The organism is Pedobacter punctiformis (assembly GCF_027213715.1).
Lineage (GTDB): Bacteria > Bacteroidota > Bacteroidia > Sphingobacteriales > Sphingobacteriaceae > Pedobacter > Pedobacter punctiformis.
Window position 1 is genome coordinate 922,743 of record NZ_JAPWGM010000001.1, and the last position, 115,343, is coordinate 1,038,085.

Consider the following 115,343-nt stretch of genomic DNA (forward strand, 5'->3'; position numbering starts at 1 on the left):
TTGTTGAATTTATAAATGAAAAGAAACTTCCGATTAAATCGTCTGTGATTAATCGAAATTCTACCATAAACTTTGCCAATTACCCTGCCGGAAAATACATGGTTAGAGTGGTTTATGATGACAATAAAAATGGAATATGGGATACCGGAAATGTTAAAAATGGCGTACAGCCAGAAAAAATATGGTATTCAACTACAGAAATGTCGCTAAGGGCAAATTGGGAAAGAGAGGAGAAATTAGTTATACCTCCCCCTGCTCTTTAAACTCGATTAAGGATTAGTAAACCAGCCCGAATACATTATATAATTATCAGGCAATTTATTTAATAAAGCCCTTTGCTCTTCAGTAATGGGCTTTATTTTTTTTGCAGGTGTTCCTGCATATAAATAACCACTTTCGCAGATTGTATTTTCTAAAACAACTGCTCCTGCAGCAATAATGCAATAGGGTTCAATAATAGCGTGGTCCATTACAATGGCACCCATCCCAATTAACACATTATCTTCTACTATACAACCATGTACAATTGCATTGTGCCCAACTGAAACACGATTACCAATGTGCGTAGATGCTTTTAAGTACGTTGCATGAATTACTGCACCATCTTGTATATTAGATTCATTTCCAATGGTAATGGCATTTACGTCGCCTCTAATCACGGCATTAAACCAAACAGAACAATTATTGCCCATTACAACATCACCAACGATTGTCGCATTTTCTGCAATAAAATTATCTTTTCCAATTGCTGGAAGTTTTCCTTTTACCGGAAGTATTAAAGGCATAGTATTAAGATTATATTTTCTGAATTGATTTCAGAAGAATGATTATAGTTTATTTATTAAAAAGAAATATTTAAAAGATTAGCCGTTAAAAAACAGTATCTACCAATTCTTCAGCATGATTTGGATAATCCGTTGTATAATGTAACCCCCTGCTTTCTTTACGTTGAATGGCGGATTTTATAACCAGATAGGCCACTTGTATTACATTCCTAAGTTCGCAAAGCTTAACAGATACTTTATTCATTTTATAAAATTCTTCTGTTTCCTGATACAACAGAAATAAACGTCCATGCGCCCTTTCCAGCCTAAAATCAGAACGGACAATGCCAACGTAATCACTCATTATTTTCTGCGTTTCTCGTAAATTATGGGTAACTAAAATGTCTTCATTACTCTGTGTAACCCCATGTGTATCCCATTCTGGTATATTTTCAGGTATTACATTATCTTTAAAATTCTCAATAGCATCCTGGAAAATACGGTGTGCAAAAACAGTTGCTTCCAATAAAGAGTTAGAAGCCAATCGGTTAGCACCATGTAAACCTGTTGAAGAGCATTCGCCACAAGCATATAAATTTTTGATAGAAGAACGTCCATATTCATCAACCAGCACACCGCCGCACATATAGTGAGAAGCAGGTGTTACCGGAATAAAATCTTTGGTCATATCTATTCCAATCGATAAACATTTTGCATATATATTCGGAAAATGCTTTAAAATATCTGCCTTGCTACGCATGGTAATATCAAGATAAACAAAATCATCGCCAGACTTTTTCATTTCCGCATCTACCGCCCGGGCCACAATATCTCTTGGCGCTAATGATTTCCTTTCATCATATTCCTGCATAAATTCTTCCCCGTTTTTACGGCGAAGTACTCCTCCAAAACCACGAACTGCTTCAGAAATTAAGAAAGAAGGATACTCTCCAGGATGGTGTAAAGCCGTTGGATGGAACTGAATAAACTCCATATTTCTAACTTTTCCTTTTGCACGATAAACCATTGCCATTCCATCACCAGTTGCAATTACCGGATTTGTAGTGGCCGAATACACATGTCCGGCACCTCCTGAAGCCATAACCGTAACATTTGCCACAATCTTTTCAACATCGTTAAGCTCTGTGTTAAAGGCATATATACCGTAACAGTTAATATCTTCGGTACGTTTATCAACAAACTCACCCAGGTGATGCTGGGTAATTAACTCTAGTGCAAAGTAATGTGTTAATATCTCTATGTTCTCATTTTCGTGAATTTCCTTTAACAAAACACGCTCAATCTCATACCCTGTAATGTCTTTATAGTGCAAAACACGGTGTTCTGAATGACCTCCTTCTTTGGCTAAATCATAGAAACCTGAGTTGTCTTTATCGAAATTTATTCCGTAGTCAATAATCTCCTGGATACGTTTAGGTCCCTCTTTTACAACAATTTCTACAATTTTTTCATCGCATAAACCGTCACCAGCAATCAAAGTATCTTCGATATGTTTCTCAAAAGAATCTCCTTTATCTACAACTACAGCAACACCACCTTGGGCATATTTTGTATTGGATTCGTCCTCATTAGATTTGGTAACAATTAAAACCTTACCAAACTTTGCAGCCTTAAGCGCAAAACTTAAACCTGCTATACCTGAACCAATTACCAGGAAATCTACTTTTCTCATCAATAAAAACCTTTAATTATAAACCCTGTTAACAACTCTGTTAATAATGTTAACTTTATGTCTAAATTATTATAACAACTAAATTTGAATGTTTAAAGCTAAGCTAAAAAGACAATTTGCCACAATCTTTTCACCAATTTTTGAGCACCTTTGTACAAGTAATTAACTTTTTGGCAGGTTACAAACAATTAACATTAGAGTATTGGCAAGTTTTATACGGTTTTTCAATATAGCTGAAAATCAGATTTATAATATTAATTAAATATCATCTGAATGTTAGTAAACAATTAACAACTTATTTAAAAGAACTTTTTTTTGAAACTTGCCAACAAAACTAACACACTAATAAACATTAAAGATTTATTTAATTAAAATACTTATTAATTATTGAACTGTTGAAACTCCTATCTTTGAACCAGCTTCAAAAACAATAGAAGAAATATTTTTAAAATGAACATGGATACCTTAGCAGAAATAAATATCAAGGGATTTGTAGAAGAAGAAATTGATCCAACACTTGATCTTTTTGCGGAAATAGAAAAACTCAAAAAGGAAAAGAATGCAATTATATTGGCACACTATTATCAGGAACCTGATATACAGGATATTGCAGATTATATTGGCGATAGTTTAGGCTTATCACAAGAGGCTGCAAAAACGGATGCCGAGGTAATTGTATTTGCTGGTGTGCACTTTATGGCAGAAACAGCTAAGATTTTATCCCCAAATAAAAAGGTTTTATTACCAGATGTTAAAGCTGGATGCTCGTTGGCCGACAGCTGTCCACCCCATTTATTTAAGAAATTTAAAGAAAAATATCCTGATCACCTGGTTATTACTTACGTAAATTGTACAGCCGAGTTAAAGGCTTTAAGCGATATTGTGTGTACCAGCACCAATGCGGTTCAAATTGTAGAAAGTTTACCTAAAGATCAGAAAATTATTTTTGGCCCTGACCGGAATTTGGGTGCTTATGTAGCCAAAAAAACAGGTCGTGATTTGGTCCTTTGGAATGGTGCCTGTATGGTACATGAAATTTTTTCTCAGGAGAAAATTACGAAGCTTAAAGAACGTCATCCGAAGGCTAAATTTATTGCACATCCGGAATGTGAGGAAGTGGTTTTGAAAATGGCAGATTATATAGGTTCTACAACCGGCTTGCTTAAATACACCATTAATGATCCGGCTACAGAATTTATTGTGGCTACAGAAAGTGGAATTATTCACCAGATGGAGAAGGCAAATCCAACAAAAACATTCATTCCGGCACCGCCAAATAATAGCTGTGCTTGTAACGATTGCCCTTATATGAAAAGAAATACACTCGAAAAATTGTATTTATGTATTAAAAATGGATTGCCGGAAGTAACTGTACCAGAACATATTATTGATCAGGCACGTAAACCAATTCAAAGAATGCTGGATATTTCGGCAGAGTTAGGTTTGTAATTAAAAAGATCGTCACTACGAAGAATGAAGGAACGACGAAATTATATAAAGAATGGAAAAAAACAATATTCTTAAAAATTATTCAGGCTTGTTATGGCTTTTAGCAGGTATAACTGTCGGGAGTATAGCAGGTTTAATTTTTGGAAATAAGATTGAAAGTATAAAACCTTTAGGCGATATATTTTTAAATCTATTGTTTACCGCTGTTATTCCTTTGGTATTTTTTGCGGTTTCTTCGGCTATTGCCAATATAGACCGCTCCAAAAAATTAGGAAGATTAATGATGATTATGGTGATGGTTTTTTTATCAACCATCTTAATATCAGCATTTTTAACGATAGTAGCAACCTGGATTTTTCCGATTCATCAGCAATTATCATCAAGTCCATTGCCTGCAGAAACTGAAAAAATTCAATCTGTAGGAGAACAAATGACTCAACTTTTAACCGTAGGAGAGTTTTTTGAAATCGGGAGTAGAAAAAACATGCTGGCACTGATTATTTTTTCAGTTTTAGTTGGTTTTTCTACACTTTATGCAGGTGAAGAAGGTGAACCTTTCAAAAAGTTTTTGGCATCTGGAAATGAAGTGATGAAAAAACTCATTATCCTGATTATGAAATTAGGACCAATTGGTTTGGGTGCTTATTTTGCCTATCAGGTAGGTGTTTTTGGTCCGCAGTTGTTTGATACCTATGCAAAAGCACTGGGTTTATATTATGGAGTTGGTGCTTTTTATTTCGTTGTATTTTTTACCTTATATGCTTTTATATCAGGAGGTTTTAAAGCCATAAAAATATTCTGGAAAAATAATATTGTACCTTCTTTAACTTCAGTAGGAACTTGCAGCAGTATTGCAACTATTCCGGCTAATTTAGATGGAGCAGCAAAAATGGGTGTTCCTGCTTATATTGCCAATGTTACGATTCCGCTGGGATCAACTTTACATAAAGACGGATCAAGCATTAGTTCCATTATAAAAATTGCTGTCGTTTTCGCCATTTTTGGTAAAGATTTGGTTCAAGTAGATACCATTATACTTGCTTTAGGCATTACTGTTTTGGTCAGTATTGTTGAAGGCGGAATTCCTAATGGGGGTTATATCGGCGAATTATTGATGATTTCTGCTTATCAGTTGCCACCGGAAGCTTTACCGCCTGCAATGATTATTGGTACTTTGGTTGATCCGATGGCCACGCTTTTAAATGCAACAGGCGATAATGTTGCAGCGATGTTAATTGCCAGGTTTACAGAAGGAAAAAATTGGATGTTAAATAAATAATATTGTCATCCTGACAACGGAAGGATCTGATAAGAAAAGGAAATTGTAATAATAGATTCTTCTTTCCTCAGAATAGTAGAGGTATTAAAAATAAAAAATCGAAGGCTTCGCCTCTAAATTAGAAAAACTTATGTTTGAAAATAAAGAACGCACAGATATAAATGAATTGGGAGAATTTGGGTTAATTAAACACCTGACAACCAATTTCAAAATTAAAAATGATTATTCTGTTAAAGGTATTGGCGATGATGCGGCCGTTTTAGATGCTAAAGGCAAGCAAATCTTAATTTCTACTGATTTACTATTAGAAGGAATCCATTTTGATTTGGCTTATGTGCCTTTAATGCACTTGGGTTACAAAGCTGTACAGGTAAATTTAAGTGATATTTATGCGATGAATGGTTCTGCAAGTCAAATTACAGTTTCCATTGGCCTATCAAGTAAATTTCCTTTAGAGGCTGTAGAAGAAATATATAAAGGAATTGAATTAGCCTGCAACAAATTCAACATCGATTTAATTGGAGGGGATACCTCATCGAGTAAACAAGGTTTGGTCATCAGTATAACGAGTATCGGCTATGCGGACGCAGATAAAGTGGTATACAGAAGTGGTGCCCGGGAAAATGATTTGCTTTGCGTTTCGGGAGATTTAGGTGGTGCTTATGTTGGCCTGCAAATTTTAGAACGTGAAAAATTAATTTACCTTGAAAATCCTCAGATTCAGCCTGATCTGGAGGGAAAAGATTATATCATTGAAAGACAATTGAAACCAGAAGCCAGAATGGATATTGTAGCGCTGTTGGATGATATGGGTATAAAACCAACTTCAATGATTGATGTTTCTGATGGTTTGGCTTCTGAAATTTTACACCTTGCTACGGAAAGCGATAAAGGAATTACAATTTACGAAGAGAAAATTCCTTTAGACCCAATGACTTACGAAACTGCCCGTGAATTAGGCATAGATCCAACGGTTTGTGCATTAAGCGGTGGCGAAGATTATGAATTATTGTTCACCATCAGCCAGGATGACTATAAAAAACTAAAACATGATGTAGATATTACGGTAATTGGACACGTAACCGATAAAAACTCAGGCTGTAAAATGATTTCAAAATCTAATAATGTGCATGAACTGAAAGCACAGGGTTGGAATGCTTTTAAGAAATAAAAAATATTTTATTTTGAATAAAAAAGTGCCTGGAATTTCCAGGCACTTTTTTGCTTAAATCTGCTTGTCATTCTGAGGAACGAAGAATCCCCAGCAGAAAAACTTCAAACTTGATAATCGGTATTGCGATAGAGGTCCAGTGTATGGTGTCTCAGAGATTCTTCGTTCCTCAGAATGACAGAAAACTGTTTAAGGGCGAAAAGCCAAAAACGGCCAACTATTAATCAAACTCATTCTTCACCATCTAAATACTTAATATCAATCTGTTTCGTAGCCTTTGCGCCAAGCTTTTTAATTTTTTCTGATGTATTGGTTAAGTTTCCTGCGCCTATGGAAAGTTTGTTAATGGCCTTATCGTAGGCATCCTGACTTTGCTTTACATACCGACCGATATTTTCCATATCACTGACAAAACCCACAAACTTATCGTACATGCTTCCGCTTAAACGGGCAATTTCCATTACATTCCGGTTTTGGCGCTCTTGTTTCCACATACTGGCAATGGTGCGCAAGGTAGCCAATAATGTAGATGGGCTTACAATTACGACTTTCCTGTCCCAGGCAAAATTAAAGAGTTCAGCATCTTTTTGAACCGCAATACTGAACGAAGATTCGATAGGAACAAAAAGTAAAACAAAATCAGGAGAATTAATCTGATACAAATCATGATAGTTTTTAGAAGATAGTTCCTGAATATGATTTTTAATTGAAGCCAGGTGCTGTTTTAAATAGCCCTCACGCTCTTCATCCGTCTCTGCGGACACTGAGCGATCATAGGCAACTAAAGATACCTTAGCATCGATTATAATGTGTTTTTCATCAGGAAGGTCAATAACCACATCGGGTTGCAAACGACTGCCTTCGGCAGAAGTTAAACTTGCCTGAATACGGTATTCATGATCTTTAACAAGCCCTGAGCGTTCCAAAACTTTTTCTAATATCACTTCACCCCAGTTTCCCTGTTTTTTACTATCGCCTTTAAGTGCTTTAGTTAAATTATTAGCATCTTCCTGAATGAGTTTACTCTGGATTTGAAGTTCAGAAATCACCCCTTTTAAAATATTTCGTTCGTCAGACTCTGCTTTATAAACCTTTTCAACCTTGTCTTCAAAAGCCTTAATATTTTCTTTAAGCGGATTTAAAATCAGGTCTAAATTGGTTCGGTTCTGTTCAATAAATTTTGTTGATTTTTCTTCCAGTATTTTATTTGCAATCAACTCAAAATCCTTGTTCAATTTTTCCTGAGACTGTTGCATACTGCTTTTTTGTTCAGCTAGTTTTTCTTTCTCCGCCAGGTAAAAAGATCGGGTACTCTCCAGTTCGCGGTTGGCATCGGCTAAACGATCACGCTCTGCCTGTAACTCATCAATTAAGCGTCGCTGTTCTTCCTTTAAAAGTGCCGTGATATTCTCCTTTTCAATAGATAAACCATCTGCACGTTCATCCGCTTTGGCTAAAGCTATTTTTACCTGTTCATAATCTGATTTCAGTTTTTCAAGGTCTGAAAAAGAAATAATTTCAGGATTTATTGATGGCTTTTTAAGCAATAGAAGCACTAAAACAATTAAAATTATAATTAGTAAAGCAATACCAGCGATTTCCATAATGATAAAAATTTTAGCAAAAATGAAGATTTAAAACAGATATACCAAAAATTTTTAGTCAAGAAGTGCTGTATTTAGTCAAAAAAATATTTATAATTGAGCCTTAGTATTTTAATGATGAATGAATTAACGATTCTTATACAGTGCCCTGATCAGGTGGGTTTAGTAACCAATATTACAAGAGTACTTGCGGGTCAGCAACTCAATATTATTGCCATGAGGGAATTTGTTGACGAACAGCATAAAACCTTTTTTACGCGTATTGCCTGCACGGGGGAGTTGGCAGAACCCGCTAAACTCAAAGAAAAATTACTGGAAAATTTACCAAACTCTGCAGAGGTTAATTTAATTAGTCAGCAGGAAAAAAATATTGCCGTTTTGGTTACTAAAGAATACCATTGCCTGGCAGAAATACTAATTAAAAATCAATTTAAAACACTCGGTGCCAATGTAAAATGTGTAATTGGAAATTATGAGGCACTTAAAGATTTTACAGAAAAATTAGGCATTCCGTATTATTACGTTTCTCACGAAGGAAAAGAAAAGGCACAGTTTGAATCCGAGATCAAAGAAATTATCGATCAGTTTGAAGTAGATTATATCGTATTGGCTAAGTTTATGCGAATTCTTTCTGCAGATTTCGTTAAAGATTACGAAGGCAAAATTGTCAACATCCATCATTCTTTCTTACCAGCTTTTATTGGTGCAAACCCCTACAAACAAGCTTTTGAGCGTGGCGTAAAAATTATTGGCGCTACGGCACATTTTGTAACCAATAACCTCGATGAAGGACCCATTGTAACTCAACATACCACACATGTAGACCATACCTTTGGCGTAAAAGAAATGGTGAGATCGGGAAAGGAAATTGAAAAAGCAGTTCTTTTAGAAGCGTTAAACCTGATTTTTGAAGACCGGGTTTTTGTAAGCGGAAATAAAACGATCGTATTTAAATAAAGGATTTTAAAGACTGTTGATTAGCAGCTGGGCTACATCTTCTCCTGTTTGCGAGCCCATTGCTATGCCCATTCCATTACACCGGGCGGCACAAAACACATTTGGTTTAACTTCTTTAATAATAGGCTCCAGTTGTTTTCCAAAGGCCATAATTCCGCTCCATCGCTGGTCAATTTCATAGTCAGTATCGGGTAAAATTACTTTTGACAACAGATTTTCTAAAGCATTTTGCACCAAATCGGTCTGCCCGAAGGTTGTAGTGGCTTCTGCGTTAAAATCCAAATTTCGGCCGCCACCCAATAAAATCCGATCATTTATATTTCTAAAGTAGTAATAACCTCTATCGTAGTGAAATGTACCCTTTATTTTAAGGTTTTTAATAGGTTTGGTAATCAAAATCTGTCCTCTGCCTGGTGTGATATCCAGATCAGGCAAAAGAGATTGTGTAAAGGCATTGGTGGTAACGACTACTTTATGGCATTTAAATATTCCTTCATCTGTTAACAGGCTAATGCCTTTGTTTTCGCCTTCAATTTTATTTACTGTACAATTATTGAATACCGCTATGCCAAGGCTTTGTGCATACTGCAACAAGGCAAACATCATTTTGCCCGTATCAATTTGTGCTTCATATCGGTTGGCTATTAAATTTTCGATGTTTTTAAAACCAAATTCCTTAATCTTCTGGTTTTGTAAACTAAAAGCGTTTTCTCCGACAATGTTTTTAATTAAATTATTAAAATGTTCAATTTTGGATACACTAAGGGTGGTCAGATTTTGTTCAGTTTTTTTAAATAACTCATAACCACCCAAACACTGATAATCAATCTTTTCGTCACTCAATAAGTTGCGTAATTTTAATAAACCTTTCCATCTTTTTTCAATAAGAAAACTAAGCCCTTCCGTGCCGCATATACTTTCCTGGTCTATCAGTTCAGAAATACTTCCAAAACACGCAAAACCCGCATTTTTGGTGCTGGCTCCAGAGGGAAGAAAGCCTCTTTCTAAAATGCAAATCTTTGAATTTGGCTTGAATTTTTTAAGATGGATTGCCGCATTTAAACCTACAATTCCACTACCAATAATAATGAAATCAAAAAGGAAGAATGATGTTTTTTCCCAATAGGATTGTGCTGTAACCATAGCTTAAATGTAACATAATTTAAAATGAAATTAATATGGGAACGCTTTTTGATATATGTCATCCTGAAAAACATACATAGAAAATGGGATTTTATTTAATATTAATAATCCCGGTATTATTGCTGAGCATGTTTGTACAATGGCGCTTTAGGAATAAATTCTCTAAATACGCAGAAATGCAACTTAGCTCTGGGTTATCGGGCAAGGAAGTGGCAGAGCGAATGCTGCACGACAATGGGATATACGATGTGAAAGTGATGAGCACTGAAGGACAATTAACAGATCATTACAATCCATCCGACAGAACCGTAAATTTAAGTACAGATGTATATTATAGCCGGAGTGTTGCTGCTGCTGCTGTAGCTGCACACGAGTGTGGACATGCCGTACAACACGCAAAATCGTACAGCTGGCTTAATTTAAGAAGCAATATGGTGCCTATTGTAAGCATCTCTTCTAATTTATTACAATGGGTTTTACTCATTGGTGTAATGCTTTTGGTATTCTCTGTAACGCCAATTGTTTTAGCGATAGGCGTAGTTGGTTTGTTCCTGATTACCGTGTTTAGTATTATTACCTTACCGGTTGAATTTGATGCCAGTAACAGGGCGCTCGATTGGTTAAAAAACAATAGAGGTGTAATGCAAACGCAGGAAGAAAATGTGCAGGCTAAGGATGCTTTATGGTGGGCTGCTATGACTTATGTAGTGGCTGCCGTTGGTGCATTGGCCAATTTACTTTACTACGCATCTATGCTTTTTGGAAGAAGCAGAGACTAAAATAACTACCTATGAAAACAAAAAGGGGTTAGAAATCAATTCTAACCCCTTTTTTATTTAAAATATCTTTATTAATTCAGTTTATAAGGTGCAATTAAGGTAAACTCCGGAATATCAACTTCAAATTCAGCTTCATCCATCAGGCGTTTCATTAAATATTTGCCTTGCATACTGCCCATATCAGTTTTTAAATTACAACCCGATACATATACATGAGTTTCGCCCGGATTTATAATTGGTTGAATGCCTACTACACCCTCTCCTTCTACTTCTCTGCGACTGCTGTTGGAATCAAAAATAAACCATTGACGACGCATAAGCTGTACGGCATAATCTGAAAGGTTGGAAATCTCTATGCGGTAGGCGAACATAAAATGCTCATTAGCCGGATTTGAATATTCTGGCTGGTAAACGGTTTCTACTGAAACTTTAACTCCATCTGTAATTGCTGTAACCATGATGATTTATACGAATGTACAAAAAGCTTTTCAAAAATCAAGCCAGTACATTTGTTGCATCGTAGTTGGCAAATTTTTCTGCCACTTCGTCTAAAATGCTGTAAATGTTATTAATATCCGGCTCCGCAACCAGGCGCATGCGGAAGGGTTTAAAATCTGGCAAACCTTTAAAATAGTTTGCATAATGACGGCGCATTTCGAAAATACCTGTTTTTGGGCCCTTCCATTCCAGCGATTTATCTAAGTGCGTACGGCACACAGAAATTCTTTCTTCAATGGTTGGTCCGGCTAAATGTTCGCCTGTTTTAAAAAAGTGTTTTATCTCTCTGAAAATCCATGGATAACCAATGGCCGCACGGCCAATCATAATTCCATCAACTTCGTATTCCATGCGCCAGTTAGCCGCTTTTTCAGGACTGTCAACATCTCCATTTCCAAAAATTGGAATTTTGATACGTGGATTTCTTTTAATTTCTCTGATTAATGACCAATCTGCACTGCCTTTATAAAGTTGTGCACGTGTACGGCCATGTATGGTTAATGCTTGTATACCAACGTCTTGTAATCTCTCGGCAACTTCGTAAACATTTTTGGTGTTGTCATCCCAGCCCAAACGGGTTTTAACCGTAACCGGTAAATGTGTGGCTTTAACAACGGCCTCTGTCATTTTCACCATTTTATCAATGTCCTGCAACAAACTTGAGCCCGCACCTTTACAAACCACATTTTTTACCGGGCAGCCATAGTTAATATCAACAAGATCTGGTCCGGCTTGCGAGGCTATTTCTGAAGCCTCACGCATATGTTCAATATCGCCACCAAAAATTTGAATGCCTATCGGGCGTTCATATTCAAAAATATCGAGTTTTTGACGACTTTTTGCTGCATCACGAATCAGTCCTTCAGAAGAAATAAACTCAGTGTACATCATATCAGCACCATTTTGTTTGCATACAAAACGGAAAGGCGGATCGCTCACATCTTCCATTGGAGCCAGTAATAATGGGAACTCACCTAAATCTATATTTCCTATCTTAACAGACATTTTCTATCTTCAAACTTTAATAAAACATACAAAGGTACAAATAATGAATTTTGTAACACCTAAACAGGAGGAAATCAACCCTTTCTTTCAGATTCTTTTACTTTTAGCTTACGCGATTGCTGGTGCATTGCTGTTTTCTTTTATAGGTTTGGCAATTGCCTGCACGATGTACGGGTCATTTTCGCTTGAAAAAATAAATCTCTTGATTTCAGGAGATCCCAAATACACAGATGGATTGAAAGTCATTCAGATTTTGAGCTCAATCGGAACGTTTATTTTGCCACCCATAATTTTGGCACTTAACGAAAGAAAAAAGCTTTCCTCATTTTATGGTCTTTTAAAACCAAAGCTTTTGCTCTTAATTGTCGTTTTGGGAATTATGATTGTAAGTATGCCTTTTATGGAGTGGGTTGCCGTTTGGAATCAAAAAATGGTTTTGCCCGACTTTTTAAAAGGACTTGAAAAGTGGATGAAAGAAAAGGAAGATGCAGCGATGCAAATGACCATTCAACTTATTACCGCCAGAAATAACTTTGATTTTATGGTAAACCTTGTCATGATTGCGGTTTTGCCGGCAATTGGAGAAGAATTAATGTTTAGAGGCGGCTTGCAGCGGTCGATAAACCGAATGTTTGGCAATCCACATTTAGCCATCTGGATTTCTGCCATTATATTTAGCGCTATTCATGTTCAGTTTTATGGTTTTATTCCACGATTGCTTTTAGGAGCTGGCTTTGGTTATTTATATTATTTCAGCGGCAACATTTGGTATGCCATTACCGCACACTTTTTAAATAACGCCTATGCGGTTTGCGCCGCTTTTTACATGCAAAAACATAATCTTCCATTAAATAAAGCCGATGAACCAATTGGTTTTCCTTGGTACGGATATGTAATTAGTGCAATAATTACCATAGCTTTGTTTAAATTTTTTAAAGATACAGCACAACGTGAGCGAAAATTGGGTTAAAGTATATACAACAGGCGATGCTTTTGCAGCAGAAGTGTTAAAGCAGGGATTAACCGAAGCAGGTATTCCGGCGGTAACCATTAGCAAACAATTGGCTGCCTATAATTTTGGTGAAGTAAATGTAATGGTCAGTCAGCTGGATTTTGATAAAGCGATTGAATACATCTTTCAAAACGAGATCGAATAAAATGCGTTACACACCTTACATTTCAGCTTAAATTTTATTTTTTTCAAATGAAAACCCGTGCAATAACCGCATTCTTTTTTACCATCGTGATGTTGGGTTCTATCTTTTTAGGATCTTATACTTTCTCTATCTTTTATCTTATTTTAAGTGTTTTATCTCTTTTTGAGTTTTATAAACTGATTAAAAATTCGGGAATCCGGCCACACAGAAATATTGGTTTGGTGGCAGGCGCACTGATCTTTTTAATGGCGGCGGGTTTACACTATTTAAAATATGATGTAAAGTATCTTTTGCTTTGTATTCCATTAATTTTCTCTGTTTTTATAACCGAGTTGTATAAGAAAAATAAAATTCCATTTGCCAACATTTCCTACACCTTTGTTGGTTTTGTTTATGTAACAATTCCATTTTGTTTTTTCCATGCACTGGGCTTTTTAAAAGATTGGAATACCTATAATTTTCATTTACCGCTGGCTTTTTTATTGATGTTGTGGGCAAATGATACGGGAGCATATCTTTTTGGCGTAAAATATGGTAAACGCAAATTGTTTGAGCGTCATTCGCCTAAAAAAAGCTGGGAAGGTTTTTTTGGAGGAATGTTTACAGCCGTTTTAGTCGCTGTAGGTTTATCGTTTCTGTTTACAGAAAACCAACCCTGGGTTTGGGCCGGAATGGCGGTTTTAATTGCCGGTTTTGGTACGCTTGGCGATTTAGTAGAATCCATGCTTAAAAGAAGTTTAGATACAAAAGATAGCGGAGGTTTACTACCGGGACATGGTGGTTTGCTGGATCGTTTTGATGGATTATTGCTGGCTGCCCCGGTTGTTTATGCCTATTTATACCTGATTCTTTACTAACCAGCTTTAAGGGCTCTGATTACATAGTATTTCCGGGAAACAGGTTGGCCAATATTATTGTAAATTTCTTCAGTTAATTCAGCTGTTTTTTCAATATCAAAAGCCGATTTTTTGAGTAGTTCCGTTGCCGAATCAACATTATAGAGTTGGAAACCGAAAGGAGTAAAAGGTAAGTTTTCCATAAAACTTTTATCTGCAAAGCATAAAACAAAAGTACCTCCTGGTGTTAAAATCCGGAATATTTCATCTAAAAACTGTTCTGGGTTTTTCCAGAAGTAGATGGTATTTACCGTGAATACTTTATTGAAAACTGCTGCAGCAAATGGAAGTGTATCCGGATTTGTTAAAGTAAACTTCGCCTGATTATTTTGAATAAATGAAGCATTAATTTTGGAAGCTTCTTCTATCATCAAAGGAGAAATATCAGCACCCGTGTAGGCTAAATTTTCAGCCTGTTGAAGCAGATATTCCAAATGATTGGCATTGCCGGGACCTATTTCTAAAATTTGGTTACCGTCCTGAAGCGTCATTGCAGAAATGGCACTTTCTGTCATCCCTTTATTGCTGATATTCATCATCGCTGCTGTTTTTAAGCCTTTTTCTCCTTGCGGACAGCTTAACTGAGCGGCAACTTCTCTTAAATCGTTTTCAGAATATTGATTTTCCATAATGCAAATTACCAATTTCTTAAATGGAATGTCTTATATCATTTCATTCAAAAATCACGTAATCATGTGGTTCAGTCAAGATTTATTTAATTACCTGTACGGGTTTTTTATGTTCGTCAATGGCTACAAAGGTAAAATCGCCATGCACGGCAAGCTCTCTGCCTTCAGCATACATTTGTTCAATATAAATTTCGACATTAACTTTTAAACTGGTGTTGCCAACTTTGGTTACCTGACCTATTAATTCAACAATGGTTCCGGCCGGAATCGATTTTTTAAAGTCAATTCTATCGCTGCTTACCGTAACCATAATTTGACGGCTAAAACGTGTGGCGGTTATAAATGCTACTTCATCCATCATGTGCATGGCTGTGCCCCCAAAAAGAGTGTCGTAATGGTTGGTTGTGTTTGGAAATACCGCTTTGAAAATGCTGGTTTTTGAGGCTACAATTCTTTCTTCTAATGTCATTTTTTAAATAATTTCAGATAAATCAGCCACGGAAAACAGCTTAAAAAGGATAAAAATCCATGTATTTCTGTTTCCGTGGCAAAAATTACTTTGTATTTTGCACAAAGTTAAGTTTTAGTTTTTACGCATTTCTTTTGCGGCTTCTACCATTTCGATTAAAGCTTTTTTGGTCTCATCCCATCCACGGGTTTTTAAGCCACAATCCGGGTTTACCCAAAGCTGTTCAGCAGGAATTACGGCTTTGGCTTTTTTAAGCAGTTGAACCATTTCTGCTCTTTTAGGTACCCGGGGCGAGTGAATATCATAAACACCAGGACCAATTTCATTTGGATATTTAAAATCAGCAAAAACGTCCAGCAATTCCATTTGTGATCTCGAAGTCTCAATTGTAATCACATCAGCATCCATATCGGCAATATTTTGGATAATATCGTTAAACTCTGAATAGCACATGTGCGTGTGAATCTGGGTTTCATCTTGCACCCCACTTGCAGAAATCCGGAAAGCTTTAACCGCCCAGTTTAAATAATGCTGCCAATCCGCCTTGCGTAATGGTAAACCCTCCCTGATTGCAGGTTCATCAATTTGAATGATTTTAATTCCTGCTTTTTCCAGATCGTTAACCTCGTCTCTTATGGCCAAAGCAATTTGAGCACAGGTTTCAGCTCTTGGCTGGTCGTTACGCACAAAAGACCATTGCAAAATGGTTACAGGTCCGGTTAACATACCTTTCATGTATTTTGACGTAAGTGATTGGGCAAAGGCAGTCCATTTTACGGTCATGGCTTTTGGCCGGGATACATCGCCAAAAATAATAGGTGGTTTAACACAACGGGAGCCATAACTTTGCACCCAGCCATTTTTTGAAAAGGCAAAGCCATCAAGTTGTTCTCCGAAATATTCAACCATATCATTGCGTTCAAATTCGCCGTGCACCAAAACATCCAGGTCAATTTCTTCCTGCCATTTTACCGCTTTAACCGTTTCTTCCGCAATTAAAGCATCATATTCTTCGGCACTAAAAGTTCCGTTTTTAAATTTAGCTCTCCAGCTTCTAACCTCTGCTGTTTGCGGAAAAGAACCTATTGTTGTTGTGGCATAAGCGGGCAAGTTTAACTTTTGTTGCTTTATTTTTCTGGATGGATAATTACTTAAACGCTCTGCGTCTTTATCTTCAATGTTCTTAACACGCTGTTTTACGGAATTATTATGAATCAAAGCAGAGGTTTTTCTATTTTGCTGCGCCAATTTGTTTTCTGCAAATTTACGTTCCACAGATGCAGCGTTTTCTCCAGAGGCTAATTGTTTTATGGTAACGGTTTCGGCTATTTTTTGCTTTGCAAATGCCAGCCATTGTTTAATCTCTACTGATAAATTTTGCTCATTGGTTTCATTGTCCAGGTTAACAGGCGTATGAATTAAAGAGCAGGAAGGTGCAATCCAAACCCGGTCTTTGCCCAATTTATTTTCAGCTTGTTTTATCACGGAGAGAGAATTTTCAAAATCATTTTTCCAGATATTTCTGCCATCAACCAAACCTAACGATAAGATTGTTTTAGTGTTTAATGCCGCAATAACTTCGGGAAGTTGTTGCGGTGCACGCACTAAATCGATATGCAAAACGGTTGCCGGTAAGGAAGTAGCCAGGGTTAAATTATTTCCCAAACCTTCAAAATAAGTAGCCAATACGATTTTTAACCGTGGAAAAGCTTTTCTAAGCTCTTTATAGGCATATTCAAAAGCTTTTTGCTCTTTTTCGGTTAAATCTAAAGTTAAAAAAGGCTCATCAAACTGAATATATTCTACGTTTAGCGCATCTAAACGGGTTAGAATATCCTGATAAACCGGCAGAAGATTTTTAATTAAATCTATTTTTTCAAAACCGGCTTCTTTTTCTTTACCCAGCAGCAAATAGGAAACGGGCCCAATTAATACCGGTTTGGTAATAATGCCGAGTTGTTTGGCTTCGTAAAACTCATCAATAATCTTGGTGGAGAATAATTTAAAAGGCTGATCTTTATAAAATTCAGGTACAATATAATGGTAATTGGTATCAAACCACTTGGTCATTTCCATCGCAACCACATCTAAATCATCTTTTTGATACCCTCTGGCCATCGCGAAATAAAGATCTAATTCCGTATTGCCCTTTTTTAAAATCACTTCATTGTATCTTTTTGGAATGACACCAAATGTTAAAGAGTGATCGAGGACCTGATCATAAAAAGAAAAATCATTTGATGGAATTACATCTATTCCAGCCTCTTTTTGCATCAGCCAGTTTTCGTGGCGGATGTTTTTTCCTACCTGAAGCACATTTTTGTACCCGGTTTTACCTGCCCAGTAATTTTCGCAGATTTTTTTCAATTCGCGGTGACTACCAATTCGCGGGTAGCCCAAATTTTGCGTTAGCATTTCTTTTAAAGATTAATGTAAATAAATCGTTTAAAAGCTCTTTACACTATATTTTACAATGCTTTTTAGAATAAATGAGGAAAGGTACAGACACAAACAATTAATTTCCCGGCCAAATCGGCTAGAGCAAATTTTTAATAAAACGGTTCATTTTATTGTTGTACAAATCAGACCTGACCAATTACTTTATAACGCGAAAGCATCGTCAATTCAATATTGGCAGGTCTCCTGACTTATCCCCAATTTTATCGCCTTCCCATTCCAAACGGAACAGTGGCCTAAATGATAAAATTGTTGCTTCTTTTACAGAGGCAGAATTTACAGTTGCGCGACAGCTCGTGATTTACACACGATTCCCTATTAACCCCGATTTTACACCGGGGACCATTACCGGTTGATGAAAAAATAAAGTTAAGAACTTACATCGGCAGCAAATGTAGTTAATAAGCACGAAGAAACGAAAGTGTTATTCACTGTAACAAATTTACAGCAAGCCTGTTTGAAATCTATTTCTCCTTTATATTTGATTCAACCCAACAAACTATTTAAGATTATGATAAAAAATTACGCTAAAAAACTTTGTTTTGCTTTTTTGATTATCAGTGGCAATTTAGCCTATGCACAGGATGTTCCAAGTCCTAAAACGCATTTTGGCTTTAATATTGGCGACGATTATCAATTGGCTACTTATACGCAAACCGAAGCTTACTTTAAAAAGGTAGCCGAAACATCTAAACGTGTAAAACTGGTTGATATCGGCAAAACAGAAGAAGGCAGAACCCAATACATGCTGGTGGTTTCATCACCGGAAAATCTGCAGAAGTTAGACCGTTATAAAGAAATTTCGCAGCAACTGGCACATGCTGAAATCACCCCTGAACAGGCAAAAGCGCTGGCACAGGAAGGAAAAGCTGTTGTTTGGATTGATGGTGGTTTACATGCTAACGAAACTGTTGGTGCACACCAGCTAATACAAACTTTATATGAGTTTGCTTCAAAAACAGACCCTGAAACGCTAAGGATTTTAGATAATGTGATTATTTTATTTACCCACGCCAATCCTGATGGGCAGGAATTGGTGAGCAACTGGTATATGAGAGAGAAAGATCCAAAGAAAAGATCCTTATCAAACATACCGAGGTTATATGAAAAATATGCCGGGCATGATAATAACCGGGATTTTTTTATGCTCAATTTAAAAGAAACCCAAAATATTGGCCGTCAACTTTTTGTAGAGTGGATTCCGCAAATTATGTACAACCACCATCAGGCAGGTCCCGCAGGTACGGTCGTTGCAGGGCCGCCATACCGCGATCCGTTTAATTATGTTTTTGATGCAACCATATTAACCAGTTTAGATGCAGTGGGTGCAGCTATGCACAACCGTATGAATGTTGAAAGCAAGCCCGGCTATACTCAAAGAGGTGGATCGGTTTTTTCAACCTGGTATAATGGGGGTTTACGGACCACAACTTATTTTCATAATATGATTGGCTTACTTACCGAAATAGTAGGTAGCCCGACTCCTTCAGAAATTCCGTTGGTTCCTTCGAGATTATTGCCAAACAGTGATTCGCCAAACCCTATTACGCCGCGTAAATGGTACTTTAAAAACTCAATTGATTATTCCGTATCTTTAAATTATGCTGTTTTAGGTTATGCGCAACGTTACCGCGATGAATTGCTGTACAACATTTACCAAATGGGCAGAAACTCCATCGAAAGAGGTAAAAAAGATACCTGGTCTTTCTCTCCTAAGAAAATTGAAGCCATTAATAATGCTGCAAAAAAAGATAAAATCGCTGCGGGAAGTGGCGATTCTGAGTTCGGCCAGAGACAGATGGACATTAAGTATTTTGATACAGTGATGAAAGCTCCTGCAGGCCGCGATCCAAGGGGTTATATTTTATCTGCCGATCAGCCTGATTTTAACTCCGCTATAAAGTTTTTAAATGCTTTAATCCGAACCGGAATTGTTGTTCAAAAAGCAACAGGAAGTTTTACTGTTGCAGGTAAAAATTATCCTGCCGGAAGTTATGTTGTAAAAACAGACCAGGCTTTCAGACCACATATTTTAGATATGTTTGAACCACAAGACCATCCAAACGACTTTAAATATGAAGGTGGGGCACCAGTTCCTCCATACGACGCTGCTGGCTGGACATTAGCTTATTTAATGGATGTTAAATTTGACCGGATTCAGGATGATTTTTCAGGTCCTTTTGAAAGAAATCCCTACGGACAGTTATTAACGCCAGAGAACAAAATTGCCTCAGGCTCGGAGTTTGTATTAAGCGCAGCCCAAAACGATTCATATACGGCAGTAAATGATCTTTTAAAAAACAAAGCTGAAGTTTACCGGTCTGCAGAAAACGGAGACTTTTATGTTTCGGCTTCGGGTGGAGCAAAAGCAATTTTAGAAAAAGCCAATATTAAACTAAAATCTGCTGCGGCGCCAAAGGCCAAAGTTAAAATTGTACCCGCAAGAATAGCCCTTTGGGATACTTACGGTGGCTCGATGGCTTCAGGCTGGGTAAGATGGATGATGGAGCAATACCATTATAATGCAACGGTTATTTATCCGGGAGATATAGATGCTGGGAATTTAAAATCTAAATATGATGTAATTATCTTCGTTGGTGGAGCAATTCCATCTCAACAAGCGGGCGCTTTTAATGGCCGGTCTTTTGGTCCTAAACCCGAAGATACTCCCGAAGAATATAAAAACCGCCTGGGCAGAATATCAGCGGATAAATCTGTTCCACAGCTTAAAAAGTTTTTAGAAGAAGGTGGAAACATTGTAACGATTGGTAGCAGCACAAACCTGGCCTACCAGCTAAATCTTCCTGTTCGTAATGCAATGGTAGAAATTGTGAATGGAACAGAGAAAAAATTGCCGGGTGAAAAGTATTATGTACCTGGAAGTGTTTTAAATGTTGGTGTAGATTTATCGGTGCCCGCAACCTGGGGTATGGAAAAAGAGGCCGATGTTTACTTTGATAACAGCCCGGTATTCAAATTAACCGGTGATGCAATTGCTTCGGGAAAAATAAAACCTTTAATGTGGTTCGAATCTGCAACTCCGCTGCGTAGCGGATGGGCATGGGGACAGGCCTATTTACAAGATGGTGTTACCGCTTTTCAGGCTAATGTTGGTAAAGGAAAGTTATTTGCTTTCGGACCAGAGATTGCTTTTAGAGCTCAAACCCATGGTACATTTAAACTGATATTTAACCAGTTGTATAAATAAAAGAAAGCCTCGGATTTTATTTCCGGGGCTTTCTTTTAAGTATTATTTTTTTGAAAATACCCTTAACTCATTTTGATAAACGTAATATAAATTATCATTAACACCATCAACTTCATAAAGAGGTTTAGTGTTATCAATCGTAATTTTATCAACCTCTGTCCCGTCAGATTTTCTCACTTTTACCAGATAATTTGACTGATCGGCTTCGCCCCTTGCAAAAATAAAGGCAAAATCATTGTTTTGTTTCAATGCTTTAAAACGCGAACCCATTTTGCTGGTAATTGTTGCATCTATACTTCCTGAAACCGATGCATTTGTTGCAGCCTTATCACTTAAAGCTTTTTTTGAAGATTCTGTAAATAAATAATCCTGTCTGATGTTTCCATTTGCATCTTTAGATACATAGGTTGCTTCTGAAAGGCCTTGTTGTAAGCTTGATTTAGCCCCAAAATAAGTACTTCCCAAAATACCACCCGCTTTTAATAATCTCCTTCCAGCTTCTCCAGGCTCTTTATATACTTTTTGAAATTTAACAGAACCATCTTTGTTTACTCCAATTACTTCATACTCTCCGGTTAAGGATACACCCCAGTCAAATAAGCCAATAGAAGATAAACTTTTATCGTTTTTTACTTTTATTTTGGCAAAGGCTTCCGGTTTTTCTGTTGCATTCGGATCAAACTTGAATAGTTTTTCGTCATTGTATACCAGAAATGATTTAGCGTTTTCATCGTATGCATATAACAAAGGCAGTTTTGGTTCAAACTTTATATTTCCTTTCCAGATTTTTTTACCGGTTGTATAATCAACCATATTGCCATAAGTACCGGTTAAATAAAATACTTTGTTGTTATCTATTTTATCTAAAAAGTAAACCGGATCTGCCTTATCATCACTAATTTCGACAAAGTTCTTCCATTTCTGCTTTCCTTCATTATCAATCAAACTCATTTCATTGTCAGCAATATACAGGTAGTCGCTGCCAATCGGAATAACCTTTTTAATATCGTCACCTTTGGCATCTTTTTTCCAGATTTTTTTTCCTGTAGCATAATCGAAAAAGTTAAAACCATTAGAGTGAGCAACCAAAAATTTATTACCCCAATCTTCTATATATGAAACATATTTTGTACTGATATCGTCTTTAAAAATTGGAGTGCCCGATTCAGTATCCAATGCATTTAGTGCCCGTTTAGAAGAAATAATGCTGCCAGCATTACGCATGGTGATGACATGTTTGTTGTCATTTGAAAGGTAAAAACGATGCACATCCTCAGGCGCTGACCATTTTATTTTACCACTTTCTTTATCCAGTTTAAAAAGCTTATTGTTTATGGTTGCGTAAATTGCATTTTGACTGGCTACAACCTGATCTTTGGTGGCTAATTTGTTCATGCCGAAACTCAGACCAAGCGATTTAAGCATACTTTCTTTTGTGCCTACAATAGTAGCCCATTTATCTGTTCCGGTTTTTGGATCGAAAAGCACACATTTGAATTCTTTTCCTTCGGTAGCCAAAAATAGAAATTTATCATCGCTGAAAACATATTGACTAAGCACAACCCGATATGGTGTAGTAGCAGAGCTAAATAAAATTTTACCCGTTAAAGTATTTATAATTACATCGTTTGAATTTACATTGGCCTGTACAAACGGCGTATTTTCTATGAAATTTAATTGATCTGGCGATTGAAATACCTTTAATAAATCAGCGTCATTTAATAATTCGCTGGCTTTATTTATTGTTTTCATCGTACCCATTTTAGCAATCTGATCATTGTTGATTGTCCACTCAACCTGTTTGGTGTCAGGATTGAAGGCCGATATTTTATCTTTTTCTTTAACAATAATATTTCCAGTTAAATTATCCAGTAATATAGATTGAATTTTGGTATCGAATTTAGATACATAATCTGCCTGACGCTGGGCAAAAAGACTGGTACATGCTGCTGATAAAATCAGGAGTACGGAGAGCGTTTTCTTCATAATTAATAATTTTTGATTGTATTTAAAAAATGATGCCAAAGACAATTATGGCTTAATTTGCTATTTAAAAGCACTTTAGATTAAATTAAGGTTCCCCAAATTGAGTAGTTTTTACCCTTTTTGGGGATTTAAGGCATCAAACCTTTTTACTTTTGGCTTACTGTGCTTCGCTTTAATAGCTTTAATTTTGCATTATGAAAGTTGAAATCTGGTCGGATGTAATGTGTCCGTTTTGCTATATCGGCAAAAAACATTTTGAACAAGCTATTGAAACCTTGCCCTTCAGAAACGAAATTGAAGTTGAATGGAAAAGTTATCAGTTAAATCCTGAGTATCATAACACCAGCAATGAAACGGTTTATGATTATTTGTCAAGAAGCAAAGGAATGCCTGTTGCACAAGCTAAACAAATGACCCAGCAAGTGGCAGATATGGCCAAAAATGCCGGATTGACCATTGATTTCGGAAAGAATATTCCAGCTAATACTTTTAATGCACACCGTTTAATTCATTTGGCGGCTAAACATAACCTTCAGGATTTAGCAGAAGAAAAACTTTTTGAAGCGCATTTCGTTCAGGGAAGAGATATCGCTAATTTAACCGTACTGGGAGAAATAGCAACAGAAATAGGTCTGGATAAGACAGAAGCAGAACAGGTTTTACAAAGCGATCAGTTTGCGGAAGCGGTACGTTATGATGTTTACGAAAGCCAAAACTTAGGTGTTCGTGGTGTGCCATACTTTGTTTTAGATAGAAAATATGCGGTTTCAGGTGCACAACCTGTTGAGGCATTTGAGCAGGCGCTAACGCAAAGTTTTAAAGAGTGGAAAGAAACACAACCGAAAACAGAATTAAAATCATTAAATAAAAACGACGATGCCATTTGTGATGAAAATGGTTGCGAGATATAGTAATCAAAAAATATTTCAGCTTATAATTTAAACATTAAGAAATTAAGGCAATTAAGCAAATTCAAATCTTAATATCCTTAATTTCTTAAGTCACATTACAGTTATATTTTGAATTAGGTAATTCAACTTAATTCCACCCACCACCTAAAGCCCGATAAATATTCACTACGGCATTTAGCTGTTGTTTTCTGGTTTCGATTAATTCTAATCTGGCTTCAAGCGCATCACGCTGAGTCATCAACACTTCAAAATAATCGACTCTGGCAGAACGAAAAAGATCGTTTGAAATATCCACCGACTGTGTTAATGCCTGAACTTGCTTTGCTTTTAAGGTATAACTTTTTTCTAAATTGCTAATGTTAGAAAGCTGGTTAGCGGTTTCGATATAGCCATTTAAAATGGTTTTTTCGTAATTATAAACGGCTTGTATCTGTTTTGCATTTGCGGTAAGGTAATTGGCTTTTATGGCGTTTTTATTAATCAAAGGTCCAGCTAAATCGCCCGCCAAAGAATACAACAACGATTCTGGAGTTCTAACCAAATAAGATGGATTAAAGGCCTGAAAACCTAATGTAGCAGAAATTCCGAAAGAAGGATAAAATTGTGCTTTTGCTACTTTAACGTCAAGTTTTGCAGAAGCCAAATCCAATTCTGCCTGTTTAATATCAGGCCTGTTGGCCAATAATTGAGATGGAATACCGACTTTGACCAGAGGTGGTACTAAGACGTTGAAACTTTCTGTATCTCTTTTAATGGCCTGGGGGTATCGTCCCAATAAGAAATTAATCTTGTTTTCAGTTTCTGTAATGTTCTGTTGAATGCTGAACTCTAAGCTTTTAGAATTATACACTTCGGCTTCAAATTTACGAACAGCCAATTCTGTAACCCTCGTTGCTTGTTTTTGGATCTTCATCAACTCTAATGCATCGCTCTGTAAAGTAATGTTTTTCTTTATGATAGCCAATTGATTATCTAAAGCCAGAAGTTCATAATAAGAGTTGGCAACTTCGGCAATTAAGTTGGTTACCACAAAGTTTTTGCCTTCAACCGTAGATAGATAACGTGTTACCGCAGCTTTTTTTGCATTGCGGAGTTTATGCCAAATGTCCACTTCCCAATTAGTGGTTAAACCAAATTGATAATCAGGCAGAACCTCAGGAACCTCTTTGCCGGGTGTAATTTCGGTACTTGCATCGCCCGCACCCGAACTGGTATATCGACCAACTTTTTCAAATCCCGCACCCACGTGATAACCAACTGACGGCAAAATCTCGCCTTTTTTAGCCCTCACTTCATTTTTGGCGATTTCGATTTCCTGTAAGGTTACATTCAGTTCTTGGTTATTTTTTAACGCCGTATCTATTAAATCAACCAGATATTTATCATTAAAAAACTGGCGCCATTTTATATTCACCACATTTGTAGTGTCTTTTAAATCGCTAAAAGCATTAGGAACATTTTTATTTTCGCTTTTTTGCGCCGTTTGTGGCACTTTGCAAGCGGTATAGGCCATGCAGATTAAAGCAAATCCGAAACCTGTATATATCTTCTTGTTAAACATTGTGTTCAATTTCTTCAGTTAATGGAAGTTCTTCTTCAACTTTAATCAGTTTTCGCTTTGCGGCAATGGTGGCGAAAATGAAGTATAAACCCGGGATGATAATTACGCCAAACACGGTACCAAAGAGCATACCTCCGGCGGCGGCAGTACCAATGGTTCTGTTGCCAATTTTTCCTGGGCCTGTAGCAATCATTAATGGAATTAACCCGGCTATAAAAGCGAATGAGGTCATTAAAATCGGGCGGAAACGCAAAATGGCAGATTCTATTGCCGATTTGGCTACAGAAACACCTTGACGATGACGCTGTGCGGCAAATTCAACAATCAGCACTGCATTTTTACCCAACAAACCAATTAGCATAACCATAGCGGCTTGCGCATAAATATTGTTTTCTAAACCCATAATTTTAAGCAAAAGGTAGGTTCCGAAAATACCGGCAGGCAACGATAAGATAACGGATAATGGTAAAATAAAACTCTCGTACTGTGCAGCTAAAATCAGGTAAACAAAGCCTAAACAGATTAAGAAAATATAAATGGCTTCATTTCCCCTCGAGACTTCGTCTTTTGAAATACCGGCCCAATCAATACCAAAACCTCTTGGTAAAGTTTTTTGCGCCACTTCAGTAATGGCTTTAATGGCTTCCCCAGAGCTATATCCCGAACCAGATTGTCCGCTAATTTCTGAAGCATTAGACATGTTGTGGCGTGTAATTTCTGAAAGACCGTAAACTTTATCCATTTTCATAAAGGCAGAAAACGGTACCATTTCATCACGATTATTTTTTACCGAAAGCTTTAAAATATCACTTGGCAAAGCTCTATATTGTGGTAATGCCTGTACCATAACCTTGTACTGGCGATCGTATTTAATGAAACTGGTTTCATAATTACTGCCTACAAAGGTTGATAAGGTACTCATGGCATTATCAATAGTTACGCCTTTTTGCTGGGCCAGGTCATTATCAATATTTAGCATATATTGAGGGAAACTGGCGCTGTAGAAACTAAATACGGATGAAAGCTCCTTGCGCTTGTTCAGTTCGCGAACAAAATCATTACTCACCGTTTCCATCTTTTTATAGTCGCCACTCCCCGCTTTATCCAATAAGCGCAATTCGAAACCGCCTGCGGCACCATAACCCGGTACAGCCGGAGGTTGGAAAAACTCGATAGTTGCGCCCGGAATATCTTTTGCTTTTTCTTCAAGCTCTTTAATTACATCAAGCGATGAGTTTTTGCGCTCGCTCCAATCTTTTAAGTTGATTAAGCAAGTACCTGCATTTGAACCTGTTCCTTCGGTAAGGATTTCATAACCAGCTAATGAGGAAACAGATTTTACGCCTTCAACCCCCTTGGCTACAGCTTGTAAGCGCTTGGCAATTTGGTTGGTTCTTTCCAGTGTAGATCCGGCTGGTGTTTGAATAATAGCATAAACCATTCCCTGGTCTTCATTCGGAATAAATCCCGAAGGTACGGAGCTGTTTAAAAGCCATATTCCGATACAAAAGGCAATTAATGTTCCAAAGGTGAACAATCTGCGTGTAACTACTTTATCTAAAATGTTTTTGTAGCTTCCGGTTAATTTGTTAAACCAGTTGTTAAAGCCATCTAAAATACGGTCGATCAGGGTTTTATTTTGAGTCTTGCCATGACTGTTTTTTAACATGATGGCACATAAGGCTGGTGTTAAAGTTAAGGCTACAACACCTGAAAGGATAATTGCTGTTGCCATTGTGATAGAGAATTGACGATAGAAAATACCAACGGGACCTGACATAAATGCAACAGGTATAAATACCGAAGCCATTACAAATGTAATGGCGATAATGGCACCACTAATTTCTTTCATGGCTTGTTGCGTAGCTTTTAATGCAGATATTTTACTGTGCTCCATTTTGCTGTGCACCGCTTCGATAACCACAATGGCGTTATCTACCACCACGCCAATAGCCAAAACTAGCGCAAATAGAGTAATCAGATTGAGTGTGATGCCAAAGAACTGCATGAATACGAATGTTCCAATTAAGGATACGGGTACAGCAATAATGGGGATTAATGTTGAACGCCAATCGCCCAAAAATAAGAACACCACCAAACCGACCAAAATGAAGGCCTCAATTAGAGTATGGATTACCTTTTCGATGGATGCATCTAAGAATTTCGACACATCATAACTAATCTCATAATCTAATCCTTTAGGAAATGAAGATGTTTTTATTTCGGCCATTTTTGCCTTAACATCTTTAATTACCTGGCTGGCATTACTGCCGTAAGATTGTTTTAATACAATAGCAGCAGATGATTTTCCATTTAAGTTGGAATATAAGTTGTAAGCAGAACTGCTGAAATCTACGTCTGCAACATCTTTAAGGCGCAACATTTCGCCGTTTGCACTGGCACGTAAAACAATGTTTTCGTATTGCTCTTTTGTGGTGTATCGACCAGAATATTTTAATACATATTCAAACGCTTGTGAACGTTTACCAGAACTTTCGCCGGTTTTACCTGGCGATGCTTCTAAACTTTGCTCATCAAGGGCTTTCATTACCTCGTCTGCAGAGATTTTATATGCTTGCATACGATCTGGTTTTAACCAAATCCGCATGGCATAATCGCGATCACCCAAAATATCGGCAAAACCTACACCATCAACACGCTTTAACTCAGCTAAGATGTTAATGTCAGCAAAGTTGTAAAGAAAACTTTCGTTCATTTTAGGGTCTTTGCTATACAGGTTGATGTACATAAGCATATTTGATTCTTCCCGGGTAATTTTTACACCTTCTCTTACTACTAATGGAGGCAATTTGTTGGTTACTGCGGCTACCCGGTTTTGTACGTTTAATGAAGCCTGGTTAGGGTCTGTACCTAAATTAAATACAACCTGGATACTGGCCTCCCCATCATTTCCGGCATCAGAAGCAATATATTTCATCCCGGGAACGCCATTTAGGGCACGTTCTAAAGGAATTACTACAGATTTGATTAATAGTTCATTATTGGCTCCCGGGTATTCTGCCGTGATGTTTACCTTAGGGGGCGATATGGATGGAAATTGAGTTACAGGTAAACCGGTAATGGCTAAGGCCCCTAAAAACACAATAATTAGGGATATAACAATAGAGAGGACTGGCCTTTGAATGAATTTGGCGAACATAAATTTTAATATTAAGCGTTATTATTCTGCATCTAATCTCAAACTATTGATTACGCCTTTTGCATCCAGCAATTTGAATTTGATTTTATCATCTTCTTTTACCTTTTGTACGCCGTCCAATAAAATCTTATCGTCTTCTTTTAAACCATTAGCTACAACGTATAAATCGGGCATTTCATTGGCTATAGAAATTTCTCTTGACCTTACTTTATTGCTTGCATCAACAACAAATACAAACTTTTTATCCTGAACTTCGTAAGTTGCTTTTTGTGGAATAACAAGAACATTTTTAAGTGGAACCAGCATTTGTATTTTACCGGTTTCACCATTTTTAAGTAAATTTTTTGGATTGGTAAACCTGGCTCTAAAGGCAATATTACCAGTTTCATTATTAAACTCACTCTCCACGGTTTCTACTGTTCCTTTTGATTTTAAAAGCTCATTATTGGCCATTAATAAATCAACAAGTTGTTTTCCTTTTTCTTTAACGGCACCAGCGTAGTTTAAATATTCAGGTTCAGAAACGTTAAAGTAGGCAAACATTTGGCTATTGTCTGATAAGCTTGTTAATAAAGCGCCTTCATCAACCAAACTGCCCAGTTTAAGCGGAATACGGTCAATTGTTCCATCAAATGGTGCACGGATTTCGGTAAGCGCCAAATGCATTTTGGCAAGAGAAGTTTCTGCATTTGCGGCATCTAATTTGGCTTTTGCCATATAGAGTTCGTTTTTCGAAACCACATTTTTATCCGATAATAACTTGGTATTTTGCAACTCAATTTCTGCCGCTTTGGTTTCTGCTTGCGCTTTAAGCAATTCTGCCTGAAACATTTTAGGCATAATCCTAAAGAGTAACTGCCCGGCTTTTACCGATTGACCCTCGTCTACATAAATGTTTTGCAAATACCCTTTTTCCTGAGCTCTTAATTCGATGTTTCTAACCGATTTAATTTGAGAAACATATTCTTTTGTAAAAGAAGTATCTATTTTAAGTGGTGAAGTAACCGTATAATTTGTTTCTTCTTCCTTTTCTTCTTTTTTTGAAGTACAACCTGTTTGATACAGCAAGGCACTCACCATTGTGAGCATTATAATTCTCTTCATTACCTGATTTTATTTTAGCTTGGGCTTTACCCTCTTAGTTGAGGGCAAAATAAATGTAGGATTATGAAGTTTGTATGAATTAAGGCAGCTTACGAGCGATAAAAGGGTTTTTGAAATATATTTTTATAAGAAATGTGATCTTTAAGCGTAAATTTTGAAAAGCTCAGAAAGTTCGTCTGGTTATATTGGTTGCTCTATTGACGTTGTTGATTTTTCAACGGCGTTAACAAATATTCAAGCCCGTTAACCCGGATTTCAAACATGGTAGCCATTAAATCACCCAATTTCCCTTTCGGAAAACCTTTATCTTTGTACCAAAGCAAATAACTTTCGGGGATATTACAAATTAAATAGCCTTTGTACTTTCCGTAAGGCATTTGCATTTTTACAAGATCAAGTAGTAAGGTTGGGTCCATTTTAAAGTATAAAGTCTAAGTAATTATCTTTATTTATTGTTGAAAATAGTGCCTGAGGGTAATTTTTAGCAAAAAATCCAGGAACCTTCTTTTTTTTATTTCCCCATTTAAAATCGGTTGCAATAATTTGTTCATTTTTGGTTTCTATTAAATCAATTTCCTGCTGGTCATATGTTCGCCAAAAATAATAACGGGTATTTTGTTGTTGATAATCCATTTTCTTTATGCGCTCGCTAAAGCAATAATTTTCCCATAAAATGCCCTGGTCATTACGAAGAGCAAGCAGCTTGAAGTCATTTATGATGGCATTTCTAATGCCATTATCGTAAAAGTACCACTTTGATGATTTCGTTACTTCTTTGCGCAAATTATTGCTAAAGCCGCCAACTTTATAAATGATAAATACCTTTGAAAGTAAATCCAGATAACGGTCTACCGTATTTTTGCTTAAACCCAAATTACGGGAAAGCTCATCAATAGAAACTTCTGAACCAACCTGATAAGCAATAAGTTTTAGTAATTCCAATAATTTTGCACTATTCTGAATATTTTCGTACATCAGAATATCTTTTAATAAATAAGACCTTATCAATTCTGTTAAATATTGGGCTTTCTCTGCGATTGAATCTAAGTTAAATAACTCAGGGTAGGAACCAAAAATTAATCTTTCTTCCAGATTTTGAGCTGTTTGTAGTCCGTTTTCGCGTTCATTAAGTTCTATTTGTGCAATTGGATAAAGATAATAGGTTAAACTTCTTCCTGTTAGTGGCTCCCCTGTTTGTTTGGAAAGATCAAATGTGGATGAACCGCTGGCTATTATTGTTAAGTTCTTAAAAGAATCAATAAGCAATTTTAAAATCTTTCCTATTTCTGGAATAACCTGCGCTTCATCAATGACAAGCAGCTTTGCATTCCCTATTATGCGGGCATAATTGACAACAGTTCTTGTCGATAATAGGGCTTGTACATCCTGATCTTCTCCGTTTAAAGTAAGGGAATCAACACCCGCTTCTTTGGTGATTTTTTCAATGAGCCATGTTTTGCCAACTCTTCGGGTTCCAAATAGCAGAATAACCTTATTCTTACCTATTCTATTCAGAATAACTGATTTTAAATAACGATTAATTTGGCCTTCCATTGATCAAATATATATATAAAAAACGTTAATTTGGTCAATGAACTGACTGAATTAACGTTAATTTGGTCAATAAACTGACTGAATTAACGTTTTAATCTATTAATTCTAAAGTTTGTATGGCTTCCTCAACGGTGCTGATGTTGTCAAAAGCAATTCGCAGGGTATTTTTAACTTCTTTTAAGTTACACATTCGTGGGTGATTTTGAGCAAAAGTTAAAATCCTGGTAAAGGTGTTAGAATCAAAATAAGCCGATTGTTTGTCGCTTAAAAAGTAACCCCTTAAACTATTTTTCTTGAAACTTATTTTCTCAAAGCCAAGTTTCTTACCCAGCCACTGTAAACGAACAACACTCAACATGGTCTTTACCTGTGCTGGAACGGGCCCGAAACGATCGGCAAGATGTTTTTCAAAACGCTCCAGCTCTTCCTCATTTTCAAGTTTTGATAGTTCCGTATATAAATTGTAACGCTCGGTTATGTTGGTAATGTAAGCATCCGGAATGTACAGTTCTAAATCGGTATCTACCTGCGTAAAGCCAACAAACGGTCGCTGCGGCTCATTTTCAAACAAACCTTTAAACTCGGCATCCTTTAACTCCTGAATGGCTTCATCCAATATTTTATGGTACATTTCAAAACCAATTTCTGCAATAAAACCACTTTGCTCTGCACCCAGTAAGTTTCCGCTTCCGCGAATATCCAGATCCCGCATGGCTACATTAAAACCGCTTCCCAAATCAGAAAATTCTTCGATGGCACTTAAACGTTTTCTGGCTTCTGAAGTAAGCGTTGATAAAGGGGGAGATAATAAATAACAAAAGGCCTTTTTGTTGCTCCGGCCTACGCGACCACGCATTTGGTGTAAATCACTCAGGCCAAACATGTGCGCATGATTAATAATAATAGTATTGGCGTTCGGAATATCCAAGCCTGCCTCGATAATTGTTGTGGCCACCAAAACGTCTTTTTCACCGTTAATAAAATCGAGCATTACATCTTCCAAAGCATCGCCGTCCAGCTGGCCGTGTGCAATACCTATACGCGCTTTAGGAACAAGTTTTTGAATCATTCCACCCAATTGCATCAAATCATTAACACGGTTGTGGATGAAGAATACCTGCCCGCCACGATCGAGTTCAAACTGTACCGCTTCTTTAATTAATTTATCGTTAAAAACGTGCAATTCGGTGCTAACGGGTTGCCTGTTTGGTGGTGGTGTGCTGATGATGGATAAATCCCGGGCGCCCATCAGTGAAAAATGTAAGGTTCTTGGAATGGGGGTTGCTGTTAAGGTTAAAGTATCAACATTTACCCTCACCGCTTTAAGCCGCTCTTTTGCTGTAACGCCAAATTTCTGCTCCTCATCAATAATCATGATGCCAAGATCTTTGAATTTTACATCCTTGCTTAATAAACGATGCGTGCCAATTAGGATATCAACTTTTCCGGTTGCAGCCTCGGCAAGTGTATCTTTAATTTGTTTGGAGGTTTTAAAACGATTAATGTAATCTACGGTAACCGGAAAATCTTTTAACCGTGAAGAAAACGTTTTAAAATGCTGTAAAGCTAAAATCGTTGTTGGCACCAATATAGCGGCTTGTTTACCTTCGGCTACCGCTTTAAAGGCCGCACGAACGGCAATTTCTGTTTTACCAAAGCCCACATCCCCGCAAACCAAACGATCCATCGGATGCGGCGCTTCCATATCTTTTTTTACATCCTGAGTGGCTTTTAACTGATCAGGGGTGTCCTCATAGATAAAAGAAGCCTCCAGTTCGGTTTGTAAATACCCATCCGGAGAAAAAGCTGTTCCTGCCTGAGTTTTACGCAGAGCGTAAAGCTTAATCAAGTCTCTGGCTATATCTTTAACTTTTTTTTTAGTGGTTTTTTTTAGCTTATCCCAGGCATCGGTACCCAGCTTATTCATTTTGGGCACCCCACTTTCCTTTCCGCTATATTTCGCAATCCGGTTTAAAGAATTGATGTTTACGTAGAGCAAATCGTTATCTGCATAAACCAAACGAATCATTTCCTGGGTTTTACCATTAACCTCTACTTTTTCTAATCCGGCATATTTTCCGATTCCATGATCAATATGGGTTACATAATCACCCGATTTTAGCTCACGAAGGTCTTTTAAGGTAATGGCCTGGCTTTTTTGATAGCCCTTTTTAAGTTTGTATTTATAGTAACGGTCAAAAATCTGATGATCGGTATAAAATGCGGTTTGAATTTGCGGGTCTACAAAGCCCTCACGCAGCATGCTGTTAATCGGAGTAAACTTTGCCGTTTTATCAATATCATCCAAAATGGCATATAACCTTTCAATCTGCTTAACCGAATCTGTAAAAATAAAATTTACAATTCCTGCCTTTTCATTCTCTTTAAGGTTATGAATCAACAGGTTAAAATCTTTATTAAACGAAGGTTGCGGTTTGGTTTCAAATTCGAAACGATGCTCCGTCTGGTAAAAAAATTGTTTTCCAAATTCGATTAAAGGGAAATCCTGTAAATGATCGCCCAACAGTTTTTCATCAGTAAAGGCAAATTTTGGATCAATCCATTCAGGGTTTTGACTTTTATCCGCTGCGGGCAGGGCTTTCCAAAGCTCTACTGCTTTTTTATAGCCTGCTTTAATAATATCGAGTGTAAATTCTACATCTTTAAACCAAAGCTGCGTATCCTGATCGATGTAATCCAGGATGCTGATGTTACTTTCGGTTAAAAACTTAGCCTGAACATTAGGTACAATCGTAAGTGATTTTACGTCATTAACAGAAAGCTGACTTTCAATTTCGAAACTACGGATGCTTTCTACCTCATCGCCAAAAAACTCTATCCGGTAAGGCAAATCAGAAGAAAAGGAAAAAATATCGACAATACCACCGCGAATCGAAAACTGACCGGGTTCATAAACAAAATCACGGCGATCGAAATCATAATCAATTAAAAATTCATTAATAAAATCAATGCCCAGTTTAGCTCCGATGCTAATTTCTAACGTGTTTTTTTCAAGTGCCGAACGGTCAATAACCTTTTCAGCAATGGCCTCGGGGTAAGAAACTACAATTTTACCATATTCCGAATCGTGGTTAAGTTCATTTAAAACTTCGGCACGGGCCAAAACATTAGCCGTATCAACTTGCGTAAAATCAAACGATTTACGGTAAGAGGAAGGAAAAAGTAATACCTGCTGGTCTAAAATGCTTTCTAAATCCGACTGAAAATAAGCCGCCTCTTCCCGGTCAGGAAAAATAAAAAGCAAAGGTTTGTGCAGTAAAAAATAAGATGATAGGGCAATAACAGCATCTGCAGAACCTACTAGCCCCTTGAGTTGTATTTTAGGGTTTTTAGAACTGTTGAGCACCTTATTAAATGCGGCTACCCTATCGTCTGTTTTATATCTGTTTATTAAATCGCGAATGTTCAAGGCACAAATTTAATGTTTATTTCTGAATTGATTTTTTCCAATTGTAATCTTGATATTAAATTAACCTCTCTTTTGAGTTAAAGGTTTTTTAGTTTTATCGTCATTGTAGGATGCGATGCGATTTTATTATAATTTCGATGATTAAAACCAGACAAATTAAGATTGCGCTATTTTTCTTCGGGGGAATAAGCTAATTTGTCGGATATTTACTGCAATTCGTCGAATAAACGTATTTTAATGTAACAAAGCTTTTCCACGAACCTCTAAAATATATAAAAACTGAAACATGAAATACATTAAAAGCTTTCCTTTAGAACTTTGCTTCTGGATAATTGCTTTAGTGTTATTGGCAACAGCTAATAGTCATCAACATCATTTTACTTTATGTCCTTTAGCAAATTTAGGCTTAGAGAGTTGGTGTCCGGGTTGTGGTTTAGGCAGGTCAATAAATTACATTTTTCATGGCGAATTTAGCCAGAGTTTTAAAGAACACTGGTTTGGTTTTCCAGCTTTGCTGATTATATTTTATAGAATTTACACCTTAATAATAAAGAAAAAAGAATTTAAAATTTCAACATTTAACACATAAAAGTCATGGATATATTTCAATCACCTCTAATGTCGTTACCAGGTATAACACCAGAGGAATACTCATATTTACAGCAAGCAACCGCAGGTTTAAGCGAACAACAGTTGCGTAACTTCTTAATGGTTTACAGCAGCAAAAGAAAAAGCGCATCAGATATGTTAATCTTTTGTTTGGTCGGTTTATTTGTAGTGCCAGGTTTGCAAAGGTTTATTGTTGGGCAGGTTGGAATGGGTATTTTGTACCTTTTAACCATCGGTTTATGCTTTATCGGTTCAATTATCGATGTAGTGAACCATAAAAGCCTAGCTTTTGAATATAACCAGAAAATGGTTTTCGAAAGTTTGCAAATGGTTAGAATGGGTGGATTTCAATAAGCCCCTTTTTTAGAAAAGCAAAGACAGAACTAATTTTAAGGTTCGTTCCCGCCATACATAACAAGTCCGCACCCGGAGAAAAACCGAGTTTGCGGGCTTTTTGTTTCTGTCGGGTTTAGGTTTGGGCTGTTGTGCAAAAATAGTGGAGCATCTTCAGGCAAGAAGAAGAGATGCTTGGGCTTATAACAAAAATGATGTTCGGGCAGCCTTTCTGCTAAATGAAGAAAACACTAAAATTTCTATCTTTATAAAATGAAATTAGCGGAAATAACAAATTACCTCGAAAGCATAGCCCCACTCAATTACCAGGAAGATTACGATAATTCGGGCTTAATTGTTGGCGACCCAAACATGGAAATTCATGCCGCATTAGTGGCTTTGGATTGCGTAGAAAAAATTGTTGATGAGGCGATTCGCACAGGTTGCAATTTAATTATTACGCACCATCCTATTGTTTTTAAGGGCTTAAAAAAATTTAACGGTAAAAATTATGTAGAGCGTGTGGTGCTAAAAGCCATAAAAAATAATATTGCGCTTTATGCTATTCATACCAACCTGGATAGTGTTCATACCGGGGTAAATGCCCGGATTTGTGAGCGCCTGGGCTTAAGCGGTACTAAAGTTCTTGCACCTAAAACCGGGTTACTGAAAAAACTGGTTACTTATTGCCCTCATGCGCAGGCAGAACAATTGAGATCAGCTCTTTTTTACGCGGGTGCGGGAAATATTGGAAATTATAGTGAAACCAGCTTCAATGCCGAAGGCTTCGGTACTTTTAAAGGAAATGAAAACTCAAATCCATTTGTTGGAGAAAAGGGGCATCAGCACCACGAAGCCGAAATCAGGATAGAAACCATTTATCCGGTTCAGGCAGAGCGGAAAATCCTGGTGGCCTTATTTGAAAATCATCCTTATGAGGAAGTGGCCTACGATATTTATAAACTGGAAAATAAAAATGATCAGGTAGGTTCGGGTATGCTGGGCTGGCTGGAATATGATATGGATGCCTATGACTTTTTATACCTGGTAAAAGACAGGTTGCAGGCTAAAGTAATCAGACATACCGAAATTTTGCCGAAAAGGATTAAAAAAGTAGCTGTTTGTGGAGGTTCAGGAAGTTTTCTGTTAAAAGAAGCCATTGCTGCCGGAGCCGATGCTTTTATTACTGCTGATTTCAAATATCATGAGTTTTTTGATGCAGAAGAAAAATTGATCATCGCCGACATCGGACACTTTGAAACTGAACAATTTACCTCAAATTTATTGGTTGAAATTATTCAGAAAAAATTTGCTAACTTTGCAATCCGTTTAACGGAGCAAAATACAAACCCCATAAATTACTTGTTTTAATGGAACAAACCGTAGAACAAAAGCTAAAAGCTTTATACGAATTACAAAACATCCACACTAAAATTGATAAAATCCGTCAGGTAAGAGGCGAATTACCAATGGAAGTAGCTGATCTTGAGGATGATGTTTTAGGATTAGAAACGAGAATTCAGAAAATTAAAGGCGAACTTGATGATCTGGAAGATTCTATCGTAACCCGTAAAAACACAATTAAAGATGCTCAGGCAGCAATCAAAAGATACGATACTCAATTAAAAGAAGTTAAAAACAACCGTGAATACGATGCTTTAACTAAAGAAATTGAGATTCAGGGATTAGATATTCAGGTTTCTGAGAAAAAAATTAAAGAACACGGTTTTGAAATCACTTCTAAAACTGAAATCTACGAAGCTGCTAAAGCTGAACTGGAAGGCAGAAAAAAAGATTTAGACGTTAAAAAAGCGGAGCTAGGTGTAATTACTGCAGAAACTGAAAAAGAAGAGCAGGATTTACAGAAAAAAGCAGATAAATCTGAGCCTTTAATCGAAGAGCGCTTATTAGTTGCTTACAAACGTTTACGCAAAAATGCAATAAATGGTTTGGCAGTAGTAACAATCGATCGCGATTCTTGTTCAGGTTGTTTTAACCAAATTCCACCTCAACGCCAGTTAGACATCCGTCAACGCAAAAAAATTATCGTTTGCGAGCACTGTGGTCGTATTTTGGTTGATGAAGCCCTTACTCACGAAGTAGCTGAAGCTTAGTCAATTCTAAAAATTATTTAAAACGTCCCGGTCAAACCGGGACGTTTTTTGTTTTTATCATAAAACAAGAATTGTTATTTTGCGTTAAGGTTAGATATTAATTAGATTAATTTATTGCCTTAATCGTACCGGGCAAAATTTAGAATACAATTCAATGGTTAAAAAGTTCCGTTTTTTTTCTGTGCTCTTTCTGCTGGTTTCACCCCTTACTTTATTTGCAAATTTCGATTTTAATGCCAATTGCTTAAATGCCTATAAAAGTATTTTCGAATTAAAACTCGGTAATGCAAAAGCCTATATTTCTACAGAGAAAAAACTCAGACCCAATAATTCGATAATTCCGTTGCTGGAGAATTATGTTGACTACTTTACCTTGTTGACCTCTGAAAGTAAGGCAGATTTCGATCGCTTGAAGGGAAATAAGTCGGCCAGGCTGGATAAAATCAGCGATGATGATAAACAATCGCCTTATTATTTATATGCTCAGGCAGAAATCAATTTGCAATGGGCATTGATTAGAGGCCGTTACGGAGAATATTTTAATGCAGCAATGGAAATTAAAAAGGCGAATAGTTTATTGCAGGAGAACGCAAAGAAATTCCCGAATTTTCACCTCAACCTAAAGGGGCTTGGATTAATTAATGCCGTTTTAGGAAATCTTCCTGATGGAGCATTAAAAAGCACTTTATCAACCCTTGGTATTAAAGGGAATTTGCAAAACGGTCTCGCCATGTTTGAAAAGCTAGCCGATAACCTGCCTAAATCATCTTTTGAGCCTTTTTACGAAGAAGTTGTTTTTTATTACGCTTACGTTTTAACTGATGTTGCACACAGCCCGTCTGCTTATGCTAAAACCATGAAATATACGGAGCGGATAGCAGATACCAGTTTACTTAAATCTTATTTGCAAAGCTACGTTTGCATTAAAAACGGGCATAATGATGAGGCCATAAATATTTTAAAATCGAGACCTGAAGGTGGCGTTTACCAACCTTTTCCCTATCTGGAATACCTGGAAGGCGTTGCACACTTAAACAAGCTGGATTTAACGGCCTCTGTTCATTTTAATAAGTTTTTACAGATAAATAAGGGCGTAAACTACATTAAAGATGCTAATTTACATCTGGCCTGGATTGCGTTGTTAAAAGGAGATAAGTCAAATTATACAGCTTATGCTTCTAAAGCTGCAAATGGAGGCTATACCTACAATGAAAAAGATAAACAGGCACAAAATGAAGCGGTAGCGCCGGCACCCGATGCAGATCTTTTAAAGGCGAGGCTTTTATTTGACGGAGGTTATTTAACAAAAGCACAGCAAATCCTGGAAGCATCTAAAGCCGCGGATTACAATACGGATAAAGACAAAACAGAGTATAATTACCGTTTGGGTCGTGTGTACGACGATCTTGGAAAAGATGATCAGGCATTGGTGGCTTATCAGGCAGCAATTAACCAGGGAAAGAGTCTGAAGTATTATTTTGCTTCAAATGCAGCCTTGCAGATGGGTAAAATTTACGAGAAAAAGAAAAACCCAGCCAAAGCGAAAGAAGCTTACAATACCGCTATTTCTATGAAAAATCATGAATATGAAAATAGTATTGAAAGTCAGGCTAAGGCTGGATTAAGAAGAATTTAAAAACGGTAAACAAATGCGTTAATGTGCATGCCCGCACCTACGGATGCGAATACGGCAACATCGCCTTTTTTAACCTTATAACCTTTAACCTGTTCTTTTAAAACTAAATCAAGAAGCGTTGGTACCGTTGCTACAGAGCTGTTACCCAGCCATGAAATCGTCATTGGGACCAGATTTTCAGGTACAGTATCTATATCGTAAAGCTTAAACAGACGTTTCATAATTGCAGTATCCATTTTTCCATTGGCCTGGTGCACAAATACAATATTAACATCCTCTACACTTAATCCGGCTTTATCAAGTGCCTTTTTAATAACCTGTGGCACCTGAACAACAGCAAATTCATACAATTTACGGCCATTCATTTTCAGATAAAAATTCCCACTGGTTTCATCCGGGTGGGAGCCTTTTCCCATGGTTAGCAGGTTGCCATAGTTTACGGCATGAGTTTCAGTTTTATGTGCCAGGATACCGGTTTTATCTTCCTGCTCTGCAGCCTCATAAATAACTGCTCCGGCGCCATCAGAAAAGATCATACTATCGCGATCATGTGGATCGATGATTCTTGAAAGGGTTTCGGCACCAATAACCATTACGCGTTTGGCATCTCCACTTTTAATATAGTAATCTGCTTGTATAGATCCCTGAACCCATCCCGGACATCCGAAGATTATATCGTAAGCCACGCAATCAGGGTTAACGATGCCTAATTGTTGTTTTACTTTTGCCGCCAGAGAAGGCAAAACATCTGTACGGTTGCTGTTTAATGGAATATCACCAAAATTGTGGCAAAAGATAATATAATCTAATGTTTCTTTATCTATTCCGGCGTTTTCAATTGCTCTTTCGGCAGCTTTCGCACCAATCTGATTGCTTAGCTGCTCCGGGCACACGTAGCGCCTTTCTATAATTTCTGTAATTTCCGAGAATTTGTGAATAATCTCAGCATTCTCCTTATCCAGCTTATTTCCGTTTTCAAAAAAAGTTGAATTGAGAAACTCGTTTCCGGAAATAATATTCTCTGGAATATAGCTCCCTGTTCCGGCAATTACCGTATTTAATCTTGCGCTCATAATTATAATACCATATACTAAATTGGTATGTAGTATAAAACTATCATTAATAAATTAGAAATAGAAATTATTTAAGAAAAATCGTCAATAAGAAAAACGAAAAGTTCTTTAGGGCCATGCGCTCCGAGTACTAAGGTTTTTTCAATATCGGCGGTTCTGCTTGGTCCTGTAATATTGCTGATCATGGATGGGATTTGATTGCCATACTTATTTTTCAGAAGTTGGAAGCCATCTTTCAGGTCCAATACCAACTGACTTGTACGTGCAATAACAATATGATGATGGGGAAATATACTTAATCTTCTGCCTGCGGCGCCTTCATTGCTAACCATTACACTACCATTTCTGGCAATTAAGGCTTCACAAAGTGTAATGCCAACCTCGGCCTGGTCAAAATCTTTGTCTGTTTGATAAAAAGGGAATTCATATTTAGCTAAAAACTCCTGTAATTCAGGTTCCCAGCAATAAATTTTGCGCCACTTAAACCGTTCGGCCAGTTGAAGCATGTTCTCAATAAAGTCGATTCCATCTTCACAAAAAATAAAATTGCCCGATATAGCGGTTAACTGTTCTGCAAATAATATTTCCAGCGCTTCTGTATTTTGCTTATACAATGGGCTTTCTTCTAAATTAGGATAGGGGTTTTCGCGTTTCTCTAAAAGCGCCTTCCTTATCTTTTTTAGTATCTGTTCTTTCGCTGTCGTATTATCCTTCATCATCTAAAAAAATGAAACCTTGAATTTTTTACGTCCAAGGTTTCAAACTTATATATAATTGTTTTTATATGCAATTTATAACATAATGTGTTTTTATTCTTTTTCTGAAGAAGGGTTTAACCCCGTAACTTCCTGATTGATATCAGTATCGCCTACTCCATCATGCACTAATCCTTCTGCAGCAGGGCTTTGATCGCCTGTTCCATTTACAAATTCGTCATAAGTAGTACGCGTATCAAACGGACGTTTTCCTAAAATTTCTTCTAAATCAGCCTGGAATAAAATCTCTTTTTCCAATAATTTTTGAGCTAATTTCTCTAAACCATCACGTTTATCCGTTAATAATTGTTTCGTTTTAATGTAAACATCTCCAATTAACTTACGAACCTCAATATCAATTAACTCTGAAGTTTTTTCAGAATATGGTTTGTTAAAATTGTATTCGTTCTGTGGGTCATGGAAAGAAACATTACCCACATTATCATTCATACCATAAATAGTTACCATGGCATAAGATAGTTTCGTGATGCGTTCCAAATCGTTTTGCGCTCCCGTAGAAATTTTACCAAAAGTGATATCCTCAGCAACACGACCGCCCATTGTCATACACATACCATCAATTAATTGCTCTGTAGTGTACAAAAATTGCTCTTTTGGTAGATATTGTGCATAACCTAGCGCAGCAACCCCACGAGGAACGATTGATACCTTAACCAAAGGATCGGCATGCTCCAGGAACCAACCCGCAATGGCGTGACCAGCTTCGTGATAAGCAACAATGCGTTTTTCTTCAGGAGAGATGATTTTATTTTTCTTCTCTAAACCACCAATTACACGATCAATAGCATCCTGAAAATCCTGCATATCAACACTTTCCTTGTTGCGGCGGGCAGCAATTAAAGCCGCTTCATTACAAACGTTTGCAATTTCGGCACCTGCAAAACCAGGTGTTTGCGCTGATAATTTTTTTGCATCAACCTCTGCAGAAGTTTTAATCGGTTTTAAGTGAACATTGAAAATGTGCTCACGGCCAACTAAATCTGGTTTGTCAATAGAAATTTGTCTGTCAAAACGACCCGGACGTAACAAGGCTGAATCCAACACATCTGGTCTGTTGGTTGCTGCCAGAATAATAATTCCAGAATCGGTTCCGAAACCATCCATTTCTACAAGTAATTGGTTCAACGTATTTTCACGCTCATCGTTACCACCCATTACGCTGTTTTTTCCACGGGCACGTCCAATAGCATCAACCTCATCAATAAAGATAATACAAGGTGCTTTATCTTTAGCCTGTTTAAACAAATCGCGTACACGTGAAGCACCTACGCCCACAAACATCTCTACAAAATCAGAACCTGATAAAGAGAAAAATGGAACTTGTGCTTCACCTGCAACAGCTTTTGCTAATAACGTTTTACCTGTACCCGGAGAGCCAACCAGTAATGCTCCTTTAGGGATTTTACCACCCAGATTGGTGTATTTTTTTGGGTTTTTAAGGAAATCTACAATTTCCATTACCTCTTGCTTTGCTTCTTCAAGGCCGGCAACATCGTTAAAAGTAATGTTTACCTGACTTTCTTTGTCAAAAAGAGTTGCTTTAGATTTACCAATACTAAAAATCTGACCGCCACCACCGGCACCACCGCCCATACGGCGCATCATAAAAATCCAGAAACCAATTAATAACAATACTGGCAAAATGATGCTTAAAAACCAACTGGCTAATGGATTGCTGCGGCTTGTTTTTTCTGCTAAAACCTTCGGTTGCGTAGCTGGTAAATCTTTTTGAGAATCTGCCAATTGTTTGTCCAGGCCATCCATTGTACCAGAGTTAAAGTAAACGGTAGGACCAGAAGAGGATACGTTTAAAGAACTGGTATTTTTATAGGCTTTATACTGAGGTTTATTTAAGCTATCTTTTTTAATGTAGACTTCTGCTTTTACCAAATCATCGGCTTTGTAGGCAACTACTTTACTAACATCGCCCGTTAACAACATTTTTTGTTCAAATGTTTGGTAGTCAACTTCTTTTCCTCCGTCTGAGCTAAGAAAAAACTGACCGGCAAAAATAGCGACTATAATAGCTGCATAAACCCAAAAAACATTGAATTTTGATCCTTTTTGTGGCTTTTTCGGGATATTCGGTATACGTTTTCCCGGTTTTTTGTTGTCGTTTGTATTTTGATTATCGTTCATTTGTATCGTTCAAAAGGTATGTTTATGGTTAAGCGCTCTGAAAGTTTGTGCTTTCTGCATCGCCCCATAATTCTTCTATGCCATAAAAATGGCGTTTTTCTGTTTTAAAAATGTGCACAACCACATCAAAATAATCCAGTATTATCCAATCTGCACTTTCAAAACCTTCTTTATGTCGGGGATCAGCCTGGGTATTTTTATAAATTTCTTTTTCTACACTATCTGCTATAGCTTTTACCTGTGTGCCAGAGTTAGCACTGCAGATAATAAAGAAATCTGCTACTGAGGAATGAATATTTCTAAGGTCCAACCGCACAATATCTTCTCCTTTTTTTTCCTGAATGCCATGTACGGCTAATTCAGAAAGGTATGTAGAAAGGGCTACTATTTTCTTTTTTACCATTAAAATGCTTTAATTTTGAGATTACAATAAATATAAATTCAACACTTGCAAAATAACACTTTTTCGACACTATTTGTTGGTCAAAATTTAATCAAATTAAAAGAAGTTGATTCTACTAATAACTATTTAAAGAATCTGGCTTCAAATTCCGAGCCATTACCCGAAGGAACTGTAATTATGGCAGATAATCAGTTTGCAGGCAGGGGGCAACAGGAAAGTGTTTGGCAAACAGAACCAGGAAAAAACATCAGCACCAGTATTTATTTAAAGCCCTCATTTTTACCGTTAAATAAACAGTTTTATTTAAATATAGCCGTTAGTTTAGCCGTGAGTGAAGCTTTAACACAATTTGTTGATGAGCCTGTTGAAGTGAAATGGCCTAATGATATTTATTGTATGGGGCGTAAACTAGGTGGTATTTTAATCGAAAACACACTGACAGGTGTTTTTATAAAATCGTCCGTTATTGGCATTGGTTTAAATATTAACCAGCAAAACTTTAGACCAGATTTAACTCAAAAAGCAATTTCTCTGATTCAATTGCTAAAAAAGGAAACTCCTTTAGAAATCATATTAGAGAAAATATTCGTTTATATGGAAAAATACTATTTAAATTTGAGAGAAGGTAAATACGATTTTTTACAAAGCGATTACCTTAAAAGGTTATATAACTTCAATGTTACCGCCACATATAAGCAAAATGGAAAGGTTTTTGAAGGGATCATAAAAGGAGTTGAAGATAACGGACGTTTAATTATGGAAACTGAAACCGGCGAAAGCGTTTTTAACTTCAAGGAAATAGAATTTATACACACAAAATAAACACACAAATGAAAAAAATCACCTTAGCACTATCTTTAGTGTTGTTTACCATCCTCGGGGCCTTTGCGCAAATTGAAAAACCAGTAACCTGGGCTTATGTAGCGAAAAAAGTTAGTAAAACAGAAGCCGTTTTATATTTAAAAGCGACTATCGACGACAGATGGCACATTTATTCACAAAATATTAAAGATGGTGGGCCAGTAAAAACCACTTTTACCTTTACTCCATCTAAAGACTTTAGCCTGGTTGGCAAAACAGTAGAACCTAAAGCGGTTGTTAAATATGAATCTACATTTAAAATGAATGTTAGCTATTTCGAAAAACAAGTTATCTTTCAACAAAAGGTTAAATTGAATAAGGGAACAACAACCATTAAAGGTAAAGTAGAATTTATGGTATGTAACGATAAACAATGTCTTCCTCCGGAAGAAGTTGAGTTTAGCATTCCGGTAAAATAAAATTGAAAAATTTTTTATAAAACAGTCCCGAATTTTCGGGACTGTTTCTGTTTAAAGTAAAATCTAAGTGCTGTAGGGGTTTAAAGATTAATCCTTTACAAAATTATGCTTAATTTCACGCTTTCAAACACACACAAAACACACAAATGAAAAAGGTTTTATTATTGTTACTAATGGTTTCAATGTTTATTGCATTGCCAGCCGTTAAAAGTTTCGCTGTAGTGATACAGGATACTACTGCAACCGCCCCCCCGGATGATTTACAATTTATAGAGGTCGGCTCTGCAAAAGATAGTGCCGCAAATAATATTGTTAAAGATTCTGTCAAAAAAGACACGGTTTCGACCGCCAAAGTTGATGCTGTAAAAGCCGAAAAAAATCTTTCTAAGCCCCTTCTTTCTATTTTTGCCGCAGGTTTTATTGCGGGGTTAATTGCCTTTTTGCTTCCATGTATTTTCCCAATGGTGCCCTTAACCGTTAGTTATTTTACCAAAAGAGCCGAAACAAAAGGAAAAGGCATACAAGGCGCTATAATTTATGGTGTTTCCATTATTGTAATTTATGTAGTGTTAGGTGTATTGATTACAATAATTTTTGGAGCCAGTGCCTTAAATGAACTGGCAACAGATGGCTTTTTTAACGTTTTTATATTTCTGATTCTATTAATTTTTGGAATATCCTTTTTAGGGGCATTTGAGATTACACTCCCGAGCTCTTTTGTAAATAAAATGGACTCTAAATCAGATTCAAAAGGATTAACCGGTATATTTTTCATGGCCGCAACATTGGCTGTTGTTTCTTTCTCCTGTACCGGCCCTTTAATTGGCACCCTGCTGGTAACCGTTGGCCAAAGCGGAGGCTTTTTAGCTCCGGTTATGGGGATGTTTGGCTTCTCATTGGCTTTGGCACTAATTTTTGTTGTTTTTGCAATTTTTCCAAGTTGGATGACTTCTTTGCCTAAATCTGGCGGATGGTTAAACTCCGTAAAAGTTGTTTTGGGTCTTATTGAAATCGCCCTGGCACTTAAATTCTTATCAACAGCAGATCTTGCCTATCACTGGGGGATTTTGGACCGCGAAGTATTCATTTCTATATGGATCGTGATTGCCTTTATTTTAGGGTTTTATTTGCTTGGAAAACTAAAATTCTCTCACGACAGTGATGTTCCGTATGTTTCTACGCCGAGATTATTTTTAGGTGGTGCAGCATTTGTTTTTGCTTTTTACTTAATTCCCGGTTTATGGGGTGCGCCACTTAAAGCCGTGAGTGCTTTGGTTCCTCCTCTTTCTACTCAGGATTTTGTAATCGGACAGGAAAATAATAGTGGAACACAAACTAAAACGGAACCGCATTCTAAAAGAAAATATGCTGAGTTTTTGCACATCCCACATCATATTGATGGCTTTTTTGATTACGAAGAAGCCTTAGCTTATGCCAAAGAAGTGAAAAAACCACTGTTTTTAGACTTCACGGGCCATGGCTGTGTAAATTGCCGCGAAATGGAAGCCAGGGTTTGGTCTGATCCCCGGGTATTAAAAAAATTAAAGGAAGATTATATTGTCGTATCACTTTATACGGATGACAAAACGGCCTTACCCGAGGCGGAACAATTTGATTCAAAAGTATTAGAGACAAAAGTAAATACAGTTGGTAAAAAGTTCAAGCATTTGCAAGCTGAACGTTTTAAAACAATATCTCAACCATACTACGTACTTTTGGGCACTGATGAAAAAGAATTAGTTTCTCCTCCAATCGGGGTAGAATTTGACATAAACAAATATTTGCAATATCTGGATAAAGGATTATCCGAATTTGCTAAGAAACAAACAAATGAGTAAGATAAAAAACATTGGTGTTTTAACCTCTGGCGGCGATTCGCCAGGCATGAATGCCGCAATTAGGGCTGTAGTAAGGGCCGCAATTTATTATGATGTAGAAGTAACTGGTTTTCTTCGCGGATACGAGGGATTAATCAACAACGATTTTATTCCAATGGACCGTAAATCTGTTGCCAACATTATCCAACGTGGCGGAACGATTTTAAAAACAGCCCGGAGTGAAGCATTTAAAACGGTAGAGGGAAGAAAGAAGGCGTATGAGAATTTAAAAAAACTTGACATTGACGCCTTGATTGTGATTGGTGGAGATGGAACCTTTACCGGAGCCAATATTTTTACCAAAGAATTTAATTTCCCAATTATTGGTTTACCAGGAACAATTGATAACGATTTAGCGGGAACAGATTTTACAATAGGCTATGATTCCGCAATTAATACTGTAATTGACGCAGTGGATAAAATAAGGGATACTGCTGAATCGCATGACAGGTTATTTATCGTTGAGGTAATGGGTCGCGACTCCGGCCTTATTGCTTTGCGAAGCGGTATTGGAGTAGGTGCAGAAGCAATTCTTATTCCGGAAGCCAATATGGGCGTTGAAGATGTTTTACATAAACTGGAGCATAGCCGTAAAGACAAATCATCGAAAATAATTATTGTTGCCGAAGGAGATGATGCTGGCGGGGCATTTAAAGTTGGCGAAATTTTAGAGAAGAAATACCCTCATTACGATACCAAGGTTTCGGTACTTGGACATATTCAGCGTGGTGGAAAACCAACTTGCATGGACAGGGTACTGGCCAGCAGATTAGGTGTGGTAGCTGTAGAGGGATTACTTAAAGGCGAAAGCGGAGTTATGGCCGGGCAAATAAACAAAGAAATGGTTTTTACACCCTTCGATCATGCCATTAAACATATTGATGCTGAGAAAGTAAGTTCAACCTGGATAAAATTAATTGATATTCTGTCTTTTTAGACCCGAAAAGAATGATAAAAAGAAAAGTCCTTCCCGCACCGGAAGGACTTTCTTGTTTTGCTTAGTTTTCGCAATAAGCAAATAAAAATTCATTAGCAGAGACGAACCTGAAGTTTAACTCCGTTAATAAAAAACACTAGATATCTTCAATAACAACAGCAGTACCACTTGCGGTAACCATGAGCATACTACCGCCGCTACCAACGGTTTCATAATCCAGGTCTACACCAACAATTGCATTTGCACCAAGTGCTGCTGCATATTGTTGCATTTCGTTTACGGCGGTATCCTTTCCTTCTCTTAAAACTTGTTCATAAGATCCGGATCTTCCACCCACAATATCACGAATTCCCGCAAAAAGATCTCTAAAAATATTTGCACCAATAATGGTTTCGCCTGTTACCAGACCAATGTACTTCACTATTTTTTTGCCCTCTACAGAAGGCGTTGTAGTTATCAGCATAGCATTCTTTTCTCTTTGGATGGTAAGTTATATAATTTGTTACAAATTATTAGAAAATCAGTATTCGTTTTTTGTTGGTATAGCCTGTATTACTGTTGTTTAAGTGTCATTTTAAAACAACTGGTTTTATTTACACAGGTGAAATTTTCCTGGTGCTGAATAAAAAAAATGGAGTCTTAAAACGAAATGCTAAAATAAATTTATGCAATCACAACAAATTTTGCATCCCTATTAAAAACCAATATTATGAAAAAACTAAAAGCCATAATCGTATTTCCCCTATTAATACTGGCAACCTTTGTTCAGGCACAAATGCCTGTGCTTAAAGTTCAGCAAGCAGAAAATGAAGCGCAAAAACAAGCGGTTAATTTGAAAAAGCTAAACATCGATGTACAGATTACCGGAAATATTGCAACTACGGTTATGACGATGACTTTTTACAACAACAGCAATCGGGTGTTAGAAGGAGAATTAACATTTCCAATGCCCGATGGAGTAACGGTTAGCAGGTACGCACTTGACATTAATGGTAAAATGCGTGAAGCAGTACCAGTTGAAAAGGCAAAAGCAACTGAAGTTTTTGAAAGCATCGAGCGAAGACGTGTTGATCCGGGTTTGCTGGAAAAAGTAGAGGGCAATAACTTTCGCACCCGTATATATCCATTACCCGCCAAAGGGAGCCGGACTATAATTGTAGGTTATGAAGAAGAGCTTAATTTTAATCATACAAATGCACTTCAGTATCATTTGCCGTTGGATTACAATCAACCTATAGAAGAGTTTGCATTAAAAACCACTGTTTTTGAAAGCGTTATTAAACCTGAGTTGGCAGAACAGCCTGATGGGACATTTAATTTTAGCGCAAAGGGTAATACTTATGTTGGCGAAATAAAGAAAACCAATTATGAGCCAAAACATGGCTTAACCATAAGCCTGCCTAAGCGTAGTGATTTGCCCGAAGTGCAGATGCAAAAAGCTTCAACCGGCTATTATTTTATGGTTAATGTTTTTCCAAAGGTTCAAAACAGACCAAGACAATGGGCAAACCAAATCGGCTTAATTTGGGATTGTTCTTTAAGCGGTTTGCAGCGGGACGTGAAAAAGGAAATGGAACTTTTAGACCTTATCATAAAACAAAAGCAAAATTTAACCATTCAATTAGGATTGTTAAACAACAACTTTAAAAGTGGAGGTAATTTTGTAATTACTAATGGAAACTGGGCGCTTTTAAAAAAGAAACTGGAAAGCGTTGTTTATGATGGAGGAACAAATTTTAGCGCCATAAATTCAAAAAACTTACAGGCAGAAGAATATCTGTTTTTCTCTGATGGCTTATCCACATTTGGCAAAAATACAGTTAATCTAAATAAGCCCGTTCATACCATAAATACAGCTTTAAAAGCGGATTATAGCACTTTAAAATACATCAGTTTAAAAACCGGGGGTCAGTTTATAAATTTAAACGCCATAAATACAGAAACGGCTTTTAAGCAGTTGAGTCAGGAAAATTTACAGTTTCTGGGCATTAAAAATGGTGTCGATGTAAAACAGGTTTATCCCTCATTGCATGTTAATGTAGATGGGCAACTTTCTCTTGCCGGAATTTTAAACGGTTTAAATACACAGTTTATGTTGCAGTTTGGCTATGGGAATACGGTTGTTTTGGAAGTACCGATCCGTTTAAATGCAACTGAACATACATTAACCAGTATTGACGTAAGGCGGGTTTGGGCACAAAAGAAGATTGCCGAAATGGATATCCAGTACGAAGCAAATAAAGAGGACATTAGTGCTTTAAGTAAACAATTTGGCATTGTAACCAGAAACACCAGTTTGATTGTTTTAGAGAACCTGGATGATTATTTACGTTACGATATTACACCGCCTGCCGAACTGCGCAGTGAATATGATGTGGTAATGAAACAACGCCGGGCAGATATTTTGGAGCGTAAAACAGACCTTATGAATGCTGCAGTGGCGATGACCAAGGATTTGAAAACCTGGTGGAATACAGATTTCAGGGCTTTGAAAACAAATAAAGAAAAAGATAAATACCCAACGGTGGCTGGCGATCCGGTAGCTGATGTGGTTGCTGCCGAGCCTGCAAGCCAGAAAATGGAGGTACAGGAAATGAGAGTGCCTGCGCCCGTGGCCATTCCACCAAATCAAGCCAACAGAAGGGAAACCGAAAGCAATGCCCTACATGAAGTTGTCGTAACAGCCTCGTCTCAGGTCGTTCAAAGAAAAAGTATGGCTAGTGCTTCAGTTGCTTTGCAAGGAAGTGTTGCCGGTTTACAGGTAGCAGATAAAAAAATAATAACGAGAGTGGGCGAAATGATTCAGGGGCCAACCATTATAATTCCTGAATTTAAAAGTGATAAAGATTACATGAAAAATTTAAATGGAAAGCCAGACAGTGCTTATCTGGCCTATTTAAAAATGAGACCTGGTTACATCACTACACCAATGTTTTATTTTGATGTAGCCAATTGGTTTTATCAGCAAAAAGATAGTGTAAGGGCTTTAACCATTTTAAGTAATATTGCCGATCTGGATTTAGAAAATGCTGACTTATATAAAACACTGGCCTATAAATTAAAACAAACCGGTAATTACACTGAAGAAATTTTTGTTACCGGAAAAGTATTGCAATGGCGTCCAATGGAAGCTCAAAGTTACCGGGATTATGCCCTGGCTTTAGCAGATGCCGGACAATACCAAAAAGCCCTGGATCATTTGTATAAAGTTTTAACGCAAAGTTATAATTCGCAAATAGCAGACAGAGATCAGGGAATTGAAGAAATTATTATTTCCGAAATAAATAATCTGATTAACAATCATAAAGACAAATTAAATGTCCGCGGCATTGATAAAAGAATGATTTTTCCATTGCCTGTTGATATTAGAGTAGTTTTAAACTGGAATAAAAATGACACAGATATCGATTTATGGTTAACAGATCCGACAGGTGAAAAAGGTTATTACAGTAATCCAAGAACTCAAATTGGAGGCCGCATTAGCAATGATTTTACTTCGGGTTACGGACCAGAACAGTTTATGGTAAAAAAAGCAGTGAAAGGTAAATATAAAATTGAGGTAAACTATTTTGGGGACAGTCAGATTAATATTAGTGGACCAACCACCATTACTGCCGAAATTTATACCCGCTATTCTACAGGGAAGCAAGAACGAAAAGTAATTGTTTTGCCAATGGAAGCCAATAATAAAAATGGTAACCTGATTGGTGAGTTCAGTTTTAACTAATACACAGCCAAATTTTTAAATAAGCACAAACCCTAATTTTATACGTTAGAGTTTGTGCTTTAAGGAAGAATAATTTTCAAATTACAGTAACTTTTCTTCGATTTCCTGCCAGCTGCTTACTCTTTCATAATCGGTAATGAGTAAATTATGTGGAGAAGTATACAAAAGTGGGCGACCTTTAAAAGTGGTGAAATTCTTGATGCGGTCATCAATCAGTATGTCAGCCTCAATAATTTTATTGCCACAAAAAATAATATGCTGCCAGTCAATAAACGGAAAGTGCTCGGCCAGCCAGTCGTATTTATCCGTTAACGAGTTTCTAAACTCCATTGCTGCGGAAACGATATAAACATCATATTTTTCCTGCAGGGCCTTAATCACCCTTTGGCTATCAGCAATAACGGCTAAATCTCTGAAAAAACCAGGTTCATTGATGTATTCGAACCACTTTTGGTTTAGATGTTCCGGAACATGTTTGTATATTTCGTTTCCCGGTTCAATAACTAAATCTAATGGAACGCCATAATCGCGATTATAAAGTTTAATAAATTTAGGGATAACATCAGCTATCACTTCGTCCATATCAATGGCAATTCTTTTCATATCGTATCAGCAAATATTTTGACGTAAATATCTTTAAAACAAAGAAATTAAACTATGTTTTTAATTTACAGTATTTTAGTTATCTTTGCAACCCCGCAGCACGAAGCTCCGGGAACTATGTTGAATACATAAATACAATTGAAAAATGGCAACTAAAATCAGATTGCAAAGATTCGGTAAAAAAGGGAAACCTTTTTTCCACGTTGTGGTAGCAGATTCCCGCTCTCCACGTGATGGTAAATTCATTGAGCGTTTAGGTTCATACAACCCAAACACCAATCCTGCAACCATCGAAATTAATTTCGAAAAAACTTTAGCCTGGGTTAACAGTGGTGCTGAACCAACTGATACCGCTCGTGCTATTCTTTCTTACAAAGGTGTTTTATACAAAAAACACTTAGAAGGTGGTGTGAAAAAAGGTGCTTTAACTCAAGAGCAGGCAGATGCTAAATTTGCAGAGTGGTTAGACGCTAAAGCTGGTAAAATCTCTGGTAAAACAGAAGGTTTAGCAAGCTCAAAAGCTGAAACCCGTAAAGCAGCATTAGCAGCAGAAGCGAAGAAAAAAGAAGATAGAGCAAGTGCTATCGCAGCTAAAAATGCACCAGTTGCAGAAGAAGTTGTTGAAGAAGAAGTAACTGAAGAAGCACCAGCTGTTGAGGCTGAGGCTACTGAGGAAGCTCCTGCAGCAGAAGCTACTAAAGAAGAAGGCGCAGAATAATTAATTTTATTTAGCGTAAAATAGCGAAGCATCTTTTAAAGGGCTTCGCTATTTTTTTAACTAAAAATGTCGTTCTGAAGAAAGAAGAATGACAAGGTAAGAATATGAAACACGAAGAAGCATTTTACATAGGTTACGTTACCAAAACAAGAGGGTTAAAGGGAGAAGTTCAGGTGTTTTTTGAGTTTGATGACTATGAAGCGCTTGAATTTGATGTTGTTTACGCAGATATGAACGGCAAACTTGTGCCTTATTTTGTAGCATCAGCAAAACTTCAGGCCAATAAAACCGGATATTTTAATTTCGATGATACGGACCACATTGATAAAGTACAGCCACTTTTAAAAAAGAAATTGTATTTGCCTTTAACTCAAAAACCTGAACGCGACGAAGACGAATTCTTCTACACAGACCTTAAAGGTTTTATGGCAACAGACGAAACATTGGGTGAACTTGGTGAAATTTTAGAGGTAAACGAATATCCTCAACAGTTTGTAGCCACTGTTTTATATAAAGAAACTGAAATTCTTTTTCCGCTGAATGAAGATTTTATTGTTGAGATCGACGAAGAAGAAAAAATATTAACGCTTGATTTGCCAGAGGGTTTGCTGGATATTTATCTGGAAAAATAGATAGCTATTCATGCTCTCAATACAAAAATTTTAACTTTGCCCTATGCGTTTCGATATTATAACTGTTTTGCCCGCTTTACTGGATAGCCCTTTTGCACACTCTATTTTGCAAAGAGCCCAAAAAAAGGGGATTGCTGAAATTGTTGTCCATAACCTTAGAGATTATGCAACCAACAAGCAGAAAAGTGTAGACGATTACCAGTATGGTGGTGGAAGTGGTATGGTAATGGGAATTGAGCCTTTTGCAGCTTGTATAGAAAAATTACAGGCGGAACGCACTTACGATGAAATCATATTCATGAGTCCTGATGGCGTTACGCTTAATCAAAGTACCGCTAACGAATTATCTATTAAAAAGAACATCATTATTCTTTGCGGGCATTATAAGGGCATAGACCAGCGCATACGCGACATTTTTGTAACCAGAGAAATATCCGTTGGTGATTATGTTTTAAGCGGTGGAGAGTTGCCGGCAGCAATTATAGTTGATGCTGTAGTGCGATTAATCCCCGGTGTTTTAAATGATGAAACTTCTGCGCTTTCTGATAGTTTTCAGGGAGATTTGCTTGATGCACCTGTGTACACACGCCCTGCAGATTGGCGGGGACATAAAGTGCCTGATATTTTATTAAGCGGACATGAAGCAAAGGTGAATGAATGGCGGCACGAACAAGCGTTGGAACGTACTCAGAAACGTCGTCCTGACCTTTTGAAATAGAAGCAATTAACATAATCGAATGTGGAATTCATAAAGATTGTGGAAAAAATTAAATTAGACTTTTTTATATCAAATTATTTCCCTAATATTGCAATCCGATTTTCAAGGTAAAGAATATCGGTTTAATAGCTTAAAATCATGGATTTAGTAAAATTTGTTGAAGAGCAGGCCATCGCGAAAAAAGATTTTCCTGCGTTCAAGTCTGGCGATACAGTGAGCGTACACTATAAAATTCGCGAAGGTAATAAAGAACGTGTTCAAATTTACCAGGGTGTTGTTATACAACGTAACAGCGCAGGTGCTAACGAAACTTTTACGGTTCGTAAAATGAGTAACGGTATTGGTGTAGAGCGTATCTTCCCTTTCAGTTCTCCAAATATCGAGAAAGTAGAAGTAAACAGTTATGGAAAAGTTCGTAGAGCGAAATTATTCTACTTACGTGCATTAACTGGTAAAGCAGCTCGTATCAAATCTTTAAGAAAATAATATTCTTTATAAAAAGATATAACCTTCACGATTACTTCGTGGGGGTTTTTTTGTTTATATATTTGTCGTCATGATGAATTCTGAATTTTTTAACCAGATTTTTTGGGGAAATAACATTAGAGCATATTTTCTTTTTGGCACTATACTTCTACTAGGACTCCTTTTTAAAAGAATTGTTTCTAAGCTTTTAAGCAAATTACTCTTCAGGCTTTTTAAAAAATTCTCTCAACAAGCTCATGATGATACCTTTGTTTCATTGTTGTTAAAGCCTATTGAGGTTTTTATCCTGTTCTCCACCCTTTATCTTTCTATTAATCAACTTAAACACCCACTTGAGGTTACCGTATACCATTATAGTAAACTTGTTGGTAAGGTGAAAGAACAGATTCCGGTTTCAATTGGAGATTGTATTGATAAAATCTTTCTGTTTCTGATTATTTTATCCATTTTCTGGATTATTCTCCGAATCATAGATTTTATTTCTCATGTGCTTTTATACAAGGCGGCAGTGACACAAAATAAATCAGACGATCAGCTGGTGCCGTTTTTAAAGGAACTTTTTAAAACAATTGTTGTTTTTATAGGCTTTTTTACCTTGCTGGGTTTTGTTTTTGAAGTTAATGTACTCACCCTCATTACAGGTTTAGGTATCGGAGGTATTGCAATTGCGCTGGCCGCAAAAGAAAGCTTAGAAAACTTGTTGGGTTCCTTCACTATATTTTTGGATAAACCCTTCACCGTAGGCGATTTGGTTAAAGTAGATGGTGTTGAAGGTACAGTAGAAAAAGTAGGTTTTAGGAGTACTTTAATCCGTACTACCGAGAAAACAATGGCCACTATACCCAATAAAGGGATGATTGATGGCGTTTTGGAAAACATGAGTTTAAGAAATTTCAGAAGGGTTAAGTTTGCTTTCGGAATTACTTATGAAACAAAGCCACCAACCATAAAAAAAATTGTAGAAGAAATTAAAACCTATATCAAAGAACATCCGGATACAAGTGATGATGGTAATGCTTATTTTGAAGGTTTTGGAGATTCTTCTTTAAATATTGAAGTGATTTATTTTGTTTCGCTAACCGCCTATAACGATTACCTGGCTATAAAAGAGGAAATCAACTTTAAAATTATGGAAATTGTGATGAACAATAAATCTGATTTTGCTTATCCAACACAAAGATTAATCAGCGATCAATCTCCGCCAGTGTCTGATAAGCCTAAAGGAAATGATACAATAGATTTCTAAAAAGGTATTTCAAAAAATTAAAACATAAAAAAGGCGGTTTGAATATTCAAACCGCCTTTTTCTCAAACATATCTTTTTAGCTTAATTCTGCTAAAGTGGTTATTCCGCCTTTAACAACATCGTTAAGTGCAACGTTTACTTTAGTCCCTACGGGAAGGAATACATCTACTCTTGATCCGAATTTAATAAACCCGAATTGCTCTGTTTGAACAACCTGATCGCCTTCTTTAACATACCACACAATACGGCGGGCTAAAGCACCAGCAATTTGACGGAATAATATAGGTGTACCATTTTTATGCTCTACAACGGTAGTGGTTCGCTCATTCTCTGTTGAAGATTTAGGATTCCATGCCGCTAAATATTTTCCGGGGTGATACTTAAAAAATTTAACTACACCCGAAATAGGATTACGGTTAATGTGAACATTTACCGGTGACATGAAAATAGAAACCTGCAGACGTTTATCTTTAAAATATTCACCTTCTTCTGTTTCTTCTATTACAACAACCTTACCATCAGCCGGACAAATTACAAGATTTTCTCCTGACGAAAAATTTCTGCTTGGGTTTCGGAAAAACTGCAGAACAATTATGAAAAGCACTGCCGAAAAAATGTAAATAAACCAGCGAAGCCAGGTTACATCATAATATTTGTAATCAACAAATGCGTTAATGATAAAGATAAATAGTATGCTTAAAGCTATAGTAGTATAACCTTCTTTGTGTATAGTCATTGTGTTATTTGATTGTTGAGCAAAGGTGCGAAAAATAAATTAAACTGTATATTAAGCTTAAACATAAAGGCTTTGTTATTATCCTTTCGTCAAGCAAAAAACACTCAAGTCCTTGTTGTTAAACATTATGAAATTAATGCTAATTTGTATAGATGCTAAGGGTAAGCGCAAATTTTAACGATCAGCTTTTAGAGCGCTTTTGCAAGGTAAATTATATTTTTAATCTCTAAGAAGTCGCTCTATAAATATCGGTTAAATTTCTGCCCAAGCCATTGTAATCCAGTCCATAACCGACTACAAATTCATTTGGGATTTCAAAGCCGATATATTCAAGCTCTTCAATTTTGTGTTTTAATGAAGCTGGTTTTAGTAAAAGAGAACACACCTTTACAGAGGCAGGATTTTTTGCTTTAATGGTTTTTAAAATATGCGTCAGCGTAAGGCCGGTATCAACAATATCTTCTACAATTATTACATCCCGGCCTTCAATATCGTCAGGCAAGCCGATCAAATCTTTTACTGTTCCTGAACTTTCAGTTCCCTCATAAGAGGCAACACGCATAAAGGCAATTTCGCAGGCGCCATCAATTTCTTTGATTAAATCGGCCATAAATAAAAAGCTACCATTTAAAACACCAATAAATAAAGGACATTTGCCTTCATAATCAACATTCATTTGAATACCCAACAGCCTGATGCGTTTATTCAGATTATCATTTTCTAAAAAAATCTCGAATTCTTTATCCTCTACCTGAATTTTGTGCATGTTGTTTTAAAATGTTTAATCAATATTTAATTACAGAAATCGAAGCCTAACCCCCGTCTTCCTGTTCGCGTTCTTTTTTTCGTTGTTCTCTGCGCTCCTGTCTGAGTTGTTTTTTACTTTTTGTGGTATCAGCAGGACTTGTAATTTGCTTACTTGTTGTATCCTTTTTTGAACCACCACCAAATAAACGATCGAAAAGATTTTTATTCTGATCCTGCATAACAACAGGAGCCACATCTCCATCCTCATCAAAGGCATTGGTATCGATAGCTACTGTATCTGGTGTTAAATATTTGCGAAGCCCTTCTCTAAGTCTAACATTGTAGAAACCATAGCCAGATGTATCAGCGGGTGTTAAACCCCTTCTGGCCATAATGTTACCCATGTACCTGAAATAATTAAATAAATAGGGTTTTAATCCTCCGTCTCCGGCAAATTTATACATGGCTGCTTTTGGCTTTGGAACAATGTTGGCCAAAAATATACCTTCCCCAATGGTTAAATCCGCAGGTTGCTTTCCAAAATAATACCTTGATGCTTCGCCAATTCCATAAATATTCTGTCCAAGTTCCATAATGTTAAAATAAACCTCTAACATTCTTTGTTTGCTCACCAGGTGATTATGTTCAATAAGCCAAACAATCAAAATTTCTTCTGCTTTGCGGGCCAGTGTTTTTTGGCGGCTTAAATACACATTTTTGACCAGCTGCATGCTGATGGTACTTCCACCACGTTTAAATTTCTTCTCTTTGTAATTAACAGCGATTGATTTTCTGATCGATTCCTCTACGAAACCGTTATGTGTAAAAAAGGAAGGATCTTCTGCGGTTAATACAGCATTTTTAAAGTTTGAAGAGATGGAAGTTAAAGGGGTGAAATTTGAGTTTGACGGACCAATCGTTATGTCACGCATCGGTTTTCCGTACTCATACGGCGTGTATACAAAAGGACTGTTAATTTTTTGCAAATTTGTTTTGCCCCACTGTAATATCTTAAAGTCAACAGGTGTTAATGTCGAGCTAAAACGAACACTATCCGGTAGTTTGCTGTCGAGATAGAAATTCAGGTTGTATTTAATTTTACCTTTTACTTTTAAACCCTCCAAAGATTCGAATAAGCCTTGCGGAAAGGCATCAAAAACAGATTGAGCGTCCTGTTCTTCTGCATTTAATTTCAGCTCATAAATTTTATTCGGACTAAGTGTGTATTTAATAAAAGGATGGATAGAGGCATTTTTCAAAAAGGCAGTTGAAGAACTATCCAATGCAACATAATTCTTTCCTACTAAAACATCAGCATCCAGTTTTGCACTTTGTACGATAATGTCCTTACTGGCAATTCTGGGTTGATTAATCAACATGTTTTTAACCGACCAGGAACCTGAAATTTTAAAATCGTCACCACTATAACCCGCATCTTTTAACTCGGTTTGCAGCGTATCGAAACTTAATTTAGCATGCAGTTTGTTATTTAAATAAGGTAATTCAAGCTTTTTACCATCTGCATAGGCTGTAAAGCTTAATTTTCTTTTACCCGGTTTCACTAAGCCATCCACATGCCAGGTTGATTCGCCATTATTTACATTAATACTCGATTTTAAATCACCGCCATCAATGATCGCAGTAGTAGCAAAAGAAAGTTTTGCGGTATCATTATCATTAAATTTCAGAACCATGTTTTTCATATCCATATCGTCAGGAATTTTGTATAAAACCTGATTTAATATGTTACTGGCTATTTCTGATAAATCTGCCTTTCCCTTGGCTTCTGTGTTGTCTTTCTTTTTTCGTTTTAACAGAAAATCGATGTTGGTAATAGAATCTTTAAGCACAATGCTTACAAAACCATCTCTTAATTTTACTTCAGATAGTTTAACGTTACCAAATATAAGTGGGAATAACTTTACACCGATACTCAACTCTTCAATGTGCGACAGTGTATCCCTGTCTTTTGGAACCACTGAAATTTGAGTCATTTTTACGGTACTCAAACCCGCAAATCCGGCAGACCCGATTTTGATGTCCAGGCCATAATCTTTATCTGCTTTTGCAATGGCCTTAGCCATCATTTTTTTCAGTAAAGCCTCTCTTTTACTATAAGCAACCGCTCCTAAAGCCATGCAAACAATTAAAAAAACACCCAAAACCCAGGCACCGATTTTTAAATATTTTTTAGGAATGTTAATTTTTGGTATCCGCATATAGTCGTAAAAATGGTTAATTGCTTAAACGTAACAATTAAATGTTTATTTCGTGTTAAAATTACAGTTAAAAACCCTAAATAAAAGTATATATGGCTATGTTTTGTTAATTTTGAATTTAAATTAATACAATGCAAATTAGCCCACAGCAAGTTTTAGATGCACTTAAAAATGTTGAAGACCCCGATTTAAAAAAAGATCTGGTTACCTTGAACATGATTAAGGATTTACATATCGTTGATAACCAGATTAGTTTTACCCTTGAGTTAACCACACCGGCCTGCCCGATGAAGGATATGCTGAAAAATGCATGCACCAATGCCATTAAACATTTTGTTTTGGCTGATGCTGAAATTTCTATCAATGTTACTTCAAGGGTTACGCAGCCAACTAACTCATCTTCACTGGATAACATTAAGAATATTATATTGGTTTCTTCCGGCAAAGGTGGTGTAGGTAAATCTACTGTAGCCAGTAACTTAGCGGTTGTTTTGGCAAAAGATGGAGCCAAAGTTGGTTTAATTGATGCGGATATTTACGGTCCTTCTGTACCTACCATGTTTGATTTGGTTAATGCAAAACCAGGCGCAGTAGAAACCGAAGATGGTAAAACTAAAATTTTGCCAATCGAAAAATATGGCATCAAATTATTGTCTTTAGGTTTCTTTGCAGATCCGGATCAGCCGGTGCCGTGGCGTGGGCCAATGGCCTCTAATGCGGTTAAGCAATTATTTAATGATACAAACTGGGGAGAACTGGATTATTTAATCGTCGATCTTCCACCGGGAACGGGCGATATTCACATTACCATTACCCAAAGTTTTCCAATCTCGGGCGCTGTTGTGGTTACCACGCCTCAACAAGTAGCTTTGGCAGATACGAAAAAAGGACTTGCTATGTTTAAAATGCCGGGAATTAACATTCCGGTTTTAGGGGTAATAGAGAATATGTCTTACTTTACACCTGCAGAATTGCCGGATAATAAATATTACATCTTTGGAAATGGTGGCGGAAGAAAACTTGCTGAGTATTTTGATGTTCCTTTTTTAGGAGAAATACCGATTATACAAAGTATCGCAGAAGCGGGAGATAGTGGTAAGCCGGTCGCTTTAAATCAAAACCCTTTACTCGACACTGTATTTGGAGACATAGCAGGTAAAATAGCCCAGCAAATATCTATAAACAACGCACAACCGGCTAATTGCTAAAAAATTACTATTTTTATACTTTAAAAAACATATAATGAATTTAACAGAGCAGGTAGAACAGGCATTAGAAACCATAAGGCCATATTTAATCGCTGATGGTGGGGATGTTTCTGTTGAGGAAATTACATCGGATAATGTAGTAAAATTAAAGCTTTTGGGTAACTGCGGTTCTTGCAAAATGAGTTTTATGACTATGAAATCGGGCATTGAGCAGGCTATTATGAAAGCTGTTCCTCAAATTACTTCGGTTGTAGCCGTTAACATGGCTGAACAAGATTAGCTTTAACAATATTTAACAAGGAAGTTTTATTAATAAAATTACTTTTGTATTAATGAGATATTGTATTACCCTTCTTTTGCTTATTTTTTCGGTAACCGCTTTTGCTCAGCAAAAGCCAGCACAGGATAAACTTATCCAGTTTTCGGGTATTATTACAGATATTGACAGCACAAACGTAATTCCTTACGTAACGATAACCAACCTTTCTGCCAAAAGCAAGAGGGTAGCCGCAGATTACCGGGGTTATTTTACATTTATTGTAAATCCGGGTGATACCATTTTGTTTACTGCAATTGGCTATAAAAAATTTTCCACAGTAATTCCGTTAATCCAACCCGATAATAAGTATACCATCATGGTAAAACTTAAGGCAGAAGTAATTAATTTACCTTCGGTAAGGGTTTTTCCGTGGGCAACCACAGAAGAGTTTACGCGTGAGTTTTTAACGATGAAACTGGCAGACGATGACATGGCAATTGCCAAAAAGAACCTTTCAAAAGCATCTATAAATGGTTTAATTCAAACACTTCCACGGGATGGACAGGAAATTGGCAGCCAGAATTACCGCTACAATTTTGACAGGATGATTAATAAGAATATGGTTCAAACCACTCAACTGCTAAACCCGTTTGCCTGGGGTAAACTGATGCAACAAATCTTTGATGGGGATAAGAAAAGGAATGAAAATTAACTAAATCAGTATATTCTTTCGTTCAAACCGATTATTTCCAATTAACCGTTTATAAATTTAATTTCTTTAGGAAATTATGTTTCAGACATAAACAAAAAAGGAGCAATTTTACTGCCCCTTTTTAATTATCTCTTTTTGCTCTTATTCGGAAACTTCATTTTGTAATCTGTTTTGATGTTCCCTTTTGAAATGGCATCCAGCTTACTTTTTAACATCGTTTTACGTAAAACACTTACCTTATCTGTAAATAATTTACCTTCAATATGATCGTATTCATGTTGAATTACGCGTGCCGCAAGCCCATCCACATCTTCTGTATGCTCTACCCAGTTTTCGTCCAGGTATTGTACTTTAATGTTTGGTTTTCGTGATATATTTTCGCGGATATCGGGAATACTTAAGCAACCTTCGTTAAAAACCCATGGTTCACCTGTTTCTTCTAAAATTTGCGCATTAATAAATACTCTTTTATAACCAGGCTCACCATCATCATCTGCGCCTGTATCCACAATAAACAGTCTGATTGGCAAACCAACTTGTGGTGCAGCCAAACCAACGCCATTTGCATAATACATAGTATCAAACATATTAGCAATCAGTTCCTTTAATGCGGGATAATCTTTTTCTATATCAGTTCCTACTTTCTTCAACACCGGATCTCCGTAGGCAATAATTGGTAATTTCATTATGGTAATATTTTTTCAGATCAAAATCTGAATTGTTAATGGTATGTTTCAAAATACATTTGTCACCCTGCATGTGATTAAGAATCGGTCATCAGCCATGTTCCGTTTCGCTTTTTCTATGACAAATTTTTTTACAAAAATAAGAATTATTCCCCTATTGGACAGAATGTAAAGATATTCAATTTGTCTTTATCCAAAACTTCGGTGGTTATTTCTGCAATTTCTGCGGTGGTAACGGCATTGATTTTGGCAAATACAGTTTCTAAACTGTCAATTTTATCATGGTCAATCAGGCTTTTAGCCATTGCAATGATCAAACCAATTCTGTTCTCCTCGCCAAGCGCAATCTGACCGATAAATTTATTTTTAGCCTTTTGTAACTGTAAATTATTCAGTGGGTTATCTCTTAGTTTTTTAATTTCCTTAAAGATCAGGGCAAGTGCTTTTTCATATTTTTCACGATCGGTGCCAAAGTAAATGGTAAAAATCCCGGTATCACTAAGCGGAGAAAAACTGGATTCTATGGTATAAGCAATCCCATATTTTTCTCTGATCTGGAGGTTCAAAACAGAACTCATTCCGTTGCCGCCAAAATAATTATTTAAAAGCAGTAATCCGGCTTTATATGGATGGTGAGTAGAATAAGTTTGGGTGCCTAATAAGCAATGTGCCTGTGTAATGGGTTTATATATTGTTTTATTCTCTGGCTGATGCAATACCGGTTTTATACGCTCTTTTAGTGAAGCATTTTCCTGAACCTCAGCAAAATGCTTTGTGCCATTATTCACTACACTTTTAAAGCTGTAGTTGCCTAAAACAGCAATTACAATTTCATTGGTTTTGTAATTTTGTTTTCTGAAATTAATAATGTCTTCACGAGTAAAGTTTTCAACTGTTTCTGTTGTACCTAAAATATTATGACCAAGTGAATGCCCTGCAAAAAGCAAATCTTCAAAATCATCGTTTATGGCCTCTTCCGGTTGATCTATATAGGAAGAAATCTCATCTAAAATTACCCCTTTTTCTTTATCCATTTCTTCCTCAGGGAAAGTAGAATGAAAAATAATGTCATTAAAAAGATCTAAGGTACGATCCAGGTAAGGGTTTAAAAATGAAGCATGAACACAGGTATATTCTTTTGTGGTGTAGGCATTTAAATCAGCACCAACACTTTCCAACCGGTTTAAAATCTGATTGGTGCTGCGTTTTTCGGTACGTTTAAAAATTAAATGTTCTATAAAATGTGCAAGTCCTGCTTTATTTTCAGCCTCATCGCGTGAGCCTGTGTTTACAATAATGCAAGCATGAGATATCGTTGAAGCCGAGGGCACATGTAGTAAGCGGATGCCGTTAGGCAGCGTATGAACGTTGTATTCCATTGATTTGCAAAGATAAGCATTTGTACTCTACCTAAAAGGCGGTGCAAAGGCCCTATCCGTCAGCATACTGTTATAAATTCTATTTTCCTGGTAAGCATATTTATGTGGTTCCCGGGCATGTTTATTCCTTACAAGGGCGAAAAAGAATGCATAGGTTAATGCTTCTTCATGAGTTTCCCTTCCTCGTGCTACTGGCGTCGAAGCTCTTGTCCGCCCGTAATAACTTCATAAGAGCTTGATTTTATGGTTTCTGCAATTTAGAAAAAACCATGAATAAATAACATTAATGTTACACAATTAAAAAACAAATATTAAATTGCCCTTTTATTATCGTACCGGGCAAAAATGAAGTTAAGCTATAAGAAAATCGTTGTTAAAATTGGATCAAATGTTATTACGCAGGCAAATGGGCTGCCCGATGAAGCCCGGATAAAACACCTGGTTGACGAGCTTGCAGGCATTAAAAAACTTGGAATTGAAGTCATTTTAGTTTCTTCCGGTGCGGTAGCTTCGGGAAGAAGTTTAATTTCAATTTCCGAAAAACACGATGCCATAGCTTCAAGGCAGTTATTGGCTGCAATCGGGCAGGTAAAGCTGATTAATACTTATTCATCATTCTTTGATAAACATCAGATAAAATGTGCGCAGGTTTTGGTTACGAAAGAAGATTTTAGAGATCGTGCACATTACCTGAACATGAAAAACTGTATGCAAATTATGCTGCAGCACGATGTAATTCCAGTTGTAAACGAAAATGATGTCGTTTCGGTAACAGAACTTATGTTTACGGATAATGATGAACTTGCCGGCCTTATTGCATCCATGCTTAACGCTGATGCGCTGATTATTTTATCAAACGTAAATGGAATTTACAATGGTGATCCAAAAGCAGAAGGCTCAGCGGTAATTGAAGAAATTAAAGGCGATGTAACACACCTCAGCTCATTTATCAGCACAGGAAAATCGCAATTTGGACGGGGTGGAATGATTACCAAATCAACTATGGCGCAAAAAGTAGCTAAACTTGGCATTTCTGTTCACATTGCCAATGGTACTAAAGATCATATTTTAACTGATTTGTTAAATGGAACTGTGATTCATACCCGTTTTGTGCCTGAAAAAACAAAATCAGGTAAAAAGAAATGGATAGCACATTCTGAAAATGCAGCTACGGGCATTGTTCAGCTTAACGAAGGTGCAAAAACGGTTTTAACCTCAGGCAAAGCCACCAGTTTACTGCCAATCGGAATTATTGGAATACAATCCGACTTTTTGAAAGGTGATATTATTAAAATCGTTGATGAAGATAATAAACTGATTGGATTGGGTATTGCAGAATATGGGTCGGATAAGGCCAGAGAGCGAATAGGACAAAAGAAACAGAAAGCCCTGGTTCATTATGACTATTTTTACTCGGCAATTTAATAAGGCCGAGGGTTAAAAGGCAAAAGGTTTAAGGTAAACCCAGCCTTGATACTTGATCACATAATTACTTTATACTAAAATGACATACCTAAAATATTTTGAAGATGCCAGGAAAGCGAGCCGGGGCATGACAGGTTTATCTAAAGAAAAAGTAAATCAAGTACTTTTAGATTTAGCAGCGATGTTGGTGAGCAAAGCTGAAACTATTTTACAGGAGAATGAAAAAGATCTTGCAAAAATGTCTGTGGAAGATCCAAAATATGACCGGTTAAAACTTACAACACAACGAATTAAAGCAATTGCAGCAGACGTTGAAAATGTGGCCGGTCTGGTTAGCCCGCTGGACCAAATTCTTTCAGAAAAAATATTGGATAATGGGCTGGATTTAAAGAAAATCAGGGTGCCGCTTGGAGTGGTGGGCGTAATTTACGAAGCCCGTCCGAATGTTACCGCCGATGTATTTTCGCTGTGTTTTAAAACGGGGAATGTGGCCGTTTTAAAGGGCGGAAGTGATGCAGAATTTTCAAATCTTGCCATTACTAAAATTATCCATGCGGTGTTGGAAAAACATCGGATTAATAAGGATGTACTGGTGCTGTTACCCGCAGAAAGGGCTGCAACAGAAGCTTTGTTAGCTGCCACAGGTTTTGTTGATGTTTTAATCCCACGGGGAAGTCAATCATTAATTAACTATGTACGTGAGCATAGCAAAATTCCGGTAATAGAAACCGGAGCCGGCATTGTGCATACTTATTTTGATGAAACGGGCGATCTGGAAAATGGCAAAGCCATTATTTTAAATGCAAAAACCCGTAGGGTAAGCGTTTGTAATGCGCTGGATTGTGTTTTGCTACATAAAAAAAGACTAAATGATTTGCCTGCACTATTTGAGCCTTTGGCCAATGAAGGGGTAGAGCTATTTGCAGACAGAGATAGTTATCAGATTTTGAAAAATGTTTACCCTCAGGCGTTACTGAATGAAGCAACGGCAGAAAGCTTTGGCACAGAGTTTTTATCGCTTAAAATGGCGGTTAAAGTTGTTCAGGACTTAGATGAGGCGCTGGATCATATTGCTGAATACAGTTCAAAACATAGCGAAGCTATTATTGCTGAAGATGGGGAACGGATTACCCGGTTTTTAAATGAAGTTGATGCAGCTGCGGTTTATGCAAATGCTTCAACAGGGTTTACGGATGGAGCGCAATTTGGATTGGGCGCAGAAATAGGAATCAGTACCCAAAAACTACACGCACGCGGCCCAATGGGACTAGAGGAGTTGACCAGCTATAAATGGGTAGTGCGTGGTAATGGACAGATAAGAAAGTAATAAATTTCTTCCTGCTATGATGCTAAAACAAAAAAATAGGTTATAATTCAAAAACTGCCCCTCTTTCCGGAATAGAAACAGCAAATCCTTCATCCTGTAATGCAGCAGATAAACTTTGCAAGCTGCTGTCTTCGCCGTGTACCAGAAAAACTCTTTTGGGATGTCCGGTTTGTTTGACTGTTTTTACCAGATCGTTATGATCTCCGTGACCGCTTAATAAATCGGTTTGACGAATGGTTGCGTATACCATCATTTCGCGGTCTTTTATTTTCACAATAGGATCGCCACGCAATAATTTATTTCCTAAAGTTCCTTTAGCGCAATAGCCGATAAAAAGAATGGTACAATAATAGTTTTGTATGTTGTAATAAAGGTGATCCTGAATTCTGCCACCTTCTAACATGCCCGCTGAAGAAATAATAATGCAGGGGTCAAAATAGTTGGAAACATCTTTACTTTCCTTCATGGTATGAACATAAGCAAGATGCTCAAATTCAAATTCATCCCCCATAGTTTGATAAAAATCTTTTGCCTCCTGATTAACAAGGTTATGATGTTTGCGGTAAATCTCCGTTGCCTGAACCGCCATTGGGCTATCCACAAAAATTTGAACTGGAGGCAACAACTTTTTGGTAAAAATTTGATTCAGGGCAAAAACCAGCGATTGCGTACGGCCAATGCTAAAAGCTGGAATAATCAGCCTTCCAGGGCTTTTAATACAAGCCTCGGTAATCTCTTTTATTAAACGTTCTTCCAGGGTTTGATCTTTGGTATGAAAACGGCCACCGTAGGTCGATTCAGTTACCAGATAATCCACTTCGGGTAAAGCTTCAGGATTGGTTAGTACCGGGTAATTTTCTCTTCCGATATCGCCGGTAAAGGCAATCTTTTTCTCCTCCCCATGGTCGTTTATCGTGAGCACGGCTGCAGCAGCACCAAGCAGGTGCCCTACGGGAACAAAAGTTAAACTGATGTCGCCATTAATTCGAAAAGGTTTATTAAAAGCAATGGTTACAAACCTGTCGATGGTATCCATTACATGTTTTTGCAGGTATAAAGGTTTGGGTCCGCTAAAATTACCGCGTTTGGTTCTCGGTTTACGTTTTTCTTTGCTCAGAAAAATATTAACAGAATCAAACAGTAAAATAGCGGTTAAATCTGCCGTTGGTCCGGTACATAAAACCTGCCCGTTGAAACCCATTCTTACCAAAGTGGGTAAGTTGCCCGAATGATCAATATGGGCATGGGTTAAAATCACTAAATTTATACTTGCGGGATCAAACGGAAACTGCTGATTTTCTTCCTGATAGGTATCTTTCTCATAATCAAGGCCACAATCTATCAGTATTTTGTAATGCCCAACTTCCAGCAGGTGCATACTTCCTGTTACTTGTTGTGCTGCGCCCCAAAACGTTAACTTCATCTTTCTTTCTATAGGGTTATTCAGGTGTAAAGTAATATAATTGGATCAAATTTTAAGCAGATCGGGGTAAATTTTTTAATAGACTAAATTTTACGGCGTTAAAAAGTATAGTTTATCTTTGTAAGAAAAAAGACCATGCAAGAGCCATTTGATGTAGAAGTTGGACCCATTACTTATGCTGTATTTCCTGAAGGAAATGATACTTACACCATTTTTAAAAATGGAAAAGAATACATCCAGATTTTAAAGGATACTTCTTCTATCTGGTTAAAATTAGATTACAAAACGGAGCTTCCAATTTTTGAAGAAGATGAAGAGGTAAATGCAATTGGTGCCGCCATTGCCAGTTACACCCCGCAAGAGGAAGACGAGGAAGAATAGTGATCTAGGGTTAGCCCTGATCCATAAAGCGCTCAAAAACATCCTCTGTGATGTTTTGAAGGGTTATTAGCTTACGGCGTTTTAGTTGCTGCCACTTTGTTTTAGGGTTATCTTTTTTGCCAAACATGTTTCCTCCCGAAGTACTCCCTTGTTTGAATGTAGAGAAGTTACTACTGGTTGCATATTTTTCTCCGGATGCCCGGTGATAACTGTGGCTATCGGCACCGATTAATTCTAATTGATTATTCTGATACCGGAAAATATAATCGTTGTTGGTTACTTCCCAGGCTCCACAGGAATAAAAATACTGAAAAGATAATCTAAGCGATCCTTTTTCAATAGCCAATGCTTTGGTTTCACTTAATGGATCTTCCAGACAGCGACTTTCCTCAGAATTTTCTGTTGGAATAAATTTGGTGTTTTCGGCAACGAGCTGATAACCGTCCTTATTTTTGAATAAGACCAATAATTTTCTGGGATTGATATTCAAAACATTTGCACCCATTTCATCATTTTTAAGGAAATTTTTCGGATTGGTATTTTCAATAATTATAGCCTCATCCTGCAAAAGATCTTTATTCAAATCTCCGCTTACACTGTAAATTATTTTCCAGCTATCGGGAACAAAAGCCTTTACAGTAGCGGCTGATTTTTTTATAACCGGATTATCGTTTTGCGCATATAAATGGTATGAAATTAAAGTGATTATACAAACGAAAATATATTTAGTGTAATTTCTATTGCTCATCTTTAGTATAATTTGAAGGCCCGTTAATGTCGATAATTGCGCCCATAAAATGAGGGTTTCTATTTCTAGCAACATCTAATGCAGATTTTGCAATGGCAAAATATTCCCTGAAACGAACATAGTTGTATCCCCCGTAAATGCCACGGTTTGCAACAAAACCATAAGATTTTATACCCAGCTGATCTCCGATGTAAACGGCCCGGTTTAAATGATATTTTTGAGATACTAAAATGGCAGTATCTACCTTAAACAAGTTCTTAGCCCTGTACATGGTAGAGTAGCTGTCAAAACCAGCATAGTCAACATAAATTTTTGTAGTATCAACCCCATGTTCATAACAGTAAGTTTTCATTACAGTTAGTTCATCGTGTTCATCATTGCCGTTATCTCCCGAAAGCAGAAGTTTTTGAACTTTATTTTCTTTGTACAATTTAATGCCTGCATCTAAGCGGTCCTGTAAATATTTTCCTGGTTTATTGTTGTTAATCCCAGCCCCGAAAATTATAGCCACATTACTTTTTGGCAGCTCTTTTTCATTGCTATAAATCGAAGGATTTGTTTTAGATTTTACATAGTAATTAACAGTTACAACAAAAACTATTCCGGCTATTGCAACAAGGATTAATGGTTTAATCAGTTTTTTTATTTTCACAGGTTTGGTCAAATTTCTCTATTAATATTATTCGTTTTCACTTTTATCCAGGCTAAATGTAGCCTTAAAACTCACTTTTTACAAATTTTCTCCCTGTTGGGTTTCTATATAATACTGTCAATTATTTCTTCCTTAAGTATTTTATTTGAAAATAATTATGATGCCCGTTAACAAAAGCTTGTTTTATCAGCACCACAAACTTTTTGGTTTTGAGTTCATATTTAACAATGCCCTGTTCGGTGGCATAAATTAAATCATCATTTTTATCTATTTCGATATTAGAAATTGGCGCATATTTTTTTTCGGTTTTTAAGGTTGTTGTTACATCACCATCTGTGTTTAGTAAAAAAATCAGTTCTCCATTGGTTGCAGTAATTTTATTGCCAACCAGCCTCCATTTTTCAATTCCTTTTAGTTCTGTTTTCCACTTCAATTTTCCGCTATTTTTATCAATGGCTATTATCGCAGGCTGTACTTTATCGGTTTGATTTACACAGGCTAATATGTAATCATCATACAAGTAAGTATTACCGTCTTCCTGTATGGAGCTGATGTTGGGGTTCTCAAATTTCCATTCGAATAGTTTAGGGTTTTTTGCAAAGGTATTATTAGGGTCCGTAATATCCGAAACGGGTAAATTATTGTTTTTGTCGAAGTGCAAAGCATAAAATCTACCTTTTTCATCGCCTACAAAAAGATACTTTCCATCGCTGAGCATTTGGGCATAAATAGGATTGGTAAATTGGCTCGGCTCGGCATTTGGTAATTCATCAGCACCATCAAAAATGCCATAACTGGTATTTGTACCTTCATTTTTGCTATACATGTTTAAAAAAACGGCCGAATTAACAAAGATATAATCGTTAAGTAAAACCGGCCTAAATAGGTTAAATACCGTTGGTAGATTCTCTACCCAATTTTTTTCACCTGTTTTTTTATTGAAGTTGTACAGCGCAGGGTGGTTTTGGCTTTCTGGTTGATTGGTAGAGGTGATATAAACATTGTTTTCAGCAATTAAAGGCTGAGTCATAAACAATGGTTTTAGCGAATTTACAAATGTCGTGTCAAGTGTCCCATCTTGTGTTGCTATGGCCTCTTCCGCCCCATCGCCACCGCCCAAAATATGCTCTTGCCACAAAATTTTACCAGTGTTAATGTTGAAAGCAATCAATTCTCCACTTTCGAAAGGTTGAACCAGAAGATCATCGCTTAACGAAAACAAATTTCGGTTACCATCTAAATTGTATTTAGATTGATATTGCCATTGAATTTTATTCTGCTCAAGGTTGATATTCATCACTCTCCCATAGGTAGAAACGATTAGCGTTTCATGGTCTGCTGCAATTTTCTCGCTGCTATTGTTGCTGCAGTTAGTTAGTAATAAGATGCTTACAAGTATTACTAATGCTAATTTTAGATTTAAACTTTTCTTTAGCATACTATTATTTTCATTTTTTAATTAAAACCAAATCTTCTGATGTAACTGGTTACCATTTGTTATGTAGAAATCTAAAAACGTGAAGTTGTGTTATTCACAATAGTTTTTTCTAAAAAAACGGTATCCCGATTTAAAAAAGCTTCTAAGCAGCCTATAACGAACAATTTGTCACATTCTTCCATCTCTAGTTCGCTTAAAACAGTTTTTGTTTTAGGGGCACCCAAACCTAAAAAGCCTCTGCTTGTTTTTTCGACAGGTCTTATGTATCGAATGTAAAATTGTGGGCCATGAGCCATCAAAACTTCACCATAAGTGTACAAACCACTAATATTAAGGCTATGCTTAAAATTCAGATTATCGGTAAATTCGATATCGAAAAAATAGTAATCGTGTATAACGTCATCGTGTTTTTCGTAACTATCAATATCTAACTGCTCCCAATTTATGGCTAAAAATGATTTAATGGTTTGCTCTTCATTTATGTAGTTAATTACCCTTATATTTTCTTCAAAAGGGTTTTGGAATTTTATGGTAATGTTGTTCATTGATTTAATTTTTTTTATTCTTTATAGAGAACCAAACCATTTTGACACACAAATATTATTTAAATCGAATATTGTTTGTTTATTTTCTCTTCGGGCTTACTGCAGCAACAGTACAAAACCAACAGAAAAAAATATTCAAGCGGTTTCATTAATCGATAAACCAGATTTGAACTTTCGGGAGTGGTAATTTTCTTCGAAAGCGGGTAACCATATTTATCATAACTATTTCTAATCATTTTATGTAAATGGGGGGCAGTTTCCTGTATCAATTCTTCAAAAGCATTGGCAATTAACAACTGTCGGTTAACTACTATTTCATGTCCATGTCTTTTGCCCAGCCGCAAAGGTTTTACTACTTTAGGATTTCCACAAACTGCTACGGTGCACAAATAATGGCCTTTATGATCTAAAAAAGGAGGATGTGTTTTTTGTGAAAACTGCCACGTAGTGGTTTCGGTAAAGACTTTGGTAATCGAGTTATAATCCTGACCAAATAATATGAGAATGCTCACCACCAATATAAAAACAGGAACCAGCAAAGCCAATACCCAAACGGGTTGCAAAGATGTTTTTGCCATTTGAGCGTTCAAATAATTGAGGAACTTATTTTTATACATTCTGGCGGACGAAATTTCGACCTCATTACGGACTATTTTAAATCCAAGAACAATAGAAATTAAGATATAGCTTGCCGGTAAAGGGACTAAGAAAATCGAGATATCATTCGCTTCTGTATTTGATGATACTTGTAAAAGTACTGCAAAACTGATAGCCGTGCCTATTGTTAAAAAAACAAGTGACAATACCAGCAACACCGGCGGCAGTTTATTTCCTTTTAGCCAAAGCGCAAAAATTGCCCAAATGGACAAGCCAAAGAATACCAGGAGCGTAAGTATATGTTGAGATGCAAACGGGGAATAACCACCATCAACAATATCTATTGGGGTGTAATAATCCGCACTGTTTAAGGCCCAAATGAAGGAAAATAACAGTAAGGAGAGCACAAATAAGGTAATAAATATAAACTCTGCAATTCTGGTTGGTGTACTAACACTTTGACGGATATTTTTAAAAATGAAAAAAACCAAAATTGGAATTAACAACAAGAGAAAAATAATGCTAGTCATATCTTTATTTACATGAGGTATTAAACCAATGCCTTTCAAATTTAAAGTAATTGAATATTTTCTTATATATCCGATCGTTTCATTATTCGTTAGTATTTTGAGGTTATTTGCCGGGATCTAACTATTATTCGCTAGAGAGCAGATATTGAAAAAGATCAACTTGAAAAGTAATGTGTCAATTGCCATTAAAGGAAAATCATTACATTTCACAGTTTCTTCTATCTATATAGTTTAAACCTTTCTATTTATCTGGCCCAACCATCTCTATCCAAACTTCTGTAATTGATAGATTCTGCCAGGTGTTCCAGTTCTACATGTTCACTGCCTGCCAAATCAGCAATGGTACGGGCAACTTTTAAAATTCTATCGTAAGCCCGTGCAGATAAACCGAGTTTTTCCATAGCGGTTTTTAAAAGTGTTTGTCCGGCATCACTGATTTTGCAAACTTTACGAACCATTTTCGGGCTCATTTGGGCATTGTAATGCAAGTTTTCATGGTTTTCAAACCGAAGATCCTGAATTTCTCTGGCTTTAATTACACGGGCTCTAATGGATTCACTTTTTTCTGTTTCACGGGTTGAAGCCAACTCGCTAAAATTAACAGGGGTCACTTCTACATGCAAATCAATCCGATCCAATAACGGTCCTGATATTTTACTCAAATATTTCTGCACAACCCCTGGAGCACATACACATTCTTTTTCGGGGTGATTGTAGAAGCCACAGGGGCATGGATTCATAGAAGCAACGAGCATAAAGCTAGCCGGGTATTCTACAGAAAATCGGGCTCTGGAAATGGCAACTTTCCGGTCTTCCAGAGGTTGGCGCATCACCTCTAAAACAGTTCTTTTAAATTCAGGGAGTTCATCTAAAAATAGGACACCGTTGTGCGCCAAAGATATTTCTCCTGGTTGTGGATTTATGCCCCCGCCTACTAATGCTACATCAGAAATGGTATGGTGAGGAGAGCGATAAGGGCGGATTGTCATTAAAGCATCGGCTGCTGACAATTTTCCTGCAACAGAATGAATTTTAGTGGTTTCCAGGGCTTCATATAAATTTAAAGGTGGTAAAATAGTTGGTAAACGCTTTGCCAGCATTGTTTTTCCTGCTCCGGGAGGGCCAATTAAAATAACATTATGCCCTCCGGCAGCAGCAATTTCTAAAGCCCGTTTAATGTTTTCCTGCCCCTTAACATCAGCAAAGTCGTGTTCATAGTTTCCAATGTTTTTTAAAAACTCTTCTCTGGTATTAACTTTGGTTGGCTTTAGGGGGCTATTTTTTTTGAAAAAAGCAATAACCTCCGCTAAAGTTTCTACACCATAAGCTTCAATGCCATCTACAATAGCAGCTTCGCGAACATTTTGTTTGGGCAAAATAAAACCTTTAAAATGCTCGTTTCTGGCTTGTATGGCAATTGGCAAAGCACCTTTAATGGGCTGGATATTTCCATCTAAGGAGAGCTCTCCCATGATAAAGTAACTTTCAAGATCATCGGCAGGAATTTGTCCTGATGCAGCTAAAATTCCAATCGCAATGGATAAATCGTAGGCTGAGCCTTCCTTTCTAATGTCGGCCGGGGCCAGATTGACTACAATTTTTTGTCGGGGCATACGATAGCCCGAAGTTTGTATAGCACTTTCTACCCTTTGCAGGCTTTCTCTCACCGCATTATCCGGTAAGCCAACCATATAATATTTATTGCCGGCACTGATACTTACTTCAACTGTGATGGTTAAAGCGTCTACACCGAAAACGGCACTTCCATAGGTTTTTACAAGCATTAGTTCGTTGTTTACGATAAATGGGATGTAAATAAATGGAGATCAGCTTTGTCTGATTTTTACTAATATAACAATATTAATAGACAAATGATGCTTAAATTAGTAGCCTGTTACCAATAAATTTTTTGAAGCCTTTAAACTGCATTTCTGATATTTTGAATAGGCCATAGCTGCCCTTAACCTGATTTGCTCATTTTTTTCTCCGTTAATATAACCTTTTACGGCATCGTGCAGGGTATAGGCTTCCGGGCACATAAGGCCTGTTGTCCAAACTAAAGGGTTAGCTTTAGTAGCGGTTAAATGATTAGAAAAATATTTTTTGCTTATGCAGGCGAGCATAATTGCATCTCTTTTTTGTCCGTCAACATTAGCAAAAGATTCATTTAGCTGAAAATCCATTAAACCATCGTGACCGATGTAGGCAATTAATTGTGCGTTACCGTTTATACCTATTATTTTTTTATTGATGTGCAGGGTATCTTTTAGCTTTCCGGAGGTGCTGTTAAAAAAATCAAGGGTGGTTTGTTTAATATATTTACCATCATAAGCATCGGCAACCAGGTAGTAATTCTTGCTCACATGTTTAAATATTGCACGCTCCAGCTTTATTGAGTTTAACTTTTGGCTTTTAACAAGCGTCCATTCTTTTGATTTTTTAAAATAAGTATAAATTCCATTACTGCAGCCCCAGTATAAATTATTTTTAGGATCCTGACCATTGCCAATTGCGGCAGGAACGGGTACAATTCCCTGATATTTGTTATCACAGAGTGCAACCAGCACATGGACTACTTTATATTCTGTATTAAGTTTTACCGGGCTTTTATTTGTTGCCTGACCACTGTTGTTTTGGCAGTTGGCATTTAGCGAGATAGAAATTAATACAATAAGATATAAAAATATCTTCTCGTAACTTTTTTGCATATGGCGTATATCTGATTATCCAAACTTAATATTATAATTCAGATATACAAAACGCCCAATAAGTAATTATTGGGCGTTCCTATAAACAAAAAATAAATTTCTATTATCTTCCGAAAGGCATTTTAGGCATACCTTTCATCATTTTAGCTGCTGCTGCAGGATTTGAAAATTGTTTCATCATCTTACGCATATCTTCAAACTGTTTAATTAGCTTGGTTACTTCTTCTACTTTATTTCCGCTGCCTTTTGCAATGCGCAAACGACGGCTTTGCTGAATGCTATCCGGATTTTCCTTTTCAAATGGAGTCATCGATTGAATGATCGATTCGATTGATTTAAATGCGTCATCTTCAATGTCTACATTTTTCATCATTTTACCCACACCCGGTATCATACCCATCAAATCTTTCATATTACCCATTTTCTTAATTTGTTGAATCTGGTTATAGAAATCGTTGAAATCGAATTTATTTTTACGGATTTTCTTCTGTAATTCTGCCGCTTCTTTCTCGTCAAACTGCATTTGTGCACGCTCAACAAGTGAAACCACGTCACCCATACCTAAAATACGCGAGGCCATCCTGTCTGGATAGAAAACATCCAGCGCTTCCATTTTCTCGCCGGTACCAATAAATTTAATTGGTTTGTTAACTACAGATTTAATTGAAAGGGCCGCACCACCACGGGTATCACCGTCTAGTTTAGTTAAAACAACACCTGTAAAGTCTAGTCTGTCGTTAAATATTTTGGCCGTATTAACTGCATCCTGACCGGTCATGGAATCCACCACGAATAAAATCTCGTGAGGCTGAGTTTTGGCTTTAACTTCTGATATTTCGTTCATTAACGACTCATCAATCGCTAAACGACCGGCTGTATCGATAATGATTACGTTATTTCCGTTTTGTTTACCATGTGCAATACCTTCCAAAGCAATAGCTACAGGATCCTTAGAATTGCGGTTTGCATAAACAGATACGCCTACAGATGTACCTAAAACCTCTAACTGATCAACAGCCGCAGGACGATACATATCACCAGCAACCAATAAAGGTTTTTTGCCTTTTCCTTTTAGATGTAAAGCCAATTTACCTGCAAATGTGGTTTTACCTGCACCGTTTAAACCTGCAATTAAAATGATGGTAGGATTGGCTTTTGTTTCCAGCTCAGTAACTTCACCGCCCATTAAGGCAGCAAGTTCATCATTCATGATTTTGGTAAGCAACTGACCCGGAGAAACCGAAGTTAATACGTTTTGGCCTAAAGCCTTTTGTCTAACCTCATCGGTAAAGGTTTTAGCGGTTTTATAGTTAACATCGGCATCTAATAATGCTTTGCGAATCTCTTTCATGGTTTCTGCCACGTTGATTTCCGTAATACTGCCTTGTCCTTTTAATACTTTAAATGCTCTGTCTAGCTTGTCCTGTAAATTATCAAACATCTTATATTTTATGCTGAAAGCTTTGTGCCGGCTACCCAAAACAGGCGCAGCAAAAAGCAGTGTTGTCAAATAAAAAGCAAATGTATCAATTTTTGACGGTAATTTTTATTAACTCAAATTCAAAACTTTATCCCTTTTTGGATATAAATTTTGCCGCCGGTGCAACATAATGAATAGGATACAGTCTTATGATTAACTAAACCAAGCAAATGAAACTTCGCATCATCCTTTTTTTAACATTTATATATTCAGTAAGTTTTGCGCAAACTGCGGTAAAACCTAAAGAACTTCAAGCCATAAGAACTGGTCAGGCACCGAAAATAGATGGTGTATTGGATGATGTCTGCTGGGGCGATGTACCTATTGCTACAGGTTTTGTAGAAAACAGACCGGTTCCGGGAAGAGTAGAAAGTAACGAAAAACGTACTGAGGTTAAGGTTTTGTATGATGATGGGGCTGTGTACCTCTACGCCCGTATGTTTGATAAGCCGGATAGCGTTGTACATGAGTTGGTAACACGGGATAATATCGGGAATGCCGATTTTATCGGGGTTGTTTTTGATACGTTTTTAGACCGCAGAAATGGCAATGGCTTTTTTGTTACCGCTGCGGGTGTGCAGTTTGATGCAAAATACTCACCGGATACGGATGAAGATCCAAATTGGAATGCCGTTTGGGAAAGTGCAGTTAAAATAGATGATAAAGGCTGGACTTGTGAAATGAAAATTCCTTATTCTGCCCTGCGCTTTTCGAGTAAAGATGTACAAAGCTGGGGTATAAATTTTATCAGAAAAAGACAGGTAGCCAACCAGCAAACCTTCTGGAATTTTGTCGATCCAAAGGTGAGTGGTTTTATAAATCAAAGTGGTACTTTAACAGGCTTAAAAGAAATTAAAGCGCCTTTACGTTTATCTTTTTCTCCCTATGTTTCGGCTTATATCAATCATTATCCAGCCAATTTACCAGGTGTGAAAAATACAACAGCCCGTTTTAACGGCGGTATGGATGTTAAATATGGCATTAGCAACAGTTTTACGCTAGACATGACGTTAGTGCCCGATTTTGGGCAGGTGCAATCTGATAATAGAATCTTAAACCTAACCCCTTTTGAGGTAAAGTTTAATGAAAACCGTCAGTTTTTTACCGAAGGAACGGAATTGTTTAATAAAGGGGATTTGTTTTACTCCAAGCGGATCGGTTCTATTCCGTCTTATTACGATTATAGCGGTATAAATGCCAACGATAAAATCATAAAAGACCAAAGCGAAGCAAAAGTTTTAAATGCAACCAAAGTTTCGGGCAGAACATCAAAGGGCTTGGGGATTGGTATTTTTAACGCGATAACCAATGCTATGCATACGGAGGTGGAAGATGAAAACGGAAATATAAGACAGGTTGAAACTCAACCTTTAACCAATTACAATATTTTAGTTTTCGATCAGTCTTTAAAAAATAACAGCTCGGCAACTTTTATTAATACCAATGTTTTAAGACAAGGCAGTGCTTACGATGCCAATGTAAGTGCCTTAATGTTTAACCTGAATAATAAGAAGAACGAATACTTTGTGAGTGGAAATGCTAAAATGAGCTACTTAAAAGGTGCTGAAAGTAATACCGGGTATAGTTATGAGTTTAAAGGAGGTAAGCAGAGCGGAAATTTTACCTGGAATTATTTACAGCGATATGCCGATCATAAATTCGATCCATCCGACATGGGTTTTTTTACCAATAATAACTTTCTGGATCAGGGTGTAACGGTTCATTACGATGTTTACAAACCACATTCATGGTATAATAAGTGGTTTAACTATATGAATGTAACGTATTCAAGAAGAGTTAATCCGGGCGATTACCAAAGTTTTAGTGTTGAAGGCGGACCTTATATCGAGTTTAAAAACTTTTGGTCTGCAGAAATCAATTTAAGTTACGCCGCATCCGGAAATGATTTTTACGAAGCCAGAAACGGCCAGTTGTATAAAACACCGGAACGGTTTAGTGTGGCCTTATTTATAAATCCAAACCGGGCTAAAGCTTACAATTTTGGTGGAAATGTACGATACCGTGAACAGGAACTCTTTAAAGGAAAAGAGTATAATTTTTACTTCTTTCAGAATCTGAGGCTGAGCGATAAAATTGCATTGGGACTGGATTTAGACTTTAACCCGAACTACAACTATGTAAACTGGGTAAAATCAATTGGTAATCAAGCCATCTTTTCAAAATATGACAGACAGACTGTAGAAAATTCTTTTGATGCGAAATATACTTTTACCAATAAAATGGGCTTAACGGTTGTATTGAGGCATTACTGGAGCGACAGGAGAAATAAAACCTTTTATTTGCTTAAACCCGATGGAAACTTAGCCGACTATGAGGGGGCACTATTAACCGGAACAGACCGTAATTATAATGTTTTTAATATCGACCTGATTTATACCTGGCAGTTTGCGCCCGGCAGCGAACTCTCTCTATCGTATAAGGATGCGGCTGAGACAAACGATCCTTATTATACTAAACGATATACTAAAAACCTGGATGGAATTTTATCTGCACCACAAAATAATAGCATATCAGTAAAGGTTTTATATTACATCGACTACTTAAATCTGAAGAAGAAAAAGAAGGTATAATTTAACCGTTATTGGTTTGCAATACTGAACTTGGGAAATTGGTGTTTTAGGTTTATAAGCTTATCTCGGAAATATAAAAGTAAAGCCAAGGGCCAGTGTTTGGCTGGCTTGTACCTTCGTATCGGTATCTCTGTCGTAAAGTACAACTCCGGTTAAACTGGTGTTCATAAAGCGGTTAATTTTTGCTGTTAAGGCAACATCCAGGCGGTGATCTACATTTTTTACTGCAATATCCTCATACGGAACAAACATGGCATAACGTGCTTTTAAATTGGTGTTGGTAAAAATGTCTTTATCAAAGGCCGCTACAATTTGAAAAGCCAGCTCGTTTCTAAATGTTTTTCCAATTGGAACACCAAAGTTTTTTGCTGGATTTCCACCGGCCAGGTTTTTATCCAGAACAAAGGTTTGGCGGGCGGTACCGGTACCAATCCGCGTTGAAAAATACTTGTTTGGTTTATACTCAAAACCGACAGATTCAGTTAAATAACCCGGCCCCATAAATTTAGAGATCAGGGTTGCGGTTTCGGCACCGTTTACCGTGCTGTAAGAATAACCATTATCAAACTGTGATTCAAAGTTTATGGAACCAAAGAAAAACCAGTTTTTAGATAATTGAAAAGAAGCTTTATTATCCCAGTAAATACGGTCGGTTGTTTTCTTTTGCAACTGTGCTTTGTTTTTTACCTTACCGTATTGTAAAATAACCTCGCTAACATAACTGTAACTATTTTTATTGTATTCGGCCTTGTAGTTAAGTAAACCACCAACGGCAAAAGAGTTTACTCCCCCACCTTTCCAGTTATCACTAAAAGCAGCCTGATTAATGTTAATACCGATTGCGGTTTTGGTTTTCCAGTAATTTACCTTCGCATTTACAATGAAAGGTTTCAGTTTTACGGGTTCAAAATTAAGCGGCCCCTGTCTGCTGGGCAATGGATTACGCTTTAATTTTATATTCAGGTCTTTTGTATTGATTGGGATCGTATCAATTTCCTGTGCATATAATTTTTTAGAGCAGATGCTTAGAATAACTAATAGTGCGGCTAAATAATTCTTCATTGGTTACAAAGAAAACGAAAATTACTTATAGATAAAAGGTTTAACCTAATGATTATGCTGTTCAGTTTTACATTTATCGTTTCCAGTTTCTTAACCAGCCAAACCAGTTTCCTTTTTTTAAATAGTCCAAATCAGTTTCGTGTTTATAGGCTTCGCGTTCGAAAATTATATTGCGGTAAGCCAAATCGTGGTTTTGGTATTTAATCAGATTAATTAAATAATTGAAGAGATAAAAGGTGTAAAAAGGTAAAATTAATAATTCTAATTGCTGACGAAGATGGATTTTTTCGTGATTGATAATTTCCTGATCTTTTTTGAGGTAGGCAGATTTTACCAGGATAAAAGGAAATATAGCCATTCCGGCTGCAGGCAATTTTTTTATAATTAATATCGGTGCTTTCACAGCTTATCAATACTTAATTTAGGCAACGCAGGTAATTGAAGTGCCCTTGGGTTTATCCTATAGCTTTTATATGCGTTTCTGATAAACAAGTTAAAAGAATAATCGCTGGCATCCAATACAAATTGATAGGTTGGCCTGTATTGCTGCATAAAATCTGTAAGTTCAGCATCCTTAATGCCTAAAACCTGCTGCACTAAATTTGCATTAAAACGATAGTCAATCAGGTCTTCCCGATAATCTTTTTCCAGTATTTTTTGTAAATGACGGGCATTTCTACCTTGTTTGCTCAACAGGTTATATATGGCATCTATTCCTAAACCCACGCCGCCACTGCCTAAATTTAATAAATCTTTGCTGCTGCCTTTCATGGTTTGGTAACGATATTCCTTTATCGTTTTTTCATATTGCTGCTGCGGCGTTAATCTTTTTTGCTGAATCAGGACATCTCTTAACCTGATTCCTAAAGATTTTAACTGGAAATAGGCTGCAGGCTGGCCCTTAAACACCAGCGTATCTACACCATAACCACTTAAAGCAGCCACCAATGTATCGCCGGGAATAGCAAAGGTGCTGAATTCGCCTTTGGTATTGTTGTATAAGCCATCGCCTGTACGGATGTTGTAGATGTAAACCTTTGCCAGCCGTTGTTTGGTTTCCTTGTCTATAACAATTCCCTGTACCGGTTTTTGTTGGGCATAAAGCATCACCGAAAGGCAAAAGAAGGAAATAAAAGCAGCAATAAATTTCATTAGTCTACAAAACTACAAATAAGCAACAGTCAATGTTTAGGATTAACATTATTTAACCTTAAGCACCTGACCTAATTTTATGCCATCTGTTGTAATGTTGTTCAGCATTTTCAACTCATCAACACTTAAATTAAATCTTTTAGAAATGTTGTACAGTGTATCCCCCTTAATTACGGTGTATGTACCATCAGCAGTAATGGGCTTTGCTCCCGGAGGAGGCGTTTCAACCGGTGTAAATTTCTTTTTTTCCAGTGGGATGTTTTCATTGATTTCGTTGAAAACACGGTCCTCACGGGCAATTTTTTGCTTCTCGCTTTCCGACTGATCGTATTGGTTCAGCTGGTATTTTTCTATGGTATTAATCAGTAAATCCGGATATTTTGGATTTGTGGCATATCCTGCTGTTTTTAGGCCCTGGGCCCAGCTTTTATAATCATTTTTATCCAGCTGGAATAAAAAGCTGTAACGTTTACGTTTTAAAAACTCGGAGTGATCTTTGAAAGATTCGCGGGCATCTTTATAAACCCTGAAACAATCATTCTTCTGGTCATCATCACGAAAATAATTCTTTCCTTTCCAGTCAGAAGTACATTTAATCCCAAAATGGTTGTTTGCATATTTTGCTAAATCGCTGTTTCCACTACCCGATTCTAAAATGCCCTGTGCCAGTGTAATACTTGCCGGAATTCCATAAGCATTCATTTCTTCTATCGCTACGCCCTTAAACTCTTCAATATAACTTAACGTGTTATAACTTTTATAAGTGTTATTATTGGCTTTGTTTGCCGCTTTTTCTATTTGCTTATTGTTTTTACTGTATTGGCGTGTTTTACATGCACTAAATAAAACAACAATTAAAGCTAAACAGAGATATTTTGATTTCATTTTAAGGGTGAAGTATAGTGTGATTATTAAATTTTTGCGTTTATAAAAGTCTGATTTATACTTTAATTTTTTGTCCTGGTTTTAAGCTGGCCTTCTTTAAACCATTTTTTTGCATCAGTTTTTTAACGGTCGTGCCTTTCTTTTTGGCAATAACACTTAAATTATCACCAGATTTTACCGTGTAGTTGCTGGTTGATTTACGATTTTTGCTGACTGTACTTTTTTTGTGGTGAGAAACTGTTGAGGTATATACTGGCTCCTCATAACCTGCTGGCCTTTCGTCATATTGATACAGCTCATACTTTTTAATCAAAGCAATAACCTGACTAGACCAGGTACGGCTGTGCGCATAACCACAACGCTGAATGCCCTTTGCCCATCCTTTATAATCGTACTGATCATATTTGCTGAAAAGATTATTAAACGGCGCCCGGGTTTCCATAATCTCTACAAAATGACTGTAAGATTCATCTGCATTTGAATAATCACGGTAAGCAGAACGGATTTCAGTGTTATTGTTTGGCCCTTTAACGCCAAAGTGATTGTTTAAATGCTGAGCAATTCTGCTGTTGCCCGATGCAGATTCGTGTATCGCAACCGCGAGAATAAGACTGGCCGGAATTTTATGGTCACGCATTAAACCTTGTGCATATTCTACATGTTCTGCAATGTAATCCTCTGTATTCTGCGCCTTCGCGATTATTCCGCTTAAAAGTAAGAGGCAAAAGGTAAATAATTTCATATTTAATTTGATTAATCAGCCAACTGTTCTCTTTCGGATCAGTGAGCAGGTTTAAACAATAATACAGCTAACCCAATTGAGTTAACCCTTTTTCCTGATGACGAACAAGCCGTCTCTAACGGGTAAAATTAATTTCTCAACCCGCTCATCATCAGCAATCTTATCGTTAAAAGTAGTAATATTCCTGGTGTCTTTATCCTGTTTGTCCTGAAGTACTTTTCCACTCCACAGTACATTATCCACAATAATGATTCCTCCCGGCCTAACCCGATCAAATATCAGATCATAATAGGTTCCGTTATTTTTTTTGTCGGCATCGATAAAAACGATGTCGAAAATTTCGTCTAAATCGTTTACCGTTTTTGTGGCATCACCTAATATGTACTTGATTTTGCTTTTATATGCTGATTCTGCAAAATTGGTGGTAACCATGTCTTCCAGTTCGGCATTAATATCTAAGGTGTAAATAATTCCGTCTGCAGTTAAACCCTCGGCCAAACAAAGCGTTGCATACCCGGTAAAAGTGCCAATTTCTAAAATCCTTTTGGGCGAAACCATTTTGCTTAATAAACTCAATACTCTACCCTGATAATGACCCGATAACATGCGTGGCATTAAAACTTTAAGATTGGTTTCGCGGTCTATTTTTTGAAGCAATTCGCTTTCAGGCTCGCAATAAGTGATTAATAATTGTTGTAAATCTTCGTTTATCAAGCTCATATATTGTGGTTATAAACGGTTGCTTTCCATAAAATATTGTAAAATGATGGTTGCCGCAATGGTATCAACTCTTTCCTTATCCCGTCGGTCTGATTTTTTTAAACCACTTTGCATAATGGCCTGATGCGCCATTTTAGAAGTGAAACGTTCATCAACCCAGTGCCTTGGAATATCAGGGAAAGACTTTTTTAATAGTGTGGCAAAACCTTTTACATGTTGAGCAGAATCTGAAGGAGATCCATCCATTTGTTTCGGATCACCTAAAACAAAGGCCTCAACCTGCTCCGTAAGCATATATTTTTTGATAAATTCAATCACATCCTTCGGATGTACGGTATCCAGACCTGTTGCAATAATTTGCAAAGGATCAGTCACCGCAATACCAATGCGCTTAGTTCCATAATCAAAAGCTAAAATACGGGCCATATAAATTAAAAGCCCCAAAGGTAAGGTTTTTGATTTTAAGACTAATACAATGGGTTTGGGCAATGTTTTATAGCCTTTAGTGGAATATTATTTCCTAAAATAATTTTCTTTTTTGTGTAATTCTTTGGTGGGCAATTCTTTATCTGATTATGTATTTTATTTCTTTTATAATCAATGTTTTACAAGTTGTTTAGGTGTCTGTAGTACATTTGTAGCCCCCCTTTAGCAGTAATTTAGTCTAATGTGTTGTAGAATTGCAGTATAACAAAGATGAAGCATAAGTGTTTCCCAAAAACTAGATTGAAGAAGTAAATATTCAGAAAATCAGGTTTATTTAAATCATCTCAAAAGAAGTTTTTCAAAAACGTATTGATCTTTATTCCAATATATATGGAATAATTTTTTCGCTAAATTTTTTTAAACAAATATATATGAATCTAAATTTAACAAAAAGGTTTGGCCTTATTTTAGCAATTGGCCTAAGTGTCTCTCAAATTAGTTTTGCACAAATGGGAGGCTCAGATGTGGGTGAAAACCTGATTAAATTAAATCTGCCATCGCTTGCTATGAAGACATTTAATGTGCAATATGAAAGAGCTATTTATGGGAAAACGAGTGTGGGCCTGGGCCTGAGAATTATGCCTAAAGGTTCTTTGCCTTTTAAATCATCTCTAAATAGCATTGATGATCAATTAGGGAGTTTAGAAATGGGAAACTTTGCCATTACACCGGAAATTAAATTTTATTTGGGCAAAGGAGTGTTTAGGGGCTTTTATATAGCGCCGTATTTAAAATATGCAAATTATAACACTTCTATTAATTATGAGTATACCTCTAATAATAAAACTGAGGTAATTCCTTTAAGTGGTCATTTAAATACATATACTGCTGGTGTTTTATTTGGAGCACAATGGCGTATTGCTAATGATTTTTATCTTGATTGGTCTATTTTTGGCCCTCAATATGGTATTTCAAGTGGAAAGTTAACTGGAACAAAGACATTAACAATTCAAGAGCAAAAAGATTTAAAAGAAGAACTTGATGGAATAGATTTGCCAGTGGGGAAAGTGTCAAATACAGTAGATTCAAATGGTGCTGTTGTAGATCTTAAAGGCCCATGGGCAGGTATCCGTGCAAATATTGGTATAGGGTATCGGTTTTAAGAGAATAACTGAATACAAAAGCCATACGGATTATATCTGTATGGCTTTTGTGTTATCTGCTTAAGCTTAAAGCATTGAAAAGAAAAATATTCTAAAGCATAATTTCACCTGCTTTTCCTTTAAAAATAAATCTAACTCGGTCTAGGTTTAATCAAATCTCATCTATATTATATCAAATATCGCATCTATTTCTTATTTTGCACCAAATGCAGTTTAAAGAAATCATAGGGCAGGAAAGAATTAAGCAACAATTGGTTCAAACGGTTAAAGAAAACCGGATTAGCCATGCACAACTCTTTTTATCGCCGGCAGGTTCCGGAGCCCTGCCTTTGGCAATTGCTTATGCACAATACATCAACTGCCTTGAAAAAGGTGAAAATGATAGCTGCGGCATCTGCTCAAGCTGTAGAAAATACGAAAGACTGATTCATCCGGATTTACATTTCTCCTACCCGTTTTTTGCTTCGGCAAGTATAAAAACTGCTGTTGATGTGCTTGATGAATGGAGAAATATGGTGCTTCAGGATCCGTATTTTGATATGGACATTTGGCGTTCAAAATTAGATGCGGCCAACAAACAAGCTAATATTAACATTGCGGAATGCCACGACATTATAAAAAAACTAAGTTATAAAGCTTTTGAAGCCGAAACGAAGGTTTTAATTATGTGGCTGCCCGAATATTTGGATAAAGCGGGTAATGCTTTATTAAAATTGATCGAAGAACCGCCTGCAAATACCTTATTTATTTTAGTTGCTCAAAGTCAGGATCAGATTTTAACCACTATTTTATCACGTACCCAAATTATTAAAATCCCCAAACTAAGCAGCGAAGAAGTTTCCGGTTATTTGTTGAACAGTAGTGGTTTAACTGAACATCAAACTATTGATTATGCTTTTTTAGCGGATGGAAATTTAATTGAAGCTAAAGCATTGGCTGCCGATACACAAAGCGACAGTTCGGGTACTTTTACCGCCTGGTTGAGGATGGGTTTTGGAAACAAAGTTCCGGATTTAATCGAATTTATAGATGAAGCTGCAAAGTGGGGACGGGAAAATCAGAAGAATTTTTTAAAGTATGGTGTAAATTATTTACGCGAATGTTGTTTAATTTTAAGTGGGGCCGAAGAATTGGTAAAACTGCCGCCATTAACCTTTGAAACGGCAAAAAAACTTAGTACACACGTACTTAGTCTGCCTATGGCTGAGGCTATAATCGGCGAATTGGAAAAGGCACACTATCATATAGAACGGAATGCGAACCCGAAAATTCTGTTTTTAGATGTATCTTTACAACTGGTAAAAATTATCAAGTTTAAAACGCTCCCTGCGGGGACTCAATATATATACAATTAATATGGGATGTGGAAGTTGTTCAACAGGTGGTGGTTGCACCCCTAATGGATGCAAAAGTAATGGCTCATGTGGCACCGGTGGGTGTCAGACAATGGAAGTTCACGATTGGCTATCCAACCTGGATATGCCTTCTAACTATAAACCGTTTCAGGTTACAGAAATAAAATTTAAAGGTTCACGTAAGGAGTTTTTTCTAAACAGCGATAACATTTATCTGGAAATTGGCGAGTTGGTTGCTGTTGAAGGACCGACCGGTGGTTTTGATGTTGGACACGTTTCGCTTACCGGCGAATTGGTTCGGATTCAAATGAAACGCCGTAAAACAACGCTGGATCAGGTGGTGAAAAAGATTTACCGTAAAGCCACTGAAGCTGATGTAGAAAAATGGAATGCAGCAAAAGGGATGGAATGGGAAACCATGCATAAAGCCCGTAAACTGGCATTGGATTTACGTTTATCGATGAAAATCAGTGATGTGGATTATCAGGCAGACAAAACCAAAGCCACATTCTTTTATACCGCTGATGGTCGTGTGGATTTCCGTGAACTGATAAAAAAGATGGCGGAAAACTTTAGGATCAGGATTGAGATGCGCCAGATTGGGATGCGTCAGGAAGCCGGCCGTTTAGGCGGAATCGGCTCTTGCGGTCGCGAATTGTGTTGCTCTACCTGGCTTACCAATTTTAAAACCGTTTCTACAGCTGCAGCACGTTATCAAAACTTATCCTTAAACACCTTGAAGCTTGCCGGACAATGCGGTAAACTTAAATGTTGTTTAAATTATGAACTGGATACTTATCTGGATGCTTTAAAAGATATTCCGGATAGAATTGAAAATCTGGATACAGAGGCAGGCTATGCCCGTCATCAAAAAACTGATATTTTCAAGAAAATTATGTGGTTTAGTTACCCTAATGATGAAAACTGGATTCCGGTTGCAGCAGCAAGGGTAAAAGAGATCATGGCACTGAACAAATCAGGTAAAAAAGCACCTAATTTAAAAGAGGAGGCCGTTAAAATCGCGGCTCCTGTTGTTGTCGAAAAATCTTTTGATTACGAAAATGTTGTTGGTCAGGATAGTTTAACCCGTTTGGATGAGCGTTCTAAAAATAGAAACAGTCAAGGCCGGAATAACAATCAGAAAAATAACCGCAATAAAAGAGAAAGAACTCCGCAGGCAGATAATGCGGCTGGCACAGCCAAACCACAGCAGGCGCAGGGGCAAAAACCTCAAAAAGGTGGCGGAAAACCTCAACCCAACGGACCGAAGCCTCAGCAGCAAGCAGTACCAAAACCACAGCACGTTAATGGACCTAAGCCTCAAAATGGGCCAAAGTCACAACAAAATCCAAAACCTGTTGTAAAGGCAGAGGGTAGCGGGCCGGCTGATGAGGTAAAAGCAGAACCGAATAAAAATAAGAACAGAAACAATCGCAGGAAAAATAATAACCGCCGAAAAGATAACAATGGCTCAGAAAATAAACCAGCTGCTGAATAATAAACCAGCCTTTCTACTGGCGTTTTTATTGGTTGTATCACTCTTTTCGGGGTGTATAAATAGCGTTGTTGATACCAATGTTAAAATACCGGATCGTAAATGGACCTATAGAAACCATATTGCAGCTGAATTTGAAATAAAGGATAATACAAAAGGGTATAACATTTATTTTAAACTAAGGCATACGGCAGAATATCGTTATTCTAATATTTACATTTTAGCCCATTTCTTTGATGGAAATAACAAGGTAACAAAACGTTACCAATATAAACTGGCTAAAAATGATGGAGAATGGCTGGGTAGTGGCTCAGGTAATGTGTTTAATTATACTTTGCCTATGCTAACTAAGCACCATTTTCCTAAAAATGGAAAGTTTAAAATAGAGATTGAGCAAAACATGCGGGATAATCCGCTGGTTGAAATTAGTGATGCCGGCATTTTAGTTGAAGAAGCTCAATAAAAGGCCGGAATAAAATGGAACACGTCTTTTGCGCTTCAGTCTTTATTAAATATAGATTCTCAGCAGCTTAAATTACAAGTATTGAAGTAGGCTTTCCAGTTTCATTCCTCTCGATCCTTTAAGCAGAATCATATTGTTTTTAATAGGATTTTCCTGTAAATAAGCAGCTGCTTCGTTAGGTGTTTTAAAGAATTTTGCTTTTGTATTGTCTTTGTACGCGTAAAAATCTTTACCAATAAAAATAATTTCATTTAAGCCGCTTTCAAAAGCCTGTTTTGCAATTAATTCATGCTGTATGGCCGATTCCGGACCTAGTTCAAACATATCGCCTAAAATGGCTGTTTTTTGATCTGCTGTTAAAACTGAGATATTGTTCAGGGCTGCGCTCATACTGCTTGGATTGGCATTATAAAAATCGCAGATTACGGTATTCCGGTCGGTTTTGGTTAATTGAGAGCGGTTATTTTTAGGCTGATAATTTGCCAGGCCCTGATTAATGGATTCAGGATTCATATCAAAAAAGTCGCCTATACAAATTGCGGCCAGGATATTTTCAAAGTTGTAGCTCCCCGTTAAATGAGTTTTAACACTTGATTCTTCCTCATGGTTTGTCCAATCGACTTCAATAAACGGATCACTGCTTTTTAATTGACCTTTAATGGTATTTCCGGTTTCGGTACCATAAAAAATCAGCTTATTTAAGCCGGCTGCAGTACTCATTTCCATCAAATAAGAATTATCCCGGTTAATAAAAGTGTACCCGTTGGTTTTCTTCAGGTAAGCATAAAGTTCTGCTTTACCTTTTTTTACCCCTTCAAACCCGCCAAAACCATCTAAATGCGCCATACCCACATTGGTAATAATGCCGTGAGTCGGTTGCGCAATGGTACAAAGCAGTTCTATTTCCTTTTGATGGTTTGCGCCCATTTCAATAATCGCAACTTCAACATCATTGCGAATGGATAGTATGGAAAGTGGAACACCAATGTGATTATTCAGGTTTCCAAATGTGGCAAAAGTCTTATATCGTTCAGCTAAAACAGCATTTACCAATTCTTTGCTGGTTGTTTTTCCATTACTGCCGGTTAAACCTATTACCGGAATATTTAACTGGTTGCGGTGATGGCGGGCTAAATCCTGTAAGGAAGTTAAAACGTCTTCTACAAGCAGGTAACGATCACTTATTTTATACTTTTCTTCGTCAATAATGGCAAAAGAGGCTCCATTTTCCAGTGCCTGGGCCGCAAATTCGTTTGCATTAAAGTGATCGCCTTTTAGCGCAAAAAACAAACTGCCTTTTATAATATTGCGGGTATCCGTAGATATTTGAAGGTTTTCAAGGAAATGGGCGTATAAAATTTCAGTGGTAATCATGCTTTATGTAAAAAGTATGCGGTAAAATTAAGCTTTCGCAGTAAAAAAAAACAAAATTAGTACATTAGATAAAATATCAGTTAAAATAACGAATTAAAGCTTTAAAACTATGCTGATATAATCTCTAACCGATCATCAACTTTCCAATGAAAAAAATATTTACGCTCTGTTTAGTCGCACTTACGTTAGTTTCTTTTGCACAGGCCCAGGTTAAATCTCCTGATGAATTTTTAGGTTATGAACTTGGCTCCCATTTTACACCTCATTTTAAGATGGCCGATTATTTCAGACAAACGGCCTCCGTATCAAAAAATGTTAAGCTGATAGAATATGGTAAGACAAACGAAGGCCGGCCACTGATGGTTGCTTTTATTTCGTCGGTTGATAACTTGAATAAGTTAGAACAAATCAGGACGAATAACTTATTGCTGGCCAGCGGAAGTTCAAATAACGTGGATTTAAATCATCAGCCTGCTTTATTGTGGTTAAGTTATAATGTGCATGGCAATGAAGCAAACTCAACTGAAACGGCTATGAAGATGTTGTATACCTTATCATCCGGGCAGGATAAACAAGCGAATGAATGGTTGAAGAACACCGTTGTTGTTATAGATCCATGTTTAAATCCGGATGGAAGAGATCGTTATGTAAATTATTTTAACAGTGTTGTTGGTCAGGCTCCAAATTCCGATGCATCATCAAGAGAGCATATTGAGCCATGGCCGGGTGGCAGAGCAAATCACTATTATTTCGATTTAAATAGAGACTGGGCCTGGCAAACGCAGGTTGAAAGTCAGCAAAGATTAGCTTTGTATAATCAATGGATGCCGCAGGTACATGTTGATTTCCATGAGCAGGGCTATAATGAACCTTATTACTTCGCTCCTGCAGCAGAGCCTGTTCATCAGGACATTACCCAATGGCAAAAAAGTTTTCAGGTTGTAGTAGGTAAAAACAACGCTAAATACTTTGATGAGCAGGGCTGGCAATATTTTACTAAAGAACGTTTCGATTTACTATATCCATCCTACGGCGATACTTATCCTTTATATAACGGCGCAATAGGAATGACTTATGAGCAGGGTGGAATTAGAGCAGGTTTATCTGTTGTAACCAATGATGGAGACACTTTAACGCTTAAAGATCGCATTGCGCATCATTTTACCACCGGAATGTCTACCGTTGAAGTAACAGCCCAAAATCATGGTAAATTGATGGATGAGTTTAAAAAATATTTCCAGAATGCCTTAACAACCTCACCCGGCGTTTATAAAAGTTATATTATTAAACCAGATAACCTGTCGAGGTTAAAAAAACTGGCTGCTTTGCTTACCAAAAATAAAATAGAATTTGCTTATGGTGGAGATCGTGCCGCAAGGGGTTATGATTACGATACCCAAAAAGAAGAAAACTTTACCATAGGTCGTAATGATTTGATTGTAAATGTACAGCAGCCAAGGGCAGTGCTGGCCAATGTTTTACTGGAGCCACAAACGGTAGTAACAGATTCTAATACCTATGATATTACCGCATGGGCGTTGCCTTACGTATACGGCTTAAAATCTTATGCAAGTAAAGAAAGCATTAGGGGAAAATTCTCTTCATTGGAAGAAATCAAGTCACCATCTACAAATATTGATAAACCTTTAGCCTGGTTATTTAACTGGGGATCAAGCGAAGATGTTCAATTATTAACCGCCCTGCAGAGTGAAAAAATTAAGGTCAGACAGGCTGATCAGTCATTTTCTGTAAATGGAAAAAATTACCCGGCAGGAACTTTAATCGTTTTGCGGGCAGAAAATGAAAAATCAGTTAAAGAGCTAAAGACTAAAATAAATGGAATTGCTACGGCGTTGGATAAACCATTACAGGCAATTACCAGTGGATTTGTTGAAAAAGGGAAGGATTTTGGATCATCGGTATACCCTTTATTAAAGCAGCCTAAAATAGCGGTTGTATCTGGCAATGAAGTTTCTTCTCTTGCCTTTGGAGAGGTTTGGTTTTATTTGGAGCATGATTTAAAACTCCCGGCAAATATTATTAATGCAAAAGACATTAATAATTTGGATATTAATAAAATCAATACACTTATTCTTCCAGACGGTAGTTACAACAATTTAATCGGTGATGGTTTGACAGAGTGGGTTAACAAAGGTGGAAAATTGATTTTGATGGAAGATGCAATAGGAAGTGTAGTAGAGAAGAAAGGTTTTGATATTAAAAAGAAAGAACAGGCTGTTAAAAAGGATGAAAAACCGGAAGTAAGTAAGGCTCTTTTTAAAGATAAGGATAAAGATGATTATGAAAACAGCATCCCCGGGGCTATTTATAGGGTAAATCTTGATGCTTCTCATCCATTTGCCTATGGAATAGGCAAAACATATTATACTTTAAAAGTCGATAACAAAATCTATGAACCATTAACCAAAGGATGGAATATTGGTCAGTTTAACGATAAAAGTTTAATTGCTGGTATAGTAGGTAAGAAAGTTCGTAATGAACTTAAATCCGGATTAGTAATTGGTGTTCAGGAGTTTGGAAGAGGGCAGGTTGTCTATTTAGCTAATGATCCACTATTCAGGAATTTCTGGGAAAATGGAAAGACACTTTTTGGCAACATTATATTTTGTAATTATTAAACGTTTAGAAATAAATTTTGTTAAAAACAGACGGTTAATTTCATTTTACGACGATAAAATGAAATTGAGTAGATATATGAAAGGGGTTTTTATTCAAAATTATATCCCAATATTGGGTAAAAATGCAAATAATTTAAAGCTTAACTTAAAAAAACAGTGTGTAAATAATTTCTCGCTTTTATTGAAAAAAAATATCGCAGAGCCTGTTTTTGGACAAATTTTTTCTCGTTTTGGCTTATAAATTTTACATATCCTAAAATTTATGTTAAAATATGTTAAAATAAATTTGCTTCTATTGCTAACTAACTATAATTTAGTAAATCATTATTAATCATTAACTAACCTATTTTCAAATTATGAAAAAACTTCTACAAAGTTTGTTCATTCTTATGTTTGTTGCTGTTACAGCAATTGCACAAGAAAGAACAATTACTGGTACAGTTACTTCTCAGGAAGACAAATTACCTATTCCTGGGGTAAGTGTAAAAGTTAAAGGCACTCAATCAGGTGCTGTTACAGATGCTAACGGAAAGTATTCTGTTAAAGTTCCATCAGGTTCTGCAGTATTAGAATTTACTTTTATTGGTTACGCAGTACAAAGCAGAACAGTTACCGGTTCTGGTGTAATTAATGTTGTTCTAACCTCAGACACTAAATCTCTTAATGAGGTTGTAGTTTCAGCTGCAGGTTTAACAGCTCGTAAAAAAGAGCTTGGTAATGCTCAAACAACTTTAAAAAATGAGGCTTTAACTCAAGCTAAGCCAACAAGTATTGCGTCTGGTCTTGCTGGTAAAGTTGCCGGCTTAAGCATTCAGGGTGTAAGTAGTGGTGTAAATCCTAACTATCGTGTGATTTTAAGGGGTATGCGTTCACTTACGGGTAACAATGAGGCTTTAATCGTTGTTGACAATACAATCGTGCCTAACGCAATTTTAGGTAATATCAACCCTGATGACATTGAAGATATTACTGTGCTAAACGGAGCAAGCTCTGCAGCATTGTATGGATCTGCTGCGTCTAACGGTGCATTGATCATTACAACTAAAAAAGGAAGAAAAACTCCTGGACTGGATATTAAGATTGATAATACTACGACAATTGAGCAAGTGGCTTTTTATCCAGGTTTACAAAAACAATTCGGTTCTGGTTCTGACAATGACATTCAGGTTTATAACCCAATTGAGAATCAGCAATATGGACCGGCTTTTGATGGCGTTGTAAGGCCTATTGGTCGCCCTTTACAGGATGGATCAATTCAAAAAGTTCCATATCAGTGGACTGATAGTAAAAATGATTTCTGGGAGAATGGTCTTACAAATATGACCAATTTCTCCGCTTCATCAGGAAGTGATAATGGATCATTGTATGCATCTGCCCAATATTTGAGAACAGATGGTACAACTCCGGGCGATAAATATAACAGATCATCGGTAAGATTAGGTGGAACCCGCGTTTTATCTAAAGTTTTAGATTTTAACTACTCTGCATATTATGCTCAGAATCGTTACAATCAAACAACTCAAACATCAAACATTTATAATTATTTATTGAATGCACCGGGTAACGCTCCGTTAACTGATTATAGCGATTGGAGAAATAACCCTTATGCTAATCCAAATGGCTATTTTAATGCATATTATAATAACCCATATTTCATGGCAGATAATTATAGACAAAAAATAAGAAATGATTATTTTATTGGTAATGCAGAATTAAAATATAAACCATTGGATTGGTTAGATTTTACAGGACGTATTGGTTTAACTACCCGTAATCAAAGCTCTAAAACTTATTCAGACATCTTTACCTTTAGTGAATATACAAAGAGTATTGTTGGTTCAAGTGAGTATAAAAAACAAGATATCCTTGGTGGTAATGAAGATAATTTCTTTTATAACACAACCATCATTACCGATTTTATTGCGCATGCGAAAAAAAGTTATGGTGATTTCAAAATTAACTTAACTGGTTTATTCCAGGCACGTCAGGATCAATATAAAACTGAGACGGCTTCAATCTCTGGATTATTAACTCCAGGTCTTTTCAACTTGGGTAATAGTGTAAATACACCAACAGCCTCTGGAGCAGATGCTTTAGCAAGATCTTATGGATTAACTGGAAAATTAGACATAGCATTTAAGGATTATTTATTTTTAACAGCTACTGGGCGTAATGACTGGGTTTCAATTCTTGCACCTGAAAACCGTTCATTCTTCTATCCAAGTGTGAGTTTATCATTTGTTCCTACTGATGCAATTCAGGCATTAAAGGACATTAAAGAAATCGACTTTATTAAAATAAGAGGAGGTTGGTCTAAAGTTGGTCAGGTTAACTTAGGTAGCTCAGCAACATTTGGAGCTTATAGCTTACAGCCAACATTCGCTCAAGGATCTGGTTATCCTTTCAACGGGCTTGGTGGTTTAACAGTTGGTGATAGATTGGTTTCGGAAAGCTTAAAACCAGAGATTACTCAAGGTTATGAAGTAGGTATTGAAACAAGTTTGTTTAAAAGCAGAATCAACTTAGGTGTTACTTATTTTGATTCGAAAACAAAAAACCAAACAGTGGCAACCGGAGTTTCAGGAGCAACTGGTTATACTTCATACTTAGTTAACACAGGTCAAACGAGTTCTAAAGGTATTGAGGCAAATTTATCGGTAGTTCCTTACAGAAACGAAAACTGGGATATCACATTGAGTACAAACTTTACTCACTATAGCAATATGGTAGATTATATCAGTGGAGATTTAAAACAATTAACTTTAGGATCTTATACTGGTGGTGCTGGTTCATATGCAATTGAAGGTCAGCCTTTTCCGGTTATTCAGGGAACAACTCACGTTCGTGATAGTCAGGGAAGAATCATTGTTAACCCTTTAACAGGTTATCCTTCTGCTACCCCGGGTGTAAGTATCTTAGGACAGGCAGCTGCTAAAAATACTTTAGGATTGAATCTTAATGTGAAATATAAAGCATTTACTTTATATGGTTCAGCTGAATACCGTACTGGTAACGTAATTTATAACAGTGGTGGTGGTACATTTGACTTTAGTGGTGCTGGTATTAATTCAGCAGCCTATAATCGCGATCGCTTTGTTATACCTAACTCTTCTTATTTAGATCCTGTAACCAATACATACGTAGCAAATACTAATATTTCTGTTCGTGATGGTGGTGCTGGTTACTGGTCTATTGGAGGCCCTAGAACTGGAATTGCAGAAAACTATGTTACTTCAGCGGCTTTCTGGAAAATCAGAGAGATCTCTTTGGCTTACGATATTCCATCTAAGTTTTTGGCAAGAACAAAAGTTTTCAAAGCAGCCAGAGTTAGTGTTCAGGGTAGAAACTTGTTCATATTCTTGCCTAATTCAAATGTGTACACCGATCCGGAGTATAGTGACGGTGATAATTTAAATAGTGGTAATGCTATCGGCTTGACTGGTTTAAGTCAAACTCCTCCATCAAGATTTTATGGAGCTACTTTATCTCTAACTTTATAATACTATGATCATGAGAAATATTTCTAAATATATATTCGGATTAATGATATTAAGTTCTTTTTACGCTTGTAAAAAGGATCTGGATATTAATGTTAATCCTAATACAGCAACACAAGCCTCGGTTAAAACTGTTTTACCAACATCTTTAGTTTCTACTGCTGCAAACATTGTAACATATAACAACAGCATTACTGGAGCACAGTTGGCTGGTTACTATGGAAATGGTGGCGGCGTTAGTGGTTGGAATGCAATTATTTCGTATAATTATCAATCGTCTGATGGACAGGCGCTTTGGACAAATACGTATAATACTTTAACTGACGTAAATTATGTAATTACAAACTCAGCAGGTGATGCTTCTCTTAATGAGTTTAATGCTGCTGCTAAAGTTTTAAAAGCATTTAATTTTCAATTGCTAGTTGATGTTTACAACGATGTTCCTTATACTGATGCAAATCAGGGAACTAAAGTTTTGCAGCCTAAATATGACAAAGGTACTGATATTTATAAAGCGTTAGCAGACCTATGTGACGATGCAATTGCTAAATTTAAACCATTAACTGCGGGAACTCCTGCTTTCGTAACGGCAGACCCTTTGTTTAAAGGCGATCCTAAAAAATGGGCTGCTTTTGCTCAAACTTTAAAGCTGAAATTGATTCTTAAAGGCGGCACTAAAGTTGCATTTACCAACAAAACATTTGATACTTCTGTTGGCTTTTTAACTGATGATGCTATTGTTCAACCAGGTTACGCAAAACTTGATGGAAAACAGAATCCAATGTGGAACAGCTGGGCTTATAGCTTTTCAGGTGCAGCTGTAGCTGCGGGAAGTAATTATGCTGTGACTCCTTATATCATGACATTCTATGATAAAAAGAAAATAAACGATCCAGCACGAGCTGCAGTAGTTTATAAAAGCGGTATATCCACTGCTGTTAACCAATTAGGTTATCAGGGAGCTGACGCAGGAAGAGGTGCAGCACCAAACTCTTGGTTTATTGGAACAAGTGCAACAACCTATAGTAAGATAGGTATTTTTAAAGGCCCTGATATGGGACAGCCAATTATGTTAGGTGCTGAAAGTTATTTCTTGCAGGCTGAAGCTAATGTAATAGGTTTAGTAGCTGGTACTGCTTCAACAAATTTTCAAAACGGTATAACGGCATCCTTTGCTTATTTATACAAAGATAATACAGGAGCTAATTCTACAGGCAAAAATGCTGTAGCTGACGTTGCAACTTACTTAACGGCAAATGCAACTAATCCTTTGGTAAACTGGAGTTTAGCAACTACTAATGATATGAAAATTGAGGCGATCATCACTCAAAAATATATCGCCTTTAATCAATTATTTGGTCATGAGGCATGGAATGAATTCAGAAGGACAGGATACCCTACAATGGTTGGTACTACGGATAAATTCTTAACAATTGCTTCTACTGTTTCTGAAGCTACTGCAGCTAATAAATTACCTACAAGAATACTTTATCCTTTAACTGAATATCAGTTTAATGCTGGTAATATCCCTAGTGGAATTGATAAATATACTTCAAAGATATTTTGGGCTAAATAATAATATTTTAAATAAAAGACATTATGAAAAAGATCATAAATTTATTAGTGGCATTAATCTTTATCTCAGGACTGAGTTCTTGTTTAAAGGATGACACTATTATTGGCCCAGATAGTCCTGGTGCTATAAAAAACATAGTGGAGTTTAAAAATGTTGGCGCTATTGCTTCATCAACTACCGCTCCTTTTGCAGTATACATCCCGTTCACTTTAAAACCAACAGCTACTTCAGCAGAGTTTGAAGGAATTATCAACTATGCAGGTGCTGACACGGCACCAAGCGATATCGTGGTTAATATTGCAGCTGATCCATCAGTAATTGCTACATATAATGCTAAAGTTAGTGGTGCTGCATATGCAGCTTTGCCAGCTTCTTCTTATTCTTTTCCAGCAACAGTAACAATTCCAGCAGGACAAAGAGAAGCGAAATTTAAGATTACTGTTAAACCTAATACTTTTGATGCAACTAAAGAAAATGCTTTAGCTTTAAGAATAACTTCTGCATCAACTGGCGTAATCAGCGGTAATTTTGGTGCTGTAATTTTTAGTATGCCTTTAGAAAGTGTTTGGCAAGGTACTTATGATGTTCACATCAATAATAACTATGGAACTATTGATGGTAATATTGGTAATTTTTCGGATACTGGTATTAAGTTAGCTACTGTAGGACCAAATAGATTACGTACGCTAAGTGTAGCTGATACCTATAGTGGTTCTACTACTTTCCAATTTAATGGAGACAACACATCTATAACTGGTGTTGTTGTAATTAGTGGAACAACTACATTTGCGACTTCAATTCAAGGAATAGATCTTATTGATCCAGTTAATGGTAAATTTACAATAAGATATACGTGGGGAGGAAGGGGTATGACTGAGACATGGACTCGAACAGGACCTTAATTTAATTTCATTTAGTTATTTAAAAAAGGGGCGTCTTTCAGATGCCCCTTTTTTTTGGATGTTTTTCTGCATTAATATATACTTGTATAGGATATAGTAAAGTAGCTTCGTTGATTCCTGATTTAATGTACTAAGATCGCTGAATAGTTTTATTTGAAAGATGAAGTGAAATTCTATACATCAAAATTATTATTGGATTAAGGGTGTTGTTAAAAACCATTCGTAAAATTTGTATTACGAAATACTAAACATTATATTAGCTGATTAATCATTACAACTAATTTAATAATTTATGAAAAAACTTCTACAAAGTTTGTTCGTATTCTTGCTATTTGCTTCAACTACAATGGCTCAGGAACGAATAATTACAGGAACAGTAACATCCACGGAAGATTCATCCCCTCTTCCAGGAGTTAGTGTAAAAGCCGTTGGATCACAAGCTGTAGCTGTGACCGGAAATGATGGTAAATTTAGTCTTAGAGTTTCATCTGCGGTTAAAAGTGTCCAATTTTCATTTATTGGCTATGCAACAAAAACAGTGAACCTTACTTCAGCTAATGCAATTAAAATAGGCTTAGATGTTGACGCTAAAAGCTTACAGGACGTTGTTATTACCCAAGCTTACGGAACCACAACCAAGGGTAAAAATACGGGTTCTATATCTTCTGTAGGATCTGAAGAAATAGCTAAAAGGCCTGTTACTAATTTAAACAGTGTTTTAGCTGGCGCCGCCCCTGGTGTTCAGGTAAATGCGGGAAGTGGTCAGCCAGGTTCCGGACCAACTATCCGTGTTCGTGGATTTGGATCAATATCTGCCTCAAATGATCCGTTATATGTTGTTGATGGTATTCAGTACTCTGGAGATATCAGTAATATTAGTGTAGATGATATTGAAAGCATTTCCTTGTTAAAAGATGCTGCATCATCTGCATTATATGGTTCTAGTGCGGGTAATGGTGTAATTTTGATTACAACGAAAAAAGGTAGACAAGGTAAGGAGCAGTTAAATTTTAGAATTATTCAGGGGATTACTTCTCGTGGGATTCCTGAATATGAAACTGTTGGTGCTTACGAATACTATCCTTTAGCCTGGCAGGCATATCGCAATAGCCTAGTTTACCCTGTTACTGGTACAGGAGTTTCTTTAGCAGCTGCAAACACTACTGCAACTAATGGAATTAAAGCTTTATTGGGAAATAATCCATTCAACGTTGCAAATAATGCTATTGTAGGAACAGATGGTTTGATGAATCCAAACGCATCATTATTATATGCTGATGATTTAGACTGGAGATCTCCTTTAGAAAGAACCGGACAAAGAAGTGATTATTCAATGTCATATAGTGGTGCTACTGAAAAATCTGATTTCTATGCTTCCCTGGGTTATTTAAAAGAGAAAGGTTATGTGATTAGATCTGATTTCAATAGAATTAATGGTCGTGTAAGTATAAATACAAAACCACTTACATGGTTTAAAACAGGATTAAACCTTAATGCAAATATTACTAAATCTAACCAGGCTGATGCCGATGGTAGTGGTAGTATTGTTAATCCATTTAACTTTTCGAGATATATGGGGCCAATCTATCCTTTATATGCACATAACCAAACTACTGGTGAGTACTTGTTAGACTTAAAAGGTGAAAAAATTTATGATACAGGTAACCTTTTAGGTACGTTAGGAATCCCTAACCGTCCTTCTGGTGCATATGCAGGTAGACATATTTTGGAAGAAACACTTTTAAACTCAACTCAAATTAAAAGAAATGTATTGAGTGCGAGAACGTATGGTGAAATCACATTTTTAAAAGACTTTAAGTTTACTCAAAACTTAGGTGTTGATATTTCGAACTATTCATTTGCAGACTACCAGAATAAAATTGTTGGTGATGGTGCACCAGGAGGAAGAGCGAGAAATACATCTACAACAACTACAACTTATACTATTGAGCAATTATTGAACTACAACAAAAAAGTGGGTAAAAATAGTTTCTCAGCATTGCTGGGTCATAACAATTATGATTATACCTACAAATATTTAACAGGAGCCCGTAATACACAAGTAGTTGACGGAAATTCGGAATTAATTAATTTCACTACAACTACCGATTTAAGCTCGTACTTAAGAGATTATAGAAAAGAAGCGGTTTTTGCCAGATTAAATTATGATTACGATTCGAAATATTTCTTAACCGGATCATTTCGTCGTGACGGATCATCTAAATGGGGTCCAGGCAAACAATGGGGTAATTTTTATTCAGCTAGTGCAGCGTGGTTAATTAGTGAAGAAAACTTCCTGAAAGATAAAACCTGGATTAACTATTTGAAACTAAGGTCATCTTACGGTTCGTTAGGTAACGATGGTTTAACAGGTTTTAATTTAGATAGAGCTCTTTATAGCCTGGATTATAATAATGCTGCTGAACCAGGAATTTTATTACAAAGTCTTGCCAATGCAAATATTACCTGGGAAACTCAAACTCAAATTGATGCAGCGGTGGAATTTGGTTTATTTAAAAACAGACTACATGGTTCAATAGAACTTTTCAATAAACAATCTAAAGATTTATTATTCAACGTACCCCTTCCTCTTTCAACAGGTTTGGGTATAGGTAGTGGAACAGGTACATATCCTAAAAACATTGGTAAAATGTGGAATAAAGGGATCGAAATTAATCTGGGTGGAGATATTGTTAAGACACAAAACTTTAAATGGGGTATGGATATAAACTGGTCATTGGTGAGAAATAAAATCACTAAAATGCCTGAAGAAACACCAACAATCATCGATGGAACTAAACAATTAGCTGTTGACAGATCAAGATATGAATATTGGTTACGTCAGTGGGCTGGAGTTGACCCTACAGATGGTGAAGGTTACTACCTAATCAACCCATTAAGTCCGGGAAGTGCAGCAGATACCAGAACAATTAACGGGCAACAATATACGATTAATCCAAACAATGCACTCTATGCATATTCAGGATCATCTATTCCTAAATTCTTTGGTAGTGTAACCAATAATTTTACATACAAGGCTTTCTCTTTATCTGTAATAATGAACTACCAGGTTGGAGGAAAAGCATACGATGCAACCTACCAGTCTTTAATGTCTTATAGCGGATATGGTGGTGCTTTACATATTGATGCATTAAAATCATGGCAACAAGTTGGCGATCCATCGGGTATACCAAGACTTGATGTGGGCCGTTCAACATTTAATAATGCAACGTCTACAAGATTTTTAATTGACGCATCATATCTAAATATGAGATCAGCAACTTTAGCATATAACTTACCATCAGCTTTTATTAAAAAAGTTGGATTAAGTAAGGTTAGTGTTTATGCTTCTGGAGAAAATCTATTCCTTGTGTCAAAACGTAAAGGTTTAGATCCTTCAGAAAGCTTTACAGGAGTAAACACAAATAATTATACGCCAACACGTATTCTTAGTTTAGGTTTAAATGCTTCATTTTAATACATTTCAATCATGAAAAAAATAAATAAATTATATATTCCATTATTAGTTTTGGTACTAACAATGGGGGCTTGTAAAAAAGATTATCTGCAAACCAACCCAACAGATGCAGTAGCTTATAAAGATGTGTTTGCTACAACCACAAATGCAATGGCTGCTTTAAATGGTATTCACAGATCTCTATATATTCAATATTCCAGACAAGAAGAAGGTGGACAGGGTGCTGTAAACCTTAATATTGATTATATGGGTGATGATATTGTGAATACGGTAAGTACAACAGCTTATGGTGTTCATAAATGGGTTACACATAGAAGTGCGTCCAATTTAAATAACTCATTTATATATACATTTTATTACAGGATTATTGCTAATGCAAATCAAATCATTGATAATATTGATAATGCGGAAGGAAGTGCTGCAGATAAAAAAGCAATAAAAGGAGAAGCACTAACTTATAGAGCCTGGGCTCATTTTGTATTAGTGCAGGTTTTTGGAAAACGTTATGATGCCGCAGGAAATAATACCCAACCTGGTGTACCACTAATCATCACTTCGAAAGTAGAAGGAAGTTCTGGTAAACCAAGAGCTTCTGTTGAAGAAGTTTATACTCAGATTAATGCTGATATAGACGCTGCAATTGCTAGTTTTAGTGGTGCTACTGCAAGACCAAACAAATCTCATTTCAATATTAACGTTGCTAAAGGTATTAAAGCTAGAATTGCACTTACTCAAGGTAAATGGGCCGTTGCTGCTCAAAATGCACTTGAAGCAAGGACGGGACTAAACTTAATGACAAATGCAGAATATTTAGGTGGATTTAATAGCTATGATAATCAGGAATGGATGTGGGGAAGCAGACAACAGGAAGATCAGACGACCTATTTTTATTCATTTTTTGCTTATTTAGGAACCTTTAACTCAACAGCAAATAGAACCGTTCCTAAAAGAATGAATTCTGTGCTTTATAATCAAATTGCAGCGACAGATGTTAGAAAGGCACTTTGGGACCCTACCGGAAATAGCCCAACCTTTTTAGCCTATAACCAGCCTGTAGGAGTGGTTTCTAATGCTACTGCAAGTTACAAACAAGGAAAATTCAGAAATGCTGGATCAACCAGTGTTGGTGATGTTGTAAATATGCGTGTAGGTGAAATGTTTTTAATTGAAGCAGAAGCTCGTGCCAGACTAGGAATCGCTGGTGCTGCTGCTGAGACCACCACAGCTCAAAATGTTTTGTTTACGTTAGCTAAAAACAGAAATCCTAATTATGTTTTAACAACAAATACAGGAACAGCTTTGCTAAATGAAATTCTAATTCAACGCCGTATAGAATTATGGGGTGAAGGATTTAGATTCTTTGATTTGAAACGTCAAAATTTACCTCTGGATAGAACTGGTGGTAATGCTACAATTGCTTTATCAGGAGTTTTAAGTGTGCCGGCAGGTGGTCCGGAGTGGCAATGGGCTATTCCTCAAGCTGAGATAGATGCCAACCCGGCAATCGGCCCAGGTGGTCAAAACCCGTAATTAGAAAATTATAAAATAAAAATAAGCCCATCTGATCATTGATCAGATGGGCTTATTCTTTAATAAAGTATTTACTTTTTATCTGCACTGTATTTTCCAGGGCCGATAAAAATTAAGCCTATAAATACAATTCCCAATTCTATTGCGTGAGAAGCTCCTGATACTCCATCTCCTTTCGAAAAGTGGACCAGAGCAGCTATAATCATGGTAAAAATTAACAATAAACAGGCTGGTCTGAAAAATAAGCCTACAATTAATAAGAACCCACCAAAGGTTTCTGTTGCTGCTGCCATAAATCCCCAGAAAACAGGTAAAAAATCAATACCGATTAATTTCATGCTTCCACCAAGGCCTTCCCATCCTTTTATTCCTCCCGCTAACTTTGGAAAACCATGAATAATAAACATTATACCTAATCCAAGGCGGATCAAAAGTAAGCCAGTATTGCGGTATCTACCTAAAGACTCGAAAATTGCCATTTTATAAATATTTAAATCTAACGTTGTTTGCTTCTATTTCTAATTTAACATTTGCACCTAAAACCATGCTCAGGTTATTATCTATGTGCCCTGTTGGAAAATTAAAGCATACCGGATAATCATATTCCTTCACAATTTCCCAGATCACCTGGTCTGCTGTTTGCCCAAATGATATTTTTTCTTCTTCAATTTCATTAAAAGCACCGATAATTAATCCCTTTAAATTTTTCAGTTTTCCGGCTCTTTTTAGCATCCTGAGCATTCTGTCTATAGAATATTCGTGCTCACCAACATCTTCCAGAAACAGGACTTTATTATTGTAATCCATTTCTGACTCAGATCCCTGCATCATGGTAAGCAGGGTAAGATTTCCGCCTATTAAAATGCCTTCACATGCACCTGCTCTGTTTTTAAAGTCACTTTTATATTGATATTCCTGTCTTTCACCAAATAAAGCCTTTTTTAAGGATAGTAACGATAGTGCCGTCGCATCCTCAAAAGTATAGGGCATTTGACCATGAATGGACTGACTGTTTTGTGTGGCAAAAAGATGGGATAATAGTATTGTAATGTCACTAAAACCAACAATCCATTTTGGATTTTGCTCAAATTTCGTAAAATCCAGGTGATCAATAATGCGGATGGTTCCGTAACCTCCCCTGCCAGCAATGATAGCTTTAATAGATGGATCATCCAAAAATTCTTGTAAATCTGCTGTACGTAATTGATCACTACCCGCAAATTGGTGGTGACTTGCCTGTACACTTTTGCCGGATATCACTTCTAATCCCCAGTCGGTTAAAACCTTAATTCCAAAATCAATAGATTTAGGTAATTTCTTCGCCGGGCAAACAATAGCGATTTTATCTCCTTTTTTTAAATATGGGGGCTGCTTTATCATGTTCAAAACACTTATCTTTGCCAAATTAATAAAAAATGTTTTGGATAATAGTAAAATAAAAAGATATACCGTAACCGCAGCGCTTCCATACACCAATGGACCGGTACATATTGGCCATTTAGCAGGCGTTTATATCCCTGCAGATATTTATGCCCGCTATTTACGCTCCAATAAAAGAGATGTGAAGTTTGTTTGCGGCTCTGACGAAAACGGAGTACCTATTACTTTGAAAGCAAAAAGAGAAGGCGTTAGTCCACAAGAAATTGTAGATAAGTATCACAAGATTATTGGCGATTCTTTTAAAGAATTTGGCGTGTCATTTGACATTTACCATCGTACTTCTTCTTTGACCCATCATCATACAGCATCTGATTTCTTCGAAACACTTTACAAAAAGGGAGTTTTTGAGGAAGAAGTTACGGAGCAATACTATGATGAAAGCGCCAAACAATTTTTAGCAGACCGGTACATTACAGGAACCTGTCCGAAATGCGGTAATGAAAATGCTTATGGCGATCAGTGTGAAAACTGTGGTTCTACGTTGAACGCTACAGATTTAATCAATCCAAAATCTACTTTATCTGGCGATCAACCGATATTAAAGGAGACTAAAAACTGGTTTCTACCATTAGATAAATATGAAGACCGTTTAAGAGCATATATTGAAAGTCATAAAGAATGGCGTCCAAATGTTTATGGTCAATGCCAAAGCTGGTTAAATGCCGGCTTACAACCCAGAGCCATGACACGTGATTTAGACTGGGGAATCCGGGTTCCGGTGCGTGGAGCAGAAGGAAAAGTTCTTTATGTTTGGTTTGATGCACCTATTGGTTACATTTCTGCAACGAAGGAGCTTTGCGATTATGCAAAACTGGATGTTTGGAATCCTAAAGCAGAAGAATATTACATCAGTAATGTAGAAACTGATAAATGTGGGTGGGAAGAATACTGGAAAGATGAAGATACTAAGTTGGTTCACTTTATTGGAAAAGACAATATTGTTTTCCACTGTATCATTTTCCCTGCAATGTTAATGGCACATGGTGATTACATCTTAGCAGATAACGTTCCGGCAAATGAGTTTTTAAATCTCGAAGGCCAAAAAATATCAACCTCAAAAAACTGGGCGGTATGGCTTAATGAATATTTGAGAGAATTTGAAGGCAAACAAGATGTTTTACGTTATGTATTAACAGCAACGGCTCCTGAAACAAAAGATAATGACTTTACCTGGAAAGATTTTCAGGCCAGAAATAACAATGAACTGGTTGCGATTTTGGGTAATTTTGTAAACCGTGTAGTTGTGCTTACCCATAAATATTTTAACGGAGCAGTGCCAACCGTTATGGAAATATTGCCGGAAGATCAGGCTGTAATAGATGATTTGGCCACTTATCCTGCAAAAATTTCAGCCTCAATTGAAAACTATCGGTTTAGAGAAGCGCTTTCAGAAGTGATGAATGTTGCCCGTTTAGGCAATAAATATCTGGCAGAAACAGAGCCCTGGAAAGTAATTAAAACCGATGAAGATCGCGTCCGTACAATTTTAAATATTGCTTTGCAGATTGCTGCAAATATTCAGATATTAATAGAACCATTTTTACCATTTACTGCAGAAAAATTAATGAAGATGCTTAGAAATGGTGGTCATACATGGGAAGATGCCGGCTCTGTAAACTTATTAAAACGCGGGCATGAAATTGGAGAAGGTGAATTGTTATTTGATAAGATTGAAGATGCAGCAATAGATTTCCAGATTGAGAAGTTAAACCAAAGTAAGGCCAATAATAGCGCCGCCAATGTTGAGGCCATTCCTGCAAAGGAAAATATTCAGTTTGACGATTTTACTGCTATGGATATTCGTGTGGCAACAATTGTAGCTGCAGAAAAGGTTGAAAAAACTAAAAAACTGTTAAAATTAACCGTTAATACAGGTATTGATGAACGTACGGTGGTATCGGGTATCGCTGAGCATTATAAACCGGAAGATATTATAGGAACGCAGGTAAGTATTATCGTTAATTTAGCACCGCGGGAAATTAAAGGAATTTTATCACAGGGAATGATTTTGATGGCCGAAAATTCGGAAGGAAAACTTACTTTTGTGGCACCAACTCAAAAATTTGAAGAAGGTAGTGTGATTAGATAATCACGAATGGTCCCGTAGTTCAACGGATAGAATAGAAGTTTCCTAAACTTTAGATATGAGTTCGATTCTCGTCGGGACCACAAATAAAATAAAAAACCCATTACTTATTAGTTAATGGGTTTTTTATTTTCATGTTGAAAAACAAACTTAAAACAGATTAGAGGCCCTTTTTAATCAATTTTTTTAAAAAAACTGGTATCTTGCCTGCTTAAACAATAAAAAGCTTAGTTTTCACTTGATAAACGATTTTATTTAACATACTAATTTCTAAAAGTTTTCGTTAAAAAGGCATTTAGAAGAAATAAGCTGGTATTAAACGCTCAAAATATTTATTTATGACCAAACTTTTTATCGGGGGGCTCCCGGATAATATTCAAGAAATGGACCTGGCCATTCACGTTAGCATTTATGGACAAATAGATACTATAAAAGTTGTACGGGATAGGGCCACCGGCAGATGTAAAGGTTTTGCATTTTTAGAAGTTATTGACCTAGCTGCAGCAAATAATATTATCGACAATTTAAATGGCGAAACTTTTAAGGGAAATACATTAACTGTTAAAATTAGCGAAGAACTACCTCAGCAAAAACCCGCTTATAAGAAAGCAGGTGATCCATATAAAAAGAAGAGAGCGAGATTATAATCTCTATATTGGAACATAAAAAAGGCTTACCATTTTGGCAAGCCTTTTTCTTTAATTATTATCTGCTGCAATCTGCGGTCCAGGTTGCACCATCCTTGTTCACTAACATTTTTAATGAACTTGCATTAATTGTAATCCCGGTTAATCCTGATCCAACACTTACATAGTTGTTATCTCCTGATTTTTCAAATTTAACACCTGTAATGTCAGGGATATTATTTCCAAAGTAAAAACTGTATGTTTCACCTATCTTACTAACCGTAACTCTACCGTCAGAACTGGTGATACTTTGACCACTTTTATTGTAAGATACAGAACCTTTGTAAGTACCAACGAAGAAATCTTTGTCAGCAGGGTCAGTATCTTTTTTGCAGGAAATCATAACCGTTAAAACGATTAAAAATAGACTTAAAATTTTAACTGTCTTTTTCATAATTAGGTATTTTAATATGTATACCCTTATTCAAAGCCTGTGCCAAAAAGCCTTTCTGATAGCTAAATCGCAACTCAAACAGGGTATAAATAATAAAATAACTTGATAATTGTTTTATGCTTAAATCGCTTAATTGCAGTGTTTTATGCTGGTTACGCCCTTGTTTTATGAATGTAGATTCCTTTAATCTATAAAGTCATTACGGACTCCTATTACATTAGGTCCCGATTGATTTTTTTCTCGAAAACCTGATCTTTGCTTAGGTCGATTTTGATAGGGGTGGCCGCAAATTAAGGATTTATCTGCCAGAATATCTAATGTATTCTAAAAGAAAAAGCAGAACCAGGGGTTGTTAAAAACACTCGGCTTCCCAAAATCTGGTCCAGGTTTCACCCTTTTCCAATCTGTTAATTCCTTCTTTATATTCCAGTTGCTGAATATGATTTACGCCATCCGCAACACCACACCAGGGCTCTAAACAAACAAAAGGAGCATCAGGAGTAGCCCAAATGCCGAAAAAAGGAAAATCTTCAAAATGAAAATGTAAACCAAATTCATTTTTAGTATTTAAAAGGCTAATGCAATTGCTCTGCATGGTTTTGAAAACCAGGGCATCATTATAAAATAAATTATGTTTTAAATTTAACTTATGTCCTCCAAGCTCAATACTATCTGTTTCATTTGCTACTAAACCGCCATCCAGTTTCCAGTATGTTAATTTTTCATCACTGTTAAAAGCCAGGTAGTAATCTTCGTAAACGGTATCAGGTGTGTTAGGCACTGCAAATGCCGGATGTGCTCCTAAAGAAAACAACAGGTCATCGGTTCCTGTATTAATTACTTCATAGGTCAGGTTTAATTTCTGGTCTATAATTTGGTATTTAAGTTTTAAGTTGAAATGAAAAGGATAAATTTTTAAGGTATCTTTCGTTTGTGATAAGGTAAAAATAGCCTCGGTTTCGCTTATTTTTTGAGCACTAAATACCTGATCTCTGGCAAAACCATGACGGGGTAAATGGTAGTTTTTGCCTTTATAAATAAAACTTTCGTCTTTTAAAGCACCAACAATTGGGAATAATACCGGACTATGTTTTGCCCAGTATTTCGGGTCGGCATTCCATAAATATTCAATTTTAGTTTCTTTACTGAACAGACTTTGTAGTTCGGCGCCTTTGGCGGCCAGGCTAACTTTTAAATAATCGTTTTCTAAGGTTATCATCGCATTTTAAAAGTAGTAAATAAGATGAGCTTAAAAAAAACTTTTTTATTAAATTTGAGAGGTACCCACGCTTAGAAAAACAAATAATGGCTGTAAAAATTTTAAGTTCAATATTAATCCTTTTTGCACTTTACATGGGCGTAAAACAGGGCTGGGCAATGGTTTCGGGAAAACCCGAAATGACAGAAATGTTTGGTAAATGGAATATTGGCAAAACCGGACTATCAATTATCGGTTGTTTTACCATAATAGGAGCCATACTGGTTTTATTTCCTCAAACCTTTTTATGGGGAAATTTTATTACTGCCACAGGAATCTTACTGATTATTTGTTTTCATCTGAACGAAACATCGGCATCTGCTGCCGATCGCTTAAAAGGAGTAGCAATAGAGTTGCCTTTTCTGCTGCTGTCTTTAGTAATTATTTATTTACAGCATCCGTTTTCGAAAAACATAAGCTAATGGGCAGACTGTTATTTTGTTTTTTTATTACATTATCGCTCACAACACAGGCACAAATTAAACCGGGTAAAAATCAGATGGCCTTAGACTTAACTAAATTATCAAATACAAAAGTAAAAGCGGCAGTTGTTGCTTTGCAAAAAGGCGAAAGTAAAAGTTGGTTTGCTTTATGTGCTGCAGATGCAATTTTATATGACGATGGAAACCAAATGCAGTTTAATAATTTCTTTAAAAAGGCGCTTGGACACGAACGTTTTACCAGTATTGATAAAGTTGAAAACAATGGCCTTGATGTTTATGGTCACTTTCATTCAGATCAGTGGGGGGATTTTAAAACCTATTTTAAGTTTAAATTTAATAAGGAAGGAAAAATCAGCCGCCTTGATATTGGACAAGCTTCTTATTAAACGAAAGTTTTTAGCCACCATCATTTTGACAGCTAAAAACTTAATTTATAACAATTAACTGTTTTCTTCCCAAATACAAGCGATATTAATAATGGTTTGAATGGCTTTTTCCATATCCTGAACACTTACCCATTCTTGTTTACTGTGAAAAGCATGCTCGCCGGCAAATATATTAGGACAGGGTAAACCCATGTAAGAAAGCCTTGAACCATCTGTACCACCCCGGATACTTTGTGGTTTTGCAACTATCCCGGCTCTTTCAATAGCTTCAATTCCATACTGAACAATTTTAGGGTGCTGATCCAATATTTGCTTCATGTTTCTGTATTGGGCCTTAATGTTAAGCTGGTAGGTAGAGCCCGGGTATTTTATCATTACCTTTTTAATAGTTTCTTCTAAAAAGCGGCCATGTTCAGCTAATTTTTCATCAGTAAAATCACGGATTATAAATTGTGCCTCACCCTGTTCTACCTGTCCTTTTATTCCAACCGGGTGAATAAATCCTTCTTTCTTATGGGTTGTTTCAGGACTTAGATGATCTTTAGGCAAGCTATCTAAAATTTCAGCGAGAATTTTAATTGCGCTTTCCATTTTCCCTTTTGCAAAACCCGGATGGGTACTTACACCATTAACAACTAAGGTTGCACCATCAGCCGAAAAGGTTTCATCTTCTATTGATCCTAAAGTTTCACCATCGATGGTATAGGCAAAATCTGCAGCCAGCTTTTTTAAATCAGCTTTATCTACCCCACGTCCGATTTCTTCGTCCGGGGTGAAAAGAATTTTAATCGTTCCGTGTTTTACCTCAGGGTTTTTAACCAGAAAATTAGCGGCTTCCATAATTTCGGCTACACCGGCTTTGTTATCTGCACCAAGTAAGGTTGTTCCGCTTGCGGTTATAATATCATTTCCAAGCTGATCTTTTAAATCTTTATGTTCTTCGAGTTTTATAATGATGGATTGATCATCAGGTAGGATCAGATCCTCTCCCTGATAATTGGTATGAATAATTGGCTTTACGTTTTCTCCGCTACAATCCGGAGAAGTATCCATGTGTGAGCAAAAACAGATTACGGGAACATTTTTTTTTGAAGTGGCCGGTATTGTGGCATACACATAACCATTTTCATCCATATGAGCATCAGTAATGCCCATTTCCAAAAGCTCCTGTACAAGCACAGTTCCAAGATTTTTTTGTTTTAAAGTTGAAGGACAACTTGCAGAATCAGGGTCAGATTGGGTATCAATTTTAGCGTATTTAATAAATCTGGCCTCTATTGAATTGTTAAAATTTTCATATATACTCATAAATCAAAGGTAAAAGTTATAGATATTGAATAAACATATTATTTTTGTTAAAAAAAGATATGTTTGATAAACACCTGAAAATTACATCCCTGGCAATTGTGCTTTTATGTTCAATTCAATTTTCGTGGGCCCAATCTAACTACTTTAAGTGGTCGGCTGGTATTGGTGGTGGCATAAACCATACAAAAACCGACGTTTATAAGGGGGGCTGGGACTATACTGTGTATGGTACAATTGATTATCATTTTACACCTTTTGTAACCGGAGGCATCGAGGCCCAATACGGAGAATTAAAAGGCGGAAGTATTGTTACCGATCCACACAACAGGCAATTTGTGAATAAGTACAGTTCGGTTGCCATTAGTGGAAAAGCGATGCTTGGAGAGTTTGTAGACTATGAGCAAAGCAAAACTTTGAATGCCCTTAAAGGTTTGTATGCGGGTATTGGTATCGGGGTTGTTAACAATAATATGACTTACATTGTAAGGTATAAACCATCCTGGGCTGCATTTGATCCCGGTTATGGGCCTTTTCCCGGAAAAGATAAAAGTTTAAACCTTTGGGTACCGCTCAATCTGGGTATTAATTTTTTTATCAATGACGGTTATGGATATGTGCGTTATGCAATTAATGTGAATGCACAAAGCAGCTTTACTTTTGGCGAAGGATTAGATGGTTATAATGACCCGGTAACCCAATTTAAAAATTTCGATCCTGATACCTATACTGTATACAGCGTAGGTGTTAAATATTTCTTCGGAAACGTTAAGGCTTATCGCAAATCATTATAAGAAATCATTAAAACATCATATTTATTGCATGAGAAAACTCTTCGTGCTTTGGCTAATTTCATTAACACTGAATACAATGGCACAGCAAACTCCTTATGAACGCAGTCATAAAACAGAAACCACAACTTATGCCGAAGCAATAAGTTACTACGAAGCCCTTGTTAAAACCTCAACGCAGGCAAAACTTTTAACCTACGGAAATACCGATTTTGGAAAGCCGCTGCACTTACTTGTATTATCAAAAGATAAAATATTTGATCCGGTTGCTATCCGCAAAAGCAATAAACGCATTTTACTGATTAATAACGGAATCCATCCGGGTGAACCTGAAGGCATTGACGCGTCTATGATGCTTGCCCGCGACTTGCTGAAAGCGGATAAACTTCCAAAGGATGTCGTTATTTGCATAATCCCCGTTTATAATATAGATGGCAGTTTTAACCGTACAGGAACATCAAGAGCCAATCAAAATGGACCTGTAGCTTATGGTTTTAGAGGAAATAGCAAAAACCTCGATTTAAACCGGGATTTTATAAAAACAGATTCTAAAAACTCAGCTGCTTTTCAACTGATATTTAATACCTGGAAACCCGAAATATTTGTAGATACCCACACCAGTAATGGAGCCGATTACCAGTACGTAATGACTTTAATTCCAACTCAAAGGGATAAACTAAATTCAATACTTTCTGGTTATCTTACTGAAATACTTGTACCAGATTTGTATAAAGGCATGGAGAAGCTTGGTTATCCGATGATTCCATACGTAAACGCTGTAAATGAAACACCCGAAGGTGGAATAACAGGTTTTATTGAATCTCCCCGCTATTCTACCGGCTACACGACTTTACACAACACGATTGGCTTTATGCCCGAAACGCATATGTTAAAATCGTATGATCTGCGTGTTGATGCCACCTATAAATTATTGCAAACGTATATTGATTTGGTAGAACGCGATGCAAAGATTATCGGAGAAAATAAGCAGAAAGCAGATGAATTTGTTGCCACCCAGGAAGAGTTTCCTTTGGAATGGAAATTAAATAAAAATGAGGTAAATGATTTAACTTTTAAAGGTTTTGAATCCGGACAAAAGCCAAGTGTGGTAAGCGGAGCAGGGCGGTTATTTTATGATAGAAATAAACCATACACGAAAATAATTAAAGAGTGGAACAAATTTGAGCCTGCAACAACTGTTAAAAAGCCGGTTGCCTATATAATTCCTAAAGCATGGGATAAGGTTATAACTTTATTAAAACTTAATGGAGTTAAATTGGAAGAGCTAAAATCGGATGTCAAAATTTCTGTAGAAAGTTATTATATCAGCGATTTTAAAACCATGAGCAGGCCTTACGAAGGACATTACGTGCATTCTGCTGTGAAAGTAAATCCTGTACAGCAAAATTTGCAGTACTACGCAGGAGATTATGTTGTTTATGCAAATCAGGCCGTTAACCGGTATATCGTAGAAACATTAGAGCCTCAGGCCACGGATTCTTTCTTTAACTGGAACTTTTTTGATTCCATACTGGACATGAAAGAACATTATTCTGCTTATGTATTTGAAGATACAGCCGCAGAAATACTTAAAAAGAATCCGGAATTAAAGGTTAAACTCGAAGAAAAGAAGACTTCTGACGAGGCATTTGCAAAGAATGCGGCGGCTCAGCTTGATTTTGTATATAAAAATTCTGATTATTACGAAAAAACGCACAATCGATATCCCGTAGCACGTTTAATAACAAACGTAAAACTCGATTTAAAATAAACCAAATGGAATACTTCAATATTGCTCCGGTTGCAACCCTAATTTTTGTTTTTACTGTTGTAACCAGTCTCTATGCTTTTTATGATCATAGTCTTTACGGTAAGTTTATGCTGCATCCATATAGCGTATCAAAAGGACATAGAATTTATTCCGTTATAACAAGTGGGTTAATCCATAAAGATTGGATGCACCTGTTTTTTAATATGTTTACATTTGCCGCTTTTGCTTTTACGCTGGAGCAGTTAATGGGAAGCTGGAGATTTGGTTTACTGTATTTTTTAGGGTTGATTTTGAGTGATTTGCCAACCATTTTTAAACATCGGGATGACTTTCACTATAACAGTTTAGGGGCTTCAGGTGCA

Annotated in this window: 99 protein-coding genes, 1 tRNA gene and 1 riboswitch (2 of these 101 cut by a window edge); of the genes, 51 read left to right on the plus strand and 49 right to left on the minus strand. The window is 36.7% G+C overall.

Annotated features, from left to right (window positions below; translation table 11 throughout):
- A protein-coding gene (locus O0955_RS04165) for an Ig-like domain-containing protein (protein ID WP_269426262.1) crosses the window boundary here: on the plus strand, positions 1-263 show its 3' end. It extends 1,378 nt beyond the left edge of the window; 263 of the gene's 1,641 nt are visible here — the last part of the coding sequence; its start codon lies off the left edge, out of view; its stop codon occupies positions 261-263.
- A 6-nt stretch (positions 264-269) separates the two neighbouring features.
- Here O0955_RS04165 and O0955_RS04170 read toward each other — a convergent pair whose 3' ends face one another.
- Together O0955_RS04170 and nadB are read right to left on the minus strand one after the other, a co-directional pair.
- Positions 270-785, minus strand: a complete 516-nt coding sequence (locus tag O0955_RS04170) for a gamma carbonic anhydrase family protein (protein ID WP_269426263.1) — start codon at positions 783-785, stop codon at positions 270-272.
- An 85-nt stretch (positions 786-870) separates the two neighbouring features.
- Positions 871-2,457 (minus strand): L-aspartate oxidase, encoded by a 1,587-nt coding sequence (gene nadB / locus O0955_RS04175; RefSeq protein ID WP_269426264.1) that lies wholly within the window; start codon positions 2,455-2,457, stop codon positions 871-873.
- 456 nt (positions 2,458-2,913) lie between these two features.
- Here nadB and nadA point away from each other — a divergent pair, with 456 nt between their 5' ends.
- The 3 genes from nadA (at position 2,914) to thiL (ending at position 6,356) form a co-directional block, all read left to right on the plus strand.
- The gene (nadA, locus tag O0955_RS04180) at positions 2,914-3,906 is read left to right on the plus strand and encodes a quinolinate synthase NadA (RefSeq protein WP_269426265.1); all 993 of its coding nucleotides are present in this window, start codon (positions 2,914-2,916) and stop codon (positions 3,904-3,906) included.
- 52 nt (positions 3,907-3,958) lie between these two features.
- Complete coding sequence (locus O0955_RS04185) at positions 3,959-5,185, plus strand: dicarboxylate/amino acid:cation symporter (protein WP_269426266.1); 1,227 nt, start codon at positions 3,959-3,961, stop codon at positions 5,183-5,185.
- A gap of 130 nt (positions 5,186-5,315) precedes the next feature.
- Positions 5,316-6,356, plus strand: coding sequence for a thiamine-phosphate kinase (thiL, locus tag O0955_RS04190; protein ID WP_269426267.1), 1,041 nt, complete (start codon positions 5,316-5,318; stop codon positions 6,354-6,356).
- 230 nt (positions 6,357-6,586) lie between these two features.
- On the opposite strand, the gene O0955_RS04195 is transcribed toward thiL, so the two are convergent.
- Positions 6,587-7,960, minus strand: a complete 1,374-nt coding sequence (locus O0955_RS04195; protein ID WP_269426268.1) for a DNA recombination protein RmuC — start codon at positions 7,958-7,960, stop codon at positions 6,587-6,589.
- A 96-nt stretch (positions 7,961-8,056) separates the two neighbouring features.
- Here O0955_RS04195 and purU point away from each other — a divergent pair, with 96 nt between their 5' ends.
- Positions 8,057-8,917: a formyltetrahydrofolate deformylase gene (purU, locus tag O0955_RS04200; RefSeq protein WP_331283534.1), complete on the plus strand. Its 861-nt coding sequence runs from the start codon at positions 8,057-8,059 to the stop codon at positions 8,915-8,917.
- 6 nt (positions 8,918-8,923) lie between these two features.
- Here the strand turns inward: purU and O0955_RS04205 are convergent, their stop codons facing one another.
- The gene (locus tag O0955_RS04205; protein ID WP_269426269.1) at positions 8,924-10,060 is read right to left on the minus strand and encodes an NAD(P)/FAD-dependent oxidoreductase; all 1,137 of its coding nucleotides are present in this window, start codon (positions 10,058-10,060) and stop codon (positions 8,924-8,926) included.
- Positions 10,061-10,143: 83 nt separating this feature from the next.
- Between O0955_RS04205 and O0955_RS04210 the strand changes: the two genes are divergently transcribed.
- A complete protein-coding gene (locus O0955_RS04210) occupies positions 10,144-10,839 on the plus strand; it encodes a zinc metallopeptidase (RefSeq protein ID WP_269426270.1) in 696 nt (231 codons plus the stop codon).
- 71 nt (positions 10,840-10,910) lie between these two features.
- Here the strand turns inward: O0955_RS04210 and apaG are convergent, their stop codons facing one another.
- Entirely contained in the window at positions 10,911-11,297 is a 387-nt protein-coding gene (gene apaG / locus O0955_RS04215) for a Co2+/Mg2+ efflux protein ApaG (RefSeq protein ID WP_269426271.1), read from the minus strand.
- A gap of 37 nt (positions 11,298-11,334) precedes the next feature.
- Positions 11,335-12,342, minus strand: coding sequence for a tRNA dihydrouridine synthase DusB (gene dusB, locus O0955_RS04220; RefSeq protein ID WP_269426272.1), 1,008 nt, complete (start codon positions 12,340-12,342; stop codon positions 11,335-11,337).
- 43 nt (positions 12,343-12,385) lie between these two features.
- On the opposite strand from dusB, the gene O0955_RS04225 reads away from it, so the two are divergent.
- The 3 genes from O0955_RS04225 to O0955_RS04235 are packed head-to-tail and all read left to right on the plus strand — an operon-like array spanning position 12,386 to position 14,356.
- Complete coding sequence (locus O0955_RS04225) at positions 12,386-13,312, plus strand: CPBP family intramembrane glutamic endopeptidase (RefSeq protein ID WP_269426273.1); 927 nt, start codon at positions 12,386-12,388, stop codon at positions 13,310-13,312.
- On the plus strand, positions 13,293-13,499 hold the full coding sequence (locus tag O0955_RS04230) for a putative signal transducing protein (protein ID WP_269426274.1): 207 nt from the start codon (positions 13,293-13,295) through the stop codon (positions 13,497-13,499). The genes O0955_RS04225 and O0955_RS04230 overlap by 20 nt, the downstream gene beginning before the upstream one ends.
- 47 nt (positions 13,500-13,546) lie before the next feature.
- Complete coding sequence (locus O0955_RS04235; RefSeq protein WP_269426275.1) at positions 13,547-14,356, plus strand: phosphatidate cytidylyltransferase; 810 nt, start codon at positions 13,547-13,549, stop codon at positions 14,354-14,356.
- Here the strand turns inward: O0955_RS04235 and O0955_RS04240 are convergent.
- The 3 genes from O0955_RS04240 to metE all read right to left on the minus strand — a co-directional run bounded on the left by O0955_RS04240 (position 14,353) and on the right by metE (position 17,908).
- The gene (locus tag O0955_RS04240; protein WP_269426276.1) at positions 14,353-15,024 is read right to left on the minus strand and encodes a class I SAM-dependent methyltransferase; all 672 of its coding nucleotides are present in this window, start codon (positions 15,022-15,024) and stop codon (positions 14,353-14,355) included. The two genes, O0955_RS04235 and O0955_RS04240, sit on opposite strands and share 4 nt — an antisense overlap.
- A gap of 82 nt (positions 15,025-15,106) precedes the next feature.
- Positions 15,107-15,493 carry an acyl-CoA thioesterase gene (locus O0955_RS04245; RefSeq protein WP_269426277.1) on the minus strand — a complete coding sequence of 129 codons (387 nt, stop codon included), beginning with the start codon at positions 15,491-15,493 and terminating at the stop codon, positions 15,107-15,109.
- Between the two features lie 114 nt (positions 15,494-15,607).
- Positions 15,608-17,908, minus strand: a complete 2,301-nt coding sequence (metE, locus tag O0955_RS04250) for a 5-methyltetrahydropteroyltriglutamate--homocysteine S-methyltransferase (protein WP_269426278.1) — start codon at positions 17,906-17,908, stop codon at positions 15,608-15,610.
- 201 nt (positions 17,909-18,109) lie between these two features.
- Positions 18,110-18,312, minus strand: a riboswitch (cobalamin riboswitch).
- A gap of 149 nt (positions 18,313-18,461) precedes the next feature.
- Here metE and O0955_RS04255 point away from each other — a divergent pair.
- A complete protein-coding gene (locus tag O0955_RS04255) occupies positions 18,462-21,158 on the plus strand; it encodes a M14 family metallopeptidase (RefSeq protein ID WP_269426279.1) in 2,697 nt (898 codons plus the stop codon).
- 42 nt (positions 21,159-21,200) lie between these two features.
- Here the strand turns inward: O0955_RS04255 and O0955_RS04260 are convergent, their stop codons facing one another.
- Complete coding sequence (locus tag O0955_RS04260; protein ID WP_269426280.1) at positions 21,201-23,144, minus strand: PQQ-binding-like beta-propeller repeat protein; 1,944 nt, start codon at positions 23,142-23,144, stop codon at positions 21,201-21,203.
- Positions 23,145-23,338: 194 nt separating this feature from the next.
- Here O0955_RS04260 and O0955_RS04265 point away from each other — a divergent pair, with 194 nt between their 5' ends.
- Positions 23,339-24,055 (plus strand): DsbA family oxidoreductase, encoded by a 717-nt coding sequence (locus O0955_RS04265; protein ID WP_269426281.1) that lies wholly within the window; start codon positions 23,339-23,341, stop codon positions 24,053-24,055.
- Positions 24,056-24,182: 127 nt separating this feature from the next.
- Here O0955_RS04265 and O0955_RS04270 read toward each other — a convergent pair whose 3' ends face one another.
- From O0955_RS04270 to mfd, 6 genes are all read right to left on the minus strand, one after another.
- Positions 24,183-25,616: a TolC family protein gene (locus tag O0955_RS04270; protein ID WP_269426282.1), complete on the minus strand. Its 1,434-nt coding sequence runs from the start codon at positions 25,614-25,616 to the stop codon at positions 24,183-24,185.
- Positions 25,609-28,776 carry an efflux RND transporter permease subunit gene (locus tag O0955_RS04275; protein ID WP_269426283.1) on the minus strand — a complete coding sequence of 1,056 codons (3,168 nt, stop codon included), beginning with the start codon at positions 28,774-28,776 and terminating at the stop codon, positions 25,609-25,611. Before O0955_RS04275 ends, O0955_RS04270 begins: the two co-directional genes overlap by 8 nt.
- Before the next feature lie 21 nt (positions 28,777-28,797).
- Positions 28,798-29,880, minus strand: a complete 1,083-nt coding sequence (locus O0955_RS04280) for an efflux RND transporter periplasmic adaptor subunit (RefSeq protein WP_269426284.1) — start codon at positions 29,878-29,880, stop codon at positions 28,798-28,800.
- 194 nt (positions 29,881-30,074) lie between these two features.
- On the minus strand, positions 30,075-30,296 hold the full coding sequence (locus O0955_RS04285; protein ID WP_269426285.1) for a DUF3820 family protein: 222 nt from the start codon (positions 30,294-30,296) through the stop codon (positions 30,075-30,077).
- A 1-nt stretch (position 30,297) separates the two neighbouring features.
- A complete protein-coding gene (locus O0955_RS04290; RefSeq protein ID WP_269426286.1) occupies positions 30,298-31,434 on the minus strand; it encodes an ATP-binding protein in 1,137 nt (378 codons plus the stop codon).
- A 91-nt stretch (positions 31,435-31,525) separates the two neighbouring features.
- Positions 31,526-34,864, minus strand: coding sequence for a transcription-repair coupling factor (mfd, locus tag O0955_RS04295; protein WP_269426287.1), 3,339 nt, complete (start codon positions 34,862-34,864; stop codon positions 31,526-31,528).
- Positions 34,865-35,150: 286 nt separating this feature from the next.
- Here mfd and O0955_RS04300 point away from each other — a divergent pair, with 286 nt between their 5' ends.
- From O0955_RS04300 to O0955_RS04320, 5 genes are all read left to right on the plus strand, one after another.
- Positions 35,151-35,453 carry a DUF2752 domain-containing protein gene (locus O0955_RS04300; protein WP_269426288.1) on the plus strand — a complete coding sequence of 101 codons (303 nt, stop codon included), beginning with the start codon at positions 35,151-35,153 and terminating at the stop codon, positions 35,451-35,453.
- A gap of 5 nt (positions 35,454-35,458) precedes the next feature.
- Positions 35,459-35,827 carry a TM2 domain-containing protein gene (locus tag O0955_RS04305; protein ID WP_269426289.1) on the plus strand — a complete coding sequence of 123 codons (369 nt, stop codon included), beginning with the start codon at positions 35,459-35,461 and terminating at the stop codon, positions 35,825-35,827.
- Between the two features lie 252 nt (positions 35,828-36,079).
- Positions 36,080-37,177 (plus strand): Nif3-like dinuclear metal center hexameric protein, encoded by a 1,098-nt coding sequence (locus O0955_RS04310; protein ID WP_269426290.1) that lies wholly within the window; start codon positions 36,080-36,082, stop codon positions 37,175-37,177.
- Complete coding sequence (locus O0955_RS04315) at positions 37,177-37,920, plus strand: zinc ribbon domain-containing protein (protein ID WP_269426291.1); 744 nt, start codon at positions 37,177-37,179, stop codon at positions 37,918-37,920. Before O0955_RS04310 ends, O0955_RS04315 begins: the two co-directional genes overlap by 1 nt.
- Before the next feature lie 154 nt (positions 37,921-38,074).
- Positions 38,075-39,556: a YfgM family protein gene (locus tag O0955_RS04320; RefSeq protein WP_269426292.1), complete on the plus strand. Its 1,482-nt coding sequence runs from the start codon at positions 38,075-38,077 to the stop codon at positions 39,554-39,556.
- Here O0955_RS04320 and O0955_RS04325 read toward each other — a convergent pair.
- From O0955_RS04325 to rsfS, 4 genes are all read right to left on the minus strand, one after another.
- On the minus strand, positions 39,553-40,629 hold the full coding sequence (locus O0955_RS04325) for a 3-oxoacyl-ACP synthase III family protein (protein ID WP_269426293.1): 1,077 nt from the start codon (positions 40,627-40,629) through the stop codon (positions 39,553-39,555). The two genes, O0955_RS04320 and O0955_RS04325, sit on opposite strands and share 4 nt — an antisense overlap.
- Before the next feature lie 71 nt (positions 40,630-40,700).
- Positions 40,701-41,345: a LutC/YkgG family protein gene (locus O0955_RS04330; RefSeq protein WP_269426600.1), complete on the minus strand. Its 645-nt coding sequence runs from the start codon at positions 41,343-41,345 to the stop codon at positions 40,701-40,703.
- Between the two features lie 93 nt (positions 41,346-41,438).
- Positions 41,439-43,544 carry an ATP-dependent zinc metalloprotease FtsH gene (ftsH, locus tag O0955_RS04335; RefSeq protein WP_269426294.1) on the minus strand — a complete coding sequence of 702 codons (2,106 nt, stop codon included), beginning with the start codon at positions 43,542-43,544 and terminating at the stop codon, positions 41,439-41,441.
- Between the two features lie 28 nt (positions 43,545-43,572).
- Complete coding sequence (rsfS, locus tag O0955_RS04340) at positions 43,573-43,947, minus strand: ribosome silencing factor (RefSeq protein ID WP_269426295.1); 375 nt, start codon at positions 43,945-43,947, stop codon at positions 43,573-43,575.
- Positions 43,948-43,992: 45 nt separating this feature from the next.
- On the opposite strand from rsfS, the gene O0955_RS04345 reads away from it, so the two are divergent.
- From O0955_RS04345 to pfkA, 4 genes are all read left to right on the plus strand, one after another.
- Positions 43,993-44,769: a biotin--[acetyl-CoA-carboxylase] ligase gene (locus tag O0955_RS04345; protein ID WP_269426296.1), complete on the plus strand. Its 777-nt coding sequence runs from the start codon at positions 43,993-43,995 to the stop codon at positions 44,767-44,769.
- An 8-nt stretch (positions 44,770-44,777) separates the two neighbouring features.
- The gene (locus tag O0955_RS04350; RefSeq protein WP_269426297.1) at positions 44,778-45,227 is read left to right on the plus strand and encodes a protein-disulfide reductase DsbD domain-containing protein; all 450 of its coding nucleotides are present in this window, start codon (positions 44,778-44,780) and stop codon (positions 45,225-45,227) included.
- Positions 45,228-45,373: 146 nt separating this feature from the next.
- Complete coding sequence (locus tag O0955_RS04355; RefSeq protein ID WP_269426298.1) at positions 45,374-47,065, plus strand: protein-disulfide reductase DsbD family protein; 1,692 nt, start codon at positions 45,374-45,376, stop codon at positions 47,063-47,065.
- The gene (pfkA, locus tag O0955_RS04360; RefSeq protein ID WP_269426299.1) at positions 47,058-48,041 is read left to right on the plus strand and encodes a 6-phosphofructokinase; all 984 of its coding nucleotides are present in this window, start codon (positions 47,058-47,060) and stop codon (positions 48,039-48,041) included. The genes O0955_RS04355 and pfkA overlap by 8 nt, the downstream gene beginning before the upstream one ends.
- Before the next feature lie 136 nt (positions 48,042-48,177).
- Here the strand turns inward: pfkA and O0955_RS04365 are convergent, their stop codons facing one another.
- Complete coding sequence (locus O0955_RS04365; RefSeq protein WP_269426300.1) at positions 48,178-48,504, minus strand: heavy metal-binding domain-containing protein; 327 nt, start codon at positions 48,502-48,504, stop codon at positions 48,178-48,180.
- Between the two features lie 246 nt (positions 48,505-48,750).
- Between O0955_RS04365 and O0955_RS04370 the strand changes: the two genes are divergently transcribed.
- The gene (locus O0955_RS04370; protein ID WP_269426301.1) at positions 48,751-51,768 is read left to right on the plus strand and encodes a DUF2135 domain-containing protein; all 3,018 of its coding nucleotides are present in this window, start codon (positions 48,751-48,753) and stop codon (positions 51,766-51,768) included.
- A gap of 81 nt (positions 51,769-51,849) precedes the next feature.
- Here O0955_RS04370 and O0955_RS04375 read toward each other — a convergent pair whose 3' ends face one another.
- On the minus strand, positions 51,850-52,371 hold the full coding sequence (locus O0955_RS04375) for a 5' nucleotidase, NT5C type (protein ID WP_269426302.1): 522 nt from the start codon (positions 52,369-52,371) through the stop codon (positions 51,850-51,852).
- Positions 52,372-52,516: 145 nt separating this feature from the next.
- Between O0955_RS04375 and O0955_RS04380 the strand changes: the two genes are divergently transcribed.
- From O0955_RS04380 to O0955_RS04400, 5 genes are all read left to right on the plus strand, one after another.
- Positions 52,517-53,089 (plus strand): 30S ribosomal protein S16, encoded by a 573-nt coding sequence (locus tag O0955_RS04380; RefSeq protein ID WP_269426303.1) that lies wholly within the window; start codon positions 52,517-52,519, stop codon positions 53,087-53,089.
- Between the two features lie 104 nt (positions 53,090-53,193).
- On the plus strand, positions 53,194-53,721 hold the full coding sequence (rimM, locus tag O0955_RS04385) for a ribosome maturation factor RimM (RefSeq protein WP_269426304.1): 528 nt from the start codon (positions 53,194-53,196) through the stop codon (positions 53,719-53,721).
- A gap of 43 nt (positions 53,722-53,764) precedes the next feature.
- Positions 53,765-54,439: a tRNA (guanosine(37)-N1)-methyltransferase TrmD gene (gene trmD / locus O0955_RS04390; protein WP_269426305.1), complete on the plus strand. Its 675-nt coding sequence runs from the start codon at positions 53,765-53,767 to the stop codon at positions 54,437-54,439.
- A gap of 138 nt (positions 54,440-54,577) precedes the next feature.
- Positions 54,578-54,925 (plus strand): 50S ribosomal protein L19, encoded by a 348-nt coding sequence (gene rplS, locus O0955_RS04395; RefSeq protein WP_131538191.1) that lies wholly within the window; start codon positions 54,578-54,580, stop codon positions 54,923-54,925.
- 70 nt (positions 54,926-54,995) lie between these two features.
- Entirely contained in the window at positions 54,996-56,171 is a 1,176-nt protein-coding gene (locus tag O0955_RS04400; RefSeq protein ID WP_269426306.1) for a mechanosensitive ion channel family protein, read from the plus strand.
- A 76-nt stretch (positions 56,172-56,247) separates the two neighbouring features.
- Here the strand turns inward: O0955_RS04400 and O0955_RS04405 are convergent, their stop codons facing one another.
- From O0955_RS04405 to O0955_RS04415, 3 genes are all read right to left on the minus strand, one after another.
- The gene (locus O0955_RS04405; protein WP_269426307.1) at positions 56,248-56,907 is read right to left on the minus strand and encodes a phosphatidylserine decarboxylase family protein; all 660 of its coding nucleotides are present in this window, start codon (positions 56,905-56,907) and stop codon (positions 56,248-56,250) included.
- A 226-nt stretch (positions 56,908-57,133) separates the two neighbouring features.
- A complete protein-coding gene (gene hpt, locus O0955_RS04410; protein ID WP_269426308.1) occupies positions 57,134-57,673 on the minus strand; it encodes a hypoxanthine phosphoribosyltransferase in 540 nt (179 codons plus the stop codon).
- A 46-nt stretch (positions 57,674-57,719) separates the two neighbouring features.
- Positions 57,720-59,873, minus strand: coding sequence for a biosynthetic peptidoglycan transglycosylase (locus O0955_RS04415; RefSeq protein WP_269426309.1), 2,154 nt, complete (start codon positions 59,871-59,873; stop codon positions 57,720-57,722).
- A gap of 131 nt (positions 59,874-60,004) precedes the next feature.
- Here O0955_RS04415 and O0955_RS04420 point away from each other — a divergent pair, with 131 nt between their 5' ends.
- Genes O0955_RS04420 through O0955_RS04430 form a run of 3 tightly spaced genes read left to right on the plus strand, consistent with a single transcriptional unit; the run spans position 60,005 to position 62,052 of the window.
- Complete coding sequence (locus O0955_RS04420) at positions 60,005-61,081, plus strand: Mrp/NBP35 family ATP-binding protein (RefSeq protein WP_269426310.1); 1,077 nt, start codon at positions 60,005-60,007, stop codon at positions 61,079-61,081.
- Between the two features lie 34 nt (positions 61,082-61,115).
- A complete protein-coding gene (locus O0955_RS04425; protein WP_269426311.1) occupies positions 61,116-61,361 on the plus strand; it encodes a NifU family protein in 246 nt (81 codons plus the stop codon).
- A gap of 52 nt (positions 61,362-61,413) precedes the next feature.
- A complete protein-coding gene (locus tag O0955_RS04430; RefSeq protein WP_269426312.1) occupies positions 61,414-62,052 on the plus strand; it encodes a peptidase associated/transthyretin-like domain-containing protein in 639 nt (212 codons plus the stop codon).
- Positions 62,053-62,177: 125 nt separating this feature from the next.
- Here O0955_RS04430 and def read toward each other — a convergent pair whose 3' ends face one another.
- Positions 62,178-62,738, minus strand: coding sequence for a peptide deformylase (gene def / locus O0955_RS04435; protein WP_269426313.1), 561 nt, complete (start codon positions 62,736-62,738; stop codon positions 62,178-62,180).
- A gap of 146 nt (positions 62,739-62,884) precedes the next feature.
- Complete coding sequence (locus tag O0955_RS04440; RefSeq protein ID WP_269426314.1) at positions 62,885-64,117, minus strand: M16 family metallopeptidase; 1,233 nt, start codon at positions 64,115-64,117, stop codon at positions 62,885-62,887.
- Between the two features lie 345 nt (positions 64,118-64,462).
- Between O0955_RS04440 and proB the strand changes: the two genes are divergently transcribed.
- Together proB and O0955_RS04450 are read left to right on the plus strand one after the other, a co-directional pair.
- Positions 64,463-65,542 (plus strand): glutamate 5-kinase, encoded by a 1,080-nt coding sequence (gene proB / locus O0955_RS04445; RefSeq protein WP_269426315.1) that lies wholly within the window; start codon positions 64,463-64,465, stop codon positions 65,540-65,542.
- A 79-nt stretch (positions 65,543-65,621) separates the two neighbouring features.
- Positions 65,622-66,869: a glutamate-5-semialdehyde dehydrogenase gene (locus O0955_RS04450; protein WP_269426316.1), complete on the plus strand. Its 1,248-nt coding sequence runs from the start codon at positions 65,622-65,624 to the stop codon at positions 66,867-66,869.
- A gap of 40 nt (positions 66,870-66,909) precedes the next feature.
- On the opposite strand, the gene O0955_RS04455 is transcribed toward O0955_RS04450, so the two are convergent.
- Positions 66,910-68,292: an MBL fold metallo-hydrolase gene (locus O0955_RS04455; protein WP_269426317.1), complete on the minus strand. Its 1,383-nt coding sequence runs from the start codon at positions 68,290-68,292 to the stop codon at positions 66,910-66,912.
- A gap of 135 nt (positions 68,293-68,427) precedes the next feature.
- On the opposite strand from O0955_RS04455, the gene O0955_RS04460 reads away from it, so the two are divergent.
- On the plus strand, positions 68,428-68,673 hold the full coding sequence (locus O0955_RS04460) for a hypothetical protein (protein ID WP_269426318.1): 246 nt from the start codon (positions 68,428-68,430) through the stop codon (positions 68,671-68,673).
- Positions 68,674-68,683: 10 nt separating this feature from the next.
- On the opposite strand, the gene O0955_RS04465 is transcribed toward O0955_RS04460, so the two are convergent.
- The 8 genes from O0955_RS04465 to ffh form a co-directional block, all read right to left on the minus strand.
- Positions 68,684-69,421 (minus strand): hypothetical protein, encoded by a 738-nt coding sequence (locus O0955_RS04465; protein ID WP_269426319.1) that lies wholly within the window; start codon positions 69,419-69,421, stop codon positions 68,684-68,686.
- Positions 69,411-70,073, minus strand: a complete 663-nt coding sequence (locus O0955_RS04470; RefSeq protein ID WP_269426320.1) for a SanA/YdcF family protein — start codon at positions 70,071-70,073, stop codon at positions 69,411-69,413. Before O0955_RS04470 ends, O0955_RS04465 begins: the two co-directional genes overlap by 11 nt.
- Positions 70,074-70,194: 121 nt before the next feature.
- The gene (locus O0955_RS04475; protein WP_269426321.1) at positions 70,195-71,511 is read right to left on the minus strand and encodes an outer membrane protein assembly factor BamB family protein; all 1,317 of its coding nucleotides are present in this window, start codon (positions 71,509-71,511) and stop codon (positions 70,195-70,197) included.
- A 71-nt stretch (positions 71,512-71,582) separates the two neighbouring features.
- Positions 71,583-72,056, minus strand: coding sequence for a hypothetical protein (locus O0955_RS04480; RefSeq protein ID WP_269426322.1), 474 nt, complete (start codon positions 72,054-72,056; stop codon positions 71,583-71,585).
- A gap of 59 nt (positions 72,057-72,115) precedes the next feature.
- The gene (locus O0955_RS04485; RefSeq protein WP_269426323.1) at positions 72,116-73,183 is read right to left on the minus strand and encodes a DUF6688 domain-containing protein; all 1,068 of its coding nucleotides are present in this window, start codon (positions 73,181-73,183) and stop codon (positions 72,116-72,118) included.
- A 245-nt stretch (positions 73,184-73,428) separates the two neighbouring features.
- The gene (locus O0955_RS04490) at positions 73,429-74,967 is read right to left on the minus strand and encodes a YifB family Mg chelatase-like AAA ATPase (protein WP_269426324.1); all 1,539 of its coding nucleotides are present in this window, start codon (positions 74,965-74,967) and stop codon (positions 73,429-73,431) included.
- 99 nt (positions 74,968-75,066) lie between these two features.
- Positions 75,067-75,891: a hypothetical protein gene (locus O0955_RS04495; RefSeq protein ID WP_269426325.1), complete on the minus strand. Its 825-nt coding sequence runs from the start codon at positions 75,889-75,891 to the stop codon at positions 75,067-75,069.
- Between the two features lie 103 nt (positions 75,892-75,994).
- Complete coding sequence (ffh, locus tag O0955_RS04500; protein WP_269426326.1) at positions 75,995-77,332, minus strand: signal recognition particle protein; 1,338 nt, start codon at positions 77,330-77,332, stop codon at positions 75,995-75,997.
- A gap of 209 nt (positions 77,333-77,541) precedes the next feature.
- Between ffh and O0955_RS04505 the strand changes: the two genes are divergently transcribed.
- Positions 77,542-79,962, plus strand: coding sequence for a DUF5916 domain-containing protein (locus tag O0955_RS04505; RefSeq protein ID WP_269426327.1), 2,421 nt, complete (start codon positions 77,542-77,544; stop codon positions 79,960-79,962).
- 60 nt (positions 79,963-80,022) lie between these two features.
- On the opposite strand, the gene O0955_RS04510 is transcribed toward O0955_RS04505, so the two are convergent.
- From O0955_RS04510 to ruvX, 7 genes are all read right to left on the minus strand, one after another.
- Positions 80,023-81,024, minus strand: a complete 1,002-nt coding sequence (locus O0955_RS04510; RefSeq protein ID WP_269426328.1) for a DUF3078 domain-containing protein — start codon at positions 81,022-81,024, stop codon at positions 80,023-80,025.
- A 73-nt stretch (positions 81,025-81,097) separates the two neighbouring features.
- Positions 81,098-81,427 (minus strand): hypothetical protein, encoded by a 330-nt coding sequence (locus tag O0955_RS04515; protein ID WP_269426329.1) that lies wholly within the window; start codon positions 81,425-81,427, stop codon positions 81,098-81,100.
- Positions 81,424-82,176, minus strand: coding sequence for a hypothetical protein (locus O0955_RS04520; protein ID WP_269426330.1), 753 nt, complete (start codon positions 82,174-82,176; stop codon positions 81,424-81,426). The genes O0955_RS04515 and O0955_RS04520 overlap by 4 nt, the downstream gene beginning before the upstream one ends.
- A 48-nt stretch (positions 82,177-82,224) precedes the next feature.
- A complete protein-coding gene (locus O0955_RS04525; protein ID WP_269426331.1) occupies positions 82,225-83,061 on the minus strand; it encodes a glucosaminidase domain-containing protein in 837 nt (278 codons plus the stop codon).
- A 55-nt stretch (positions 83,062-83,116) separates the two neighbouring features.
- Entirely contained in the window at positions 83,117-83,803 is a 687-nt protein-coding gene (locus O0955_RS04530) for a glucosaminidase domain and LysM peptidoglycan-binding domain-containing protein (protein WP_269426332.1), read from the minus strand.
- An 81-nt stretch (positions 83,804-83,884) separates the two neighbouring features.
- The gene (locus O0955_RS04535; protein WP_269426333.1) at positions 83,885-84,523 is read right to left on the minus strand and encodes an O-methyltransferase; all 639 of its coding nucleotides are present in this window, start codon (positions 84,521-84,523) and stop codon (positions 83,885-83,887) included.
- A 9-nt stretch (positions 84,524-84,532) separates the two neighbouring features.
- On the minus strand, positions 84,533-84,949 hold the full coding sequence (ruvX, locus tag O0955_RS04540) for a Holliday junction resolvase RuvX (protein ID WP_269426334.1): 417 nt from the start codon (positions 84,947-84,949) through the stop codon (positions 84,533-84,535).
- A 431-nt stretch (positions 84,950-85,380) separates the two neighbouring features.
- Here ruvX and O0955_RS04545 point away from each other — a divergent pair, with 431 nt between their 5' ends.
- The 4 genes from O0955_RS04545 to O0955_RS04560 all read left to right on the plus strand — a co-directional run bounded on the left by O0955_RS04545 (position 85,381) and on the right by O0955_RS04560 (position 89,425).
- Complete coding sequence (locus tag O0955_RS04545) at positions 85,381-86,112, plus strand: DUF3575 domain-containing protein (protein ID WP_269426335.1); 732 nt, start codon at positions 85,381-85,383, stop codon at positions 86,110-86,112.
- A 206-nt stretch (positions 86,113-86,318) separates the two neighbouring features.
- Entirely contained in the window at positions 86,319-87,467 is a 1,149-nt protein-coding gene (locus tag O0955_RS04550; RefSeq protein ID WP_269426336.1) for a DNA polymerase III subunit, read from the plus strand.
- Position 87,468: 1 nt separating this feature from the next.
- Positions 87,469-88,965 (plus strand): regulatory iron-sulfur-containing complex subunit RicT, encoded by a 1,497-nt coding sequence (gene ricT / locus O0955_RS04555; protein WP_269426337.1) that lies wholly within the window; start codon positions 87,469-87,471, stop codon positions 88,963-88,965.
- A complete protein-coding gene (locus O0955_RS04560) occupies positions 88,934-89,425 on the plus strand; it encodes a gliding motility lipoprotein GldH (protein ID WP_269426338.1) in 492 nt (163 codons plus the stop codon). Before ricT ends, O0955_RS04560 begins: the two co-directional genes overlap by 32 nt.
- A 72-nt stretch (positions 89,426-89,497) precedes the next feature.
- On the opposite strand, the gene O0955_RS04565 is transcribed toward O0955_RS04560, so the two are convergent.
- Positions 89,498-90,799, minus strand: coding sequence for a UDP-N-acetylmuramoyl-tripeptide--D-alanyl-D-alanine ligase (locus O0955_RS04565; RefSeq protein ID WP_269426339.1), 1,302 nt, complete (start codon positions 90,797-90,799; stop codon positions 89,498-89,500).
- Between the two features lie 146 nt (positions 90,800-90,945).
- Between O0955_RS04565 and O0955_RS04570 the strand changes: the two genes are divergently transcribed.
- From O0955_RS04570 to O0955_RS04595, 6 genes are all read left to right on the plus strand, one after another.
- The gene (locus tag O0955_RS04570) at positions 90,946-93,438 is read left to right on the plus strand and encodes a M14 family metallopeptidase (RefSeq protein WP_269426340.1); all 2,493 of its coding nucleotides are present in this window, start codon (positions 90,946-90,948) and stop codon (positions 93,436-93,438) included.
- Between the two features lie 356 nt (positions 93,439-93,794).
- Entirely contained in the window at positions 93,795-96,938 is a 3,144-nt protein-coding gene (locus O0955_RS04575; protein ID WP_269426341.1) for a SusC/RagA family TonB-linked outer membrane protein, read from the plus strand.
- 10 nt (positions 96,939-96,948) lie between these two features.
- Positions 96,949-98,511, plus strand: a complete 1,563-nt coding sequence (locus tag O0955_RS04580; protein ID WP_269426342.1) for a SusD/RagB family nutrient-binding outer membrane lipoprotein — start codon at positions 96,949-96,951, stop codon at positions 98,509-98,511.
- Between the two features lie 23 nt (positions 98,512-98,534).
- Positions 98,535-99,413: a DUF1735 domain-containing protein gene (locus O0955_RS04585; protein WP_269426343.1), complete on the plus strand. Its 879-nt coding sequence runs from the start codon at positions 98,535-98,537 to the stop codon at positions 99,411-99,413.
- A gap of 292 nt (positions 99,414-99,705) precedes the next feature.
- Positions 99,706-102,891, plus strand: a complete 3,186-nt coding sequence (locus tag O0955_RS04590) for a SusC/RagA family TonB-linked outer membrane protein (protein ID WP_269426344.1) — start codon at positions 99,706-99,708, stop codon at positions 102,889-102,891.
- Between the two features lie 12 nt (positions 102,892-102,903).
- Positions 102,904-104,421, plus strand: a complete 1,518-nt coding sequence (locus O0955_RS04595; RefSeq protein WP_269426345.1) for a RagB/SusD family nutrient uptake outer membrane protein — start codon at positions 102,904-102,906, stop codon at positions 104,419-104,421.
- Positions 104,422-104,492: 71 nt separating this feature from the next.
- Here O0955_RS04595 and O0955_RS04600 read toward each other — a convergent pair whose 3' ends face one another.
- The gene (locus O0955_RS04600; RefSeq protein ID WP_269426346.1) at positions 104,493-104,900 is read right to left on the minus strand and encodes a DoxX family protein; all 408 of its coding nucleotides are present in this window, start codon (positions 104,898-104,900) and stop codon (positions 104,493-104,495) included.
- A 1-nt stretch (position 104,901) separates the two neighbouring features.
- Entirely contained in the window at positions 104,902-105,801 is a 900-nt protein-coding gene (locus O0955_RS04605) for a S66 peptidase family protein (RefSeq protein WP_269426347.1), read from the minus strand.
- On the opposite strand from O0955_RS04605, the gene metG reads away from it, so the two are divergent.
- The 3 genes from metG to O0955_RS04620 all read left to right on the plus strand — a co-directional run bounded on the left by metG (position 105,800) and on the right by O0955_RS04620 (position 108,594).
- Positions 105,800-107,950, plus strand: a complete 2,151-nt coding sequence (gene metG / locus O0955_RS04610) for a methionine--tRNA ligase (protein WP_269426348.1) — start codon at positions 105,800-105,802, stop codon at positions 107,948-107,950. The genes O0955_RS04605 and metG overlap by 2 nt on opposite strands.
- Before the next feature lie 8 nt (positions 107,951-107,958).
- Positions 107,959-108,030, plus strand: a tRNA-Arg gene (locus O0955_RS04615).
- A 255-nt stretch (positions 108,031-108,285) separates the two neighbouring features.
- Entirely contained in the window at positions 108,286-108,594 is a 309-nt protein-coding gene (locus O0955_RS04620) for an RNA recognition motif domain-containing protein (RefSeq protein ID WP_269426349.1), read from the plus strand.
- A 58-nt stretch (positions 108,595-108,652) separates the two neighbouring features.
- Here the strand turns inward: O0955_RS04620 and O0955_RS04625 are convergent, their stop codons facing one another.
- A complete protein-coding gene (locus O0955_RS04625; protein WP_269426350.1) occupies positions 108,653-109,027 on the minus strand; it encodes a hypothetical protein in 375 nt (124 codons plus the stop codon).
- A 352-nt stretch (positions 109,028-109,379) separates the two neighbouring features.
- Positions 109,380-110,246, minus strand: coding sequence for an aldose 1-epimerase family protein (locus tag O0955_RS04630; protein ID WP_269426351.1), 867 nt, complete (start codon positions 110,244-110,246; stop codon positions 109,380-109,382).
- Between the two features lie 86 nt (positions 110,247-110,332).
- On the opposite strand from O0955_RS04630, the gene O0955_RS04635 reads away from it, so the two are divergent.
- Together O0955_RS04635 and O0955_RS04640 are read left to right on the plus strand one after the other, a co-directional pair.
- Complete coding sequence (locus O0955_RS04635) at positions 110,333-110,707, plus strand: hypothetical protein (protein ID WP_269426352.1); 375 nt, start codon at positions 110,333-110,335, stop codon at positions 110,705-110,707.
- Positions 110,707-111,114, plus strand: a complete 408-nt coding sequence (locus O0955_RS04640) for a hypothetical protein (protein WP_269426353.1) — start codon at positions 110,707-110,709, stop codon at positions 111,112-111,114. The genes O0955_RS04635 and O0955_RS04640 overlap by 1 nt, the downstream gene beginning before the upstream one ends.
- 54 nt (positions 111,115-111,168) lie before the next feature.
- On the opposite strand, the gene pepT is transcribed toward O0955_RS04640, so the two are convergent.
- Positions 111,169-112,422 carry a peptidase T gene (gene pepT, locus O0955_RS04645; RefSeq protein WP_269426354.1) on the minus strand — a complete coding sequence of 418 codons (1,254 nt, stop codon included), beginning with the start codon at positions 112,420-112,422 and terminating at the stop codon, positions 111,169-111,171.
- A 59-nt stretch (positions 112,423-112,481) separates the two neighbouring features.
- Between pepT and O0955_RS04650 the strand changes: the two genes are divergently transcribed.
- The 3 genes in view from O0955_RS04650 to O0955_RS04660 are tightly spaced (at most 28 nt apart) and all read left to right on the plus strand, a layout consistent with a single transcriptional unit that may run on beyond the window.
- Positions 112,482-113,213 carry a hypothetical protein gene (locus O0955_RS04650; protein WP_269426355.1) on the plus strand — a complete coding sequence of 244 codons (732 nt, stop codon included), beginning with the start codon at positions 112,482-112,484 and terminating at the stop codon, positions 113,211-113,213.
- Positions 113,214-113,241: 28 nt separating this feature from the next.
- Positions 113,242-114,981, plus strand: a complete 1,740-nt coding sequence (locus O0955_RS04655; protein WP_269426356.1) for a M14 family metallopeptidase — start codon at positions 113,242-113,244, stop codon at positions 114,979-114,981.
- 5 nt (positions 114,982-114,986) lie between these two features.
- Positions 114,987-115,343 carry the 5' portion of a rhomboid family intramembrane serine protease gene (locus tag O0955_RS04660; protein WP_269426357.1) on the plus strand. The gene runs 258 nt beyond the window's last position, so 357 of the gene's 615 nt are visible here — the first part of the coding sequence; its start codon is at positions 114,987-114,989; the stop codon falls past the right edge of the window.

Excerpts from the sequence above, each read along its gene's own strand:
- O0955_RS04170 (WP_269426263.1), bottom strand. The coding sequence starts at position 785 with ATGCCTTTAATACTTCCGGTAAAAGGAAAACTTCCAGCAATTGGAAAA.
- nadB (WP_269426264.1), bottom strand. The coding sequence starts at position 2,457 with ATGAGAAAAGTAGATTTCCTGGTAATTGGTTCAGGTATAGCAGGTTTA.
- nadA (WP_269426265.1), top strand. The coding sequence starts at position 2,914 with ATGGATACCTTAGCAGAAATAAATATCAAGGGATTTGTAGAAGAAGAA.
- O0955_RS04185 (WP_269426266.1), top strand. The coding sequence starts at position 3,959 with ATGGAAAAAAACAATATTCTTAAAAATTATTCAGGCTTGTTATGGCTT.
- thiL (WP_269426267.1), top strand. The coding sequence starts at position 5,316 with ATGTTTGAAAATAAAGAACGCACAGATATAAATGAATTGGGAGAATTT.
- O0955_RS04195 (WP_269426268.1), bottom strand. The coding sequence starts at position 7,960 with ATGGAAATCGCTGGTATTGCTTTACTAATTATAATTTTAATTGTTTTA.
- O0955_RS04205 (WP_269426269.1), bottom strand. The coding sequence starts at position 10,060 with ATGGTTACAGCACAATCCTATTGGGAAAAAACATCATTCTTCCTTTTT.
- O0955_RS04210 (WP_269426270.1), top strand. The coding sequence starts at position 10,144 with ATGGGATTTTATTTAATATTAATAATCCCGGTATTATTGCTGAGCATG.
- apaG (WP_269426271.1), bottom strand. The coding sequence starts at position 11,297 with ATGGTTACAGCAATTACAGATGGAGTTAAAGTTTCAGTAGAAACCGTT.
- dusB (WP_269426272.1), bottom strand. The coding sequence starts at position 12,342 with ATGTCTGTTAAGATAGGAAATATAGATTTAGGTGAGTTCCCATTATTA.
- O0955_RS04225 (WP_269426273.1), top strand. The coding sequence starts at position 12,386 with ATGAATTTTGTAACACCTAAACAGGAGGAAATCAACCCTTTCTTTCAG.
- O0955_RS04235 (WP_269426275.1), top strand. The coding sequence starts at position 13,547 with ATGAAAACCCGTGCAATAACCGCATTCTTTTTTACCATCGTGATGTTG.
- O0955_RS04240 (WP_269426276.1), bottom strand. The coding sequence starts at position 15,024 with ATGGAAAATCAATATTCTGAAAACGATTTAAGAGAAGTTGCCGCTCAG.
- O0955_RS04245 (WP_269426277.1), bottom strand. The coding sequence starts at position 15,493 with ATGACATTAGAAGAAAGAATTGTAGCCTCAAAAACCAGCATTTTCAAA.
- metE (WP_269426278.1), bottom strand. The coding sequence starts at position 17,908 with ATGCTAACGCAAAATTTGGGCTACCCGCGAATTGGTAGTCACCGCGAA.
- O0955_RS04255 (WP_269426279.1), top strand. The coding sequence starts at position 18,462 with ATGATAAAAAATTACGCTAAAAAACTTTGTTTTGCTTTTTTGATTATC.
- O0955_RS04260 (WP_269426280.1), bottom strand. The coding sequence starts at position 23,144 with ATGAAGAAAACGCTCTCCGTACTCCTGATTTTATCAGCAGCATGTACC.
- O0955_RS04265 (WP_269426281.1), top strand. The coding sequence starts at position 23,339 with ATGAAAGTTGAAATCTGGTCGGATGTAATGTGTCCGTTTTGCTATATC.
- O0955_RS04270 (WP_269426282.1), bottom strand. The coding sequence starts at position 25,616 with ATGTTTAACAAGAAGATATATACAGGTTTCGGATTTGCTTTAATCTGC.
- O0955_RS04275 (WP_269426283.1), bottom strand. The coding sequence starts at position 28,776 with ATGTTCGCCAAATTCATTCAAAGGCCAGTCCTCTCTATTGTTATATCC.
- O0955_RS04280 (WP_269426284.1), bottom strand. The coding sequence starts at position 29,880 with ATGAAGAGAATTATAATGCTCACAATGGTGAGTGCCTTGCTGTATCAA.
- O0955_RS04285 (WP_269426285.1), bottom strand. The coding sequence starts at position 30,296 with ATGGACCCAACCTTACTACTTGATCTTGTAAAAATGCAAATGCCTTAC.
- O0955_RS04290 (WP_269426286.1), bottom strand. The coding sequence starts at position 31,434 with ATGGAAGGCCAAATTAATCGTTATTTAAAATCAGTTATTCTGAATAGA.
- O0955_RS04300 (WP_269426288.1), top strand. The coding sequence starts at position 35,151 with ATGAAATACATTAAAAGCTTTCCTTTAGAACTTTGCTTCTGGATAATT.
- O0955_RS04305 (WP_269426289.1), top strand. The coding sequence starts at position 35,459 with ATGGATATATTTCAATCACCTCTAATGTCGTTACCAGGTATAACACCA.
- O0955_RS04310 (WP_269426290.1), top strand. The coding sequence starts at position 36,080 with ATGAAATTAGCGGAAATAACAAATTACCTCGAAAGCATAGCCCCACTC.
- O0955_RS04315 (WP_269426291.1), top strand. The coding sequence starts at position 37,177 with ATGGAACAAACCGTAGAACAAAAGCTAAAAGCTTTATACGAATTACAA.
- O0955_RS04320 (WP_269426292.1), top strand. The coding sequence starts at position 38,075 with ATGGTTAAAAAGTTCCGTTTTTTTTCTGTGCTCTTTCTGCTGGTTTCA.
- O0955_RS04325 (WP_269426293.1), bottom strand. The coding sequence starts at position 40,629 with ATGAGCGCAAGATTAAATACGGTAATTGCCGGAACAGGGAGCTATATT.
- O0955_RS04330 (WP_269426600.1), bottom strand. The coding sequence starts at position 41,345 with ATGAAGGATAATACGACAGCGAAAGAACAGATACTAAAAAAGATAAGG.
- ftsH (WP_269426294.1), bottom strand. The coding sequence starts at position 43,544 with ATGAACGATAATCAAAATACAAACGACAACAAAAAACCGGGAAAACGT.
- rsfS (WP_269426295.1), bottom strand. The coding sequence starts at position 43,947 with ATGGTAAAAAAGAAAATAGTAGCCCTTTCTACATACCTTTCTGAATTA.
- O0955_RS04350 (WP_269426297.1), top strand. The coding sequence starts at position 44,778 with ATGAAAAAAATCACCTTAGCACTATCTTTAGTGTTGTTTACCATCCTC.
- O0955_RS04355 (WP_269426298.1), top strand. The coding sequence starts at position 45,374 with ATGAAAAAGGTTTTATTATTGTTACTAATGGTTTCAATGTTTATTGCA.
- pfkA (WP_269426299.1), top strand. The coding sequence starts at position 47,058 with ATGAGTAAGATAAAAAACATTGGTGTTTTAACCTCTGGCGGCGATTCG.
- O0955_RS04365 (WP_269426300.1), bottom strand. The coding sequence starts at position 48,504 with ATGCTGATAACTACAACGCCTTCTGTAGAGGGCAAAAAAATAGTGAAG.
- O0955_RS04370 (WP_269426301.1), top strand. The coding sequence starts at position 48,751 with ATGAAAAAACTAAAAGCCATAATCGTATTTCCCCTATTAATACTGGCA.
- O0955_RS04375 (WP_269426302.1), bottom strand. The coding sequence starts at position 52,371 with ATGAAAAGAATTGCCATTGATATGGACGAAGTGATAGCTGATGTTATC.
- O0955_RS04380 (WP_269426303.1), top strand. The coding sequence starts at position 52,517 with ATGGCAACTAAAATCAGATTGCAAAGATTCGGTAAAAAAGGGAAACCT.
- rimM (WP_269426304.1), top strand. The coding sequence starts at position 53,194 with ATGAAACACGAAGAAGCATTTTACATAGGTTACGTTACCAAAACAAGA.
- trmD (WP_269426305.1), top strand. The coding sequence starts at position 53,765 with ATGCGTTTCGATATTATAACTGTTTTGCCCGCTTTACTGGATAGCCCT.
- rplS (WP_131538191.1), top strand. The coding sequence starts at position 54,578 with ATGGATTTAGTAAAATTTGTTGAAGAGCAGGCCATCGCGAAAAAAGAT.
- O0955_RS04400 (WP_269426306.1), top strand. The coding sequence starts at position 54,996 with ATGATGAATTCTGAATTTTTTAACCAGATTTTTTGGGGAAATAACATT.
- O0955_RS04405 (WP_269426307.1), bottom strand. The coding sequence starts at position 56,907 with ATGACTATACACAAAGAAGGTTATACTACTATAGCTTTAAGCATACTA.
- hpt (WP_269426308.1), bottom strand. The coding sequence starts at position 57,673 with ATGCACAAAATTCAGGTAGAGGATAAAGAATTCGAGATTTTTTTAGAA.
- O0955_RS04415 (WP_269426309.1), bottom strand. The coding sequence starts at position 59,873 with ATGCGGATACCAAAAATTAACATTCCTAAAAAATATTTAAAAATCGGT.
- O0955_RS04420 (WP_269426310.1), top strand. The coding sequence starts at position 60,005 with ATGCAAATTAGCCCACAGCAAGTTTTAGATGCACTTAAAAATGTTGAA.
- O0955_RS04425 (WP_269426311.1), top strand. The coding sequence starts at position 61,116 with ATGAATTTAACAGAGCAGGTAGAACAGGCATTAGAAACCATAAGGCCA.
- O0955_RS04430 (WP_269426312.1), top strand. The coding sequence starts at position 61,414 with ATGAGATATTGTATTACCCTTCTTTTGCTTATTTTTTCGGTAACCGCT.
- def (WP_269426313.1), bottom strand. The coding sequence starts at position 62,738 with ATGAAATTACCAATTATTGCCTACGGAGATCCGGTGTTGAAGAAAGTA.
- O0955_RS04440 (WP_269426314.1), bottom strand. The coding sequence starts at position 64,117 with ATGGAATACAACGTTCATACGCTGCCTAACGGCATCCGCTTACTACAT.
- proB (WP_269426315.1), top strand. The coding sequence starts at position 64,463 with ATGAAGTTAAGCTATAAGAAAATCGTTGTTAAAATTGGATCAAATGTT.
- O0955_RS04450 (WP_269426316.1), top strand. The coding sequence starts at position 65,622 with ATGACATACCTAAAATATTTTGAAGATGCCAGGAAAGCGAGCCGGGGC.
- O0955_RS04455 (WP_269426317.1), bottom strand. The coding sequence starts at position 68,292 with ATGAAGTTAACGTTTTGGGGCGCAGCACAACAAGTAACAGGAAGTATG.
- O0955_RS04460 (WP_269426318.1), top strand. The coding sequence starts at position 68,428 with ATGCAAGAGCCATTTGATGTAGAAGTTGGACCCATTACTTATGCTGTA.
- O0955_RS04465 (WP_269426319.1), bottom strand. The coding sequence starts at position 69,421 with ATGAGCAATAGAAATTACACTAAATATATTTTCGTTTGTATAATCACT.
- O0955_RS04475 (WP_269426321.1), bottom strand. The coding sequence starts at position 71,511 with ATGCTAAAGAAAAGTTTAAATCTAAAATTAGCATTAGTAATACTTGTA.
- O0955_RS04480 (WP_269426322.1), bottom strand. The coding sequence starts at position 72,056 with ATGAACAACATTACCATAAAATTCCAAAACCCTTTTGAAGAAAATATA.
- O0955_RS04485 (WP_269426323.1), bottom strand. The coding sequence starts at position 73,183 with ATGACTAGCATTATTTTTCTCTTGTTGTTAATTCCAATTTTGGTTTTT.
- O0955_RS04490 (WP_269426324.1), bottom strand. The coding sequence starts at position 74,967 with ATGCTTGTAAAAACCTATGGAAGTGCCGTTTTCGGTGTAGACGCTTTA.
- O0955_RS04495 (WP_269426325.1), bottom strand. The coding sequence starts at position 75,891 with ATGCAAAAAAGTTACGAGAAGATATTTTTATATCTTATTGTATTAATT.
- ffh (WP_269426326.1), bottom strand. The coding sequence starts at position 77,332 with ATGTTTGATAATTTACAGGACAAGCTAGACAGAGCATTTAAAGTATTA.
- O0955_RS04505 (WP_269426327.1), top strand. The coding sequence starts at position 77,542 with ATGAAACTTCGCATCATCCTTTTTTTAACATTTATATATTCAGTAAGT.
- O0955_RS04510 (WP_269426328.1), bottom strand. The coding sequence starts at position 81,024 with ATGAAGAATTATTTAGCCGCACTATTAGTTATTCTAAGCATCTGCTCT.
- O0955_RS04520 (WP_269426330.1), bottom strand. The coding sequence starts at position 82,176 with ATGAAATTTATTGCTGCTTTTATTTCCTTCTTTTGCCTTTCGGTGATG.
- O0955_RS04525 (WP_269426331.1), bottom strand. The coding sequence starts at position 83,061 with ATGAAATCAAAATATCTCTGTTTAGCTTTAATTGTTGTTTTATTTAGT.
- O0955_RS04530 (WP_269426332.1), bottom strand. The coding sequence starts at position 83,803 with ATGAAATTATTTACCTTTTGCCTCTTACTTTTAAGCGGAATAATCGCG.
- O0955_RS04535 (WP_269426333.1), bottom strand. The coding sequence starts at position 84,523 with ATGAGCTTGATAAACGAAGATTTACAACAATTATTAATCACTTATTGC.
- ruvX (WP_269426334.1), bottom strand. The coding sequence starts at position 84,949 with ATGGCCCGTATTTTAGCTTTTGATTATGGAACTAAGCGCATTGGTATT.
- O0955_RS04545 (WP_269426335.1), top strand. The coding sequence starts at position 85,381 with ATGAATCTAAATTTAACAAAAAGGTTTGGCCTTATTTTAGCAATTGGC.
- O0955_RS04550 (WP_269426336.1), top strand. The coding sequence starts at position 86,319 with ATGCAGTTTAAAGAAATCATAGGGCAGGAAAGAATTAAGCAACAATTG.
- ricT (WP_269426337.1), top strand. The coding sequence starts at position 87,469 with ATGGGATGTGGAAGTTGTTCAACAGGTGGTGGTTGCACCCCTAATGGA.
- O0955_RS04560 (WP_269426338.1), top strand. The coding sequence starts at position 88,934 with ATGGCTCAGAAAATAAACCAGCTGCTGAATAATAAACCAGCCTTTCTA.
- O0955_RS04565 (WP_269426339.1), bottom strand. The coding sequence starts at position 90,799 with ATGATTACCACTGAAATTTTATACGCCCATTTCCTTGAAAACCTTCAA.
- O0955_RS04570 (WP_269426340.1), top strand. The coding sequence starts at position 90,946 with ATGAAAAAAATATTTACGCTCTGTTTAGTCGCACTTACGTTAGTTTCT.
- O0955_RS04575 (WP_269426341.1), top strand. The coding sequence starts at position 93,795 with ATGAAAAAACTTCTACAAAGTTTGTTCATTCTTATGTTTGTTGCTGTT.
- O0955_RS04580 (WP_269426342.1), top strand. The coding sequence starts at position 96,949 with ATGAGAAATATTTCTAAATATATATTCGGATTAATGATATTAAGTTCT.
- O0955_RS04585 (WP_269426343.1), top strand. The coding sequence starts at position 98,535 with ATGAAAAAGATCATAAATTTATTAGTGGCATTAATCTTTATCTCAGGA.
- O0955_RS04590 (WP_269426344.1), top strand. The coding sequence starts at position 99,706 with ATGAAAAAACTTCTACAAAGTTTGTTCGTATTCTTGCTATTTGCTTCA.
- O0955_RS04595 (WP_269426345.1), top strand. The coding sequence starts at position 102,904 with ATGAAAAAAATAAATAAATTATATATTCCATTATTAGTTTTGGTACTA.
- O0955_RS04600 (WP_269426346.1), bottom strand. The coding sequence starts at position 104,900 with ATGGCAATTTTCGAGTCTTTAGGTAGATACCGCAATACTGGCTTACTT.
- metG (WP_269426348.1), top strand. The coding sequence starts at position 105,800 with ATGTTCAAAACACTTATCTTTGCCAAATTAATAAAAAATGTTTTGGAT.
- O0955_RS04605 (WP_269426347.1), bottom strand. The coding sequence starts at position 105,801 with ATGATAAAGCAGCCCCCATATTTAAAAAAAGGAGATAAAATCGCTATT.
- O0955_RS04620 (WP_269426349.1), top strand. The coding sequence starts at position 108,286 with ATGACCAAACTTTTTATCGGGGGGCTCCCGGATAATATTCAAGAAATG.
- O0955_RS04625 (WP_269426350.1), bottom strand. The coding sequence starts at position 109,027 with ATGAAAAAGACAGTTAAAATTTTAAGTCTATTTTTAATCGTTTTAACG.
- O0955_RS04630 (WP_269426351.1), bottom strand. The coding sequence starts at position 110,246 with ATGATAACCTTAGAAAACGATTATTTAAAAGTTAGCCTGGCCGCCAAA.
- O0955_RS04635 (WP_269426352.1), top strand. The coding sequence starts at position 110,333 with ATGGCTGTAAAAATTTTAAGTTCAATATTAATCCTTTTTGCACTTTAC.
- O0955_RS04640 (WP_269426353.1), top strand. The coding sequence starts at position 110,707 with ATGGGCAGACTGTTATTTTGTTTTTTTATTACATTATCGCTCACAACA.
- pepT (WP_269426354.1), bottom strand. The coding sequence starts at position 112,422 with ATGAGTATATATGAAAATTTTAACAATTCAATAGAGGCCAGATTTATT.
- O0955_RS04650 (WP_269426355.1), top strand. The coding sequence starts at position 112,482 with ATGTTTGATAAACACCTGAAAATTACATCCCTGGCAATTGTGCTTTTA.
- O0955_RS04655 (WP_269426356.1), top strand. The coding sequence starts at position 113,242 with ATGAGAAAACTCTTCGTGCTTTGGCTAATTTCATTAACACTGAATACA.